Origin of the sequence: Thioclava sp. GXIMD4215, assembly GCF_045291555.1 — a bacterium.
GTDB classification, from domain to species: Bacteria; Pseudomonadota; Alphaproteobacteria; order Rhodobacterales; family Rhodobacteraceae; genus Thioclava; species Thioclava litoralis.
In genome coordinates, this window is the sequence record NZ_CP149516.1 from 229,678 (window position 1) to 345,020 (window position 115,343).

The following is a 115,343-nucleotide window of genomic DNA, read 5'->3' on the forward strand; positions in this document are numbered from 1 at the left end:
CGGCCAGCAGCCTGATCATTACGGCGGGCGAGATCCAGATTCTGGCGGGCTTCAGCGTGACCGGCGATGTCACCTATGACGGCACGGTCACCAATGCCGGTCTGGTCGAACTTGGTCAGGATCTGAAAAACAATCTGGTCAACCAGACGGGCGGTCAGGTTTCGGTGACGGCCAATGTCGATGGGGCGGGGTTCGATGTCACCAATAGCGGCACATTCGCCATCGCGGAAGGTTTCGGGCTGGGCAATCTGGACCTGTTCCAGAACGAGGGCGATCTGGTTCTGGCCGACACGGCCAGCCTTGCGGCGCAGCGGTTTACAGGCAGCGGGACCCTCACGCTGAATTCCGGTTCGGTGCTGGATATCTCGGACAGTTTCGTGCTGGGATCGGGGGGCGCTCTGACGGTCTTGGGGGCGGCGGCCTCGCTGGGCAGCAGCGCCTTGCTAACGCTGTCCTCGGGCAGTCGCCTGACAGTCGAGGACGGCCAGAGCCTGAACGGGCAGGCCACGACGGTCGATAGCGCGGGCAATATCATCGTCGGGCAGGATGCCAGTCTCGTGCTGGCGGGGCTTACCTCAAGCGGCAGCCTGACCAATAGCGGGACATTGACCACCACCACCGCCCTGACCAGCACCGGAACGCTGGTCAATAGCGGCACGATCACAAGCGGGCTGATCGTTGCGGGCGGGACGGCCACCAGCACCGGCAGCCTTGGCGACTGGACGGTGAGCGACGGGCGTCTGTCGCTTGCGGGCACAGGCGCTGCGGGGGTGATCACCGGCGGCGAGGTCGATATTGACGGCACGGTGGGCAGCATCGCGCTTTCGGGCGGCACGCTGGATCTCTCGGGGCAGTCGGGTGTGATCACGCAGGAGGGCGGCAGCGTCACGCTGTCGGGCGGCGTGGCCGACGGGCTTGTGGCCAGTGCCGGAGAGGCGACGCTTTCGGGCGGCACGTTGGCCGGTGCATTGGCGGTGTCCGGCACGGCGGATGTGACAGTGGGCATGGCGCTGACCAATGCTGTGACGCTGGAAGAGGGCGCGCTGACGCTGACTGCTGCGGGCAGCATCGCGGGGGATCTGGGCTTTGCGTCGGGCAGCTTCACCAATGCGGGCACGCTGAGCGGCAATCTGGCGCAGGATGGCGGCAGCACTGAAAATAGCGGCACGATTTCGGGCGGCGTCATGCTGACCAATGGCAGCTTTACCAACCTCGCCGGCGGGCTCACGGGGGGCGTGACGCAATCGGGCGGCGATCTGGTCAATGCGGGCATTCTGGCCGCGCTGGAGCTTTCGGGCGGCACGGCGCTTTCGACGGGCGAGATCCTCGGAGCGGTCGATATTTCGGCGGGCAGCCTCGACAATGACGGGACGATTGGCGGTCTGGCGACGGTCACCGGCGGTCGTCTTGACACGAGCGGTGCCATTTCCGGCGGGCTGACACTGGCGGGCACCGATGCCGAGGTCGACAATAGCGGCAGCGTGACCGGTGCGATCACCGTCTCTGCGGGCGCGCTGACCAATAGCGGAGCGCTGAATGGCACCCTGACCCAGACCGGCGGCAGCGTGATCAACGAAAGCAACGCGACCCTTGCGGGCGATGCCACCGTGTCGGGGGGCAGCCTCGAGAATGCGGGGACGATTGGCGGCGATCTTGATCTGCTTGCGGGGAGTGTGACCAATAGCGGCAGCGTGACCGGCGATACCAGCGTGTCGGACGGGGCGCTGCTGGTGTCGGATGGTGGCAGCTTCTCGGGCGATGTGGTCCTTGCCGGTGATAGCGGCGCGGGCGGGGCTGTCGTGCAACTCTCGGGCCAGACCAGCGTGGGCGGGGATCTGGTGAATGACGGCACCATCACGACCGCCGACAGCACGGGGGCCGGTGTCAGCGTGGCCGGTGATTTCACCAATAACGGCACGATTGACGGCTCGACAGGCCAGATCAGCATCACGGCCTCGACCATTATCGTGGCCGATACGGCCTCGGTTCTGGGCGATGTCGTGCTGGAGGGCGCACTGGTCAATGCGGGCATGGTCGAGCTGACCAATGATCTGGAAGACGATGTCACCAACCAGCTTGGCGGCACGATCTCCGTGACCACCGATGTGTCGGGCGCAGGCTATGACCTGACCAATGCGGGCGCGCTGGTTGTTGCGGATGCCGTGGCCTTCACCGGTCTGGGGGTGGTCGACAATAGCGGCACCATCGATCTGGGCGCAGGGGCAGAACTGGCCTCGGCCACGATGAACAATAGCGGCGAGATCACGCTGGGCGCGGGGGCCGTTCTTTCGGGCACCGGCAACACGCTCAATAATGACGGTACGATCACCGTTGGCGATAGCGGCACGGTCACCGATGCGGGCGCGATCAACAACAGCGGCACCATCACCTATGACGGGTCGGGCGTTCTGGCCGCCGATACGGGCGATAACGGCACCGCGCTTGTCAATGACGGTCTGATCCAGACTGTCGCAGGCGGCAATGATACCATCGTGATCGGTGATGGCAGCGCCAACAGCTTCGAGAATACCGCCACCGGCACTTTCGTCATCGGTGCGCTGGACAGCGTCGTGGCGACGCAGACCGATCTGGACAATGCGGGGGCGCTGAGCATCGGCAGCGGGGCCAGCCTGAGCCTTGCCAACCTGACCAATACCGGCACGCTGGAAAATGCCGGAACACTGGATGTGTCTGGCAGCCTGACCAATGCGGGCGGCGCGATCGTCAATAGTGGCGCGGTCAGCGCCGATCTGGCAATGACGGCAGGCACGCTGGCCAATAGCGGTACTTTGGCCGAGGTCACGCTGGCGGGCGGCACGCTGACGCAAAGCGCAGGCAGCATTGCGGCGCTGTCGGTCACCGGTGGCAGCGCCACGCTTTCGGCGGGCAGCGTCACGGGCGATCTGGGTATCACCGGCGGCAGCGCGGAGCTGGCCGGAGCCGCCAGCGTGTCTGGCACCACCCGCGTGGGCAGCAGCGGCAGCCTGACCAATGCGGGGCAACTGGCCGATCTGGTCAGCGCGGGCACGACCGTGACAAGCGGCACGGTGACGGGGAATGCCACGATCACCGGCGGCAGCTTCACGTCCACCGGCACCATCCTTGGCAGCGCGACGCTATCGGGGGCGGCGCAGGCACAGCTGTCCGGCACCATCGCGGGCACTCTGGCCCTGAGCGATACGGCCAGCGCCGAGATCCTCTCCGATCTGTCGGTGGCCGATGTCACGAACACGACCGAGAGCAGCCTGCTGCTGAGCGCGGGCACTCTGGCGGTTGCCAGCGGCAGCCTGACCAATACCGGCACGCTGGAGATCGCGGGCGGCACGCTGGAGGCCGCGGTCGAGAACGCGGCCACGCTGGTGATGACCTCTGGGGTGATTGAGGGCGATCTGGCGGCGGGTGGTCGCTCGCAGACCGCATTGGCGGGCAGCCTGAACGGAGCGCTGGCCATCACCGATGCTGCCAGCGTCGAGGTGACGGGCGATCTGGACGGGGTGACCTCGATCAGCCAGACCAGCAGCAGCGCGCTGGTGCTTTCGGCTGGAACGCTCAGCCTGACGGGCGCGCAAGGCGTCAGCAATGCGACCACGGTGTCGATCACCGGCGGCACGCTGCTATCTGACGCAGGTGCGGTCTTCACCAACGCGGCAGATGCCACGCTTTCGGTCGCGTCGGGGGGCACGCTCTCGATGGATGTCGAGAACGAGGCCGGGGCCCAGATGCTACTGGCCGGTGCCATGAACGGCGATCTCGTCAATGCCGGAACCGTGTCACTGACCGGTTCGCTGACAGGCGATGTGAGCAATGAAACCGGCGCGGCGCTCGCGCTTTGGGGCGAGGTCACCGGCACGGTCTCCAATGCCAGCGGGGCGCTTCTGGCGCTTGCGGGGACTGTGGATGGCGATGTCAGCCAAGCCACCGGCGGCGTGTTGACGGTGGCGGCAGATGACAGCGCGACGATCACCGGATCGCTGTCGGGGCTGGGCCAGTTCGACATTGATGGGGCGTTGGCCATTGGCGATGAGTTCACCCTCGGCACGGCGGATGACGATGCGCAGGACGCGGTCCTGACGCTGGCAGGCGGTCAGCTTTCGGCGGGCAGCTTCCGCAATTTCGGCACCGTTTATCTGTCCGAGGATGCGGCGGTCAGCGCCGCGACGACCAACTATTCCACCGTCTATGTCACGGGCGGCGCGTCGATTTCGGGCAGCTATAGCAATGCGTCGGGCAGCCTTCTGTCCTTGGCTGATGACACCACGACAACCACGTTGAGCATTGATGGCGATGCGGCGCTGAACGGGACCATCGTCCTTGATGCGGCTCTGGGTGCGACGGATCAGTCGGCGGATAAGATCGCGGTGTCGGGCGCGCTGAGCGGCCATGCCACGATCGTCTTCAACAATCTGGCAGGCGATGATTACGCCCTGCTTGACGACGATCTGGCGATCCTCACCTATGGCAGCAATAACGGCTTCAGCGCCACGACTTCGGGTCTGCCGGAGACGGGGGCGGTGCTTTATGCGCTGTCCGATGACAGCAGCTCGAACACCATCAACCTGATTTCCGGTGCCAACCCTGCCTTCGGCGGGATCGCCTCGGGGCTGGCGCTGACCCAGTCCTTGATGGGCTCGGTGATCAACCGTCCGACCAGCCCCTATATCTCGGGTCTGGCCGCTGCGACAGAAGATGACGATCTGTGCGGCTTTGGCGGTTGGGGCCGGTTCGTTGGGGGTAAGGCCACCGCCACCGGCGCGTCGCAGACCGCGCTTGGCACCTTCCAGAACGAGGTCGAGGCGACCTATGGCGGGGCACAGGCGGGCTTTGACCATAGCTGCTTCAAGGATATCATCGGCGGCTGGAATGTCAGCTTCGGCGGGATCGGCGGCTTCAACATCGGCAAGATCGAACAGCCGGTCTATCTCTTCGATACCTCGACCGCGACGCTGAACACCGCGATCAAGACCAGCGAGAACAAGATCGATTTCAACCAGATCTATGGCGGCGGATATATCGGCCTGTCCAAAGGGCGCTGGGTGGCCGATCTGCAGGCGCGGGTGGACCGCACAAGCTATGACATCAAGAACCGTGCGACCGCGAACGAATATGGCGAGGCGCTGGGGCTGGATGACCAGAGCTACGACAGCCACGGCTATACGGTGTCGGGCTCTGTGGGCTATGCCTTCTCGCTTGACAGCCTTGTGTCGGGGATGAACCTCGTGCCCTCGGCGGGCTTCTCGTGGACGCGTTCGCAGGCGGATGATATCTACTTCTCGAACGACCCCGATGATAGCACCGATGATGGCGTGCTGGAATTCGACCCGATCACCAACAAGATCGCCTTCACCTCGCTGACACTGTCGCGCGGGCAGATCCTTGCCTCGGGCACCGAAGCGATCAACTATTTCGCGACGGGCACCTATTATCACGATTTCGGTGACTCCGCGAAGGCGACCTATTACGTGCTGGATGATGAGGGCAACAAATCGGGCACCGGTCTGGATGCCACCAACGAATTGCTGACCGATTACGGCGAGATCAGCTTTGGTCTGAACTATACCAAGGTTCTCAACCCCGGCATGGCGCTTCCGGCGCGGCAGTTCGATGCCTCGGCACGCTTCGACGGGCGCTTCTCCGATCAGCTTGACGGCTGGGGGGTTACGGCACAGCTGCGCTGGCAGTTCTGATCCGGTCGGGCCGGAACAGGGGCGGGGGGTTGACCAAATCGGGTGACCCCCTACAAAGGAACGGATTTTACGCGGCTATCTTGCTGGTCGCACCTTTGGAAGAAAGCTTTCGGGACGATGTCACTTTTCAGTAAGGTCGCATGGAAAGAGGGGCTGTTTCTGCAGCCGCACCACCTGCAGCAGGCAGATCGCTATCACGAGTATCTGACGCGCGCGCGTGTGGGGGTGCTCAGCCCCTATCCTTGGGGGATTGCGACCCTGCGGCTGGATCGTGACAAGGCCCAGCTTGGCCAGATCGGGCTGACCGAGGTTTCCGGCATCATGCCGGATGGCACGCCGTTCGATGCGCCGGGGGTCTCGCCCCTGCCGCTGGCGGTCGAGGTGCCCGAGGATGGCGCGGGGCTGGATATCTGGCTGACATTGCCCGATGCGGCGATCAATGGTCAGGACATCGCGCCTCAGGCCAAGGATGCCAGCACGCGCTATGTGCTCGACAGCGATACCGTGGTCGATAACCAGTCCGCCAGCCGGTCCGAACAGGTGATCGAAGTGGCCCATCCGCGCCTCGAGATCGCCATCCGCAAGACCCCGCGTCCGGGCTACCAGAACATCCGTCTGGGCCGCGTGCTGGAGCTGCGCGACGGCATCGTGACGCTGGATGACCGCGTGCCGCCCTCGGCGCTGCGCCTGCCTGCGCATCCGGCCTATGATGGCTATCTCAGCCGTGTGATCGGCTGGATCGAGGCCAAGCTGGAGACGCTGGCCCGCTATGCCTCGGACCCGACGTCGGGCGGGGGGATGCAGGCCAGCGACTATCTGATGCTGATGGTGCTCAACCGCGAGCTTCCGGTGCTGCGGCATCTGAAATCCATGGCTAATGTCCATCCCGAGCGGCTGTATGAACGGCTGATCGCATTGGCCGGCGAGCTGACGACCTTTGATCAGGGCGACCGCCATGCGCGCGATTACGGCGGCTATAAACATGATCTGCCCAATGAAAGCTTCCAGCCCGTGGTCTCGGATATCCAGCGTCTTCTGGCGCGCGATGTGGGCCGTGCGGTGCGCCTGCCGCTACAGGAGGTGCGCGCCAATTCCTTCGCCGCCCTTGTCAATGACCGCTCGCTTTTCGCGCAGGCGACCTTCGTGCTGGAGGTCTCTTCGGGGCTGCCGCTGACGCAGGTGCAAAGCCAGTTCCCTCAGCTGTGCAAGGTCGGGCCCTCGACCCAGATGAAGACCATCATCAACAACAACCTCCCCGGTATCGGGTTGGTGCATCTGCCCAATCCGCCGCGGCAGATCCGCGTTGTGTCCACCAACGTCTATTTTCTTTTGGACAAATCCACCCAGCTCTGGCGCGAGTTCTCGACCGCGCCCGCGATCGGGATGCATTTTGCCGGTAACTGGCCGGATCTGAAGCTGGAACTCTGGGCCGTACCGGAGAGCGCCTGATGTCGGATGATGACGATAAGACCGTCTTCGGGCAGCCGCTGCCCTCTTTCCCGCCGCGCAAGGATGCAGGACGACCGGCGGCGCCCCAGCCGCCCGCCCGCGAGGATGACACATGGCTTGGCGGGGCGCTGAAGCCGCAGCAGGGTTATCCTGCCGCGTCCCCCCAACAGCCGCCCTATCCTGCGCCTCAGCCCCCGCAGGGCTGGGGGCATCCGGTGCCGCCACAACCACCGCAGCACGTGCCCCAAGGCGGCTATCCCGGGCAGAACCCGCCCGGTCCCAACCCCTATCTGCCGCCCCAGCAGCCTGCGGCCACTCCCTATGGCCAGCCGCTTTACCAGCCCGATACCGGTGCGCGGCCCGAAGGCGCGGGGATGTTTCCCGATCTCAACCAGCCACAGGCGCAGGCCGCGCGCGTGGCCCCGCGCATCGCGCTGGCCGATGCACTGCGCGCTTCGGCACGGCAAAGCGGAGAGGGAGCGGCCTCGAACCCGCTTCTGGCCGAGGCCACGGGGCTTCTCATCCTGCTGGGCCGTCTGCGCACGGGGCTGGTCGAGATGCAATCCGGCCCGCTGCTGGACCATGTCGCCCGCGCGATCGATGATTTCGAGACGCGGGCCCTGGCGCGTGGCCTGCCCGCGCCGCAGGTGCGCGATGCGAAATATGCGCTTTCGGCCACGGCCGATGATATCGTGCAGAACCTTCCCGGTGCCGACCGTGGCATGTGGCTGCAATATTCGATGGTGGCGCGCTTCTTTGGCGAGCGGTCCTCGGGTGTCGGCTTCTTCCAGAAGGTCGACGAGGCGATGAAGGTGCCGGGGCAGAGCTTCAATCTGCTAGAGTTGATGCTGAGCTGTCTTCAGCTTGGCTTCGAAGGCCAGTACCGGACGCTGCCCAATGGCTCGGTCGAGCTGGCGCGTATCCGCGCCGCTATCTACGAGACCCTGCGCCGTGTCAGCCCGCGCCCCGATGATGATGTCTCGCCCGCTTGGGAGGGCGTGCCGATGCATGGCCGCCGCCAGCGCGGCGCGACGCCCGTCTGGGTGGTGGGGCTGATTGCAGGTGCGATGCTGGTGGCGCTGTTTGCGACGCTTTCCACGCTTTTGACCCGCCAGTCTGCCACGGTGCGCGATCAGGTTCTGGCGCTGCATCGCGGGATCCCCGATGTCACGATCGAGCGGACAGAGCCCGTGGTGACCCCCTATCAGGCCAGCTCGACCCAGATGCAGCGGATCAGCGATGCGCTGCAATCCGAAATCGATGCGGGGCGGGTCGAGGTGACGCAGAGCACAGATTGGGTTCTGGTGCGCGTGGGCGATGCACTGCGCTTTGCCACAGGGCGCGAGACCTTGGCCGATACGCAATCGGTGATGCCGCTTCTGGGCGCGATTGCGCAGACGCTGGATAAGGAAAACGGGCCGATCCGCGTGGTGGGTCATACGGATTCGGTGCCGATGTCGGGCCGCGGGCGTTTCAAGACCAATCAGGCCTTGTCCGAGGCGCGGGCGCAGACCGTTGCCGGTGTGCTCGAGGGGCTGGTCAAAGACCCCGCCCGTATCAGCGCCGAAGGTAAAGGGGCGACCGATCCGGTGGCCGATAACAAGACGGCTGAAGGCCGCGCCCGTAACCGCCGGGTCGAGATCATGATCCCGCGGGAGGACTGAGATGGCATTTTCTCTTCTGAAAAAGGCAGCCCGCGCGACGGCGTCCGGCTTCCGGCATAAATGGGTGCGCCGTGTGATGATCGCGCTGGCGCTGGTGGGCGCGGGGCTGGCGATCTGGTTCGGCTTTGTGATGACCGGCCTTGATCTTCTGGCCTCGCCCTGGCTTCGCGGCGGGGTGATCGCCCTGCTATATGCGGTGGTGGGGCTTGTCTGGTTCCTGCGCTGGCGCAAGCGGCGCAAGAAGGCGCAGGCGTTGGAAGACAGCCTGTTCTCGGCCCCCGCCAGCGACAGCAAGGTGCTGAACGAGCGCATGCAGGAGGCGATGGCCAAGCTGCGCAAATCGGGCGGGCGCAACTATCTCTATGATCTGCCGTGGTATGTCATCATCGGTCCGCCCGGCGCGGGCAAGACGACCGCTCTGGCCAATTCGGGCATCGAGTTTCCGGGGCAGGACGGTCTGGCCGATCATGCGCGCGGCTTTGGTGGCACCCGCAACTGCGACTGGTGGTTTGCCGAGGATGCCGTTCTGATCGACACCGCTGGCCGCTACACCACGCAAGACAGCGACCGTCAGGCCGATCAGGCCTCATGGAAGGCGTTTCTGGACCTGTTGAAAAAGGGTCGCCCCGACCAGCCGGTCAATGGCGTGATGCTGGCGTTTTCGGTGGAAGACGTGATGAACGCCACCGAGGATAGTCTTCAGGCCCATGCCGAGACCGTACGTGCCCGTCTGGCCGAACTGCACGAGACCCTGCGCATCGATGTGCCGGTCTATGCGATTTTCACCAAGGCCGACCTGATCTCGGGGTTCCGCGAATATTTTGGGTCCTTCTCGCAGTCGCGGCGCAAGCTGGTCTGGGGGCATACCTTCCAGACCCGCGACCGCAAGGCCGCCACCCATGAAGAGGTGCCCGCCGCCTTTGACGCGCTGCTGACGCGGCTGAGCGACGAGGTCGTGGACCGCATGACAGAAGAGCCCGATCCCGCCTCGCGGATCGCGATTTTCGGCCTGCCGGGGCAGATGGAGATGCTGCGCGACAAGATGGCCGAATTCCTGCGGCTGGTCTTTGAACCGACGCGCTACAAATCGGCGGCGATCCTGCGCGGCTTCTATTTCACCTCCGGCACACAGGAGGGTACGCCCGTCGATCAGGTGCTGGGGGCGATGGCGCGTGACAGCCAGTCCGAGGGCTTCCGTCCCGCTTTCATGTCGGGCAAGGGCAAGAGCTATTTCCTGCATGACCTTCTGCGCAAGGTGATCTTTGCCGAGCGCGACTGGGTGGGCTTTGACCGCAAGGCCGTGCGCCGCCGCCAGATCCTGCATACCGGCGGGCTGGCGCTGATTTCGGTGGTGACGCTTCTGGGAATGGCAGGCTTTGGCTATGCGTTCTGGAAAAGCGCCGACCAGCTGCGCGCGGCGCAGGTGGATGCCAGCGATTATGCCGATACCGCTCGCGAGGAACTGTCGAAGACGGTGATCTCGGACGATGATCCGGCACCCGTTCTGCCGGAATTGCAGCGTCTGCGCGATATGCGCGCGGGCTATGCCGACAAGACCGCCCCGCCGCTGATCGAGAATATGGGTCTGTCGCGCTGGAGCGAGCTGCATCAGGCGGCCAATCGCGCCTATTCCGACGGGCTGGAGCGGATGCTGCGCCCGCGTCTGGTGCTCTATCTTGAAAACACCATTCCGCAACTGATTGCCGACGGCAATACCGCCGGCGTCTATCGGGCGCTGAAGGTCTATCTGTTGCTGGGCGGGCAGGGGCCTGCGAAATCGTCCGATATGGCAGCGGTCGAGAGCTATTTCGACGATCTGTGGAGCGCGCGATATTCCGCCCCCGGCGAGACCCGTATCCATGACCAGCTTATGGGCCATCTGCAAGCCATGCTGCAACTCGATGGTGACCGTACCGACCTGATCGGTATCGATAATGCCATCGTGACCAAGGCCCGCGATGCCATTGTCAACCTGCCGCTGGCCGAGCAGGCCTATGCCTCGATCAAGGATCGGGCCATCAGTTCGGGGCAGACGGCCTTCGGGCTGGCCGATGCCATTGGCGGGCAGGTCGATCAGGTGCTGACCACCAATGACGGCACCGACCTGCATCAGCTTGTGGTGCCCGGTCTGTATACGTTCGAGGGCTATTGGGGCTTCTTCCTTGACGAGCTGACGAATGCGCGCGCGCGTCTGGAAGAAGATCGCTGGGTGCTGGGCGATGCCGCCGACCGTGTGGATTACCAGCGTCAGTTGGGGTCGCTGTCGCGCGATCTGCATCGCATGTATCGCCAGCAATTCGATGCGGCATGGAACAACGTGTTGTCACGTCTGGCCCTGCAGCGGATGTCGGCGGACCCGCCGCGCTATGATAAACTGGCCGTGGCGGGGTCGTCGGTCAACTCGCCGCTGCTGCGCCTTGTCGAAGAGGTGGACCGCCAGACCCGTTTGAGCCGCCTTTACGACAAGCTCGATACCCTCAGCCCCGAACAGGCGGCGCAGATGGCCGCAGGCGGGGGCGATCTGGGGGCGGCTCTGGGCGATACGGCCTTCAACCAGATCTATGCGGGGTCGGGGGTCTTCCAGCGCGTGGTGATGGACCAGCTGCGCGCCAGCTCGACCGGCAAGAGCCAGACCCGGGCGCAAAGCGCGGGCGGGGCCTCGGCCACCGATGACAGCCAGCGCGCGCAGGTCGAACGTATCAGCGGCGATTTCGCGATCTGGCACCGTCTGCTGGACGGCGAACAGGGCGGGCGCGCGATTGACGTGGTTCTGTCGAACCTGCAGGCGCTGCGCGAGAACCGGCGCAATGCGTCACTGGCACCGACCCCGGCCGATGAAACCATGCTGCGCCAGCAGCTTGCGACGCTGACGATGAACAATTCGGCCCTGCCCAAGCCGCTGGCAACCATGCTCAACGGGGTCGAGCGCGAATTCTCCTCGGTGGCGCAGGATGCGACAGTCAGCCAGCTCAATCGTGCGCTGAATGATGATGTGGGGGCCTTCTGCCGCGAATTCATCGCGCCCTATTTCCCCTTCGCGCAAAATGGCCGCCATGTGTCGCCTGCGATTTTCGGGCAGTTCTTCGGTCCCGGAGGGCGGATGGACCGCTATTTCACCACCTATCTGCAACCCTATGTCAGCCGTGGTGAAAACGGTCTGGAACCCGCGCCCGACAATGCGCTGGGGCAGCGTCTGTCGCCCGCACTCCTGCGCTCTTTCTCGCAGGCCGAAGCGATCCGTATGGCGTTTTTTGCCTCCGGTTCGTCCGAGCCGGAAGTGTCGATGTCGATCACCCATGTCAGCTCCAGCCCTTCGGTGCAGCTTGCAGTGCTGACGATGAATGGCAAGCAACTGCGCACCCAGCCCAATTCGACAGCCGCCGAGATGGTGTGGCCGGGGCAGTCCTCGGGGGTCAATCTCAGCCTCTATCCGCAAAGCGAGGGGGGCAATTCCGCGCTGAACTTCAATGACGGGCGGTGGGATATCGTGTCGTTCCTGCGCAATGGCGTGGTCAAGATCAATGGCAATGTCGCCAATGTCGCAGAGCAGGTGGGCGGGCGCTCGATCACCTATCGCTTCGAATTCGACAGCACCACGGTGCCGTTCCTCATGCCGGAACTGTCCGAATTCACCTGTCCCGTCTCGGTGGAGTAAGCCATGCAGGAGGCATCCGTTCTGAACACCGCGCCGATAGGTCTTCTGGGCAAGCATCCGGGCTATGGCGATTTCCTGCAGGCAGGGCTGGGGGCCTCGATTGTCGAGGCGCTCAACCAGTGGCTTGATGCCTCTTTGGGGGGGCTGCGTGACGAGATGGGCAATGACTGGCCTGCCTTTTGGGACCGTGCGCAAGAGCTGCGGTTCTGGGTCGGGCGCGGCCATTTCGGCCAGACGCTGGCGGGGGTTCTGCGGCCGTCCCATGACAAGGTGGGGCGGCGGTTCCCGCTGCTGCTGTTGACGCAGGGGGCGGATCTGCCCGCCCCGACCGACCCCGCCTCGGACCAGAGCCTGTGGGACAGGTTCTCGGCGCATCTCGACAAGGCGCAACCGGGACAGGGGGCTGCGGCACTGTTGCACGGGCTTGATCTGGCCTTGCCCGACGAGGCTGCGAAAGCCAGTCAGGGGCCACAGGTCTGGGCGCATCACCCCGAGGGCGACCTTGCGGCGCTGCTGCGCTCGGCTGCGACGGTCGAGCGCGAGCGCGCCATGTTGACGCGGGTCCATTTCTGGACGAAGGGGGAGGCGGGCCGCGCGGCCCAGTGGATTGCCGGACCGCAGATGCCCGATGCGCGGGTGATGGGTTGGCTCTTGGGGGGCATGCCGGAGGCGGCGTAAGGGCAGGAGACGGTGGGGATGGACGGTTTTTTCAGCAATGGTGTATTCTGTTTCGAAACGGGTGCCGCCACCGATGTGGGCTGCCGCCGGTCGATCAACGAGGACAGTCTGATCTGCCGTCCCGAATTCGGTCTGTGGACGGTGGCCGATGGTATGGGCGGCCATGCGGCGGGGGATTATGCCAGTGGCATGATCGTGCAGGAACTCGGCTCGGTCGGGGTGGCGGCCTCGGAGCAGGATCTGCAGGCGCGGTATATGGAACGGCTGGTGCGGGCAAATCAGGCGATCCGCAGCCATGCGGTCAAACTGGGCGGGCAGACCATCGGCTCGACGGTGGTTTCGCTCCTCGTGCAGGGCGAGGACTGGTTTGTCGTCTGGTCCGGAGACAGCCGCGCCTATCTGATGCGCGAGGGTCATCTGGTGCAGCAAAGCCGCGACCATACCGAGTTGCAGGCCATGCTGGACGGCGGACAGTTGCGCCCCGAAGACGCGCGTAGCTACCCGCGCAAGAATGTCATTACCCGCGCGATCGGTGTCACCGCCGAGCCGCAATGCGACATTGTTTCGGGCAAGCTCAGGGCGGGGGATCTGTTCGTGCTGTGCTCGGACGGGTTGATGGAGCATATGGCCGATCGCGAGATTGCCGCCATCGTGCGCGATTATCCGCCGCAGGCGGCCTGCAACCAGCTGATCCGCGAGACTCTGGCGCGCGGGGCACGCGATAATGTGACGGTGGTTGTGATAAGCTGCAGCCCGACCATGTTTGACGAGACGACCCAACCCGTATGACCCGCCCTCCGCATATGCCGACCGATCCGCCACAGGGCGATGAGGATGCGACCCGTCTGGCGGGCCTGCCGTCTGCTGCGCAGGCCTCCGTTCCGCAGCCTCCGGTCGTGCAGGCCCCTGTGCCGCAAGGCGATGACGAGCGCACGCAATTCGCCTTTGCGCCCGCGACGGAGGAGGCGACACGCTTCGATACGGGGGCGGCAGCGGGCGCCCCTTCGGCCAAGCCATCCGCAGGGCAGGCCGATCTCAAGATCGGGACGCTGATCAACAACAATTACCGCGTCACCGCCGAGCTGAAGGCCGGAGGCATGGGCTCGGTCTATCGCGGGGTGGAGATCGGGACGGGGGATCCGGTGGCCATCAAGCTGGTGCTGTCGGTTCTGGCCGAGCACGAGCAGACCGCCATGCTGTTTCGCCGCGAGGCCCGCACGCTGCGCCAGCTGACCCATCCGGCCATCGTGCGCTATTACAATTACGTGCAGGACCCGCAACTCGACCGGTATTTCCTTGTCATGGAATATATCGACGGGATCGCGCTGTCGGATTACGTGGTCAGCCGTGGCACGCTTGGCTCGGAAGCGGCGCTGACTCTGATGGAACGGCTTGCGGGGGGCTTGGGGTCCGCCCATGCGCTGGGAGTGATCCACCGCGATCTTTCGCCCGATAACGTGATGCTGCCGGGCGGTGATATCGCACAGGCGCGGCTGATCGATTTCGGGATCGCGCACTCGGCTATCCAGAGCGACCGCCAGCTTGATAACCAGTTTGCGGGCAAGCTGAAATATGTGGCTCCGGAACAGCTTGGCCTTTATGGCGGCGATGCGGGACCGCGCGCCGATATCTACGGGCTGGCCCTGCTGGTCATTGCGGCCTTGCAGGGCAAGCCGTTGCAGATGGGTGCCACGATCGAAGAAGCGATCGAGCGGCGTGCCGAGGTGCCCGATATCAGTGCGGTGCCATTGCGGTTGCAACCTTTGCTGCGGCAGATGCTGGCCCCCGATCCGGCGGACCGTCCGGCCTCGATGGAGGCGCTTCTGGCCAAGATCGAGGCTTTGCGTGCCCCCGCCCAGCCGCGCCCCGTGGCCGGTCTGAGCCTGCCGCCCGGCTTGCAGGGGCCGCTCCCGCCCGAGGCCCCTGTGCCCGAGCGGTCGGGCATGGACAAGGCGTCTGCTCCGAAGCGCAAACGCGACCCGCTGCCGCGGCGGCTTGTGCTGTTGATGGGGGTGGTTTTTGCCGCTGTGCTGGGCTTTGCGGGCTGGCAAAGCGGCTGGTTGCGGCCTCAGGGCCAGATGGAGGCCTCAGGGACGGGGGCTGTGGCCGAGGCCGCTAACGGGTTGGCCCCGCGCGAGGCAGGCACGCGCGATGCGTTTCTGGCCAGCTATCCGTCGGCTCCGGCCTGTTTTTATGCCCATCGTCTCACCGCCGGTCCGCGCACGGGGGTGCTGTCGGTGCTGTCGACGGCCGATGCGGGCACCACTCTGCCGGCACCGGATCTGGTGTCCGATTATGCGAAGACATTCGGTGCGGCACCGGGGCGGTTTGATGCCCGTATTACCGATGCACAATGCCCTGTGCTGGATTTCGCCCGCGAGATGCAGGCCCGTCCGGGCCCTGATCTGGCGCTGACCGTGGCCAATGACGATATCGCCTCCGGGGAAACCCTGCGGGCCACGCTCGAGGCGGATCCGCAGGCCCAGACATGGGTCGGGCTGGTGACGCCCGAGGGACAGATCTACAATCTTGGCGGGCGGTTGACGGGCAAGGATCTGGCCTTTGCCCTTTCGACCGGCGCGGCAGGGCAGGCACAGACGCAGCTTGTGCTGAGCATCGCCAGCACGCAGGCGCTTGTGGGTCTGGCGACGCTGCAGGATGGCGCAGAGGCCGCCAAGATCATGCCGGGACTGCTGGCCGAGATCAGGCAGACGGGGCAACAGGTCTCGGTGCGGGTGACACCGATTCATCTGCATCCTGCTCCTGATGAGGCGGCCGAGTAATGATTTTTGCCTATCGGCTTTTCGTATTCTGGGTTACGCTCGACAGATGATTAAACTTATTGTGGTTTCGGCATTTCTGATTGGCGGCACGGTTGCAGGCGGTGTCGGTCTGGCCGTCTGGCATGGCACGCAGGCACCGGCCACGCCAAGCCTTGCCGCGCCGTCGGCCCTGCCCGAAGTCAAGCGCAGCACCCGCTACGAACTTGGCCGGTATGAGGGGCAAAGCGCCGGAGCCGTACGGCCCGCAGCAGGCACCCTGCCGCGCGTGCCGCTCCCGCAGCAGGCGGCGCTGCCATCTGTCGATGCCATGCCTGCCCCCGCCGCTGATGCGCCCGTCCGCTTGCCGCAAAACCGCCCCGTTGCGACCCCTTCACCGGCGACAGGGTCTGTCGCCCTGCGCGCGGCACCTGTGCCAGCGCGTGCGCCCGAAGCCTATCCCGTCACGGAAGGGGCGCCTCTTTCAACGGTTGTGCCCTACGCATATGCCGCCCCGCCCCGTGAGGCAGCAGAAATGCGCAAACCTGTCGCCGCCCAGGCGGATGCCGAGCCGGGCTATTTTATCGGCGTTTATCGCTAGCGATCGACGGTTTCCACTAGCCGTTTTGGCTGTGCCTGAAGGTCGCGATGCCTTCCACTCTACGGCCGATTTGCACCAAGCTGCAGTATGTCGGGACTGCCGTTCACCACAGACCCGCGCAATCCTTTAGCCATCCTGTGGCGGGCGCTTCGACGCCCTTGCATCCAAACCGCACGGATCGGGGCCGATACACAAAGTTGTGGACCCTCCCCGATGGTCTGCGGCCTTAAAGCCTTGTGGCCCTTTGCCATTCTAGGCATGTCAGAAGATACGAACGCGCATCCGCCGAAAGTCTCGCGATCCCCGCATGACGGGCGAGATCGAGCACCGGATCTTCGCTTTGGCTCAACTCGGTTGCGTGGCGCTCGTAAAGTTCGGCGATTTCGGCCCGGGAAATGTCCCGGATCGCGCGATCCGTCCCCGCGCGGAATGCCAGCCTGTCGGTCTTCGTGCCGGAGACCCAAAGGAAATCAACGTCTCCCTCGCGATATATTTCGACATGGCCAAGAGCTGCGGACACTTGCTCGGAGATCCGCCGTCCTGTCCGTTGCCAGCCATGTCGCCCCGACACACGCTTGCCGAGTAAGGCCACTGGCATAGGTCCCTCTTGCCCGACGATCTCCGCGATCATCTTTTCGAGAATGGGAATGTAATCGGCATCATAGAACCTGCTTGGATCGGGAATGATCTCGGTCGCATCATTGGGCTCCACGATACCTGCCTGCGCGCCGCTGGCAAATTTCGGCGGCTGACGGGCGGGTGCGGGGGATGTCCTGACCTCTTGCGGCACCGGCGTTTCGGCGGAGACGATTTTGTTACTCTCGTCCGCATCAACGTCCGTGTCTTCTTCCTCCAGCGTTTCCACAAACTTGGCCTCACGTTCGGCCTCGTCTTCCGCACGTCTGGCGCGATCCGCCTCGAGATGCGCGCTCAGTGCGGCATGAATACGCTCGACCACAGTGGCAGGGTTGCGGAACCAGTCGGTCGACCAGATCCGGAAGATCGTCCAGCCAAGATTCTCCAGCACCGCCTGCCGCACCTTGTCACGGTCCCGCGCTGTGGCCGAGCCGTGATAGGTCGCGCCATCGCATTCGATCCCTGCAAGGTAGACGCCCGCGTGATCGGGATGCACAACGCCAAGGTCAATCCGGAAGCCCGAGACGCCGATCTGCGGACGCAACTCCCATCCCTTGGCCTCGATCGCCAGCTTGATCGCGGCCTCGAAGACATTCTCGACCGGACCAAGCGAGCCATCATCCTGCGCCGGAAGTGCCACCGGACCGCGGGCCGCAAAATCGAGGAAGCCTTTGAGATGTTTCACGCCAATGGCTTTGGTCCGGGTCAGGTCGATCTGGTCCGCGCGGATCGAGGCGAAAACATGCAGCTCGGCTCTGGCCCTCGTGACGGCAACGTTCAGACGCTTTTCGCCGCCGTCACTGTTGAGCGCCCCGAAAGCCATCGAGAGCTTGCCCGCATGATCGGGGCCGAAAGTGATGGAGAACAGCATGACATCACGCTCGTCGCCTTGGATGTTCTCGAGGTTCTTCACGATAACCGGCTCTTCGCGCGCATCCTCGAAGAACCATTCCAGATCGGGGTTCTTGCGGCGTTCCTCGTCGAGAAGATCGAGGATCAGACCCTGTTGTTCGGCATTGAAGGTGATGACCCCGAGCGTCAGCCGCTCTTCTTCCGGCCAGCGCAGCCATTCGTTGAGACGGCGCACCGTCATGCGGACAATCGCGCGGGCCTCTGACTCGTTGGTCCGTCCCATGCCCCGCCCGTAGACACCCTCCACCTGATGCAGTTGCACCGCGTCCGACACCGTCGCCGGAGAAGGGAAGGTCACCAGTCGCCCGCCATAATAATGCCAGTTGGAAAAGGCGATCAGCGCCTCGTCCCGGCTGCGATAGTGCCAGTCAAGCTGCTGAGTCGGAATCCCTGCTGCGGCAACCTCGTCCAGAATGGAGGCCAGATCGCGCTCTGTTTCTGGCAGATCTTCCTCTCCGGCATCGCTGCGTCCGAAGAAATTCGTAGGCGGCAACTGTTTCGGATCTCCGACAATGATCGCCTGCTTGCCCCGTGCGATCGCACCGATCGCGTCCCAAGTGGTGATCTGGGAGGCTTCATCGAAAATCACCACATCGAAGGCGGCCTGTCCCGCAGGCAGATATTGCGCCACGGAAAGCGGCGACATCAGCACGCAAGGCGCTAGCTTGGTAAAGGCATCGGGCATTTCCGAGATCAGCTCCCGGATCGGCATGCTGGGCCGTTGCAGCCCCAGCTGATGGCGCAATGTGCCCAGTTCCGAGCGGCGCGCGACAGCATCTTGCGCGGGCAACCCGTGCTGGATGCGGGAGAGAACCTGATCCGCCGCCATGGAGGTCGCCCGATCATCCAGCTCCCTGAAGCGCTTGATCGCATCCTCATGCGACCAGTGGGAGAATCCGCGCAGCTCGGGCTGGGCATCCATGGCCTGAGGCAACCACCACGCCGCATAGGCAGAGGTGAAGGCAGCTTCGATATCGTCCTCGATCTGCCCCTCTTCCACAGCCAGAACCAGCGCCTCAAGCCCCGCGCCCGTGGCCTGCGCCCGTATTTCGACCCAACGGGTCCAGTCCTGTAGATGCGCCTTGTTGTCCTGAATGACCTGCAAAGCTGTCAGCACATCGGATAGCGCCATACCGTCGGGCGATACCTGCGCGATCTGCGCGAAGGCATCGGCATGTTCCTTCCACACACCCTGCCTGTGCCGGAAGAACGTGATCGCGTCTCTCAGGCCGCCGCTTTCCCTCGCAAGGCTCTGGCAGGCCAGATCCCACCGAACGGGATCGGTGACCATCGGCGCGACTTGGGCAATAGCCGCGTGTAACGCGCGCGCTTGATCGACCCATGCGCTCAGCTGTGCGGTATCCGTTTGCACGCCTTTGACCACAGGACACCCATTGAGTGGCGTGGCTTCAATACCGGCCCTGAAACGTTTGGCATCGGCCAAAGCGACGATATCGGTCTGCGGATCGGCACTGCCCCCCTCGGCATAGGTCTGCAATAGCTTGCGAACCGAAGATTTGGCAAAGGCCGAGAACGGCCACATCTTGGTCTGCGCGAGCCGCCAGTTGGCATCAAGCTGATCCAGCGGGATACTGTCCAGCCGATCCATCGGATATCGCCCGGACGTCCGCGCGGCGGCGTCCCTGTAGGCGGTAAGGTTTTCCGTAAGCGCCTCTGTCTGAGCCTGTAGCTCGCGGACATCGCGCTTGAGCGACCAGCTGACATCCTCACCGCTTTCGGGGATCGACGACAGAAGCACAAGCGGTTGAAGCTCTGACGTATCGCCCGCACCTGTCCACGCCAGCCCCGCTTGATGCGCAAGCGCCTCTGCCGCCTCGGACAGCTCTTGGGTCGCGAGGCTCAGTTTCGCGCCTCGCTCCAGAAGATCGGCCTGCCAGCCGAAGGACCATTCCGCCGCCTCGATCAGCGGCAGCGGCGCACGGCCTGCAATGATGTCATGGCAGCGGCCAAGCGCCTCGGACAGCTTTCGCAAATGCATGTAGCTCTGTGCATCATGCGCGTCTTTATTGGCGAAAGACAGGCTGAACGGTTGTGCCGGACCAGCGGCTTTTCCGATGGCCTGAAACACGCTGAAGCCTTGCGTGCCCTTTGCATGCAAGGCCGCGACATAGGCGTTCAGCTGTTCGCGGGTGACCGTCAGGTCATCTGTCACCCTGATCCACTCGGCTTCCGATGCACTGCTCGCCCGCGCCCAGCTGCGGCCCAGTTGCGCCAATACCGATTTCCGGTCGGCCTTGTTGGAATGCAACTCCAGCACCGCATCGCCCAGTCCGTGCGAAGCGAGACGCCGCTGCACCACATCCAGCGCGGCCGATTTCTCCGCCACGAAGAGAACGGTCTTCTGCATGGCAAGGCATTGAGAAATGATATTGGCAATCGTCTGGCTCTTGCCCGTTCCCGGCGGACCGATCAGGACAAAATCATGCCCCTCCTGCGCGGCCAGAACCGCTGCAAGCTGCGAGGAATCCGCAGGGAGCGGCGTGAACAGATCACGCGGCGCAAGCCTGCGGTCCACATCAACCGCAACCGGTAACCCGGGCGCCCCTTCGGCCAGAAACGGTTCTGTCGGGTTGTCGACGAGGTGCCTCACCAAGGCGCTTTCACGCAGGCCATCCGTGCGCTCGACCAGATCCTTCCACATTAGGAACTTGGCGAAAGAGAAGGTCGAGAGCGCCAGATCCTCGACCACTTCGAACCCCGCAACATCGCGCACCTTGCGGCGCATGATCTCGAAAATACGCGGCAGGTCGAAACCACTCTCGTCGCGCGGCAGTTCGCCCTCCAGTTCGGGCACCTTGAGGTCGAAGTCCCGTTTGAGGAACTCCAGCAGGGTAGTGTTGAAGCGCACGTCATCTTCGTGATGTTCGATCACGAATTCCGACTGGGCAGACTTACGCGAGATTTTCACCGGCACCAGAAGGAGCGGCGCCCGATAGCTGCGGGTATCCCCTTCGGTTTTTTTCCAGCGCAAGAAGCCTGCCGCAAGGAACAGCGTGTTCGTGCCGCCCTCCTGCAGGTCGCTCTTGGCACGCCGGTGCAGCTCCAGCAGCCGACGCTCGCTTTCCCTGCCCGTCAGTGGTACCGCAATCTGGCCCTTGGCAAACGCGTCCTTCGCCACTTCTTCAAGGAGCTTGGGCTCGTCTTTTGCCAGAAGGTCACGCGTGCCGACCGGATCTTCGTCCTTGAGCGCAAGCGCGCGGAACTTCCTGCCCTCTGCCAGCTGGTCCTCGAGCGCCGAGACATCGGGACAGAGCAAGGGAAGCGTCTGCTTGCTGTCTTTGAAGTTCAACAACCGGTTGCGCAAGGACAGATCCAGCAGCTTGCGTTGCCAGCGCGAGATCCGGTTCGCAGGGGTCGAGGCGGCCTCCTCGATCAGTTCGCCCGGCAGAAGCCCCAGATCAAGCGGTCGTGGCAAAGCCGCCGGACTTGCAACGACCTCCTCGGCTTCGGCCTCCGGTGCGGAGCGATGGCTGGCAAGCGGGCGGATGCGCGCGGCCCGCGCCCGCCGGATGTCGATCGCCATGACAAAGTTATGTTCATTTCGTTCCGAGACAAGATCTCGCGCCGTATCAACCGCCTGCTCGAATCCCACGCTGGGCCGATGCGTCAGCAAGGTGGTTTCCATGACCACGAATTCACGCGCCTCGATAGCTTTGCGGACTGTCATCACATCAGGCTCGCTGATGCTTCCGAAGTCGCGTTCGGTCAGCCAGACACCGGTCCAGGCGTGGCCTTCGGAGAAAAGAACAACCGGATTGAGGCCCGCTGCCTCGAAACAGCCCGCCAGTAGGAGGGCCGTGTCGAGGCAGGTCGCCAGACCCTCGGATTTGATCCGTCCGGGATCGCGGATCTTCTGGCCGTTTAGTTCGAAACTTGCAGGCGGGACCGCATAAGTCAGCCCCATACCCGTGACCGCCGACCAGATCGCCCCTGCCAGCATCCATGATCGGGACGGGTCGCCGGATTGATAGCCATTCATCGCGCCGCTCTGCCCAGCACTTTCCAGCAGCCGCCCGGCGTCTTTCAGGACAGCTGCGACGACCGCATCATTCGGAGAGACGAAAGCTGCCAGCAGATGCGCCATGTCGCCAACACCGCCCCATTCGTCACGTGCAAGCATCTCGATCGGATGGCATTCGTCGAGCAGCGCCGCCCCATCCTGTTTGACGACAAATCGCAGCTCCCCCCGTTCCGCCTCGTTGAGCCCCCCAAGGAGCTGCGTATCAAGCGGCGTTTCAAGGTCAGGCAACTGCTGATTTTGGCCGGGCATCAACCGGTCCACCGTCCAGATTTTCGGGCGGATCAATCCGGGGCTGCAGGACAGCTCGAGGGTCAGCTTCTCCAGCGGCACATCTGTCAGGTTCTGCAGCGCAACCTTCTTCAGCACGGAAACGCCATTCTGGGAGGATGCAAAATTCACTTTCTGCGCGACGTCAAGCTCCAACGCGACTTGGCCGCGCGTGTGTTCCTCAGCCGTATCAAATGACATTTTGCGCTACCTGGTTCTTAAAATCATAAGCCAGTCAGACATATAGGATAGAAACTGTCAATCGTTGCGGCGGATCCTCCGCATGGTGGCATCCGTGCGGTTCATGTTTCGGTTGTGTTCTGGACGCCTGATGCCGCGTGCCTAGTCCTATAGGGGAGGCCAGAACCTATCAGCTTTTGCTGCCCAAGCTGGGTCTGGCTGATCCGGAGTTTGCCGCCATGCACTCTCCCGCTGATTGGACCGTGGCGCGTGTCTAAGCCCAAGGCCGCCATGATCCGCGCCTCGCGACAGACAGGACGGCTACCTATGGGCGGCTTTTGCGCAAGTGTCAGACATGATGTACGAAGAGCAAGCGGCAGAGACAGGCAGCCGATCGGCGCTCTGCGGCGGATCGGGCTGGCCATGTTACTATAGCTTATGATAGGTCGGCACAGAGACGTTCGGGCCTTTGTGCCAGATCCCTGCCATACCTATTTCGATTTGATTTTGACAAGGTTGCCATGTCACAGCTTCTTTCTCCGCTTTCACTCGCTGTTTTTGCGGCTTTGGGACTGTTGTCTCTGGCCATGCTGACGGTGGCCCTTCGCAAACTGGCGCAATTCCGCAAGATGGGCGTCGGCGGGGGGCATAAGGCAGAGGCCGCGCTGGATCTGTGGCTTGCGGGGCGCGTCAACGAGGCGGTTACCGCCGCGCGCACCCAGAAGACCGTGCTGGGGCGTATTCTGGCCGGAGTGATCTCGGGGCTTCAGGCCCGCCCGGGCGATACCGGATTTGCCGAAGAGCTGGGGCGCCAGACCGCGCTTGTCGAACTGGCGCGGATGGGGCGGTACATGCGCTTCCTTGATATCTGTGTGCAATCGGCCCCGATGCTGGGGCTTCTGGGCACGGTGCTGGGCATGATCGACGCCTTCGCCACGCTGTCGGCCACGCAGGGGATGGCCGATCCGGCCAGCCTTGCCGGAGGGATCTGGACGGCGCTGACGACCACGGCGGCGGGGCTGGCTCTGGCGCTGGTGGCAAGTTTCATCACCACATGGTTCGAAAGCCGCATCGATCAGGAACGGATCATGGCCGAGGCGCTGATCTCCGCGGCGATCTACGGGCGGGTTGATCCGGCGCATAAGGGATAAGGCCCGATGTGTGCGGCTCGTCCCCTTCTGCCGCCTCCGCCGCGCCGCACGCGTCGCGTGGCGCTGACGCCTCTGGCGGATACGATGTTCCAGCTTCTGATTTTCTTCATGCTGTCTTCGGGCTTGACCCCCTATTCGCTGCTGGGGCTCAGCGGTGCCTCGGGGGCGGGTGGCCAGACGATGACCGCATCCGGCACGGGGCAGGGGGGCGCGCAACCGGCGCGAGGTCGTGATCAGGACCAGCAGCTCTGGCGTATCGGCGCGGGCGATGTCGAGACCAATGGCCAGCACTTCCCCTTCGCCCAGATCGACGCTCTCGCACAGGCGCTGGCGCAGCAAGAACCGGTGCCGGATGTCGTTCTGGTGGCGCGCGCCGAGGCGCATGTGCAGGATGTGGTGACCGTTATGGCGCGGTTGCACGCGCAGGGGCTGCAGAATGTGCGGCTGGCCATTGATGCGGAAGGTGGTCGCTGATGGCGCGCAAATCCCCGCTTCTGCCGCCTGCCCCCGCGCGCGAAAAGCCCGATATGGCTTTGGCAATCGTCAATGTGGTGCTGCTGCTTATCATGTTCTTTCTGGCCACTGGGGCGCTGTTCAACCGCGCGGCGCCCAGCAGCGTCAGCCTGTCGCAGACCACCGATCTGGCGGTGACGCAACTGCCGAAACCGCTGCTGGAAAAACGTCCTGATGGCGGGCTGTATCTGGATGATGCGCCGGTGACGCCCGACGCGCTTGGCAGCGCGCTTGCGCCGGTCGGGGATGTGTATGTGCTGATCGACAAGACCGCGCCCGCTTTCGAGCTGACCTCGCTGCTGGCACTGCCGGGGCTGAGCGGCCATGACATCGTGCTGGTGACGGTCCATAGTCAACCGGAGGCGGGGCCGCAGCCATGAGCTATCTGCCTTATTCCTCCGGCGGAAACAGGCGCTGGGTCTATCGCGATTGGGCTTGGGCCGGTGTGGCGGCTTTGAGCCTGCATGGCATGGCTTTGGGCGGACTTTGGTGGGCGCTGACCTATGCGCCCGCGCCTGCGCCCGATACGCCCGAGCCCGCCTTCACGATCAGTTTGCAGCGGCTGGACACCGATACTCTGGCGGGGATGTCCCTTTCCAACGGGATCGCCAATGGCAATGCCGGTGCGGGCACGCGCCTGCCCGACCCCGAGAAGGGCGCCATGCCCGAGGTCGCTCCCATGCCGGCGACCGACCCCGCCGCCGTATCGCCGCCTTTGTCCGAGACCGCGCTGACCGCGATGCCGGAGCCGCCCGAGGACACGCCGTCTCCTGAGGCAGGGCCCGAGAATGTGCCGGATACAGGGTCGGATATTGGGCCGGATACAGGGCCGGAAACGGGATCGGATGCCGTCAAAGTGCCGCCAGAGACACAGCAGCCCCCCGAAGATCCGCCGGTTGCTTTGGCGGAACCTGCCTCGCGGACGTCGCCTTTGTTGCCAGCCGAAGGCGAAGCCGTGGGGGCGGGCGGGGCGGCTGTGGCGCCTGCTGCGCCAGAGCCGGAAGTTGCATTGCCCGTGCCGCAGGACGGGGCTGCAGATCCGGCGTTGTCGCGGGCGAAAGATCCCGAACCCTCGTCCGATCCGGATGTGGCACAAGAGCCCAGCGGCGCAGGGAATGCCGCCGAAACGGTCGGGCCTGACGGGACAGGGGCGGTTGCCGCGCGGGCCATCGACCTGGCTGCGGGCGACCTGATCCGCAAAATCCGCGAGACCCCGCAGCCCGACTGCGTGGTGGCCCTGCCGCGGCGGACCTTGCAGGGCGGGCTCGGGCTGGAAATGCTGGGCGCCTCGGAAACCCTCATGGAGCAATATGGCGCCGCCCTGTCCAAAGGGTTCGGCACCGGGGATGCCCCGCTTGTGCAGACGCGGCGTCTTGTCGACCCGCGTCAATGCGCGGCGCTCGATTTCGTGGCCCATAGCCCGAACTACCCCGCGACACGTCTTGGGGTCTCGCTTGAGGCCAGTACGACGGCAAGCGGTGGCTGGTTGCGGGGCGGGGTGCGCGGCACTTCGGGCCGGTATGTCGTGCTGATGCTGGTGGACACCAATGGTGTTGTGCAGGATCTGCAGCGCTTCAGTCTTTTTGGCGAGAATCGCGCCGATTTCGCGGTGCCGGTGACACGGGTCGGTCCGGCGCGCGACACTTCCTATCTGGTGCTGGCACTGGCCAGCGATGAACCTCTGGCGGCCTTGCGCGGCAAGTTGGGCCATCTGGCCAAGGATGTGATGCCGCTTGCCGAGGCCGCCATGACCCCGGGCACCGCTTTGGCCATCACCAGTTTCGACCTTCGCTAGGCGGGTGCTTGCGCGCGCCCTGTCTCGGAACTGAGACGGTTTTCAGGTGGGAGTATGGTTTTCGGGCTTTGAAATGCCGGAAATCGGGTTGCTCAAATTGGTTACGTTATAACATAAATAATCCCTGAGGCGGGGAGGACCCATGCCGCCTTGCAAAATCTCTGGGAGGAGAAATTTATGTCTTTCAAGCAGCTTGCGGATCGCACCTATAGCTTTTTCATTCCGAATGTCAGTCTGATCGGCCCGGGTGTTTCGGCCGAGGTTGGCCCGCGCGCGAAGGCCTTTGGCTATAAGAAGGCGCTTTTAGTGACCGATAAGGGGATCGTCGCCGCTGGTATTGCCGACCAGATCGTCCGGCAACTGGGCGAGGTCGGTATCGAGACCGTGGTCTTTGACGGGGCCGAACCCAACCCGACCGATCTCAATGTGCATGACGGGGTCAAGGCCTATCAGGGCGGGGCCTGTGATTTTATCGTCTCGCTCGGGGGCGGCTCGGCCCATGACTGCGCCAAAGGCGTCGGGCTGGTGACTGCGGGCGGTGGCCATATCCGCGATTACGAGGGGATCGACAAGAGCACGGTGACGATGACGCCGCTGATCTCGGTCAACACCACGGCGGGCACCGCTGCCGAGATGACCCGCTTCTGCATCATCACCAATTCCGATACGCATGTGAAAATGGCGATTGTCGACTGGCGCTGCACGCCGCTGATCGCGATTGACGATCCGCGCCTGATGGAAGGCAAGCCTGCCGCGTTGACGGCGGCCACGGGTGTGGACGCGCTGACCCACTCGATCGAGGCCTTCGTCTCGACGGAAGCCAACCCCATCACCGATGCCTGCGCGGAAAAGGCAATCAAGCTGATTTCCGAATATCTGCGTCCGGCGGTGGCCAATGGCCAGAATATCGAGGCCCGTGACGCGATGACCTACGCGCAGTTCCTTGCGGGTATGGCCTTCAATAACGCCTCGCTGGGCTATGTCCATGCCATCGCACACCAGTTGGGGGGCGTTTACAACCTGCCTCACGGCGTGTGTAACGCGGTGCTTCTGCCGCATGTCTGCGCCTTCAACCTGATCGCGGCTCCGAAACGCTATGCGCAGATCGCGCAACTGCTCGGGGTCAATACCGAAGGCATGGATGATATGACTGCCGCGCGGGCCGGCCTTGATGCCATCCGTGATCTGACCGTGTCGGTCGGGATTCCGTCCGGACTGGAAGAGCTGGGCGTGAAGCGGGAAGATTTCGAGCTGATGGCGCAGAATGCCCAGAAGGATGCCTGCATGCTGACCAATCCGCGCAAGGCCTCGTTGCAGGAGGTGATTGCCATCCTCGAAGCCGCATACTGAGTGTATGTTCCGGGTCCTCCGCCCGGGATGTTTCCTTTAAGTGGTACCTCCGACGGGCCGGGAGATGGTTTCATCTCCCGGTCTGCCGCATTGAGGCGACAGGAACCGGATGTGGAAAAGCCAGCCCCGAATGCGGCTGGCGGCAAGAGCTTTCCCGACCGGATGGAACCGGACCACGTGCGGGGCGGTGGCGATCTCGGGTAGGGCCGGAGGAAATGCGGAGGAAACGGGGTATCGGGCGCAGGCCGTCTGTCCCGCGGGCCGCAGCGCCAAGCCGTGGCGGTCTTGGCACGGGGATTGGCGCGGGGGAATGGCGGACCAAAGCCCGAGCGTGGCGGTGCCAGACAAGGCCGCTCTGCTGGGGCTGGTCAATCCTGTCTGGAAAAAACCAGAGGCTCAGCCAGAGCTTCAGATCGTGCCGAAGCGCTGGAACTGGCGGTATTTCGCGGTCGCTGCATAGGCATAGGAGCGGACGCGATCTGCCACGCCCTTACGGGCGGATGCGGGGGCCACAAAGGTATCTGCAAGCGTCCAGTCCGTGCCGGTGGCTGCGTCTTCCGATGTGATACGCACATAGTATTGGCCGTTTTCGACGATCAGTTCGAAAGGTTGTCCATCGAGTTCGCCGCTGGCGCGATGGTTGTTCAGTTCAGTCAGTTTCAATCCCATTCGGATTTCCTTTTTTTATTATATGCTCGTAAAGCAAGCTTGGTGTGTTTCGTCTTCCTGCAGGTTGCAGAGGGAGGACGAGAAGAGTATGCGCCCCGAAACTTTCCAAATTGGAAACAAATCCATGACAGTTTCATGAATTTTCCAAGCTGGCGAGCCGGAGAACAATGTGCCGTGCATCCCGAAAGATGTTTCTGACACAGGCGGTAAATGCCCGAACGGGGCCGGAATGCGGCGCAATCGGAACCTTACCTGACATGCCGCCTGAACAAGTGGTTTGCTTGATCTTTGGCGCGGGGCACAACCTCTGCCCACCATGTCATCGCAAGATTTGGGGGCTTTGGCTGACAAGTCAAGATTTTTTCTACATAAATCGCAAAATACTTCTGTCAGCGCTCACAGCATTCCCGCGGCACGCGTGTCGCAATTTCTTGTCCGGACTGTCACGAAACTTTTTCATGGGCTTATTAACTCCTTGCTCACGAATTACCTTTGAGGATCGCCAAGATGAGCAAGCTGCCACCACACAAGATGCCCGCGGATGAATGGGACGAGCTGCATTTCCCCCGTCCGGAAGAGAATGACTTCGATCGTGTTGTCGAACGCGCAATCTCGCGCCGTGGTTTCCTGAGCGGGATCGTAGCCTTTGGTTCGGGCGCGGTCGCGATGGGGGCGGGGCTTCTGAATTCGACCTCGGCACAGGCGCAGGCCGTGTCGCGCTTCCCCTTCACGCCGATTGACGCGCAGACCGATATGACCGTCCACGTCCCCGAGGGCTGGAACTGGAAGCCGATGGTCAGCTGGGGCGATGCCCTGTTCGAGGATGTGCGCGGGTTCGAGGCCACCACAGGTGTGTCGCTGGCAGACTCCGATAAGGTCTTTGGCGAGAATACCGACGGTATGGAGACCTTCCAGATCGGCGGGCACGAGATCCTTGCCGTGAACAATGAATATGTGAACCCCGAAACCAACCTTCCCCACACCAAGGACGGCGTGCCGCAATCGGCTGAGGATGTGCGGATGCTGCAGAATTTCCAAGGTGTCACGGTGATGGAAATCGCCGAAGGGCAGGGCGGTTTCGCGCCGGTCAAGGGATCGCGCTTCAATCGCCGTCTGCATCACAATGCGCCGATGACCATGTCCGGTCCGGCAGCGGGTCATGCGCTGTTGCAGACGGCTGCGGATGCCGAGGGCCGGAATGTGCTGGGCACGATGGGAAATTGCGGGGCGGGCAAAACCCCGTGGGGCACCTATCTGACCTGCGAGGAAAACTTTAACGGCTATTTCGGTGGCAAGGCCGAGGGGCTGTCGGATCTGGTGCAGGCCGGTTACGAACGGTACGGGCTGGCAGACGAAAGCCAGTATGGCTACGAGAAATTCGATGCGCGCTTCGATCTTTCGCATAACCCCAACGAGCCGCATCGCTTCGGCTGGGTGGTCGAGATCGACCCGACCAATCCCGATAGCACGCCGGTCAAACGCACCGCTCTGGGCCGTTTCAAGCACGAGAACGCCGAGGTGACGCTGGCGCCCGACGGGCGTGTGGTGGTGTATCTGGGCGATGACGAGCGCGGCGAGTTCCTGTATCGCTACGTGTCGACCAACCCCTATGTCGCGGGTCAGCCGACGGATGGTCTTCTGGATGACGGCACGCTTTATGTGGCCAAGTTCAATGATGACCAGACCGGCGAATGGATGGCGCTGACGCCGGAGAGCACCGGCATGGACAAAGCCGAGATGCTGATCTTTGCGCGTCAGGCGGCTTCGAAGCTGGGCGCGACCACGATGGACCGTCCCGAATGGATCGCCGTCAACCCCTATGCGGTCGAGGCCTATTGCTGCCTGACCAATAACAAGAACCGTGGTGTGAAGCCCAATGCCGGTGGTGACGAGACCCCCGTTGGTGGTCCGAACCCGCGTCAGGCCAACCATTACGGCCAGATCGTACGCTGGTATCCCGACGAGGATGACCATGCGAAGGATACGTTCAGATGGGATCTGTTCGTAATGGCGGGCAACCCGACCGTGCATGGCGATGCCTATGCCGGCTCGAAAAATGTCACGCAGGGCAATATGTTCAACTCGCCCGACGGGATGACCTTCGACAGCGCGGGCCTGTTGTGGATCCAGACCGATGGCGAAGACAGCAATGAAGGCGATTTCGCAGGCATGGGCAACAACCAGCAACTTGCGGGCGATCCCGTCACCGGCGAGATTGCGCGCTTCCTGACCGGCCCGACGGGCTGCGAGATCACCGGCCTGTGCTGGTCGGCAGACCGCCGCACGATGTTTGTCGGCATCCAGCACCCCGGCGGAAGCTGGCCTTCGGACAGTGGCCTGCCGCGTTCGACCGTGATCGCGGTCAAGCGTGACGACGCCGCGCTGGTTGGCTGAGCCATCGCCCTATGGCCGCCCCTTCCCGCGCGCTTGGCGGGGAGGGGCGTTTTATGCTTAGGCCTTGGCGACCACGCGCAGTGTCTGCGCGGGCGCTCCTTGGGTGATCTCGAACAGCCGGTCGATATTGGGATGCGCCCCGGGGCGGGCCTTGGCATCAAGGCTATGTTCGGCAAAAAGCGCGATGGCGTAGGTTGCGGCCTGTGCATCCAGCGCCCCGAACATCTGGGCGAGATAGTGATAGACGGCAAGCGAGCCCTGTTTGCCCGGCTGGTTCTCGATGCGGGCCAGAACCGTCCCTGTCGCATCCAGCAATTCGATACGGCTCAGCCCGTCGATGGGCGGCAAAAGCGCCAGATTGTCTTTGAAAGAGGCGGTGGGGGCGATCATGGGGACATCCTTTCATCATCATCGGTGGTTCCGCCCATACCAGCTTTGCGCAGGCGAGCCTAGCTGCCCGAGAGCAAGACGACCCCCAGCACCAGAATGGCGCATCCTGCCAGACGTGCCGGACCGACAGCCTCTTTCAGCAGCACCATCCCCAGCAAGGCCCCGACCATCATCGAGCTTTCGCGCAGCGGGGCCACGAGGCTGAGCGGTGCCCCATGCGCGATGGCGGTGAGCACCAGAATATAGGCAAGTGGCGAAAAGAGCCCGATGCCCGCCGCCCGTCTCCAGTGCCCCCGCATGCGCTGACCTGCAAGATGGCGGTTTTTCAGGGCCAGAGGGGCCAGCATAGCCACACGCATCAGGTTGCACACCCATTCCAGCAGGACAGGTGCCACCCCCAGCAGCTTGACGGCGGTCGCATCGGTCAGGGTGTAGCAGGCAATCAGGCTGCCGGTGAGAAGCCCCCAAAGCAGGCCCGTCCGCCCCTCCGGTCGCCAGAACATCGCCAGCCGTCCTTGTGACGCGATCAGCACGATTCCCGTCACCACGCAGAGCATCCCCGCGATGCCCGTGAGGCTGGCAGGCTCTTGCAGCAGAACAAACGCCCCGAGCACCGACAGAAGCGGCCCCGTCCCGCGGGCGACCGGATAGACGACCGACAGATCGGCCTTGGCATAACCTTGTTGCAGGCAGAGATTATAGGCCAGATGGATCAGCCCGCTGGCCACCATCACCAGTAGCCCCGTGAGGCTCGGGCCGGTGGCATCAAGGTCTGCGGCGCTTTCCGCAATGTGGCTGCGCCAGAAAATCCAAACCACCCAAGGCGTGTAGATCAGGCAGGCGCAGGCCGAATAGGCCAGCACGAAAACCGGTCCGGCCTGAGCCGCCCGTTTTGCCAGCAAATTCCAGCCCGCGTGAAGAAAAGCGGCGCAGAGCACCAGAAGAATGGCAGATAGCGTCATGGAGACCCCCTTGATGCGCCCGAAGACGTGCTCGGGCGTTGGTTGATCTCGACGTCTCCGCCTCTGGGATTTTATCCCTCGGGTGCAGCCAGAGGATATGGCCTCCGGTCTCTGCAACGCTCGGTCGCTGACGGCGCATAGCGCCCGGAACCCTAGTTGCCGCTCGGTCGATAGGAGCAGGCTAGGTCAAAGATCCCGACAGGTCCAGCCGTCGGAGGAGTTTTTCTCTTGGTGGCGCGATACAGATAGGGTGGGCGCCGGTCATATGGCCTCTTGCACTCCGTGACGGGATATGATTTGTTATAGTATAACATAACAAAAGATGACATAAAGGATGGGCCTACCATGTCAGTCGAAGATACCCGCTTGCCGGTCACGGTGCTTTCAGGTTTTCTGGGCGCCGGAAAAACGACATTGCTGAATGCGATCCTGAACAATCGCGAAGGCCGCCGTGTGGCGGTGATCGTGAATGATATGTCCGAGGTGAATATCGACGCCGATCTGGTGCGTTCGGGCGGGGCAGAGCTGAGCCATGCCGAGGAGAAGCTCGTCGAGATGACGAATGGCTGCATCTGCTGCACCCTGCGTGACGATCTTCTGGCCGAGGTGCGCCGTCTCGCGGAAGAAAAGCGTTTCGATTATCTGCTGATCGAAGGCACCGGTATCGCCGAGCCGCTGCCTGTGGCGGCGACTTTCGAGTTCCGCGACGAAAACGGCGACAGCCTCTCGGATGTGGCGCGGCTTGATACGATGGTGACCGTGGTCGATGCGGCCAACCTGCTGAACGACTATTCCAGCCATGATTTCATCGCCGATCGCGGCGAAAGTCTGGGCGAGGGCGACGAGCGGCGGATTGTCGACCTGCTGGTTGACCAGATCGAGTTCGCGGATGTGGTGGTGCTGAACAAGGTCAGCGATGCGGGGCCTGCCAAGGTGGATGCGGCGCGCAAGATTATCACCTCGCTGAACCCTGATGCGCAGATCATCGAGACGGACCATTCGCAGGTTGCGCCCGAGCGTATTCTCGACACGGGCCTGTTCGATTTCGACACCGCGCATGACCACCCGCTCTGGGCGAAAGAGCTGTATGGTTTTGCCGATCATGTGCCGGAAACCGAGGAATATGGCGTGTCCTCTTTCGTGTATCGCGCGCGTTTGCCCTTCCATCCGCAACGCATCCATGATGCGCTGAACGGGCCGCTGCGGGGGGTGATCCGTGCAAAAGGCCATTTCTGGCTTGCGACCCGCCCCGACTGGCTGGCGGAGTTCTCGCTGGCGGGGGCGCTTTCGGCGGTGCGCCCGATGGGGATCTGGTGGGCATCGGTGCCGCAAGATCGCTGGCCCGACAGCCCCAGCGCGCGGCAATATCTCGAACATCACTGGGCCGAACCCTATGGCGACCGCCGTCAGGAACTGGTGTTTATCGGGGCGGGGCTCGACAAGGAGGGGATCACCAAGGCGCTTGATGCGGCCCTTGTCGACCCCGAAGAGTGCCCGCCGCATCGCTGGGCCGACCTGCCCGACCCCTTCCCGCGCTGGCGTCAGCCCGAAGCGGCCTGATCCATCCGTTTTGTCTTGCGGTCCCTATGCCGCAGGGCGAGCCCGCCCCCGCGACACTCCCTCGCGGGGGCGTTTTTATGCGCTTTTGCCTTTGGTCCGCGCGGATTGCGGGGCGGACGTAACGTTTTTTCTTTTTCCTGTAGGAGGTTAGGCGCTGGTTGCTAGGCTTGTCTGGCGCAGGGCAAGAAAAGGGCTTGATGCCTTTCATAATATCGATAATAAATTTACGAGATATGAAATATTGGGTTTTTGTCGATAATGTCTACTACAGCCAGCACTTGGACCAGCCAGGCCGCAAAGTCTCTTTATAATATGCCGCTTATGGATCTCCTTTTTCGCGCTCAATCGGTGCATCGGGAGAATTTCGATCCTAACCAGATCCAGACTTCCCGCCTTCTATCGATAAAAACCGGCGGCTGTGCCGAGGATTGCGCCTATTGTTCGCAATCGGCGCGGAACGGCTCGCAGCTTTCCGCTTCGAAGATGATCGAGGTGGAGCGTGTTCTCAGCGCGGCCCGCAAGGCGCGTGACGGAGGGGCCACGCGGTTTTGCATGGGGGCGGCATGGCGCGAGCCCAAAGAGCGCGACATGGACGCCCTTGTGGCGATGGTCGAAGGGGTGCGCGGTCTCGGTATGGAAACCTGTATGACGCTTGGTATGCTGGATGACAGTCAGGTGATCCGCCTGCGCGATGCCGGTCTCGATTATTATAACCATAATATCGACACCTCCGAGCGCTATTATCCCGAGGTGATCACCACGCGTAGTTTCGCTGACCGGATCGACACCCTCAACCGCGTGAAAGAGGCGGGGATCAAAGTCTGCTCGGGCGGTATTCTGGGGATGGGCGAGCATGCGCAGGACCGCGTCGATATGCTGGTCACGCTGGCCAATCTGAACCCTGCGCCCGATTCCGTGCCGATCAATATGCTGATGCCGCAGGCGGATACGCCTTTGGCAGAGGCCAAGCCGGTGGACCCGATCGACTTCGTGCGGCTGATCGCGACGGCACGGATCATGATGCCGGCCTCCTATGTGCGGCTTTCGGCAGGGCGCAGCGAGATGAGCGACGAGATGCAGGCCCTGTGTTTTCTGGCGGGTGCGAATTCGATCTTTGTGGGCGAGACCCTGCTGACGGCAGAAAACCCCGAAGAGGACAAGGATGCGGTCCTGTTTGCCAAGCTCGGCTTGCGTGCCGAGACAATGGCAGGGCGCTGCGAGACAAAAGCCGCAGAGTGAGGGCGGCGCAATGAAGGCTCTCGCGCGTCTGGACGATATGCTCGGCCATCTGGAGGCACGCCATCGCCGCAGGGTTGTCGCGCCACGTCAGGGGGTGGATTTTGCTTCGAACGACTATCTGGGCCTGACCGGCTCGGCCTTTGTCAAGGAGGCCGCGCTGCGGGTTCTGGCGCGCGATGTGCCTCTGGGCGCGGGGGGCTCGCGGCTCTTGCGCGGCAACCATCCCGAACACGAGGCGCTGGAGGCCGAAGCCGCCGCCTTTTTCGGTGCGCAAGCGGCGCTGTTCATGGGCGGTGGTTTTCAGGCCAATCAGGCGATCTTCTCGACGCTGCCTGCGGCGGGCGATCTGGTGGCCTATGATGCGCTGGTCCATGCCAGCGCCCATGAGGGCTTCCGGCTGGGGCGGGCCGACCTGCGCAGTTTTGCCCATAATGATGTCGAGGCGGCCCGCCAGACGATTGCGGACTGGCGGGCATCGGGGGGGCGCGGGCAGGTCTGGATTGCGGTGGAAAGCGTCTATTCGATGGAGGGCGATCTGGCGCCGCTGGCTGCCTTCGACCGCCTCGCACAGGCGGAAGAGGCGGTGCTGGTGGTGGACGAGGCCCATGCCACCGGGGTGTTTGGCCCGTCGGGGCGCGGGTTGGCGCATGGTCTGCAGGCCGAGGTTCTCAGCCTGCATACATGCGGCAAGGGGCTGGGCGTTTCGGGCGGGCTTGTCTGTGGCGCGAAGGTTTTTATCGATAGTCTGGTCTCCCGTGCGCGGCCTTTCATCTTTGCCACCGCGCCGGCCCCGTTTACGGCTGCACTCTTGCGCGAGGTTCTCGCGCATCTGGCCGCAACGCCTGCCTTGGTGGCACAGGCGCAGGCGCGGATTGCCTTTGCCCATGATCAGGCGCGGCTGCACCGGATCGACCGCGCCGGACTGCACAGCCAGATCATTCCGGTGATACTGGGCGGGGATGCGCAGGTGATGGCATGGGCCGATCGTTTGCGCGGGCAGGGGTTCGACCTGCGTGGGATCCGCCCGCCCACCGTTGCGCGCGGCACGGCGCGGCTGCGGATCTCGGTGACGGGCAATGTCACCCCTGCCGAAATTGCCGCCCTGTTCGAAACCCTCGCCGCCTATCAGAAGGAGGCCGCATGAGCGCCGTCATCGTTACCGGAACCGATACCGGCATTGGCAAAACCGTGTTTGCCGCAGGTCTGACAGCGGCGCTTGGTGCGCAGTACTGGAAACCTGTCCAGTCGGGGCTGGAGGAGGAGACCGACAGCCTGATCGTGTCAAGACTGGCAGGGGTGACGCCTCTGCCCGAAGCCTACCGCCTGCGCCGCGCCGCCTCGCCGCATCTGTCTGCCGAGGCGGAAGGCATCGAGATCGATCCGGACCGGCTGGCCCTTCCTGCGGTGGACGGGCCGCTGGTGGTGGAAGGCGCGGGGGGCGTGATGGTGCCGCTGACGCGCAAAGCCTTCTTTCTGGATATGTTCCGGCTCTGGCAGGCTCCGGTGATCTTGGTGGCGCGCACGGCGCTTGGCACGATCAACCATACCGCGCTGTCGCTTCTGGCTCTGCGTTCGGCGGGCTGTTCGGTGATTGGCGTCGCGTTCGTGGGCGATCCGGCCCCCGATGTCGAGCAGAGCATCGTGGACACCTGCGCCATTCCCCGTCTGGGCCGCCTGCCGCTGCTGCCCGATCTGGGGCGCGACAGCCTTGCCCGCGCCTTTGACGGCATCGATCTTGCCACCATCCGGAGCCATCTGTGACAGCCCTTGCCTTTGACGCCCGCCATCTGTGGCACCCCTATACCAATGTGCTCGATCCCGGTCCGATGCATCTTGTCACCGAGGCCGAGGGCGTGTGGCTGACCCGTGCCGATGGCGGGCGGATGATCGATGCGATGTCCTCGTGGTGGTGCGCGGTGCACGGCCATCGCCATCCCGCCATTACCGCAGCGATGCACCGCCAGTTGGACCGGATGCCGCATGTGATGTTTGGTGGCCTGACCCATATGCCCGCAATCGATCTGGGCCAGCGTCTGGTGGCGCTTCTGCCCGAGGGGCTGGACCGGCTGTTCTATTGCGATAGCGGTTCGGTCGCGGTGGAAGTGGCGCTGAAGATGGCGGTACAATACCAAAGGGCGATGGGCCATCCGGAGCGGGCCGAGTTTGCCACGATCCGTGGTGGCTATCACGGCGATACATGGAAGGCGATGAGCGTCTGTGACCCGCAGACGGGGATGCACAGCCTGTTTCAGGGCGGGCTCTCGATCCAGCATTTCCTGCCGCGTCCGCCGATTGCCTTCGGGCAGGACTGGTCTGCCGATCCGGCACAGAACGGGCTGGGCGCGCTGGAGGTGCTCCTGTCGCGGAACGCGCATCGGCTGGCGGCGCTGATCGTGGAGCCGGTGGTGCAGGGGGCGGGGGGGATGTATTTCTATCACCCCGCGTGGTTGCAGGGCGCGCAGGCGCTGTGTCGGGACTATGGCATTTTGTTGATCCTGGACGAGATCGCCACGGGGTTCGGGCGCACGGGCAGGCTGTTTGCGGCCGATCATGCCGCCGTCACCCCCGATATCCTGTGCATCGGCAAGGCGCTGACCGGCGGGCATATCAGCATGGCGGCGACCGTCGCGACCGAGGCCGTCGCCCGTGGGATCGGGGAAAGTGCCGCCAATGTGCTGATGCATGGCCCGACCTATATGGCCAATCCTCTGGCCTGTGTGGCGGCCATTGCCAGCCTCGAGCTTTTGCACGAACGTGATTGGGCGGCCGAGGTGGCGGCCATTTCGCGCCAGCTTGCGCAGGATCTGGCCCCCGCGCGGGATTTACCGCATGTGGTCGATATGCGGGTTCTCGGGGCCATTGGCGTGATCGAGATGGACCGCCCCGTCGATCCGGATCTGGCGCATCGGCGGGCGTGCGAGACGGGCGTGTGGCTGCGTCCCTTCGGGCGCAACATCTATTGCATGCCGCCCTTCGTGATCACCCCTGCCGAATTGCGCAAGGTCAGCACTGCCATGCTGGAACTGGCGGAGGGAGTCCGATGAAAGGGCAATGGCTCGGGCCACGGAAGCACCGCGACCTGCTTCTGGTCTTTGGCGGATGGGCGCTTGGCGCGGCGGCTTTTGCGGGGATGGTGGGCCAGACCGATGTGCTTTTGCTGGATGATTACCAGGATCTGACGGTCGATCTGCCCCCGCTGGAGGGATATGCCCATATCGATCTTGTGGCCTATTCCTTCGGCGTTGCAGGCGCGGCGCATTGGTTGGCGGGGCAGAAGTTGGTGGGGCGGGGTCTCCGCCTCCGTCGCTCTGTCGCGATCGCCGGAACCCTGACCCCTGCATCGGTCACCTCCGGCATACCGCCCGAGCGGGTGCGGGCCACCGCCGAGGGGTTGACGGCGACGACATTTGCCACCTTCTGCCGTCGCGCCGGACTGGCAGGCCCTGCGCCGCAGCTTGATCTGGAGGCGGCCCGTGCCGAATTGCTGGCGGTGATGGCGCGCGGCCCTGCGCCCGCCTATGCCTTCGACCGGATCTGGATTCCCCGCCGCGACAGGATCGTGCCGCCACAGGCACAGGAATATGCGTGGCACTCCCGCGCTGCGGCTGTGCGGTTTGTCGATGCACCCCATGTGCCGTTTCGGGCGGGGCAGGACTGGCAGGACTGGCTGCAATGAGCGCACTTTTGTCCCAGCGGGTGCAGCGCAGCTTCAGCCGCAGCTTCCACAGTTATCACGAAGCGGCCTGCCCGCAGGCACGGATTGCGGATCTGCTGGTGGGGGCGCTGGCCCGTGCCGGTGCACCGGCGCGGTTCGGCTCGGTGCTTGAACTCGGTTGCGGCACGGGGCATCTGACCGCGCGGCTGCAACGCCAGTTCGAGTGTCCCCAGATGACGCTCAATGACCTTTCCCCTGCGGCCTGCCAGACGGCACGGCAGTATGGAGCGACGTTCCTCTGCGGCGATGCCCTCGCGCTCGACTGGCCCGAGGTGCCCTCGCTTATCGCGTCGGCCTCGATGATCCAGTGGCTGCCCGACCCTTTGGCGCTGGTGCGACGGGCCGCGCGGGCCTTGCCGGAGGGGGGGTGGCTGGCGCTTTCGGGCTTCGGGCCCGGGCATTTCCGTGAACTGTCCGCGCTCGGCTCGCAGGCACAGGCCCCTGGGCTGTGTCCTCGCCACGCTCTGGCCGCAGCCGTGGCGCCCGATCTGGACGTTCTGGCCTGTGGCGAGGATCTCTCGCCGCTCTATTTCCCCTCGCCACGCGAGGTCTTGCGTCATTTGCGCCGCACAGGGGTCAACGGACAGGCGCGGCAAAGCTGGACCCGCGCCCGCCTTGCCCGTTTCGAGGCCGCCTATCGACAGCAGTTCGGCACGGCGCAGGGGGTGTCGCTGACCTATCAGGCGGTGTGGATCGTGGCGCGCAAACCGGTCGGAGCTGCCCCGATCAGGAAAAGCGCATCAGATGGCGCTGCATCACCGTGCGGGCGCGTGCGGCATCGCGGGCCTTGATGGCGCTGAGGATCGCGGCGTGGTCAGGGTCGTCCCTGCGGCGCCATTTGTCGCTATAGCGGGCTTTGAAGTGCCGCGCATACAGCAGTTGGAGGTTGCTGATCTCGCTGACAAGGCGCGGCATGTGGCAGCCTGCGATAATCGCCATGTGGAAGCCGCGATTGGCCTCTTCCCAATCTTCGGCGGTCGCGGCGGCATTGCAGGCCTCGTGCAGATGTTCGATCTCGGCAATCTGGACGGGGTTCAGATACGGCACCGACCGCTCCAGCGCCAGCGGCTCCAGCGCGTGGCGCATCAGACGCAATTCCTCGATCGCATCCTTGTCGATCGGGGTGACGCACATGCCGCGACGGGGCAGGCTGATGGCCAGCCCCTGCGAGGCCAGCCGCAGCAGGGCTTCGCGGGCGGTGACCTGACTGACCCCGTATTCGCGCGCGATCAGATCCTGACGCAGCTTTTCGCCCGGGGCAAATTCGCCACGGATGATGCGCGTGGACAGTTGCTGGGCGATAGTATCCGATTTTGTGGTTGGCTGATAGGACACTCTATCTCCCTTGAGAGGCGGCGGATGGGCAGGTTCTAGCTGATTACAACGACGTGACAGATCGGGCAACCGAGCAGAGGCCGATATTCCACATCCCCCGCCCGTCGGAGGAAAAAGACAGCATCTTTCCCGCGCCTGACGCCGCATTACACCCTATCCCCGCACGACGAGCCGCGCAGGACGCGCGGCCCTTGGGTGCGGCCCTTGGCGCGGGGGGGGGCGGGAGCTAGGAGAGCCTGTCTTTCAGCCCGAAATACATCCCCACCAGAGGCAGGAACCACGGTTTGCCGCTATACATCGGGATGGTGGGCCATTCCAGCCCGGCCAGCGGGTTGGTTCCGGCGCGTCCCAAGGCCATATCGGCCAGCGCCTGCCCGACCAGCGTCGACATCTGCGCCCCGTGGCCGGAATAGCCCATGCCGTAAAGCAGACCATCGGTTTCGCCCGCGCGCGGGTAACGGTCTTTGGTCATGCCCACGAGCCCGCCCCAGCAATAGTCGATCTCCACCGGAGTAAGCTGGGGGAACAGGCGCAGCATCGCGCGGCGCAGGATTGCGCCGGATTTCGCGTCGGAGGCCTGATCCGAGCGTGCCGAAAACCGCGCCCTGCCACCGAAGATCAGCCGGTTATCGGGCGAGAGCCGGAAATAGTTGCCGATATTCATCGAGGTGACATAGGTCCGGTTGGCGGGGGCGATGCTGGCCGCCTCTGCGGGGCTCAGCGGGCGTGTGGCGATGATGAAGGACCCGACCGAAATCATCCGCTTGCGGAAATAGCTCAGCGGCGCCTCGGGCACGACCCCTCCGTAAGCCCCTGTGGCAAGGATCACACGGTTGGCCGACAGGGTGCCGCGCGGTGTGAGGATGTCCCAGCCCGTCGCGGTTTTGCGCCGCGCCGTCATCGGGGCATATTCCCAGAGTTTCGCGCCGTGGCGGTGACAGGCCTCGGCCAGACCGTTCACATAGCGCCCCATATGCATCATCGCGCTTTTTTCGTAGAGCATTCCGGCGTGGAAGGCGTCCGAGCCGATCTCCTGTGCCAGTCCCGGCCGTTCGATCCAGCGGGTCTCGGGGTCGACCTCGCGGTGGATCAGCTCGAAATTGGCCCGCAGCCCCGCTACATGGCTCGGTTTCGAGGCCAGTTTGAGCTTGCCCGACCGCCGGAAGTTGCAATCGATGCCCTCTTCGGCCACCAGCGCCTCGATCATGTCGATCGAGCGGTCATAGGCTTTGTAAAGGCGGTGTGCCTGTTCGGCCCCCAGATGTGCCTTGGCGTCGCCATAACCATGAGCGATGCCATTATTGAGATGCCCGCCATTGCGCCCCGATCCGCCCGCGCCCACATGGGCGGCGTCCAGAACCGCCACATGGACACCTTCCTTCGCCAGTTTGCGTGCGGCGTTCAGGCCGGTGAAGCCTGCGCCGATCACGACCACGTCGAACTGCCCCTCGACCGCGCCGGATTGGGCATGGGCGAAGGGGGTCGATGTGTCATGCCAGTAGGAGTGATAATCCATCTCTTCCCCCTTCTTGCGGCCTACAGGCCGACAACCTCGGCCAGACCGGAGATATCCTTGACCTCGGTATAGCCGTAGAACGGATTGGCCGGTTCATGGGCGCGGTTGACCCAGACCTTGTGTTTGATGCCCATGTCATGCGCGGTCATCAGATCGTAGCGGAAGCTCGACGACACATGCAGGATGTCCTCCGGCCCGCAGCCCAGCTCGTCCAGCATATATTCGAACGGCCTCATCTGCGGTTTATAGGCGCCTGCGCTTTCGGCGGTGAAGACATGGGCGATGGGGGCCCCGAGCTTGGCGATGTTATGCGGGATCTGCGCATTCATCGAGTTGGTCAGGGCCACCAGCGGAATATGCGGTGCGATACGGGCCAGCCCTGCGGGCACATCCGCATGCGGCCCCCAAGTGGGCACGCGGGTGTAGATATCATGCGCCACTGCGGCATCGAATGGCACAGCATTGCGTTTGCAGGTCCGTTCCAGCGCGTTATGGACGATTTCGGCATAAGGCTTCCATGCGCCCAGCACCTCGTCGAGACGGTAGGCCGAGAAATCGCGGATGAAGGCGTCCATTGCGGGCGCGGAGAGATGCGCGCTGTAATGGTGGCGCGCCGCACCGGCCATGTCGAAGTTGATCATCGTGCCGTGGCAGTCGAAGGTGATGAATTTCGGGCGGAAGGTCATAGCTGTCTCCGGGAACTGTAAGATGGGTCCAGCCTGACGCCTTTGCCGCGACCATAGGTGCCGCAAGTGCGGCCTCTAGCGCAGGAAATACCGTTTGCAGCGCGCAGATCGGCATGCGCTGCCGCCTGTGCCACGGTTTCGATGCCTTGGCGCAGGCGGGATCGGGCAGGATGGGTCTATCGGAATGCGTCCCACACCTAGCCGAAAGGATCTCCCATGACGTGCCTTCTTCCTCTAGAGACCTCGCCCGCCTTTCCCCCGCGCGAAGCGACCGCCGCGCCCGAGCGGCTGATCGAGGGGCAGCCGCAGTATAAGACATGGGAGCTTGATGCCGCGCTGGCCGAGGCCGCCAAATGGGGCAAGATCCGTACCGGCATCTGGGAGGCTACGCCGGGCAAGACGGTCTCGATGAAGGGCGATACTTTCGAGTTCTGTCATATCCTGTCGGGGCGCTGCCTGATTTCGGAAGAGGGCGGGGCCAGTCATGAATTCGCGGCAGGCGACAGTTTCATCCTGAAGCCCGGCTTTGTCGGTACATGGCAGACGCTCGAAACGCTGCGCAAAATTTTTGTGATCGCAGCATGAGCCCCGCCACGCTTATGCCCGCCACGCTTACGCCCGCGGATCTTCTGGCCCGTCTGGTGGGCTTTCCAACGGTGGTCGGCCAGCCCAATGGGGCGCTGATCGAGGATGTGGCGCGTTATCTGCGCGCGCATGGGGCCGAGGTGACGGTTCTGGCAGGGCCCGAGGGCGACAGGTCCAACCTCTTCGCAAGCTTCGGTCCGAAAGACGTGCCCGGCATTGTGCTGTCGGGGCATGTCGATGTGGTGCCTGCCACCGAACCGGAATGGCGCGCCGATCCGTTCGTGCTGCGCCGCGAGGGGGACCGGCTGATCGGGCGCGGGGCCTGTGACATGAAGGGCTTCGTGGCTGCGGTGCTGGCGGCGGCTCCCGCGATGGGGCGGATGGCTCTGCGTGCGCCGCTCCATATCGCGCTGTCCTATGACGAGGAAGCGGGGTGCAAAGGGGTGCCGCATCTTCTGGCCGCCCTGCCTGCGCTCTGCGCGCCGCCCGAGGGGGCGATTATCGGCGAGCCCACCGGACTGGTGCCGGTGCTGGCGCATAAAGGCAAGGCGGCGCTGCGGCTTTCGGCCAAGGGGCGTTCGGGTCATAGCTCGCGTCCCGATCTGGGCCAGAATGCCATCCAGCGGCTGGTGCCGGTGCTGGCGCGGATCTGTGCGCAGGCGGAAGCCTTGACGCGGGGGCCGCAGGATGCACGCTTCGCCCCGCCTTACAGCTCGGTGCAGATCGGCACGATCTGCGGAGGCCAGGCGGTGAATATCATTCCGGATTTCGCCGAAGCCCAGATCGAGGCCCGGGCCATTGCCGGCGTATCCCCCAAAGCGATCTTGCAGGAGGTTCTGGTGGATCTGCCCGAAGGGGTCAGCCTCGATTGGCTGTCGGAATATCCCGCCCTTGCGCTGGCTCCCGAGGCCCCTCTTGCCCGTTTGGCCGAGACCCTGACGGGGCGGGCTGCACAGGGCGCGGTCAGCTTTGGCACCGAGGCCGGTTTGTTCCAGCAAGCGGGGATTGCGGCCATTGTCTGTGGTCCGGGAGATATTGCGCGTGCGCATAAACCCGAGGAATATCTCACCCTGTCCGAGCTTGAGGGCACCTGTGCGATGTTGTCCTCCCTGATCGACCGGCAGGCGGCCTGAAGGGCGGCATAAAATGCTGTCGGGCTGCGGCAAATGCGATCTAGGCTGCGGCCCGACCCCGCGATGCAAGGGAAACTGCCGTGGTGCAGGCGCTAGTCTGGACCGGACAGATGCAAGAAGGAAAGAGACCCGAGCCATGACCGATGCCGCCCAAATCACTATTGCGCCGATGGAGCCTGCGCATCTGGCGCAGGCCCATGCGATGTCGCAGGCTGTTGCATGGCCCCATCGTCGCGAAGACTGGGCCTTGGTGCTGGGCGTGTCCGAGGCAGTGGTGGCGCTGCAGGGGGACAAGGTTGTGGGGACCGCGATCCTGTCGCTGCTGGGCGATGTCGGCACGATGAATATGATTATCGTCGACGCGGCGATGCGCGGGCGCGGGTTGGGGCGGGCATTGATGCAGACGCTGCTGGATCGGGCGGGCAGCATGGAGCTGCGGCTGGTGGCCACTGCCGACGGTTTGCCGCTGTATCGCAAGCTCGGCTTTCAGGCCGTGGGCGAGGTGGCGCAATATCAGGGTGTCGCACAGGCCCAAGCCCCCGAACAGCCGGTGCGGGAGGCCACCCCCGAAGATCTGGCCGTCCTGTTGGCGGCGGATCGCGCCGCGACCGGTATGGAGCGGAGCCGCGTGCTGCACGAGATTGCCGCGCAGGGCGAGGTAATCGCCACGCAGGGCGGGGTGGCGATGATCCGTGCCTTCGGACGCGGGCACGTGATCGGGCCGATCCTTGCGGCAGATGACCGTGCCGCGCGGGCGCTGCTTTCGGAAGCGGCCTGCCGCGCGGCGGGGCAGTTCCTGCGCGTCGATTTCGCGCCCGAGCACGCTCTGGCCGATCATGCCAAGGCGCTGGGGCTGCACCATGCAGGGGGCGGGATCGCGATGGTGCGCCCTGCGGGCGAGCGCGCCCGCACCCGCGACCGCGCCGCAGCACCGGCGCAATCGTTAGAACTGAAAACCTATGCCCTCGTGTCACAGGCCCTGGGCTGATCTTAGGAGACTGTCAATGTTGACCAATTCCCTGATCGAGATGGATCGCCAGCACCTGATCCACCCCGTGTCCTCGTTTCAAGGCCATGCTGCGCGTGGTGTGCGGGTGCTGGCCTCGGCCAAAGGGGCGCGGGTGACCGATGCCGAAGGGCGCGAGCTGATTGACGGCTTTGCCGGTCTTTGGTGCGTGAATGCGGGCTATGGCCATGAAAGCGTCGTCGAGGCGGCGGCTGAACAGATGCGCAAGCTGCCTTATGCCACGGGCTATTTCGGCCTTGGGTCCGAAGCCCCGATCAAGCTGGCCGCGGCTTTGGCCGAACGGGCTCCGGGGGATCTGAACCATATCTATTTCTCGTTGGGCGGCTCGGATGCTGTCGACAGCACGATCCGTTTCGTGCGCTATTACTGGCATGCCAAGGGGCAGCCCGGGCGGGACCAGTTCATTTCGGTCGAGGAAGGCTATCACGGGTCGACCAGCATGGGCGCGGGCCTGACCGCGCTGGCCGGTTTCCACGAGGGGTTCGGTGTGCCCTATAGCTGGCAGCACAAGATCTCGTCGCATTACACCTATCGCAACCCGTTGAAAAGCGACGCCGAAATCATTGCCGCCTCGGTTGCTGAACTGAAGGCGAAGGTGGCCGCGATCGGGCCGGAGCGCGTCGCGGCATTCTATGTCGAGCCGATTCAGGGGTCGGGCGGGGTGCTCGTGCCGCCGAAGGGCTGGATCAAGGCCATGCGCGAGGCCTGCCGCGAATTGGACATCCTGTTTATCGCGGATGAGGTCATCACCGGTTTCGGGCGCCCCGGTCCGCTCTTTGCCTGCGAGGAAGAGGGCATCGTCCCGGATATGATGACCACAGCCAAGGGCCTGACCTCGGGCTATGTGCCGATGGGGGCGGTGTTCATGTCGGACCATGTGTTCGAGACCATTGCCGAGGGCGCGGGCGCCAAGGCGGTGGGCCACGGTTTCACCTATTCGGCGCATCCCGTGTCGGCGGCGGTCGCGCTGGAAGTGCTGTCGCTTTACGAAGGGGGGCTGCTGGAGAATGGTCGCAAGGCCGGCGCGCGTCTGATGGAGGGGTTGCAGAGCCTGTCCGATCACCCGCTTGTGGGCGATGTGCGGGGCCGCGGGATGTTGGCCGCACTCGAACTGGTGACGGATAAGGACAAGAAAACCCGCCTGCCTGCCTCGGTCCAACCGGCGACACGGCTGTTTGATCGCGCATGGGACAAGGGGCTGATCGTGCGGTCCTTCGCTCAGGGGATCTTCGGTTATGCGCCGCCGCTCTGCTGTACCGATGACGAGATCGACCAGATCGTGGCGCGCACCAAGGCGGTGCTGGACGAGACGCTGGATGATGCGGATGTCCGCGCGGCGATGGCCTGATGGCGCTTCTGTATCTTTCGGTTCCCGAACGCGGTGCGGTCTGGGCGCAGATGCTGGCCCGTGCGGGGGTCGAGATGGTGATGGGCGAGGCGGCAGTGACAGATCCTGCCGCCATCACCCATATCGCCTGCTGGCAACCGCCGGAGGATCTGGCGCGCTATCCCAATCTCAGGGCGGTGATCTCGGTCGGGGCGGGGGTGGACCAGATGCCGCCCATGCCCGAAGGGGTCATCCTGTCGCGCACGATTGCGCCGGGTATCGAACAGATGGTGCGGGACTGGGTGGTGATGGCGGTGCTAGCGCTGCATCGCGATCTGCCACTATATATCGCGCAGGCCCGCGAGGGACGCTGGCAGCTGCATGCGCCCCGCTCTGCCCATGAGGCCCGTGTGGGGATCATGGGAATGGGGCGGATCGGGCAGCTTGTCGCGCAGACGCTAGGCGCGCTCGGCTTCGAGGTGGCCGGATGGTCGCGCTCGGGGCAGTCCACGGCAGAATGTGCCGTCTATGATCAGGCGGGCCTGCCGGAATTTCTGGCGCGCAGCGACATTCTCGTGTGTCTTCTGCCTTTGACCGGGCAGACGCGGGGGCTGATGGATGCCGCGTTTCTGGCGCAACTGCCGCAGGGCGCGCGGCTGGTGCAGGCCGGACGGGGGCCGCAGCTTGATCTGGAGGCGCTCAGAACGGCGCTGGACAGCGGCCGGATTGCTGCGGCAATGCTGGATGTGACCGACCCCGAACCCCTGCCTGCCGATCATTGGGCATGGGCCGATCCGCGTGTGCTGATTACGCCGCATATTGCCGCGAAAACCGGCCATGAGGAGGGCGCGCGCCATGTGCTTGCCGTGATCGAGGCCACCACCAACGGAACGCCCGTGCCCGGTCAGGTCGATCAGGCAAAAGGCTACTGACCCCTGCCGGCCGGCCCTCGGGCCGGTTGCGCCCTTGCCGCATGAAATTCTGTCCCTGCGCGGATCGATACAGAAGATTATGCCGTGAAGCCCCCTCAATTCGGTGTTCCAAGCGCAGGATCCTTCGGCACACTGGGGTTTGTAAGACCAAGATTGCAGGGGAGATACCGGCGCCCGCAGCTCAGCCTACCCTCGCGCGGAGGCAGGCCCGCCGCCACCTCTCCCGCCCGCGTTTTTGCCGGATCTCTCCTCCGGTCCACCCGCAGAAAGGACTGCCGAAAATGGCAACCACCACCGCCACCAAACCGTTGACCGCCTTTCGCTATGTCACGTTCGATGTGGTCGGCACCCTGATCGATTTCGAAGGGGCCATCAAAGAAGGGCTTGCGCAGATCGCGGCCAAGGAAGGTCTGGCGATTGACGACGAGGCTGCGCTGTCGGTCTATCGCGAGGCGCGCTATGAAGAGGGCGCGCAGCGTTTCCCCGATGATCTGGGGCGGTGCTATGCGCGCATTGCCGCAGCGATGGGCCTGCCCGACACCGAAGAATACCGTCAGCTGATGATCGACATCGTGGGCGAGGCCAAGCCTTTCCCCGATAGCGTCAAGGCGATGGCGATGCTCAAACAGCATTACAAGCTGGTGGCCATGACCAATGCCCGCCGCTGGGCTTTCGAGAAATATGCCGAGAAACTGGGCCAGCCGTTCTGGGCGGGGTTCACCACCGACGATACCGGCTGCGAGAAGCCCGACCCCGATTACTTCCATCAGGTTTTTGCCTATGTGGAACAGGATGGCGGGTCGAAGGAGGACATCCTGCATACCGCGCAAAGCCAGTATCATGATATCGGCATCTCGCGCGCATTGGGCATGACAAACGCTTGGATCCAGCGGCGGCACGCGCAAAGCGGATATGGCGGCACGATCGCCCCGAAAGAGTTCACCGAACCCGATTACCATTTCCATGCGCTGGCCGGTCTGGCGCAAGCGGCAGACGCGGCCTTTCGCGGCTGACACATCTTTCCTAGGGCGGCATCAAGACCGCCCGGGCTTCCGTCCAACGATCATAAAAACGGTGCGGCTGCGCACCCCTGACAGGGATACCCACGATATGACATATAAGCCGACAAACTGGTCCGGTCGCGATGATGCGATGGTCGAGACGATGATCCGTCGCGGGGCCTCGCGACGGGATCTTCTGAAGATGCTGATGGCCTCGGGGATCGGGATGGCGGCGGGCGGGTCGCTTCTGCTGCGGGCCGATCAGGCGGTCGCGGCGACCCCTGTCTATGGCGGGCATCTGAAAGCTGCGGGCTGGTCGTCCTCGACCGCCGATACGCTTGATCCGGCCAAGGCCTCCATGTCGACCGATTACGTGCGCTGCTGTGCGTTCTATAACCGCCTGACCATTCTCGACGAACAGGGCGTCGTGCAGATGGAACTGGCCGACAGTCTCAAGACCGATGATGCGAAGACATGGGAAATCAAGCTGAAATCCGGTGTGAGCTTCCATGACGGCAAGACCCTCTCGGCCGAGGATGTGGTCTATTCTCTCAAGCGCCATCTTGATCCGTCCGTAGGGTCCAAGGCCAACGCGATGGCCGCGCAGATGACCGAAATCTCCAAGCTTGACGATCTGACGGTGAAGATCGTGCTGGCCGGCGCCAATGCCGATCTGCCGACCATTCTGGCGATGCACCATTTCATGATCATCGCCGATGGCACGACCGATTTCAGCAAGGCCAACGGCACAGGTGCTTTCATCTGCGAAACCTTCGAGCCGGGTGTGCGGTCGATCGCTGTGAAAAACCCGAATTACTTCAAGGACAAAGCTCCCTATCTTGATAGTTTCGAATTCTTCGCGATTGCCGATACCAATGCGCGGGTCAATGCGCTTTTGTCGGGGGATATTCAGGTCGGGGCTTCGCTCAACCCGCGTTCGGTGCGCTTTATGGACGGCAAGCCGGGGGTGCAGACCTCGATCACGCGCTCGGGCAGCTATACCGACCTCAATATCCGGCTGGATATGGAGCCGGGTGCCAAGACCGGCTTTGTCGAGGGGATGAAATATCTGGTCAATCGCGAGGCGATCCAGAAGTCGATCCTGCGGGGCATGGCCGAAATCGGCAATGACCAGCCCGTTTCGGCATCGGACCGGTATCACAATCCCAATCTCAAACCGCGCGCTTACGACCCCGATCAGGCCAGACACCATTTCGAGAAAGCGGGGCTTTTGGGGGTCGAGATCCCGCTTGTGGCCTCGACGGCGGCGAATTCCTCGGTGGATATGGCGACCATCATCCAGCAGATGGGCGCGCAGATCGGCATGAAATTTACAGTCGATCAGGTGCCGCCCGATGGCTATTGGTCGAATTACTGGCTGAAATCGCCGGTGCATTTCGGCAATATCAACCCGCGCCCGACCCCCGATATCCTGTTCTCGCTGCTTTATGCCTCGGATGCGCCGTGGAACGAAAGCCATTACAAATCGGAGAAATTCGACAAGATGATGCTGGAGGCGCGCGGCTCGCTGGACGAGGAGAAGCGGACCTCGATCTATTGGGAAATGCAGGAAATGGTGGCCAATGAGGCGGGCACGATCATTCCGGCCTATATCTCCAATGTTGACGGGCTTTCGGATAAGGTCGGGGGGATGCGCCCGAACCCGCTGGGGGCGCTGATGGGCTTCACCTTTGCCGAACATATCTGGCTGAACGCCTGATCATAGCCGAGCGGACCTGCGCGCCCTGGCGCGCAGGGGCCATTCTTGAAGATTGCTCCGAAGGGAGGTGCCCCTTGCCCCAGTCGTTTATGCCTTGGGTTCTTGTTTTCCAACGGCTTGGTATCGCGATCCTGACATTGCTGATCGTGTCTTTCGCCGTGTTCTTTGCCACCGAACTCCTGCCCGGAGATGTGGCGGAAATCCTGCTGGGACAGGCGGCAACGCCCGATGCCGTGGCCGGTCTGCGCGAGGCGATGGGCCTTGATAAGCCCGCCCTCCTGCGCTTTCTGGGCTGGCTTCTGGGCTTTTTCCACGGTGATCTCGGTATTTCCTATGTCAATAATATCCCCGTGGCCGATCTGGTGGGCGGGCGGCTTCTGAGCTCGCTGAAACTGGCGGGGATCACCACCGTGATCTCGGTGCCGGTCGCGCTCGGTCTCGGGATCGGGGCGGCCATGTGGCGCGGGTCCTGGTTTGACCGGATCGTGTCGATCCTGACCATTTCGGTGATCTCGGTGCCCGAATTCATGGTGGCCACGCTGTCGGTGCTGATCTTTGCGGTCTGGCTGGGCTGGCTTCCCGCGCTCAGCTACGGGGCGGCAGAGGTGACCTCGTTCGGGGCGCTTCTCAAGGCCTATGCGATGCCGGTGATCACGCTGAGCTTCGTCATCTCGGCGCAGATGATCCGCATGACCCGTGCGGCCGTCATCGAGACGATCAACACCCCCTATGTCGAGATGGCGCTGCTGAAGGGGGCCTCGCGCAAGCGGATGGTGCTCAAACATGCGCTGCCCAATGCGCTGGGGCCGATCGCCAATGCGGTCGCCCTGTCGCTGAGCTATCTGGTGGGCGGGGTCATCATCGTCGAGACGATCTTCAACTATCCCGGCGTGGCCAAGCTGATGGTCGATGCCGTTTCCACCCGCGACCTGCCGCTGATCCAGTCCTGCGCGTTGATCTTCTGCGTCAGCTATCTGCTGCTGATCACGCTGGCCGATCTTATCGCCATTCTCTCCAACCCGAGGCTGCGCCGTTGATGAATATGACAAGTTTCCGCCTCCCGACGCCGAAAAACCTTGGCTATTCGTTTAATTGGGTCGGCCGTATCGGTCTGGCCGTGATCCTGTTCTGGGCGGTGATCGCGATCTGCGGCAGTGCCCTTGCGCCGCATCCGCCGGGCGAGATCGTCGATTGGGATTTCTTCGGTGCCGCCTCCGGAAAGTTCTGGATGGGCACGGATTATCTGGGGCGCGACGTATTCTCGCGTGTGTTGCTGGGCGCGCGTTACACCGTCGGTATCGCGCTGGCCTCGGTTTTTCTGGCCTGTTCGGGCGGGGTGATCCTTGGCATGGTGGCGGCGGTCGCGGGGGGCTGGTTCGACATGATCCTGTCGCGGCTGCTGGATGCGCTGAACGGCATTCCCTCGCTGCTGTTCGGGCTGGTGACGGTGGCGGCCATCGGCTCCTCCATTCCGGTGCTGGTCGGGACTTTGGCGGTGATCTATCTGCCCGGGGCGTATCGCTTTGCCCGCGCGCTGGCGGTCAATGTGAACACGATGGATTTCGTGACGGTGGCCCGTGCGCGGGGCGAGGGCACCCCCTATCTGATCGCCCGCGAGATCTTCCCCAATATCCTCGGCCCCGTTCTGGCCGATCTGGGATTGCGTTTCGTGTTCATCGTGCTGGTGCTTTCGGGGCTGTCCTTCCTTGGCCTTGGGGTGCAGCCGCCCAATGCCGATTGGGGCGGGCTTGTGCGCGAGAATATCGAAGGTCTGTCGCTGGGGGCATCGGCGGTGGTCTTCCCCTGCTTGGCCATCGCTTCGCTGACCATTTCGGTGAACCTGTTCATCGACAACCTGCCCACCAAAATCCGCGACAGGAGCTGAACCATGAAAGATTTCGCACAAGAAACCGCGCTTGTTTCGGTCCGTGATCTGCGGATCGGGGCGACCACCGATGCGGGGCGTAAAATCGAGATCATCAAGGGGGTCAGTTTCGACATCGCCCCCGGCGAGATGGTGTCATTGATCGGGGAATCCGGTTCGGGCAAAACCACGATCGCGCTGTCGCTGATGGGCCATACCCGCACCGGCTGCGAGATCACCGGCGGCGAAATCCGGCTGGACCGGCATATCGTGACCGCGATGTCGGAAAAAGCCCGTGCCCGTATTCGCGGCACCGAGGTGTCCTATGTGCCGCAATCGGCGGCTGCGGCCTTCAACCCCAGCCAGCGTATCATGGATCAGGTGGTGGAAATCACCACAATCCACGGCCTGATGCCCCGCGATGAGGCCGAGGCCAAAGGCTGTATCTCTGTTCCGTGCCTTGGCTCTGCCCAACCCCGAGACCATCGGTCAACGCTATCCCCATCAGGTCTCTGGCGGGCAGTTGCAGCGGCTGTCGGCGGCGATGGCGCTGATCGGTAGCCCCAAGCTGGTGATTTTCGATGAGCCGACCACTGCGCTGGATGTGACCACCCAGATCGAGGTGTTGCGGGCGTTTCGCAATGCGATGGCCGAGGTCGGGGCGGCGGGTGTCTATGTCAGCCATGATCTGGCGGTGGTGGCGCAGATTGCGGACCGGATCGTGGTGCTGAAGGGCGGCGAGATACAGGAAGAAGGCAGCTGCGAGCAGATCCTGCATGCGCCTGCCCATCCCTATACCAGACAGCTTCTGGCCGCTTTCGAGCCGGTGCTGCATGAACCCTCCGGCGTGCCGGACCGCGCCAAGCACACGCCCATTCTGGAGGTGCATGATCTTTGCGCCGGATACGGGCCGATGCGCGATGGCGTGCCCTATGCCAAAATCCTCAAAAACGTGAATTTCAAGCTGGATCGGGGCCGCAATCTTGGGGTGATCGGGGAATCCGGCTCGGGGAAATCAACCCTTGCGCGGGCGATTGCGGGGATTTTGCCGCCCTATCGCGGCTATACGATGGTGGACGGGCAGGAAATGCCGCTTGATCTGGCCAAACGCTCCAAGGAACAGCTGCGCCGTGCGCAGATCGTGTTCCAGCTAGCCGATACGGCGCTGAATCCGGCACAATCCATCGGCACCATTCTGGGCCGTCCGCTGACCTTCTATCACGGGCTGCGGGGGCAGGCGCGCGAGGCCCGCGTGATCGAGCTGCTGGACATGGTGCGTCTGCCTGCCAGCCTGCGCCACCGCCTGCCGGGCGAACTGTCAGGCGGGCAGAAACAGCGCGTCAATCTGGCCCGCGCCTTGGCCGCCGAGCCGGAGCTGATCCTGTGTGACGAGATCACCTCGGCGCTGGATACGGTTGTGGCGGCGGCGATCATCGAGCTGCTGAAAGAGCTGCAGCGTGAACTGCACCTGAGTTATATGTTCATCAGCCATGATCTTTCGACCGTCGAGGCGATCTGTGACGAGGTGCTGGTGATGTATAAGGGCGAGGTGGTCGAGGCGCTGCCTGCGGCCCGCATGAGCGCGGAGGCGTTGCATCCCTATTCGCGGCTGCTGATTTCGTCTGTGCCGCAGCTTGATACGAACTGGCTGAACACGCTGGAACAGGACCCCGAACTGATTGCCACAGTCGCCAACCGCTAAGTGAAAGCCCCGCCCTTCGCGGGGCTTTTTCACAGCCGGTCGGCAAAGATCCGCGTCAGCGGGATCTGAGTTTTGACGAAGGGCGTTTTCATCACCACGAAGCTGAAATATTTGTCGATGCCGATATCGCGGTCCACGAGCCCTTCGAGGATGGTCTGGTAATCGCCAATAGAGGCGGTGACGAATTTGGCCAGATAGTCATAGCCCCCCGAGACCAGATGGCATTCGATGCAGCTATCCACCTTTTCCAACGCCTCCTGAAAGCGGGCGAAGTCGATCTGGCGATGGTTCTTGAGGGTGAACTCGGTGAACACCGTCAGGGTTTCCCCGAGCTTCGTCATGTCGATCTGTGCGGTATAGCCGCTGATATATCCCGCCCGCTGGAGCTTCTTGACCCGCATCAGGCAGGGTGAGGGCGAGAGCGCCACCAGATCGGCAAGTTCGACATTGGTAATGCGGCCATTGTGTTGCAGCTCCGCCAGAATCTTTAGGTCGATTCTGTCCAGTTTATAGGCCGTGCTCATGTCTTCCCCTGCCGTGATCGCTTTTCCGACCATTCTTAGCGTGTTTTACAGCGCAAGGAAGAGTGTGCAAGGCGGCGCATACAACATGAAATGCCACAAAAGCCCGAGATTTGGCAGATGACGCTGCGCGGGGGCGGTTAGCCTGCGGGAAATAATAAGGAGACGCCGATGCCTGCCCCCATTTTGACATTGGAAAGCAGTGACATGCTGCCCGCCGAGGCGGATTGCGTTGTCATCGGCGCAGGGATTGTCGGCACCTGTGCGGCCTATTGGCTGGCGCGGGCAGGGCAGAAGGTTGTCCTGCTGGAAAAGGGCCGCGTAGGCGCCGAACAATCCAGCCGGAACTGGGGCTGGTGCCGCCAGCAGAACCGCGATGCGCGGGAATTGCCTTTGTCGACCAAGTCCTTGAATTTATGGGAGGATATGACCCGCGATATCGGCGAGGATATGGGGTTCAAACGCTGTGGTCTGCTGTATCTGTCCAATGATGCGGCGGAAATCGAGGGCTGGGCGAAATGGGGCGAATTCGCGCGGGGCGAGGGGGTTGATACCCGTATGCTCAGCGCCGCCGAGGCCGCCCTACGCGGAGCCGCCACGCAAAAGCCCTGGGCGGGCGGTGTCTGGTCGCCCAGCGACGGCACGGCGGATCCCTCGCGCGCAGCCCCTGTGATTGCCAAGGGCATTTTGAAACACGGCGGCCATGTGATCCAGAATTGCGCGGCGCGCGGGTTGGAAACCTCCGCAGGGCAGGTCAGCGCCGTGGTGACCGAACGCGGCACGATCAAGACGCAGCAGGTGGTGATGGCAGGCGGCGCATGGGCGTCAAGCTTCCTGCATCAGCTGGGCATCGCCTTCCCGCAGGCCTCGGTGCGCAGCTCGATTCTCTCGGTGGCTCCGGGGGCGGAAGGCATCCCCGAGGCGCTGCATACGGCGGCGGTCTCGATCACGCGGCGCGGCGATGGCGCCTATACACTGGCGATCTCGGGCAAGGCCGCTGTGGACCCGACGCCGGGCATGATCGCTCAGGCCAAGCACTTCCTGCCGATGTTCACCAAACGCTGGAAAAGCCTCACTCCGGGTGGGTTGCAGGCATGGAAAGCGGGCTTCGAGACCCGCAAGACATGGGCGCTGGACCAGATCACCCCGATGGAGCGCGCCCGTGTACTGGATCCCGTGCCCGACAAGGGGCTGGTCACTCTGACCCTGCAACGCGCGCGCGATCTGCTGCCTGCGCTGAAGGTGCTGCCGGTGCAGGCTTCTTGGGCGGGGTTCATCGATTCTACCCCCGATGGCGTGCCGGTGATCGACACCGACACCGGCCTGAAGGGGCTGACGCTGGCGGCGGGCCTATCGGGCCATGGCTTCGGCATCGGTCCGGGCGTGGGGCATCTGGTGGCCGATATGCTGCTGGGCCGCACTTCCATCACCGAGACCGCGCAATACAAGCTGGCGCGTTTCAACGAAAGCCAATGGGGCAAGGTCTCGAAGTTCTAAGCCAGCATATTATGCTGCCAGAGCGCTTGCGCAGACAATTATGCCGTCGGCGCGGGCGTTTTAACCAGAATTCACGCGCCGGTCTCGCTTAGGCTGGGGCCAAGCATGATGAGGATAGCATGAGTTTCGCATTCGACCCCACTTCGGTTTCTTTGCCTTCGGGCCATTTCATCGGCGGCGACTATGTTGCAGCCCCCGAGGCGATCGACGTCATCTCGCCCTCGACCGGCCAGCGTATCGGCGCCATTGCCTGTGCCGATGCGCAGATGGTGGATCGCGCTGTCGCCTCGGCGCGTCAGGCGTTGAAAACCTCGAACTGGGGCGGGCTTGCCCCGCGTAACCGTGCCAAGGCGCTGCATAAATGGGCCGATCTGATGGAGGCCGAGGCGCCTTATCTGGCACAACTTGAGGCGATCTGTTCCTCGCGCCCCTATGCGCAGGCGCTGACCGGCGATATCTCGGTCACCGCCGAGCAGATCCGTTTCTTCGCGGAATTCGCCGATAAGGAATGCGGTGATCTGGTGCCCACGTCGGACGGGCAGTTCGGCTATATCTCGGACCATCCCTATGGGGTGATCGGCGCGGTGACCCCGTGGAACTTCCCGATCTCCATGGCGGGCTGGAAGCTGGGCCCCGCGCTTGCGGCAGGCAATGCCGTGGTGATCAAACCCTCCGAGATGACGCCCTATACCACGCTCTATATGGCTGAACTTTCGGTCAAGGCGGGGATTCCGGCGGGTCTGGTGAATGTGGTTCTGGGCGATGGGCCCACCACCGGCAATGCGATCACCGGTCATCCGGGCATTGATAAGGTCTCTTTCACCGGCTCGACCCGCGCGGGGGCGGCGATCATGGAAAATATCGCGCGCCATGGCATCAAGCCGATGACGCTGGAACTGGGCGGCAAAAGCCCGATGCTGGTCTTTGCCGATGCCGATCTGGATAAGGCGGCCGAATGTCTGGCCAAGGGCATCCTGCCCAATGCGGGGCAATTCTGCGTGGCGGGGTCGCGCATTCTGGTCGCGGCCTCGGTGGCCGATGAGCTGTCTTCCAAGCTGATGGCGGAATTTGGCCGCCAGGTGCCTGATGTGACCCATGCGGGGGCTGCGGGCTTCTCGCCCATCATCTCAGCCCGTCAGATGGGGCGCATTGATTCCATCGTGCAGGCGGCCCGTGCCAAGGGCGGCGAGATCCTCTGCGGTGGGGCTGCCTTTGACCGCGAGGGCAGCTTCTACCAGCCGACCCTGATTGCGGGCGTGGATGAGACGAACCCCGCCGTGACCGAGGAAATCTTCGGCCCCGTGGCCACCTTCCAGACCTTCGACAGCGAGGAAGACGCCATGGCGCTGGCGGCACATGACACCTACGGGCTGTGCGCGGGGCTGTTCACACAAGACCTCTCGCGTGCGCTGCGTCTGAGCGGTCGGCTTGAGGCCGGCACCGTCTGGGTCAACCGCTATGGCCGCTCGCGTGATCACATTCTGCCGACGGGGGGCTGGAAGGCCTCGGGTCTGGGCAAGGACTTGGGCCGCGAGGCTTACCGCGCCAACCGGCGCACGAAATCTGTGCTGATCGATCTGTAATCGGCCAAAGGAGTAAAGATGAAGACCTATACGCTTGCCCTTATCCCCGGTGACGGGATTGGCGTTGATGTGACCGATGCGACGATGGACGTGCTGGATGTGGCTGCGGCCAAATTCGGCTTTGCGCTGAAGCCCACCACCTTCCCGTGGTCCTGCGAATATTACGTCGAGACCGGCAAGATGATGCCCGACGACGGGATCGAGCAGCTGCGCCCCTTCGATGCGATCTATCTGGGCGCCGTGGGTTGGCCGAAGACCGTGCCGGATTCGGTGTCTTTGCACGGGCTTTTGCTGCCGATCCGCAAGGCGTTCACCCAATATGCCAATATCCGCCCGCACCGCCTGTTGCCGGGCGTGGAAGGCCCGCTGAAATCCGAAGGGTTCGACATCCTCTGCATCCGCGAGAATACCGAAGGCGAATATGCCGGAGCCGGTGGCCGCGTGCATCAGGGGCAGGACAATGAGGTAGCGACCGAGGTCTCGATCTTCACCCGCAAGGGCGTCGAGCGTATCCTGCGCTTCGGCTTCGAGCAGGCCCGTGCGCGGCGCAAGCATCTGACGAGCGTGACGAAATCCAACGCCCAGAAATACTCGATGGTGTTCTGGGACGAGATGACCGACAAGCTGGCCGCCGAATATCCCGATGTGACCGTCAGCCATATGCATATCGATGCGATGGCCGCCAAGATGGTGATGGCGCCGCAGGATCTGGATGTGATCGTGGCCTCGAATCTCTTTGGCGATATTCTCACCGATCTGGGTGCGGCGATTCAGGGCGGCTTGGGCTTTGCGGCCTCGGCCAATATCTGCCCCGATCCGTCGGTTCCCTCGATGTTCGAACCGGTGCATGGCTCGGCCCCCGATATCGCGGGTCAAAACATCGCCAACCCGATTGCCGCGATCTGGTCGGGCGCTATGATGCTTGAGCATCTGGGCGAGAAGGCAGCAGCCGAGGCCATTCTGGCTGCCATCGAGGCCGCCACCGCCCGTGGCATCGGCACCCGCCCGGGCGCCAGCACCACCGATGAAATCACCGCAGCGGTGAAAGCCGCATTGGAGGCATAAGATGACCCTGCATGAAAGCTTTGATCTGCGCGCCCAGCTGCGCGACCCCGCCTTGTTTGTTGAGGCAGCCCTGATCAATGGCGAGTGGCGCGCACGGGCCGATATGGCGGTGATGAACCCCGCAACCGGCGATGTGCTGGGCCATATGCCCGACAACACCGCTGCCGAGACCGAAGAGGCGATTGCCGCGGCTGCTGAGGCAATGAAGTCGTGGAAGGCCAAGACCCATGCCGAGCGCGCCGACATCCTGATGGCGTGGTATGATCTGATGCTGGAGAACGCCGATGATCTGGCGCTGATCCTGACCGCCGAGCAGGGCAAGCCGCTGGCCGAGGCCAAGGGCGAGATCGTCTATGGCGCCTCTTTCATCCGCTGGTTTGCCGAAGAGGCGCGCCGCATCAACGGCCATATCATCCCGAGCCCGGTCAAGGGCAAGAAGATCTTCGCGATGAAAGAGCCGGTGGGTGTCTGCGCGATCATCACCCCGTGGAACTTCCCGACCGCGATGATCACCCGCAAGGTGGCACCGGGTCTGGCGGCAGGCTGCACGATGGTCATCAAACCCTCGGATTTCACCCCCTATTCGGCGCTGGCGCTATGCCTGTTGGGCGAGCGTGCAGGCATTCCTGCGGGTGTTTTGAACTGTCTGACCGGTCGCCCCGAGGCGATTGGCGGCGCGCTGACCGCAAGCCCCGTGGTGCGCAAGCTGTCCTTCACCGGCTCGACCCGTGTTGGGGCGCTTCTGGCCGAGCAATGCGCGCCGACGCTGAAGAAGATGTCGCTGGAACTGGGCGGCAATGCGCCCTTCATCGTGTTTGACGACGCCGATCTGGATGCGGCTGTGGAAGGCGCTATGGCCTCGAAGTTCCGCAATGGCGGTCAGACCTGCGTCTGTGCCAACCGTCTGCTGGTACAATCGGGCATCCATGACGCTTTCGTGGCCAAGCTGGCCGAAAAGGTCGATGCGCTGAAGGTCGGTCCGGGCACGGCGGAAGACACCACCATCGGCCCGATGATCAATTCGGCCGCGATCGACAAGATCAACCGCCATATCGAGGATGCGCTGTCCAAAGGCGCGACCCGCGCGACCAAGAAGCGCGCGCTGAGCGGCCAATATGCCGATCCGACCGTGCTTGTTGGCGCAACGCTGGATATGCAATGCGCCGGCGAAGAGACCTTTGGCCCCGTGGCGCCGGTCTTCAAATTCGAGACCGAGGAAGAGGCGCTCGAGATCGCCAATGGCACGCCCTTCGGTCTGGCCGCCTATTTCCACACCACCGATATGGCCCGTGCCTTCCGCTTTGGCGAGGCGCTGGAAACCGGTCTGGTGGGGTTGAACACCGGCGCGGTCTCCCATGCCGAAGCGCCGTTTGGTGGCGTCAAAGCCTCGGGTCTGGGCCGTGAAGGGGCGCAGGAAGGCATCGAGGAATATCTTGAAACCAAAGCCTTCCACTTCGGCGGGTTGTAAGCTGGCGGGCGGAACGGCCAAGGGCAGGCCTTGGGGTCTGCCTCTGGCCTAGCGGTCTTGCGAAAGGGTCAGCAGGGCCTTGCGGAACTCCGGATTGCTCAGCACGATCTCGCCCGCCCCCAGCGTTTTGGCATGGGACAGCGCCATTGCCACAAGCTGTTGCGCCTGTTCAACCGCCTGTGCAAGCGACAGGTCGTGTCCCAGCCCCGCGATGATCAGCGCGGCAAACAGATCCCCCGTGCCGGGCAGGGCGATCGGAAGTTTGCGTACAGGATGGCGGCTGGAAGGCTCGGGGCCCAGAATGATACTTTCGATATGGCCATCGGCTGTGTCCTCCAATGCGCAGCCGGTCACCACAAGCCGCGCATCCGACCCCATGCCAAGCGCGTGTCGGGCATGCTCCAGTGCCTCCAGCGTGGTAAAGGGCTGGCCGGTCAGCCATGCCAGTTCGAACGGATTGGGGGTGGCCAGATCGGCCAGCGGCAGGAGCAGGTCGCGCATGACATCGGCAATGGCTTCCGGCACGTAGAGACCCGGCCCGCTATCGCCCAGCACCGGATCGCAGAGATAGAAGAGGTCCGGATTGTCGGCTTTGGCCTGCGCGATGAACGCGGCGGTTTGCCGCGCCACCTCGACCGAACCGATATAGCCCGTCAGAAGGAAATCCGCCCGCTCGGGCAGGCCCCTTTCCTGCGCGCCGCGCAGCAGATCGGCAAAGAAGGCGGCGGGCAGGGCCTGTCCGCGCAGGGTCGGATAATCGGGGGTGTTCGAAAAGACGACGGTCGGGATGGCTGCGACCTCCAGCCCTGCCGCCTGCATCGGAAAGACCGCCGCCGAATTGCCGACATGGCCAAAGACAACCTGACTTTGGATCGAGATCACGAAAGGCGGATGGGGCATGGCTTGGGGTCCGTTGGCTGGCGGCATCGGTGGTGGGATCTTTGCGATACGCTTCCTGCTCGGGCGGGTCAATCGGCGCGGGGCAGCGGTCGGCGATGAAAAAAGGCCGGTCTTGCGACCGGCCAGTTTGGGGGAGTGCCCGTCAGGGAGAAGGCCGGGCTCCGCCTATTCCGCAGGGGACTGGTTGCGCAGGGCCGCATCGCCCTTCTGCAAGAACGAGATTGCCAGTCCCAGTGCGATCAGCAGGACAGGGTAGAGAAGCCCCTGTCCGCCGCGCCCGATGAACAGCAGGCAGACCAGCGCGAGACATCCCAGCGAGAGGAGCCGGTAGACGGTGCGGCGTTCGAGGCGCAGCAAGGATGCCGCCGCACCGGTATAGAGCAGCAGGAAGTTCTGCCCCGCTGCCGCCAGAAGATGCGACATATCCAGAATACCCGCGCCGACCAGACCGACCACGCTCAGCAGCACGACGACCGTGACCATGACGGCATTCAGAGGCACGTCGTTGCGGATCTGGGCAATCGGGGCCGGAAGTAGCCCGTCTCGGGCGGCGGAATAGACCATGCGCGAGACCGCCCAGATTGCGGCTGACAGATTGGCAAAGATCAGCAGCACGGCGAGTGCGGCAATGGTGATGCGGCCCGCAGGGCCGAAGGACTGGCCGAAAATCTGCGCGAAAGGTGCGGGGCCTGCGCCCAATGCGCCCGCCTTGGCCACAACCAGCGCCAGCACCAGATAGAGCCCCACCGCCAGAAAGAAGGAAAGCGCCATCGCGCGGGGGACGTCCCGCTTGGGGTTGCGGAATTCGCCGCCCAGATTGGCGCTGACTTCCCAGCCGGTAAAGGCGAAGAACACCATCATGAAGACCATGCCCAGATGGCGCAGGTCGGTATCGGCGGATGGTGTGCTGGCTGCCGACAGGTCGAAGGCGGGTTGCACGGCCAGATAGCCCACGATGGCCAGCCCCAGAATGAAGACCAGAACCAGAGAGGCGATGAAGGTGTTGACCCGTCCGGCCATTTCTGCAGACAGGAAATTGACCCCCAGAGCGGCCACGATCAGCGCGCCTGCATATACTGCTGCGGGGCCGCCAAAGGTTGCGGCGACGTAATGCCCGCCGGTCAGAGCCACAGCGGGCAGCCCTACCGAAACCGCCCCCAGAAACAGCAAGGTTGCACAGATCCGGCCGGATTTGCCAAAGGCGTGGCCCATGATAGAGGCGATGCCGCCCGCATCGGGGTAGCGCCGCCCGAGAATGGCGAAGACCCAAAGCAGAGGGGCGGCGGCCACCGCGCAGGCGATCCAGATCAGGGTCGCGGAGCTACCCACTTCCTGCACCGCCAGTCCCGGCAGCGTCAACAGACCCGCCCCCAGAACGATATTGAGCATCATCGCCGTGCCGCGCGTGACGCCAAGGGATTTTTTCAGCTCAGCCATGATCGGCAAGCTCGACGGCATGGAACGAAATCAGATAGCGCACGCCCTCGTCCAATGCGACAGAGCCGTGGCGCACCCCCGCCGGTAGCGAGATCACGGCCCCCGCGCCGCAGATCTGTTCGCCCCCCTCCCAGTAGAAGCGCGCCTGTCCTTCCAGCACCACAAGCGTTTCATCGGTCGGGTGCTGGTGCCATGCATGTTCCTTGCCCGGCGCGTCCTGCTGGACCTCGATACAGCCCTGCTGTGGCATGAGCTTTTCGATGATCGACCAGTAATCGGCCTTGGCGAGTGCGATCTGTTTGACCGAGGGCGTGGCGGTGGTTTCGGGTGTCGATGTCAGGTCTTTCATGGGGTTATCCTTCCTTGACGAGCTGCAGACGGGCCTCGCCCAGCCGATGGAACGGGCAGGCGGGGGTCTCGTTGGTATCGTCGATGAAATATTGTGTATATTCGCGGTTGGCCGGATCGCCGTAATGGCCCAGCGAGGGCGAGGGGGCGATCAGGTCGTAATCTTCCAACAGGTCGCGCACGCGCTTGAGCGAACGCTGGACCCCCGGCTCGTCGCTATCGGTGATGCCGTTAAACACCCAGCGCGGCTGGAAGGTGATCATGAAGCTGCTGGCCCGGCGGCTTTGACGCATGACATGGGCGGGTGTGTTGCACACCACGAAAATCGGTTCGCCGCCAAAGGAGAATTCCCATGTCGGATCATCGAGATTGCGGGAGACCCCGTCGGGTTGGGGGCTGTCATCCAGTGCGACGAGACCGTCAAGCAGGTCCCAGAACTGTTCGCGGTAACGGTCGAAGGACTGAACCGGACCGGGACGGGCAAAGATGACCAGCGAGGTCATCGGGCCGATCCCGCGCGCCTGGGCAAGATAGGATTTCAGGATGGGGGCCAGAGTTTCCGGTGTCAGCGGGTCGGGGAAAGCGAAGCGCAGGCGATCCGCTTTGAAACCGGCAACGCCGAAGACACAGGGGAAGGGGCGGCTCTTGCTTGTCAATGCAGTGTCGAATTCACCGAAAACGGTCTTTTCCCAGTTTTGTCCGGAAAAAGCCTCGGTGACCTCGCTACTCTTGAAGACTAAATCCATGAATCATGATCCCTTCGTTGAATGACATGGTAAGTGTGGCCGCCTTGACGTGGCGCCGCCTACAATTCAAAACGCAATTCTCTCTTCGTTTCGAAGAAAAACTCGGTATCCTGACACGTAATGGGAGAGTTTCGATGCGTTTGAGTCCGACAGAGAACCTGATTTTGGAATTGCTGCGCGAAAACAGTCGCCGGTCTCTGACCGAGATTGCCGATATTGTCGGCCTGTCGCGCCCGACGGTGAAATATCATGTCGACAAGCTGATCGAGAGTAAGGTCATCAGTCGTTTCACGATCGAGGTGGACACGACGCAGGTGGATTCGGTCACCGGCACGCGGGCGATGTTCGATCTGCAACTCAAGCGCAATACCTGCTCGATCGTCTACGCCTCGATCCAGCGCTGGAGCGAGGTGGTCTCGGCATGGTCGCTGACGGGTGATACCGACATGCGTATTCTGCTGGAAGCGGCCAATCTGAGCATTCTCGAAGAGCTGCGTGACCGTTTGTCACGGCATCCCGAGGTGCTGACCGTCACGACGTCTGTCATTCTGAAGTCGTGGCGGGAAAAGACCTGAAAGCGCGCGCATTCTGCGGCGGAACCGGCTCTTTACGAGCTTCATGTTTCATGCGGTTGCGGGGCAGGGTTTATGTTGGGCCGGATTTTCTGGCGCAGGGGATATTGCAAACAGAAACGGGGCACCTGTCGGCCCCCGTGTTTGATTTGGCCGTTTGACCTGGCATCGTCAGGTTCTGGCGATGGTGCGCCCTTTGCGCTCTGTCAGGCGGTATGGTTGGGCGAGCCGGAAACGATGGTGCCACCGCCCGAGGTTTTGGAGCCGACAATCGCCACCGGTCGCCCGTCAAGGGTCTGCTGCGACGACCCTGTGACAATGGTGCAGCCGCAGGCGCATTTATCGCCCACCCGTGCAATCGGCTTGCCATCCGCCATTGCCGTGCCGCCCGAGACGATCACATTGGTTCCGTGACCCTGTTTGGGGCAAACATGTTTATCGCCCACCCGTGCGACCTGTGGCATCAGCTGTCCTCCTTGGCGGCGGCGCATTCCTCGCAAAGCGGCAGGCCTTCCTTGGCCGCCATCTGCAGCGTCGGCACCTGAGCCGAGCCAGACCCGCCCATAGAGACCGCGCCCTTGAGGTTGATCTTGGCCGCTTCCAGCGTGATCCCCGAGGCGTCGATGGTGATCTTGCCCCCCGGACCCTTGATCTGGAATTTCTCGAAGGCCATCAGCGTGTGCTTGCCGGTATTATTTGTGATCGAGCTGCCCACATCCAGCGTGAATTTCCCCGCAACCTCGCCCTGATAATTGCGGCCTACCTCATAGAGGTGATCGGCATAGATCGATTGTTTGTGGATATTGCCGACGCGATGGATGTGGTCCTTGCCGTAGTTTTCCTGCTGGTTGCGGGCCACATCGTAATACATATCCTGACCGATATTCTCGCGGTGGTCATTGCCGACCGAGATCGTCTTGTCATGGCCAATCGATTCCGACTGGTCATTGCCCACGGTCTTGGAACGGTCATGGCCGATGGAATGGCTTTCGTCATTCTCGATGATCGTATTGTGGTCTTTCTGCGCATGCATGAAGACCTCTTCGCGATCCTTCTCGTCCTCGAACCGGAATTCATTATAGCCCGAGCCCTGATGGGTGTCGGATTTGAAGGTCGAGACAGTCTTATTGGCGGGCAGATCATAGGGCACAGCGTTTTTGCCATTATAGACACAGCCCGTCACCAGCGGTTTGTCGGGGTCGCCGTCGAGGAATTCGACCACGACCTCCATGCCGATCCGCGGGATGACCATGCCGCCCCAGCCGTTGCCAGCCCAAGATTGCGAGACACGGCAGCGCATCGAATAATCGGCGTCCAGATCCCAATGGAACTGCACCAGAATGCGGCCATATTCGTCGCAATCGATCTCGCCATCGCCCACAACGACCGCCGTCTGCGGGCCCTTCACATCGGCGCGCGGGGTCTTCAGTTCGGGCACCAGAGGCGCGGAAGATGGCATCAGGATATAGCGCCCCGAATAGGCATAGCCATCGCCCTCGGTCCCGCCCGAGCCGTAATTATCCGAGGTATAGGAATGGCTTGCGGAGAGGCAGATGTATTCCTCACCAATCCCCGGAACGGTGTCGCCCGCTAGGTCGACCCGCGTGCCACCACGCAGAGTGATGATGTCACCCACCGCCTCATAGCGGCGATCCTGACCGCGCTCGCCCTGCGTGCGCAGCTGTGCCACAACGCGCCCACGCGACTGCGCCAGATAATCGCCGGGCCAGTCGAAGCTCTCGATCTGCCCCTGCGCATAATCGGCGTCCCCGATCTGATCGGTCTCCATCGCGGCATTCGGGGTCTTGAAGTTGTAATCTGTCAGGCGGATCGCGCCGGTGGTGATGCGCCGCGCCGGATGCCAGTCCCAGAAATGCGCGAAATCGGCCTGATGGTGGCCATCGTCGGGCTTGAAGGGCACGGCGCCGATGGTCGCATGGGCCTCGACGGCATCGGATAGAACCATCTCATGCGCGCCTTCGGAATGGGTGAAATGATAGCTGATACCGTGGCGCTCCATCATCCGCGTGGCAAAGGCCATGTCGGATTCGCGGTACTGCACGGTATATTCCAGCTCGGGGTAGTCATTCGCCAGATTGACCGTCAGCTTGCCCGCATCCGAGTAGCTTCCCAAAAGCTCGGTCAGGATCTCGACCACGGTTTTATTATGGAAGATCCGCTGGTTGCGGCGCAGGCTGGCCAGGAAAAACCACGGCTGAAGGCGCAGGCGGTACTTGTGGCCGTTATCGCCCGTGCCCAGCCAGCGCGCCTCGGTCACGATCCCGTCGAAATACTGGTCACTCCCCTCGCGGGTGACAAGCGCAACGCTTGCATGGGTCCCGATCAGCGCGTCGAAATCGACATCCGCCGAGGAGGCCAGACAGTCCACCTGATAGTCATAGAGCGCGTTGATATGGTCGGTCCCATCGAACCGCTGCAGCACCAGCTCATCCGTGCCGAGAACCGTGGTGAGCCGCCCCATACGGGCATCCTGCGAGAAAAATACAGACATAATAAGAGCCAGTGCTGAAAACTTTGGCTTACCTTACAGGCAAGATAATGCGGGTTTCAAGATCCGGTGAGGCCTTGTGTGCATAAAGCCGCCATCCTGCCCGCCCCGCTGGGCGGCAGCATCGGCGTAAAGGCGTATTGGCATCTGCCGCGCGATGCCGCATCTTGCCGCCGAAATCATGTCTGCGGTCTTCCGAAAGCAAGGATACTCATGTCACGGCCCCTCGCGCTTTTCCTGACGGCTCTCGTCATTCTGGCCTCTTATGGCGTCCCCTACCTTCTGTTGGGCGATATCGCTGCATGGTATGGCTGCTTCCTGTTCTGGGCACTGGCCGGTCTTGCGGTGATCGGTCTCAATGTCGTGGCCACGGCAGGCTTTGCCGCGCAAGAGGAGGATACGCAATGACCGTGTCTCTGGTGGTGTGGGGTGTGGTTCTTTATGTCCTGCTCTCTTCGGTCGTCGCCTATCTGTCACGCCAGCGCGGTCCGCAGGGCGGCCAATCGATGTCGCGCTATTTTCTGGGCAACCGCTCGATGGGCGGGGTCGTCTCGGCGCTCAGTTACTCGGCCACGACCTATTCGGCCTTCATGATGGTCGGGCTGGCGGGGCTGACCTATAAGGGCGGGGTCGGCGCGCTAGGCTTCGAGATTATCTATTTCGCCGGTGTCTCGCTGGTGTCGATCTTCGGGCCGCGCTTCTGGAAAGCGGCCCGCCGTCATGCCTTTGTCACCCCCTCCGAAATGCTGGGAAAGCGCTATGGTTCGCGCTGGGTGGCGGTTGCGGCGGGGCTGACGGCGCTGGGGTTCCTGATCCCTTATTCGGCGGTGCAGCTTGCGGGGGTGGGGTATCTGCTGTCGGGGATGACCCAAGGCGCGATCCCGTTCGGGGCGGGGGTCGTGCTGGCCACGCTTCTGGCCATCGCTTTTTCCTTCGTCGCCGGTATCCGTTCCGTGATGTGGACCGATAGCCTGCAGGCCCTTGTGATGATTGTGGCCTCGGTGCTGGTCGGGGGGCTTGTGGTGGCCAGACTCGGCGGCCCCGCGGTCCTGTTTGAGACCATCGCCAGCCGTGCGCCGCAGATGTTGCAGGTGCCCGGTCCGGGTCTTTTCAGCTTCCCGACCTTTCTGGGGCTGACCATTCCGTGGTTCTTCTTCGCGATCTCCAACCCGCAGGTGAGCCAGCGTCTGTTCATGCCGAAATCTCTGGCGGCCTTGCGACAGATGCTGTTGATTTTTCTGTGTTTCGGGCTGGTCTATACGCTTGTTTCGGTCCTGTGGGGGTTTTCGGCTTTTGTGGCGTTCCCCGATCTGGCAACCCCCGATCTGGCGACCGCGACCCTGCTGGCCTCGGACTATGTGCCGCCTGTGCTGGGGGTGGTGGTGATGGTCGGGATTCTCGCCGCGGCGGTCTCGACAATCGATTCCATCCTGCTGACGCTTTCCTCCATCTTTGCCCGTGACGTCTATGGCAATCTGCGCCCCGACGCGCCCGAACGCCGCCAGCTCTGGGTGGGGAAGGCTGTCATTCCGGTAATCTCCGTGCTGGCGCTGGTCTTCGCAACCTTGCAGCTTTCGATGATCTCCATTCTGTCGGTTGCGGCCTCTGCGGGGCTGGTGGTGGTGGTTCCGGCCACGATCGGTGCGTTTTTCTGGCGCAGGGGGACGGCCACGGGGGCGTTGCTCTCCATTCTGGGCGGGGTGGCGTTCGTGCTGTGGATGTATCTGAGCGGGAATCGGCTGTTCGGGCTGAATGCCGGTGTTCTGGGCTTTCCGGTGGCCAGCCTGCTCTTTGTGGCGGGAAGCCTGCTGACACGTCCCAAGGCGACAGCGACCACCGAAGGCTTCCTGCCCATGTCTTCGGACTGACTGCCGCACCAAGGCGGCGCGGCGTTCCTGACGGAAGGAAACGGGCGCGCCGTCTTAAGCCGTCTTAAGGCGTCAGTCTTTTGCCACTCCGGTCAGGGCGGTTCGGGCAAGTGCGGCCATGCGCGAGATGGCATCCGCCAGTTCCGCATCCGGAACCGTCAGCGCGACGCGGATCAGATCGCGCCCCTGCGCCCCGAAAGCCGAGCCGGGCATGACCGCCACATTTTCTTCGTCCAGTAGCCGCCACGCGAAAGCCTCGCCATCCATGCCGGTTTGCGACACGTCGATCATGGCAAACATGCCGCCCGAGGGCATGTGGCAGGACAGCCCCGTGCTCTCTTCGATCATGCGTGTCACCATGCGCGCCCGCCGTCCGAGCGCCGTGCGCAGTTGGGCGCTGGTGGTGTGATTGCCGCGCAGTGCGGCGGTCGTCATATCGGCGATGAAGGGCTGGTTCCCAAAGAGCATGGTTTCCGAGATCGGCAGCAGCCTGCGCGAAAATTCGACCGGACCGATGGACCAGCCGCTGCGGAAGCCGGTTGCCGCATGGCTTTTGGAAATCGAGGACACCACAATGGTGCGCTCGCGCAGCGCATCGATTTCCAGTGGCGAGGCGAAGCCGCCCTCGAAGATCAGTGCCTCGTAGACCTCGTCGCAGACAATCCACAGATCATGCGCAATAGCCAGCGCGCCAAGCGCCTCCAATGTGTTGCGGTCGAGCACCGCGCCGGTCGGGTTATGCGGCGTGTTCAACAGCAGCACGCGGCTTTCAGGGGTGATCGCGGCGGCCAGATCTTCGGGTTGCATGATAAATCCGTGCCGCATCTGTAGCGGCACGGGCTGCATTATGGCGCCGGTCGAGCGGATCACCCCTTCATAGGTGGCGTAATAGGGATCGCCCAGCAAGACCGCATCGCCGCTTTGCACCAGCGCGGTCATCACGGCGAACAGGGCGGTCTGGGTGCCGGGGAAGCACAGGATATTCTCGTCACGGATCGTGGGCAGTCTGGGGCGGTAGAGATCGGCCAGCGCGGCGACCAGATCGGGCTCGCCGCGTCCGTTCGAATATCGGGTCCGGCCTGCCTTGAGGGCGCGCACGCATTCCTCCACCAGTTCGGGCGCGGGGGCGATATCGGGTTCGCCAATGGTCAGTTCCAGGATGTCCTGCCCTTGGGCAACCCTGTCACGCGCGGCAAAATGCACCGCCCATTTGTCACTTCCAAGAGTATAGAGCCTGTCGGTCACCGAAGCGTAGCGCATGGAAAAATCCTTTCGAGCCTGCGAGGAGGCAGGCATTCTCAAGAGGCAATTTGATGTTGGGTCAGACTGTCTTTGGGGAGATGCAGCAGGCCTTCCGCTGCCTGAAGGGCGATCAGGGGCAGGCGTTCGGGGTCATAAATCCCGTGGTCCAGAGACCCCTCGATCCAGAGGCCGTCGATCAGCCCGTTCAGCGCGATGGCCAGATCATGGCACAGGGGCGCGTCATGGGGCAGCTCACAGGCATGGCGGGCATCGCGGATCAGCGTGGCAAGCAGGTCGAGGAATTCCTGATAGCTGGCGCGATGGATCTGTGAATATCCCGGCTCGTGCTCGACCCGCCCGATAAAGGTCGACCAGAGCGAGACCTTGCGCGCCGAAAGGTTCGGGCGCATCAGGTTGGCCGAGATGAAACCGGCCAGAGACTGTGCAGGCGTCAGCGCGCGGGTTTGCGCCACCGCCTCGGCCTGACCGGTCAACTGGGTCATCAGATGGGCATAGGCCGCCCGCAGCATTTCCTCTTTCGAGCCGAAATAATGGCGGATCAATCCGGCCGTGACACCGGCGCGCTCGGCAATCTTGCGGGCGCTGGCACCATTCAGCCCGTCTTCCCCGATACAGGCCAGTGTCGCTTCAAGAAGTTCCAGACGGCGGGCATCTTCTGGCAGGCGCTGGAATGTTTTTCGGCTCATAACGGGGCCCGCTCTGTTGCTTTTTCGCGCGGAAAGTCCCAAAGACGGAGCGATGAAAGAAACAAACTGCCTAGCATTGGTGCGTAGTGCGGTGCGGGTGCCTGTGAAATGAGCATAGTTCGACATCTCCATTCTGGCGGGGCGCTGTTACGGCAGTGCGTGTTTCTGAGACGGGTCTTATGCTGTTATACGATCGTATAGTAATGGCCAAAAGACAAGACACCTTCGCAATTTTTCGTAACAGGCGCAGCCAGAACTTCTCCGGTAGATCATGACCCCGACCATCGAAATCGACAATCTGCACAAAAGCTTCGGCCCGCTTGAGGTTCTCAAGGGGGTCTCTCTGAAAGCCTATCCCGGCGATGTGGTCGCGGTGATCGGCGGCTCCGGCTCGGGCAAGTCCACGATGCTGCGCTGCATCAACCTGCTCGAGGTGCCCAGCTCGGGGGTGATCCGCATCAAGGGCGAGGCCTATGAGCTGCGCAAGACCCGCTCCGGCGAGATGGAGCCTGCCAACCGCCAACAGGTGCAGCGGATTCGGGCGCATCTGGGCATGGTTTTCCAGTCGTTCAATCTCTGGCCGCACCGCACCGTTCTGGGCAATGTGACCGAAGTGCCGATCCATGTGCTGGGGCTGTCGCGGGACGAGGCGGAGGCGCGGGCGATTGCCTATCTGGAACGGGTCGGGCTGGGCGACAAGCTGCAGGCATGGCCCTCGCAGCTTTCGGGTGGCCAACAGCAGCGCGCGGCGATTGCGCGGGTGCTGGCCGTTGATCCCCATGCCATGCTGCTCGACGAGCCGACGTCGGCGCTGGACCCCGAGCTTGTGGGCGAGGTGCTGGCCGTGCTGCGCGATCTGGCGCAGGAAAAGCGCACGATGGTTCTGGTCACCCACGAGATGGCCTTTGCCCGTGATGTCGCAAGCCATGTCGTCTATCTGCGCGACGGCCGCATCGAAGAGCAGGGCCCGCCCCAGCAGATCTTCGGGGCGCCGCAATCGCCGCATCTGCAGCAATTTCTTCGCTCGGTCAGCTAGGCCCTAGGCGCTGCCGTTTTCTCCTCAACCTGAATCATCCGATAAAGGACTGCATATGATCAGAAAAATCGCCCTGACCCTGTTGGTCACCGCCGGTATGGCCATCCCTGCTATGGCTGAAACCCTGAAGGTCGGTGTCTCGGCTGAACCCTATCCGCCCTTCTATACCCCCGATGCCGATGGCAACTGGAGTGGTTGGGAAATCGACCTTATGCATGAGGTCTGCAAACGGATCGACGCGGATTGTGTGGTGGCACCCGTGGCATGGGAAGGGATCATTCCCGCGCTGAATACCGGCAAGATCGATATGATCATGGGCTCGATGGCGATTACCGCCGAGCGTGCCAAGCAGATCGCCTTCTCGGATAAATACTATGACTCGCCGACCGGTATTCTGGCCGCGAAATCGCTTGACATCACCCCCGATGCCGAAGGCGTGAAGGGGCTGTATATCGGCACGCAATCCGGCTCGAGCCAGGAGAATTTCGTCAACGCCCATCTGGCCGATAGCGCCAGTGGCGTGCGCGTCTACCAGACGCTGGACGAAGAGCTGCAGGATCTTGCCGCAGGCCGGATCGATGCGGTGGTCGGCGATACGCTGGCGATGCAGCCCTTCATCGAATCCGACGAAGGGAAAGCCTGCTGCCATTATGTCGGTGCTGTGAAGGGCGACCCCGAAACGCTGGGTCGTGGCGTGGGCGTCGGCGTGCGCCAGAAAGACACCGAACTTCTGGCGCGGGTCAATAAGGCCATTGCCGATATCCGTGCCGACGGGACCTATGACACCCTGTCCAAGCGGTATTTCACGATTGATATCTACGGCGAATAAGCGGTGGGGCCGGGCGTTCAGGCGCCCGGCCTTCCGGCTTTTACCCTGACAGAAGGAGCAACCGCATCATGGCGACGGGGATAGATTTCAGCCTGCTGGCCTTGAACGCGCCGGGATGGGGCGGAACCCTTCTGACGGGGTTCGTGCGCTCGGTCGAACTGGCCGCTGGGGGGTATCTGCTTGGCATTGTGATCGGCATTATCGGCGCGGTCTCGAAACTCTATGGCGGGCGCGTGCTGCGGGATGTGGCCGAGCTTTACACCATTCTCATCCGCGCGGTGCCCGAGCTGGTGCTGATGCTGCTGTTTTACTATGTCGGCACCGATCTGGCCAATAAGGCGATGCAGGCGATGGGCTATGAGGGCTTCGACATCAATGGCCTGACGGCGGGGATCTTGGTGATCGGGCTGGTGCAGGGAGGCTATGCGACCGAAGTCATCCGCGGGGCGATCAAGGCGGTGCCCTATGGCCAGATCGAGGCGGCCCATGCTTTCGGTATGTCCTCGCGCAAGGTGCTGACCCGTGTGACACTTCCCGCCATGACGCCACATGCCCTGCCGGGGATGGCCAATCTGTGGATGATCGCCACCAAAGATACCGCGCTTCTGGCGGTGATCGGCTTCTCCGAGCTGACGCTGGCAACCCGTCAGGCGGCGTCGGCGACGCGGTCCTATTTCCTGTTCTTTTTCGCGGCGGGGGCGCTTTATCTGGCCCTGACGCTTGTGTCCAATCTCGGTTTGCGCTGGTTCGAGAAACGCGCGCGCCGTGGTCTGGCCCGCTGATCTGGGAAGCCCGAGATGCCTGATAGCGATATTGTCACCCCGCTCGAACCTGCGCCCCTGTCCCGTTTGCTGGGGCAATGGCGGGCCGCGCTGATGCCGCACCGGATCGTGATGGCGCTGCTGGCTGTGGGGGCCGTGGCCGCGATGGTCCATTATATGGACTGGAGCTGGCTGCCCACCTATTTCCCCAAACTCTGGAGCGGTCTGGGCATGACGATGATCATGCTGGTCGCGAGCGTGGTGATCGGATTTCTCTGCGCCCTGCCTCTGGGTCTGGTGCAGGTGACGGGGCCGCGCCCGTTGAAATGGGCGGCGACGGCCTTCTGCACGGTGATCCGCGGCACGCCGCTGCTGTTGCAGATGTGGCTGTTCTATTACGGGCTCGGGTCGCTTTTCGCGCAGTTTCCCGAAATTCGTGACTCCTGGCTCTGGCCCTATCTGCGGCAGGCATGGCCCTATGGGCTGATCGCGCTGACTGTCTCGTTCGCGGCCTATGAGGGCGAGGTGATGCGCGGGGCCTTTGCGGGTGTGCCCGAGGGCGAATTGGAGGCCGCGCGCGCCTTCGGGATGCCGCGCTTCATGCTGTTCCGTCGGGTATGGTTCCCGCGGGCGCTGCATCGCGCCCTGCCGACGCTGACCGGCGAGATCATCCTGCAACTCAAATCAACGCCTCTGGTGGCCACGATTACGATCACCGACCTTTATGCGGTGATCACCCGCGTGCGCCAGACCACATTCCTGACCTATGAACCGCTGTTGTTTCTGGTCGCGGTCTATCTGGTGCTCAGCGGCACGCTGACGCTGGCGCTGCGTTGGCTGGAAAACCGGCTGCCGTCGGCCTAAGGCCGCGCCTCCCCCAAGCGTCTTTTCTGTCGCAAGGGAGAGGTGGGCTAGCGGGCGGCCTTTGCGGCATCGCTGCGTGAGAATGCAGCGATCAGCATCCGTTCGGACTGGTCAAGATAGCCTTCCAGCATCAGGGCGGCGGCCTCTGTCTCGGCGGCTTTCATCAGCCCCAGCAGCTTCTCGTTCAGCGGAATAAAGGGTGCATGCAGGAATTCGGGGTCCTGAATGACACCGAAGGCCAGCCGCAACTCTGCTGTCAGATTGGCATAGAAGGTCGCAAGCCTCGGGCTGTCGCTCAGGGCGACAATCGCGCTATGGAAATCGACATTGGCACTGCCCACACCGCGCCAGTCGCACTCTGCGGCAGAGCGATGGGCCTTGGCGATGGCGGCCTCCATTGCCGCCAGTGCCGGATGCTGGGCGTAGCTGCCGCGAATGGCCTGCACCTCGATCACGCGGCGCACCCGATAGATATCGATGATCGAGGCCATCGACGGGCTGGCCACCGAAATCCCCTTATTGGCCTCGTGATGGAGCAAACCGTCCTTGGTCAGGATGCGGAAGGCTTCGCGCAGCGTATTGCGCGAGACTTCCAGCCCCTCGGCGCAGGCGGTTTCGGAGAGCCGCTGGCCCGGAAGAAGCTCTCCCATGATCAGTTGATCGCGAATCCGCTGCGCGGTGCGTTCGGCAAGGGAGAGGGGCGGTGCGGACATGGAAGGACCTTCAAAGTGACTCTTCCGCTCTATCGCATATCCCGCCCCCAAGCACCATTCGCCTCTGGCATCGCGTAATAATTGGGCGAATTTGCATAATTATTGATCATAAAATATGCGAATATAGGGTGATGTCTGCAAATATGACCTACGATACAAATATATTGTTGAACAATGTGAATATGGTTGCTCTCTTTTGTGACAGGAGAGGCGGATCAATCCGCCCGACAGGGATCAAGGGAGATAGAAATGTCCGAAATAGAAACAGCGGCAACTGCGACCGGCAAAGGGGCCAAGCTGCGCCGTCACGCGCTGGTTGCTGCGATTTTCATGATGGCGACCTCGGCGATTGGGCCGGGCTTCATTACCCAGACCGCAACCTTCACCGTCAGCATGGGCGCCACCTTCGCCTTCGCCATTCTCGTCTCGGTGCTGATCGATTTTGTCGTGCAGATGAATATCTGGCGGATCGTGACCCTGTCGAAATGCCGTGCGGCCGAACTGGCCAACCGTGCCGTGCCCGGGACGGGGTATCTGCTGGCCGTTTTCATCCTGCTGGGCGGTTTCGTCTTCAACGTGGGCAATATCGCAGGGGCCGGTCTGGGGACCAACGCACTTTTGGGCATGGACCCGAAGATCGGTGGTCTGATCAGTGCGCTGATTGCGGTGGCCATTTTCCTTTCGCGTCGCGCGGGTCTGCTGATGGACCGTGTCGTGGTCGTGCTGGGGGTGGTGATGCTGCTGATGACGCTTTTCGTGGCGGGGGTCTCGCATCCTCCGGTGGGCGAGGCGCTCTCGCAGTCGATCTGGCCCGATAGCATCAACTTCGCCACGATCGTGACCATCGTCGGCGGCACGATTGGCGGGTATATCACCTATGCCGGCGCGCATCGTCTTCTGGATCAGGGGATGGTGGGCGAGGAAAATCTTGCCGCGGTCACCCGTGCGTCCGTGACCGGCATCGTGGTCACCGGCGTGATGCGTTTTGTGCTGTTTCTGGCCGTGCTGGGCGTGGTCTCGGCGGGTCTGGTGATGGATACCACGGGGCATGCGGCCAATCCGGCGGCACAGGCCTTTCAGGCGGCTGCGGGCGATCTGGGCCTGCGGGTGTTCGGCGCGATCCTGTGGGGGGCGGCCATTACCAGCGTGATCGGCGCGGCCTATACATCCGTGTCTTTCCTGACGGTGTTCCTCCCCTCGCTGACCGAGCGCGGTCGGGCCTATGCGACTGTCGCTTTCATCGCCGCCTCGCTGGCAACCTATGTCGGGCTTGGCACCGCACCGGCGGCGCTGCTGGTCTTCGCGGGTGGGTTCAACGGGTTGATCTTGCCTTTAGGCTTCAGCCTCTTCATCTATGTGGGCTGGGCGCGCAGGGATCTGCTGAATGGCTATAGCTATCCGCGCAGCCTGCTGATCCTCGGGACGATCGTCTGCGCCCTGACATGGTATATGGGGTTCAAATCGGTTGGCTCGATCTTCGCGTTCCTCGGGCAGTAAGGCCCGAACCTGCCACAGACTGTCCTGAAGGGAGAAAACATGGATCTCAATAGTGATCTGGGCGAAAGCTTCGGTGCATGGGCGATGGGGGATGACGCGACGATGCTGGAGATCGTCACCTCGGCCAATGTGGCCTGCGGGTTCCATGCCGGCGACCCGAACGGCATCCTGACCACTTTGCGTGCGGCGGCAGAACGCGGCGTGCAGGTCGGGGCCCATGTGGGGTATCGCGATCTGGCGGGGTTCGGGCGGCGCAATATGGATGTCGCCAGCGCGGATCTGACAGCAGAGGTCATCTACCAGATCGGCGCGCTCCAGGGGCTGGCCCGTGCGGCAGGCACCAAGGTGAGCTATGTCAAACCGCATGGGGCGCTTTATAATACCATTGCCCATGACATGCGTCAGGCGGAGGCCGTGATCGCGGCGCTCGGGGCGGTGGATCCGAGCCTGACCCTGATGGTGCTTGCGGGCAGCCCTCTTGAGCAGCGCGCCCGGCAGGCGGGGCTGAGCGTTGTGGCCGAAGCCTTTGCCGACCGTGCCTATGATGACGGGGGGCAGCTTGTGTCGCGCAAATTGCCGGGTGCGGTTTTGCATGATGCGGATGTGGTGGCACAGCGGATGCTGCGCTTTGTGCGCGAGGGGGTAATCCGCTCGATCAACGGGCATGATGTCCGTGTTGACGCACAGTCGATCTGTGTGCATGGGGACAGCCCCGGCGCGGTCGAAATGGCCCGCCAGATCCGTGCGCTGTTCCTGCGTGAAGGCGTGTCGCTTGCGGCCTTCGGGGCGGGTGGTGCGGCATGAGCCATCTGCGTTTCCTGCCCGTCGCGCTGGATGCGCTGCTGGTCGAACTTGCCGATCTCGAGCAGGTTCTGACCCTGCATGCGCTGCTGCGCGAGGCCCCGCTGGCGGGTCTTCGCGAAACGATCCCGGCGGCGCGGACCCTGTTTGTCCGGTTTGATTCGCAAGAGGTCTCGGCGCAGGCTCTGGCGGCACAGATCGACGCGCTGGATCTGACGCCACATGTGCAGAAGGCGGCACGGGTTGTGACCATTCCGACGCGCTATGATGGCGAGGATCTGGCCGAGGTGGCAGAGCTGACAGGGCTCAGCGTGGCCGAGGTGATCGAGCGTCATCAGGCCCGCCCCTGGACCGTGGCGTTTTGCGGCTTCGCGCCGGGCTTCGGCTATATGGCGGGGGGCGATCCGGCTTTGGAAGTGCCCCGCCGCCGCACGCCACGGACCCGCATTCCGGCAGGATCGGTCGCGCTGGCCGGTGCGTTTTCGGGCATCTATCCCAAGGCCAGCCCCGGTGGCTGGCAGATCATCGGTACCACCGATCTGGCGATGTGGGATCTGGGGCGCACGCCTCCGGCGCTGCTGCAGCCCGGAGATCAGGTGCAATTCGAGCGCCATGACGCGGTTGCGGCCTATCCTGTTGCGGCCCTTCCGCCGTCTGCGGACATGCCATCGGGGCAGGGTGGCTTCGAGGTTCTGGCCGCGCCCTTCCCCGCGATGTTCGAGGATAACGGGCGGGCCGGACAGGCGGCACAAGGGGTTGCGGCCTCGGGGGTGCTGGATCGCGGCGCTCTGCGCGCGCTCAACCGTATGCTGGGCAATCCTGCGGGAACCGCCGCACTAGAGATCACGGGCGGCGGGTTTGCCTTCCGCGCCAAGGAACCGGCCGTGATTGCGGTGACGGGCGCGCCCTGTCGCGTCAGCGTCAATGACTGGGATTTCGGGTCGCATGCGCCGATTGCGGTGGATCCGGGCGACAGGATCACCCTCTCGGTACCCAAAGCGGGGCTGCGCGCCTTGCTCGGGGTGCGGGGCGGGTTTGCCGTGGCACCGGTGATGGGGGCTGCGACATGGGACAGTCTGGCCGAGATCGGGCCACAGCCGGTTCGCCAGGGCGCGCATCTGGCGCTGGCCCATGCCCCCGCCGATGCCGTAGGGCCTGCGATTTCCCTGCCCGCCCTGCCTAAAGCGGGTGATCTGGTGGTGCTGGATGTGGTGATGGGGCCACGCAGCGACTGGTTCGAGCCGCAGATACTGGACCGTTTCACCCAGCAGGAATGGGAGGTGACGGCGCAATCCAGCCGTGTCGGGATCCGGCTGAACGGGGCCGCGCCACTGACCCGTCCGGACCAGAGCGAACTGCCCTCCGAAGGCACCGCGACCGGCGCGATACAGGTGCCCCATTCCGGCCAGCCGGTTCTGTTTCTGGCCGACCACCCCCTGACAGGCGGCTATCCGGTGATCGGGGCCGTTGCCGATTATCACCTTGATCTGGCGGGCCAGTTGCCGCCCGGCGTGAAAATCCGGTTCAATCCGGTCGCGCCCTTTGCCGAAATCAAGCCCTGCGCGGGCATGTGACACGAAAGACGTTCCAATGAAGACTGTACTGATTGCCAATCGCGGCGAAATCGCTTTGCGTGTGGTGCGCGCCTGCCGTGATTACGGAGTGGGTTCGGTGGCGATTTTCGCGGATGCCGATGCGGATGCGCCCTATGTGCGCGAAGCCGATAGGGCCTTTTCCCTGCCCGGTTCGCGCCCTGCCGAGACCTATCTCAATATCCCTGCCATTCTCGAAATCGCGCAGCGTGCGGGGGCGGATGCGGTGCATCCGGGCTACGGCTTCCTGTCGGAAAGTGCCGAATTCGCGCAGGCGGTGCTTGCGGCGGGGCTTGCATGGGTCGGCCCACCGCCCGCGGTGCTTGCCGAGCTGGGAGATAAGGTCGCGGCGCGGCGCATTGCGATGAAGGTGGGGGCGCCTTTGGTCCCGGGGACGCCCGGTCCGGTGGATGGCCCGGAAGATGTGCTGGCTTTCGTGCGGGCGCATGGTCTGCCGATTGCGATCAAGGCGTCGCATGGTGGAGGCGGGCGTGGCATGCGTGTTGCCCGCGAAATGGCCGAGATCGAGGAATTGTATCACGCCGCCCGCCGCGAGGCCGAGACCGCCTTTGGCAACGGGGCCTGCTATGTCGAACGTTTTCTCGACCGCCCGCGCCATGTCGAGGCGCAGGTGATTGCCGACCGTCTGGGCAATGTGGTGGTGTTGGGGACGCGGGACTGTTCGCTCCAGCGCCGGAACCAGAAGCTGATCGAAGAAGCCCCCGCGCCCTTCCTCAGTGAGGTACAGCGCGATACGATCCATGATGCCGCACGCAGGATCTGCACCGAGGCCGGTTATGAAGGGGCGGGGACGGTGGAGTTTCTGCTTGGGGCGGACGGGATGATCTCGTTTCTCGAGGTCAACACACGCCTGCAGGTCGAGCATCCGGTGACCGAGGAAACCACCGGCGTCGATCTGGTGGTCGAGCAGCTGCGGATTGCCGATGGTCTGCCACTATCCGTATCCCAGACCCCGCGCCCCAATGGCCATGCGATCGAATTCCGGATCAATGCCGAAGATCCGGGTCGGGGGTTCCTGCCGACGCCGGGCGGGATTTCGATGTTCCATGCGCCATCCGGTCCGGGTGTCCGGGTCGATAGCGGTGTGGAAAGTGGCAGCACCGTGCCCGGCACGTTTGATTCCATGATGGCCAAGCTGGTGGTCTGGGGTCCGGATCGTAAAACGGCGCTGTCACGGGCGCGGCGCGCGCTGAGAGAATTCCGGATCGAGGGGGTCGCGTCGGTGTTGCCGTTCCACCGTGCCGCGCTGGAGGCCGAGGATTTCACACAGGAGACGGGGTTTGCGGTGCATACCCGCTGGATCGAAACCGATTTTGCCGAACCGCTGGAAGCGGCGCTGCGTGTGCCGCCCGAACCTGCGCCCGCCGTTCTGCGCGGTCGGATCGAGATTGATGGCGCTTTGTGTGATGTCGGCTTCGGGGCCGATCTTGTGGCAAAGCTCGCGCGATATCTGGGCACGATACCGGCAGAGGGTGCCGCCAGAGCTGCCGAAGCCTCTGCGCGCGGCGCGGACGAGGGGCCGGCAGAAGGTGCCGGATACGGGGTGGCTGCGCCCATCTCGGGCCTGCTTCTGGACTGGACGGTCGGCGAAGGCGAGACCGTGCGCGCGGGGCAGACTGTGGCGATGATGGAAGCCATGAAGATGGAAACACCGGTCGTCGTGCAAAAGGACGGGGTGATCCATCTGCAGGCCGCAAAAGGCGCCAGCCTCGCGGCGGGCCAGATCGTCGCAGAGATCGCCTGAAACAGGCAGGCGGGCTTGGCCGATCCAAGCCCGCCTCAAAGCCCGTTCGAAAGGGCATGCCCTGCGCCCGGCGGGGCGCGCAGGGCGGTCTTGGGGGTCAGTCGTTCACTTTCTTGACGAATTGGGATTTCAGCCCCATCTGGCCGATCCCGGGAACCTTGCAATCGATATCGTGATCGCCGCCGACAAGGCGGATGCCGCGCACTTTGGTGCCGACTTTCACGACCGAGGAACTGCCTTTGACCTTGAGATCCTTGATCACGGTCACGGTGTCGCCATCGGCGAGAATATTGCCAACCGCGTCGCGGATGACCTCTTCGTCAGAGCCGGACATGTCAGCCGACCATTCATGTCCGCATTCGGGGCAGGTGAGCAGGGCATCGACCTCGTAGGTATAGGTGGATGCGCAATTGGGGCAGGGGGGCAATGTATCCATCATGGTCGCAGCGGATAGGGGGCCATGCAGCTTTTGGCAAGAAAATTCGATTGCAATGACCAAAATTTACGATGGTTTTCGTCTTTTCAGACCGCTTGCGCGAAAATCGCGAAGGCTGTATCGAGGGTGCACCGGTCGCAGCCTACCCGGTTATCAAAACAAGGACTGATCCTATGACCTATATTCTAAAGGGGTGTCGCCCCTGTGCCGTTGTGTTGCCGCATGTCCTGCCCGCGCCCAAGGAGATGCCGTAATGTTCCGGATCACGAAAGAATTCCACTTTTCCGCCTCTCACCAGTTGGACCACCTGCCCGCCTGCCATCAATGTGCGCGGTTGCATGGCCATAACTATATCGTCGTGGTCGAACTGGCCGCCGCCGATCTGAATGCCGACGGGTTCGTGCGCGATTATCACGAACTGGCCGCGCTGAAAGACTATATCGACGGCACCTTCGATCATCGCCATCTCAATGACGTGCTCGATTGCCCCTCGACGGCCGAACATATGGCACGTCACTTCTATCTTTGGTGCAAGGCGCGCTGGCCCGAGGTTGCGGCGGTGAAGGTCTCTGAGACGCCCAAGACATGGGCGGAATATCGTCCATGAGCCTGCGGATCTGCGAGATTTTCGGCCCGACCATTCAGGGGGAAGGGGTGCTGATCGGCGAGCCGACGGTGTTTGTGCGCACCGGCGGCTGCGATTATCGCTGTAGCTGGTGCGACAGTCTGCACGCGGTCGACAGCGCCTATCGCCATGACTGGGAGGTCATGACCCCGACCGAGGTCTGGGACGAGATCGTGCATCTGTCGGACCATAGACCGCTGACCGTTTCGCTGTCGGGCGGTAATCCGGCAATCCAGAATCTGGCACCGGTGATCGAGATGGGGCAGGCGGCAGGCTACCGTTTTGCCTGCGAGACACAGGGGTCGATCCCTGCGGCATGGTTCGGGCGGCTTGATACGCTCGTGCTGAGCCCGAAGCCGCCCTCCTCGGGGGAACGGGTCGTCTGGGAGCGCTTTGAGGATTGTCTCAAGGCGGCGGGTCCGCATACGCAGGTGGTGATGAAGATCGTCGTTTTCGACGAGGACGATTTCGCCTTTGCCCGTGCCACCGCGGCAAGCTATCCCGATCTGCCGCTTTACCTGCAGCCGGGCAATCGCGAGGTGGACCCCGCGATCCCCGTCAATCTGGATGTGGCGGCCAAGCGGCTGGAATGGCTGGTCCAGCAGACCCTTGCTGCAAAATGGTTCCGCCCGCGGGTGCTGCCGCAGTTGCATGTGATGATCTGGGGCAATAAGCGCGGTGTGTGATGCCGTCTCGCTATTGGCGGGGCTTGGGGCTAGAAAGGGACGGCCCCTACGGAGATGAACATGGACTGGACAAAGCTTCTGTCGAACGAACGCCTGTGCGACCGGACCTATTCCGAGCAGAGCAACCGCTCCATCTTCACGCAGGATTACGACCGGATCGTGTTTTCCCAGCCCTTCCGGCGTCTGGCCAATAAAACGCAGGTGCAGCCGCTATACGAACATGACCACGTGCATCACCGGCTGATCCATTCGATCGAGGTGGGCTCTGTCGGGCGGTCGCTGGCGATGGCCATCGGGCAATGGCTGGTGGCGCAGGGCCATATCGCGGCGGGCGAGGAAAACAGCCTTGCCAATATCGTGCAGGCCGCCTGCGCTGCCCATGATATCGGCAATCCGCCCTTTGGTCATTCGGGCGAGGCCTCGATTGGCGCATGGTTCGCGCGGGCCTTCGAGGAGGGGCGCGGGGTGTTTGGTGATCTGGACCCCGCTCTGCAAGACGAGTTCCGCCAGTTCGAAGGCAATGCGCAAGGGTTCCGTATCATCGCCCGCACCGAGATGTATCGCAATGATGGCGGGATGCGGCTGTCCAAGGCGGTGCTGGGCGCCTTCATGAAATACCCGCTTTCGGCAGCGACGAAAACCGCATTGGGCGAGGAGAGCTATCACGCCGATGGGTATTTCGGCGCCAAGAAATTCGGGATTTTCCATTCGGAATTGCGGCTTTTTGCCGAGGTGGCGGCAAGCCTTGGCCTGCCCCAGATCGAGATCGGCCCGAACCAGTGGTGGCGGCGTCACCCGCTGGTCTATGTCGTCGAGGCGGCTGACGACATCTGCTATAATATCGTCGATCTCGAAGATGCCTTTACCACGGGCGAGCTGCCATTCGAGGTGGTGCGCGACACGTTGCTCCGGCTGGCGGGGCGCGAGGACAGGCCCGTGCAAAGCCGCCCGTCGCGTCTGCCTGCCGAAGAGATCGCCCTTCTGCGGGCAATGAGTATCGGGCGGGCCATCGAAAGCTGTGTGGAGGCCTTCAAGGCACATTACAGCGCGATCATGGAGGGCCGGTTCAGCCACGCTCTGGTCGAGGCCGGTCATCTGGGCGCACAGTTCTCCGCGATCCGCGATCTTGCCAAAACGCGCATCTTCACCGCCCCGCGCAAGACAGAGCTGGAAGTTTCGGGCTATCGGGTCATTGCCAATGTGCTGGACGGGATCGCCCCGATCTATCAGCAGCTTGGCGCGCGGGGATGGCAGGCCGAGGCGCTGGACACCCATGCGGCGCAGATCGTGCGGGTGTTGGGGCTGGACCTGCGGGATGTGACATCGGCGGAAACGGCGCTGCATGCGATGGGGGATTTCGTTTCGGGGATGACAGACCGCTATGCGTTGCGGATTTCGCGGATGTTTTCAGGCATATAACCCTTTGACAGCGTTTTAGGGCCTTTCCTGACAAGAAACTTTTTTGAATAATGGCTTTGCGCAGGCCGGTTTTCCACAGCGGCCCCGCACTGTCATGGGGGAGAGCCAGACATGTCTGAAACCAAAAAGGGTTTGCAACAAAACCCCCATGCCGTGCGCGAGATCCGCGAGAAGAACCTCGAGGTGGCGATTGGCCGTCAGGTGCGCGAATTGCGCAAGCGCCAGCGCATGACGGTGGCCGATCTGGCAGGGCAGGCAGGGCTTTCGGTGGGCATGCTGTCGAAGATCGAAAATGGTGTGACCTCGCCCTCGCTCAGCACGATTTCCACCTTGGCCCATGCGTTGCGGGTGCCGCTGGTCCAGTTGTTTTCGGGGTTCGAGGAGCAACGCGGCTGTATGCATGTGAAAGCCGGTGACGGGGTCGAAATCGAACGGGAGGGCACGCGGGCGGGCCATCAATACCAGCTTCTGGGCCATATCGGGTCGAACAATTCCGGCGTTGTGGTCGAGCCCTATATGATCACGCTGGAAAATCCCACCGAACGCTTCCCCATCTTCCAGCATGAGGGCATCGAGATCCTGTATATGCTGGAAGGCGAGATGACCTATCGGCACGGGGACCAGCGCTATCTGATGGAACCGGGCGACTCGCTGGTGTTTGACTCGGATGCGCCGCACGGGCCGGAAGATCTGGCGGCCCTGCCGATCCGCTACCTGTCCATCATCACCTATCCGCAAGCGCGTTGATCTTTCGCCTAAGGGCTGGGCGTTGTGCGGCTTGGCCCTGCGGATTTTGCGTAAAATCTATGCGGTTCCATGCGGCCTTCCGGAAAGACCGGAGAAAACGGCAGTTTTCCTAGAAGGAATAAAATATTCTCTTTAGTGATGTTCTTGAAGGCGCGCTGCGCCGGTCTCGAACGCAATGGAGAGGACCTATGTGTGGGATTGTTGGCCTTTTTTTGAAAAAGGATGATCTGCGCCCGAAGCTGGGCGATATGCTGACCGATATGCTGATCACCATGACCGAACGCGGCCCCGATAGTGCGGGCATCGCGATCTATGGGGATGACGGCGAAGGTGTGAAAATCACCGTGCAATCGGATACGCCGGATGTGGATTTTGCGGGTCTGGAAGACGATCTGTCGAAGGCTGCGGGTGTTGCGGTTTCGGTGAAGGTTGTCTCCACCCATGCCGTGATCAAAGCGCCGCTTGCCGCCGAAGCCGCCCTGCTGGCCGCCGTTGAGGCCAAGGGCCTGCGGGTGATGGGCGTGGGCGAAAGCATGGAGATCTACAAAGAGATCGGCCTGCCGAAGGATGTGGCCGAGCGGTTCGGCATCCGCGAGATGGGCGGCAGCCACGGCATTGGCCACACCCGTATGGCCACCGAATCCGCCGTGACCACGCTGGGCGCGCACCCGTTCTCGACCGCCGATGACCAATGCCTTGTGCATAACGGCTCGCTGTCGAACCATAACTCGATGCGCCGCAAGCTCGCCAAGAAGGGCGTTTTCACCAAGACCGAAAACGACACCGAAGTGGGGGCGGCCTATATTTCCTCGCGCATTGCCGATGGTGCCAGCCTTGGCGAGGCGCTGGAGGGCACGCTTGAGGATCTCGACGGGTTCTTCACCTTTGTGACCGGCACCAAGAACGGCTTCGGGGTCGTGCGCGATCCGGTCGCTTGCAAGCCCGCGATCATGGCCGAGACCGAAGACTATGTGGCCTTCGCCAGCGAATATCGCGCCTTTGCCGACCTGCCGGGCATCGAGGCGGCCCGCGTCTGGGAACCCGAACCCGCCACTGTCTATTTCTGGGAGCGTTGATCCATGACTGTTCTGGATATGTCGCAGGTTGCCCTGCGCGAGCTGAACTCCACGCTGCAGGCGGCTGCCAAAGACCGCAAGAATGAAGCTTTCGATATCACCAACCCGCGTGGCAGCCATGCGGTGGCCGTGGGTCTGGACGGGCCGCTGGATGTGACCATCAAGGGCTCAACGGGCTATTACTGCGCGGGCATGAACAAGGAAGCCACGGTGACGGTCGAAGGCTCGACCGGTCCGGGTGTGGCCGAAAATATGATGTCGGGCGTGGTCACCATCGAAGGTGACGCCAGCCAATATGCCGGTGCCACCGGTCGTGGCGGTCTGTTGAACATCAAGGGCAATGCGTCGTCGCGCTGCGGGATCTCGATGAAAGGCATCGATATCGTAGTGCATGGCAATATCGGCCATATGTCGGCCTTCATGGCACAGCGCGGCAATCTGGTTGTGCTGGGCGATGCGGGCGATGCTTTGGGCGACAGCCTTTACGAGGCGCGACTGTTCGTGCGGGGCAAAGTGAAATCGCTGGGGGCTGATTGCATCGAGAAAGAGATGCGCCCCGAGCATATCACCTTCCTCGAGGACATCCTTGAAAAGACCGGCGCCGACGCCAAGCCCGAAGAGTTCAAACGCTATGGCTCGGCCCGCAAGCTCTACAACTTCAATATCGACCACGCCGACGAGTATTAAGGAGCGCGATCATGGATAAGACACCGCATACCGAACCGCGCCAAAGCTGGACCTTCTCGCAGGAGGTCAACTCCGAGATCCGTCGCGCCGCCGCCACCGGCATCTATGACATCCGCGGGGGCGGGGCCAAGCGTCGCGTGCCGCATTTCGATGACCTGCTGTTCCTGGGCGCGTCGATGTCGCGCTACCCGCTGGAAGGCTATCGTGAGAGATGCGATACCTCGGTCACCTTGGGCACGCGCTTTGCCAAGAAACCGATCGAGCTGAAAATCCCGATCACCATCGCGGGCATGTCCTTTGGCGCGCTCTCGGGGCATGCGAAAGAGGCTCTGGGTCGTGGGGCCAGCCTTGCAGGCACCTCGACCACCACCGGTGACGGTGGCATGACCGAGGAAGAGCGCGGCCATTCCGAAAAGCTGGTCTATCAGTATCTGCCCTCGCGCTACGGGATGAACCCCGATGACCTGCGCCGCGCCGATGCGATTGAAATCGTGGTGGGCCAAGGTGCGAAACCGGGCGGCGGTGGCATGCTGCTGGGTCAGAAGATAACCGAACGCGTGGCGGGCATGCGCGATCTGCCGGTCGGGATCGACCAGCGTTCGGCCTGCCGTCACCCCGACTGGACCGGCCCCGATGATCTGGAGATCAAGATCCTTGAACTCCGCGAGATCACCAACTGGGAAAAGCCGATCTACATCAAGGTCGGGGGCGCGCGCCCCTATTACGACACCGCTTTGGCGGTGAAGGCCGGTGCCGATGTGGTGGTGCTCGATGGCATGCAGGGCGGTACGGCGGCCACGCAGGACGTGTTCATCGAAAACGTTGGCCAGCCGACGCTGGCCTGTATCCGCCCCGCCGTTCAGGCGTTGCAGGATCTGGGGCTACACCGCGAAGTGCAGCTGGTTGTCTCGGGCGGTATCCGCTCGGGGGCGGATGTGGCAAAGGCTCTGGCCCTTGGCGCGGATGCGGTGGCAATCGGCACGGCGGCTTTGGTCGCGCTTGGCGACAATGACCCGAAATGGGAAGCCGAATATAACGCGCTTGGCACCACGGCGGGCGCCTATGACGACTGGCATGAGGGCCGCGACCCTGCGGGCATCACCACGCAGGACCCCGAGCTGATGAAGCGCCTTGATCCGGTGGCGGCAGGTCGTCGTCTGCGCAACTACCTCAATGTGATGACGCTGGAATGCCAGACCATCGCGCGGGCCTGTGGCCATAACCATGTCCACAACCTCGAGCCCGAGGATCTTTGCGCGCTGACCATGGAGGCCGCTGCCATGGCGCAGGTGCCTCTGGCGGGCACCAATTGGTGGCCGGGCAAGGGCGGCTTCTAAGTCATCCGAAAGACAGGGCGAGGGCGGCAAACGCCCCGCCATTCTCAACAGGGATAAAGAGGTGTTCAGATGGCAGGTCTTGCCGAGTTTGCCCGCGAGAAGGGCGTCAAATATTTCATGATCTCCTATACGGATCTCTTCGGGGGGCAGCGCGCAAAGCTGGTGCCCGCTCAGGCGATTACCGATATGGAAGAAGACGGCGCGGGCTTTGCCGGTTTTGCCACTTGGCTAGACCTGACGCCCGCGCATCCCGATATGCTGGCGGTGCCGGATGCATCGGCGGCGATCCAGCTGCCGTGGAAACCCGAGGTGGCATGGGTGCCTGCCAATTGCGTGATGGAAGGCGAGCCTGTCGAACAGGCGCCGCGCAATGTGCTGCAAAAGCTGGTGGATGAGGCCGCAGCCGCAGGGCTACGCGTGAAGACCGGTATCGAGGCCGAATTCTTCCTGCTTACCCCCGAAGGCGATCAGATTTCCGACCCCTATGACACGGCAGCCAAGCCCTGCTATGACCAGCAGGCCGTGATGCGCCGCTATGACATCATTGCCGAGATCAGCGATTACATGCTGGAGCTTGGCTGGGGTGCCTATCAGAACGACCACGAAGACGCCAATGGCCAGTTCGAGATGAACTGGGGCTTTGACGATGCGATGGTCACCGCCGACCGCCATAGCTTCTTCAAGTTCATGGTGAAATCCGTGGCCGAAAAGCACGGGATGCGCGCCACCTTTATGCCCAAACCTATCGAGGGTCTGACGGGCAATGGCTGCCACGCGCATATCTCGGTCTGGGATCTGGACGGTAAGGTCAATGCCTTTGCCGATAAGTCCAAAGAGCTGGGCCTGTCCGATCAGGGCCGCACTTTCTTGGGCGGTATCATGAAGCACGCCGAAGCCTTGGCCGCGATCACCAACCCCACGGTCAACAGCTACAAGCGCATCAATGCGCCGCGCACCACGTCCGGAGCAACTTGGGCGCCGAACACCGTGACATGGACCGGCAATAACCGCACCCATATGGTCCGTGTCCCCGGTCCGGGCCGCTTCGAGCTGCGCCTGCCCGATGGGGCGGTGAACCCCTATCTCCTGCAGGCGGTGATCATCGCGGCGGGTCTGTCGGGGATCAAATCCAAAGCCGATCCGGGGCCGCGCCATGATATCGACATGTATGCCGAAGGGTTCAAGATCAAGGACGCGCCGCGTCTGCCGCTGAACCTGCTGGACGCGCTGCGCAATTTTGACGCGGATGAGGGGCTGAAAGCTGCTTTGGGTGCCGAATTCTCGGCCTCCTACATCAAGATGAAGATGCAGGAATGGACCGCCTTCGTGTCGCATTTCTCCCAATGGGAGAAAGATAATACGCTCGATATCTGAGCCTGATTTACCCCTCCTGATGCCCGGCGTTCACTTCGGTGACGTCGGGCTTTTTTTGTCGCGCAAAGCGCGCGGGGGATGGCCATAGGTCTCACGGAAGCGGTCGGCAAAATGCGACTGGCTGGCAAAGCCCGTCAGATGCGCGATCTCTGATAGCGGCAGCCGCGTGCCAGCAATCAGCTCGTGCGCTTTCTCCAGACGGATGCGGCGGTAAACCTCCATCACCGGCGCGCCCATCTCTTGCCGGAACTGCCGTTGCAACTGGCGCAGCGACAGACCCGCAAGCCCCGCAAGCTGGCTTTGGTCCAGCGGGTCGGCAATATGGCTTTCCATCAGTTCCAGCGTCGCGGCCACCACCTTGGGCAGCACCCCGTAACGCGCCTCGATCGAGGCCATCTGCGGCGCATCGGCCCCGCGGATCTCGGTCTGGATGAACCAGTCGGAAATGCGCTGCGCAAAGCCCGTGCCATGCTCGCGCGCAATCAGCGCATGCATCATATCCAGCGGCGCGATGCCGCCCGCGCAGGTATAGCGGTTGCGGTCGATCACAAAAAGCCGCCGCTCCAGCAGCCACTCGCCCGGCAGTGCGGCAATATCGTCATAATGGTGCCAGTGCAGCGTGAAGCGCCGCCCCTCCAGAAGACCCGCCCGCGCAAGGATCATCGCCCCGCCCGAGATCCCCCCCAAGGCAACGCCCCGCCGGTCGGCCTCGCGCAGCCATGCCATCAGCGCCGGATCATTCACCCGCGCAGGGTCTCCGCCCGCCACCACAAAGACCAGATCGAAATCAGGCGGGGTCGCGCGGAAGGGCAGGGCCGGAAATTCGGACCCGATGGACGACACCGCCCGATCCGACCCCGAGAGAATCGTAATCCGGTAGGTTCCTGCCCGAAACTGGTTGGCCGCGCGCAAAGGCTCAAGCGCCGAGGCCGTTGACATCAGCGCATGGCCATCCAGCAGAAGAAAGGCGATATTTTGCATAGGCTTGCCCGATTAATCCTAATGGCATTTTTAGGATAAAAAATGTCACTTATAAAGAAGTTTATTCACCCTGCCTCGCCTAGCCTGTCTGGGACAAAGGAGCGCAGGTCATGAAGTTTTCAGGGTTCAAGGTGCTGAAAGAGGCGCTGACCGGACATAAGGGATGGGGGCCTTTGTGGCGCAATCCCGACCCCAAACCCAGCTATGATATCATCATCGTCGGTGGCGGCGGCCATGGCCTGTCGACGGCCTTCTATCTGGCGAAGAATTTCGGCCATCTGAAGGTGGCGGTGCTGGAGAAGGGCTGGCTCGGGTCGGGCAATATCGGGCGGAACACCACGATCATCCGCTCGAATTACCTGCTGCCGGGGAACCAGCCGTTCTACGAGCTTTCGATGAAGCTTTGGGAAAACCTTGAACAGGAAACCAACTTCAACTCGATGGTCAGCCAGCGCGGCATCTTCAACCTGTTCCATAGCGACGGCCAGCGCGATGCCTACCGTCGGCGCGGCAATGCGATGATGATCTCGGGGGCGGGTGCGAAATTGGTGGATGCAGCTGACCTGCGCGAGAGGCTGCCCTATCTGAATTTCGACAATGCCCGTTTCCCGATCAAGGGCGCTTTGATCCAGCCGCGTGCAGGTACGGCGCGTCACGATGGCGTGGTCTGGGGCTATGCGCGCGGCGCCGATCAGCGCGGCGTGGACATCATCCAGAACTGCGAGGTCACCGGCTTCCGCATCACCAACGGTCAGGTTGAAGGGGTTGAGACCACCCGCGGCTTCATCGGCGCGAAGAAGGTGGGGGTTGCGGTCGCTGGCTCGACCGGTCGCGTGATGGAGAAGGCGGGGATGCGCCTGCCCATCGAAAGCCATGTGCTGCAGGCTTTTGTCTCGGAAGGGCTGAAACCGCTGATCGATAATGTCATCACCTTTGGCGCGGGGCATTTCTATATCAGCCAGTCCGATAAGGGTGGTCTGGTCTTTGGCGGCGATATCGACGGCTATAATTCCTATGCGCAGCGCGGCAATCTTCCGGTGGTGGAAGACGTGCTGGAAGGCGGTATGGCGCTTATGCCGATGATCGGTCGGGCGCGGCTGTTGCGTAACTGGGGCGGCATTATGGATATGTCGATGGATGGCTCGCCCATCATCGACGAGACGCCGGTCTCGGGTCTCTATCTGAATGCGGGCTGGTGCTATGGCGGCTTCAAGGCGACACCTGCCTCGGGCTTCTGCTTTGCGCATCTTCTGGCCACAGGGCGGTCGCATGAGGTCACCGCGCAGATGCGGCTTGACCGTTTCGCGCGCGGCTATGTCATTGATGAAAAGGGCGTTGGTGCCCAACCGAACCTGCACTGAGGCACGATCATGCTGATACCCCATCCTCTTCTTGGCCTGCGGGATGCGCAGGAGTTTACCTATCTGGGCGATGCCAGCCTGATGAACCGCCCCGCGCCTGACGCGGGCGAGGCCGCCTTCGCCGATTACGTCTTCCTGCGCGACAATCCGGCGGGTGTGCACCGCGAGCTTTGGTATCACGAGCAGGGCGACCGCTCGTGGCTGATTGTCACCCGTAACACGCTGACCCACGAAATTCTGGGCGCCGAGCTTGCGATGAAACCGGAGGGCGCGAAATGAGCCGTTTGTCTGGCGGTCTGGTAGATCGCAATGCGCCTTTGAAATTCCGCTTTGATGGGGTCGATTACACGGGGTTTCAGGGCGACACTCTGGCCTCGGCGCTTTTGGCCAATGGCGTGCAGCTTATGGGGCGGTCGTTCAAATACCACCGCCCGCGAGGTGTGGTGGCCGCCGGCTCGGAAGAGCCCAACGCGCTGGTGACCCTGCGCACGGGGGCGCAGGCCGAACCCAATACCCGCGCCACCGTGGCCGAGCTGTATGACGGGCTTGAAGCCAAATCGCAGAATTATGCGGGCTCTCTGGAGCATGACTGGCTGGCGGTGAATGACCTGCTGTCGCCCTTCTTTGCGGCGGGCTTCTACTACAAGACCTTCATGTGGCCGCGCGCTTTCTGGGAAAAGCTCTATGAGCCGATGATCCGCAAGGCGGCGGGGCTTGGGGCGCTGTCGGGGCTGCCTGACCCTGATGCCTATGATCGCGGATATCTGCATTGCGACCTGCTGGTGATCGGCGGTGGCGCGGCGGGGCTGATGGCTGCGCTGACCGCTGGCCGTGCGGGGGCCAAGGTCATTCTGGCGGATGAGGATTTCGCTTTGGGCGGGCGTCTTCTGGCCGAAAGCCATGCGCTGGATGACGCGCCCGCGACCGACTGGCTGCGCGCGACCGAGGCAGAACTTCGCGCGATGCCCAATGTTCGTGTTATGACGCGGATGACGGTTTTCGGCACCTATGACCATGGCGTCTATGGCGCGGTCGAGAGGGTCTCGGATCACCTGTCCGACGCAGGCGGGAAGGTCCGCCAGACGCTCTGGCGGGTCACCGCGCGGCGGGCGGTTCTGGCGGCGGGTGCGACCGAGCGTCATATCCCCTTCGCCAATAATGACCGTCCGGGCATCATGCTGGCAGGTGCCATGCGTGCCTATGCCAACCGTTGGGCGGTGGCGCCTGTGCGTGCGCCCGAGGACCGGATCGCCATTTTCACCAATAGCGACGATGGCCACCGCACCGTTCTGGATCTGATCGCCAAGGGCGCGCAGATTGCGGGGGTGATCGACACGCGGCCCGAGGCGAAGTCGCTGGGCGATTACCGTGTCTATGCCGGATCGGTGGTTTCGGACAGCAAGGGTCGTCTGGGTGTGACCAAGGTGCAGATCACCAGCGGCGGCACTCGCCAGTGGATCGACTGTGGCGCTTTGGGTGTCGCGGGCGGGTGGAACCCCAATGTGCATCTGGCCTCGCATCATCGCGGGCGTCCAGTCTGGCGCGAGGATCTGCTGGCCTTTGTTCCGGGCGAGGGTGGACCCACGGGGCTGATCCCCGCAGGCGCCTGCAATGGCGAGGGCACGACCGCGCAAGCACTGGTCTCGGGCGCGCAGGCGGCTGTTGCGGCGCTGGCGGATCTGGGGATTGCGGCCATGGCACCCGATCTGCCCAAGGCCGAGGATACCCCCGTGACCCCCACGGCCTTCTGGCATGTGGCCGGCAAAGGGCGCGCTTGGGTCGATTTCCAGAACGACGTGACGGTGAAGGATATCGCGCTGGCGCATAAGGAAAACATGCGCCCGGTCGAGCATCTTAAACGCTGGACCACTTTGGGCATGGCCACCGATCAGGGCAAGACGGCCAATGTCTCGGCGCTGGCTGTTATGGCCGAGCTCACCGGCAAATCCATCCCCGAAACCGGCACCACCATCTTCCGCCCGCCCTATACCGGCGTGTCTTTGGGTGTGCTGGGCGGCGGCGATACGGGTAAGGACTTCCGCCCGACCCGCCTGACGCCGACCCATGACTGGGCGAAGGCGCGCGGAGCGGTCTTTGTCGAGGTCGGCCAATGGATGCGGGCGCAGTATTTCCCGCAAGGGAATGAGGAAGACTGGCGCGAAACCGTGGACCGCGAGGCCTTGGCCGTGCGCTCGGGCGTGGGGCTTTGCGATATGACCACGCTGGGCAAGGTCGATGTGCAGGGGGCAGATGCGGGGGAATTCCTCAACCGGATTTACGCCAATATGATGGGCAGCCTGAAGGTTGGCAAAGTCCGCTATGGGCTGATGCTGCGCGAGGATGGCCATATCTATGACGATGGCACCTGCGCGCGTCTGGCCGAGGACCATTATGTGGTCACCACCACCACCGCCAATGCGGGGCTATGCTATCGCCAGATGGAATTCGCGCGGCAATGCCTCTGGCCGGAGCTGGATGTGCAGCTTATCTCGACCACCGACGCTTGGGCGCAGATTGCCGTGGCGGGGCCGAATTCGCGCGAGCTTTTGTCGCGTGTGGCGGATGGGGTGGATCTGTCGAATGAGGCCTTCCCTTTCATGGGCTGTGCCGAGATCACCCTCTGCGGCGGCCTGCGGGCGCGGCTGTTCCGCATCTCTTTCTCGGGCGAATTGGCCTATGAGATCGCGGTGCCGGCACGTTACGGCAATGCGCTGATGGAACGGCTGATGGAGCAGGGTCAGGATCTGGGGGTCACCCCCTATGGCACGGAAACCTTGGCCGTGCTGCGGATCGAGAAAGGCCATGCTGCGGGCGCCGAGTTGAACGGGCAGACCACCGCGAAGATGCTGGGTCTGGGCAAGATGGTCTCGGCCAAGAAAGACTCCATCGGGGCGATCATGTCGCGCCGCGAGGGGCTGGCCGCTGACAAGCGCCGTCTGGTGGGGCTGCAACCGCTAAATGCCGAAGAGCGGATCTTTGCGGGCTCGCATCTGTTCACCCGTGGCGATCAGCGCACGATGCAGAGCGATCAGGGCTGGGTGACCTCGGCCTGCTATTCGCCCCATGTCAAAAGCCATATCGCGCTTGGTTTTGTCGAACAGGGCGACAAGCGGATCGGTGAGGTGATCGTCGCCTATAACCCGCTGGAAAATTCGGGCTGTGATTGCCGGATTGTGCCTGCCCATTTTGTTGACCCCGAAGGGGAGCGTCTCCGTGACTAATCTGATTGCACAGACCGCCTTTGGCGGCACCCGTCCGAAAACCGAAACCCTCGGGTCGATGACCCTGACCGAACGCCCCGATATCGCGCTGGCCTCTGTGGCCGCGCGCCACGGGCAAAGCCTGACCGAAGTGGCGGGGCTGCCACTGCCTGCGCCGGGGGCCTTGACCCAAGGCGCGGGGCTGACCGCCTTCTGGGCGGGGCAAGACCAATGGCTGATCGAGGGCGAGGCCCGCGCCGAGGAAGACTTTGCGGCATGGGTCAAAACCCAAGCGTCTGCGGCATCGGTCACGGAACAGACCGATGGCTGGGTGGCCTTCGACATCGCAGGCCCCGAGATGGACCGCCTGTTGGAACGTTTGGTCAACCTGCCCGATAGCGCCAAGGCCACAGGGCAGGCCACCCGCACCGGCCTGCATCATATGTCGGTCTTCCTGCTGCGGCTTGCGGACGACCACTGCCGGATCTGGGGCATGCGCTCTTATGCGGGAAGCCTCTGGCATGCCCTTCACGAGGTGGCTTCGCGGCTGTCTTGATGCGGGGCCTGATGCGGCGGGGCCCGAGATCAGGCCTTGCGGCTGGCGGCCTGCCTGCGGGCGGGGCGTCCGGGAATATCACGTGCAATCGGGGCGGTCTTTGACCGGTTCCTCTTCTCTTCATGCCTCCGATGGGGCTATACCTCTATGGCGAAAGACTTTCGGATACTCACATGACCAAATATTGCCTGACTGTAACCTGTCCTACCCAGCGCGGCATCGTCGCGGCCATCTCGGGTTTTCTGGCCGATAAAGGCTGCAACATCACCGATAGCGCCCAGTTCGACGATCTCGAGACGGGGAATTTCTTCATGCGGGTCAGCTTTACCTCGGAGACGGGGAATGATGGTGAAAGCCTGCGCAGCGAGTTTGCCGAGACTGCGAAAAGTTTCGGTATGAACTTCGCCTTCCACGATGAGGCCACCAAGATGAAAGTCGTCATCATGGTGTCGCGCTTCGGGCATTGCCTGAATGACCTTCTGTACCGTGCGCGCATCGGCGCGCTGCCGGTGGAGATCGTGGCGGTGATCTCGAACCATATGGATTACCAGAAGGTCGTGGTGAATCAGGATATCCCCTTCCACTGCATCAAGGTGACCAAGGAAAACAAACCCGAGGCCGAAGCCCGCATCATGCAGGTGGTCGAGGAGGCGGGTGCCGAGCTGATCGTGCTGGCACGCTATATGCAGATCCTCTCGGACGAGATGTGCCAGAAGATGTCGGGGCGGATCATCAATATCCACCATTCCTTCCTGCCGTCCTTCAAAGGCGCGAACCCCTATAAGCAGGCCTTTGCCCGCGGGGTGAAGCTGATCGGGGCGACCTCGCATTATGTGACCGCCGATCTGGACGAGGGCCCGATCATCGAGCAGGACACCGTGCGGGTGACCCATGCGCAATCGCCCGAGGATTACGTCTCGCTGGGGCGCGATGTGGAAAGTCAGGTTCTGGCGCGGGCGATCCATGCCCATGCCCATCGCCGCGTCTTCATCAACGGGTCGAAAACGGTGGTCTTTCCTGCGTCTCCGGGATCGTTCTCGTCGGAGCGTATGGGCTAAGGCGCGCGTCTTTCCGCAAGATATAGTGGCCGCATGCCGGTTCGGGTCGTCCTTCGGGGCGGCCCTTTTATGTTTTGCAGGGCGAGGCCGTCTCCGGTTTTCAGCCCGGGATTGAACCTCCCGTGAACGAATCCGGAGCGTCGATTCGGTGTGCGCTGTCGGAAAACCCCGTCTAGCCCCAGAATTATTTTTTTGCGCTTTGCTTTGGGCGGGGTTCTTTGTAACTCGAAAGTCCCGCGATTCAGATGCAGGGCCAAGGTGATATACCCCGTTCGGCCTGCAGAGGGCCGGATGAAAAAGGCACTGGACTTTGGGCGCAAAGTGGCTACTATATATAGCGCATCAGGTGGGGTGGGATACTATATCAGCCTCACGCAAAGGGCCGCTACAGTTCCGGCCCGTCCGAGATCTCCGCTGTGGCAGGCTGTCCTGTTGCAATGCCGGAGCGGACAGGTGGGCAGGCCGTCTCTGGCCTGTCAGCGGCCAGCCTGAATGCGATAATGTCCACGGGCGGTGCGTCCGGGGGGAGTTTGGCAGAAATGCGATCCACCTTCCCGAATGTCCGCCCCTTTGCTTCGGGGTCGAGAGCCTATGTCTATTACCGTCTACAGCAAGCCCGCTTGCGTTCAATGCACTGCGACCATCCGCGCGCTCAATGCCCGTGGGATCGAGCATGATGTCATCGATCTGACGCTGGATGCCGAAGCGATGGAAAAAGTGACCGGCCTTGGCTACCGTCAGGCACCTGTTGTTGTGGCGGGTGCCGACCACTGGGCAGGCTTCCGTCCGGACCGCATCGCAAGCCTTGGCGCCTGACCCGATCCGATGACCGGGCTGGCCTATTTTTCCTCGGCCACCGGAAACACGCATCGCTTCATCACCCGACTTGGACTGCCCGCTATCCGCATTGGTGGTACAGAAGATCGCTCGGCCAGTTTGGCCGAGCTGCCTTTTGTGCTAATATGCCCGTCTTATAGCGATGGCGAGGGTCGGGGGGCGGTTCCGAAACCCGTGATCCATGCTTTGAACAACCCCGAGATACGCAAGAATATCAGGGGGGTAATCGGCACCGGAAACACCAATTTCGGGATCTACTATGGCTATGCGGGCAAAGTGATTGCCGAAAAATGCAAGATTCCTCTGCTCTATAGATTCGAGCTGAGTGGCACCGACCTAGATATTGCCCGTGTCAGAGACGGGCTCGAGAAATTCTGGAGAGCACAATGCTTGACAAAGCAGACGCCGTAAAAGGGCTCGACCATCACGCGCTGAACGCGCTGTTGAACCTGTATGATGCGGATGGAAAGATCCGTTTCGAGGCCGACAAGCAGGCCGCGCGCGCCTATTTCCTCAACCATGTGAACCAGAACACCGTGTTCTTCCACTCGCTGGATGAGAAGCTCGATTACCTCGTGGACGAGGGCTATTACGACGCCTCGGTGCTCGATCTCTATGATCGCGACTTCTGTCGCCAGATCTGGGATGCGGCCTACAAGAAGAAGTTCCGCTTCCCGACCTTCCTTGGCGCGTTCAAATATTATACCGCCTATACGCTGAAGACCCGCGACGGTCAGCGCTACCTTGAACGCTATGAAGACCGCGTGGTGATGGTGGCTCTGGCGCTGGCGCGGGGTGACCGCAAGATGGCGCTGTCGCTCACCGAAGAGATGCTGGCAGGCCGTTTCCAACCGGCAACGCCCACCTTCCTCAATGCTGGCAAGAAAAGCCGCGGCGAGCTGGTGTCCTGCTTCCTGCTGCGTCTTGAAGACAATATGGAATCCATCGGTCGCTCGATCAACTCGGCGCTGCAGCTCTCGAAGCGTGGCGGCGGTGTGGCCTTGATGCTGACCAACCTGCGCGAAGCCGGTGCGCCGATCAAAGGCATCGAGAACCAGTCCTCGGGCGTTATTCCGGTGATGAAACTGCTGGAAGACAGCTTCTCCTATGCCAACCAGCTGGGTGCGCGTCAGGGGGCAGGGGCGGTCTATCTGAACGCCCACCACCCCGATATTCTCAAATTCCTCGACACAAAGCGCGAGAATGCCGACGAGAAGATCCGCATCAAGACGCTCTCGCTCGGCGTGGTGATCCCCGATATCACCTTCGAGCTGGCGAAACGCGATGCCGAGATGTATCTCTTCTCGCCGCATGACATCCAGAAAGTCTATGGCTGTGCCTTCTCGGAAATCTCGGTCACCGAGAAATACGAGGAGCTGGTCGCGGATGCCCGTATCCGCAAGACCAAGATGCGCGCGCGTCGCTTCTTCGAGATCATCGCCGAGATCCAGTTCGAAAGCGGCTACCCCTATCTGATGTTCGAAGACACGGTGAACCGCGCCAACCCGATCGACGGGCGCATCACCATGTCGAACCTCTGCTCGGAAATCCTGCAGGTAGCCGAGCCCTCGACCTTCAACGAAGACCTCAGCTACGCACATATGGGCACGGATATCTCGTGCAACTTGGGCTCGCTGAACATCGCCCGCGCTATGGATGGCGGTGACTTGGGCGCGACCGTCGAGGCCGCGATCCGCGCACTGACCGCCGTGTCGGAAATGTCGGCGATTGACGCTGTGCCCTCGATCCGTAAGGGCAATGACCAGAGCCACGCGATTGGTCTGGGCCAGATGAACCTGCACGGGTTCTTGGCGCGTGAGCGTATCCATTACGGCTCGGAAGAGGGGATCGATTTTACCTCCGCCTATTTTGCGGCTGTGGCCTATCATGCGCTCAGGGCCTCGAACCTGATCGCCCGCGAGAAGGGCGAAAGCTTTGTGGGCTTCGAGAAATCGGATTATGCCGACGGGTCATTCTTCGAGAAATATGTGACCCGCGACTGGCTGCCCGAGACCGAGACGGTGACGGCGCTTTTCGAGAAATTCGGCATCACCCTGCCCAGCCGCGCCGATTGGGCGCAGCTGCGGGATGATGTGATGGCGCATGGTCTTTATAACCGCAACCTGCAGGCCGTACCGCCGACCGGTTCGATCAGCTATATCAACAATGCGACCGCCTCGATCCACCCGATCACCGCGCGCATCGAGATCCGTAAGGAAGGCAAGATCGGCCGCGTCTACTATCCGGCACCCTATATGGATAATGACAACCTTGAATACTACAAGGATGCCTATGAGATCGGCCCCGAAAAGCTGATCGACACCTATGCGGCGGCCACCGAGCACGTGGACCAAGGTCTGTCGCTGACCCTGTTCTTCCCCGATAGCGCGACGACCCGCGACATCAACCGTGCGCAGATCCGCGCGTGGAAATCGGGGATCAAGACCATCTATTACATCCGGCTCCGTCAGGCCGTGCTGGAAGGCACGGAAGTGCAGGGCTGTGTCTCCTGCAGCTTGTAACTGTCGGGAAAGGAAGAGTTATGCTTGATCAAACGAAAAAAGCGCCGCTCAAGGGCGTGAACTGGAACCGGCTTCAGGACGATAAGGACCTTGAGGTCTGGAACCGCCTGACCTCGAATTTCTGGCTGCCCGAGAAGGTTCCGCTGTCGAATGACGTGCCCTCCTGGGCCAATCTGACAGCCGAAGAGCGCCAACTGACGATCCGCGTTTTCACTGGCCTGACGCTGCTCGACACGGTGCAGAATACCGTTGGTGCGCCGACGCTGATGGCAGATGCGGTGACGCCGCATGAAGAGGCGGTTCTGTCCAATATCGCCTTCATGGAAGCCGTACATGCGCGCAGCTATTCGTCGATCTTCTCGACGCTGTGCATGACCGCAGAGGTGGACGAGGCCTTCCGTTGGGCGGAAGAGAACCCGCATCTGCAACGCAAGGCGAATCTGATTCTGAATGAATATAAGGCCGAAGATCCGCTGCGCAAAAAAGTGGCCTCGGTCTTTCTGGAAAGCTTCCTGTTCTATTCGGGTTTCTATCTGCCGATGTGGTGGTCCAGCCGCGCCAAGCTGACCAATACCGCCGATATGATCCGCCTGATCATCCGCGACGAGGCGGTGCATGGCTATTACATCGGCTATAAGTTCCAGCGCGCTTTGGAGAAAGTCTCGGAAGAAGAGCGCGCCGCCGTCAAGGATTTTGCCTTTGCACTGATGTTCGATCTCTATGAGGTCGAGACGCAATATACGGCAGAGCTGTATGACGGTATCGGGCTGACCGAAGATGTGCGCCACTTCCTGCATTACAACGCCAACAAGGCGCTGATGAATCTGGGATATGAGCCGCTCTTCCCGCCGGAAGCCTGCGAGGTGAACCCCGCGATCATGGCCGCACTTTCGCCCGATAGCGAGAACCACGACTTCTTCTCGGGCTCGGGGTCGAGCTATGTGATCGGCAAGGCCGTGGCCACCGAAGACGAAGACTGGGATTTCTAAGACCCGTCATCCCGTATGTCCTGCGCCTCCGCTTTGGATGTCCGAAGCGGAGGCGTTGTGTTTCCGGTCGCCTCAGATCGACAGAATGCCGCTGCGCATGGCCTTGATGATCGCGAAAGTCCGGCTATTGGCCGCAAGCTTGCGCATCGCGCTTTTGAAATGGCAATCCACCGTGTTATTGCTGATATGCAGGATCGCGGAAATATCGCTGGAGGTTTTGCCGATGGCCGCCCAGCTCAGGCATTCGATCTCGCGTTTGGTCAGGTCGTAATCGTTTTTTCCGGCCAGCTTCAGCGATGCTGACACCCCGTTGAGAGACTGTAAGGCGCGCGCGGCCTCGTTCATCAACGTGTCGTTCAACGCACAGGGATTGGCTTTGGACAGCGAGGCCAGAAGCAGGCTCCCATCAAGATTGTGGATGCTCATGCAGATGCCGGAATACAGCCCGAAATCCTGCGCCTGCCGTTGGACATGGCCATGCGTGTCGCCATAGCCCGACGCATGTTTCAGATCCGACCATTTAACCGGATAGGACACAAGGCGCCCGAATTGCAGCACCGGATCATAGCTATAAAGCTGCTGGCTGGCATAATGGCGGGCCCATTCTTCGGGGTAATTCGTCACATGCATGGTGGGCAGGGATTTTGCCGCCGTGAAATCCTGTGCCCCGATGGCGCAAATCGCGTAATAGTCGAAATCGAGATGCGCCAGATTATGCTCGATTGTGTCCGTCAATTTCGTGGCTGCCGCGCCTGTGCTGTCTCGCATGTCTAAATCCTCGTCTATGACGTCAAATAGCTACCCAAACGCGGTTCTGAACATATCCGATAAAATAATTACGGCGCTTTTGAGCGGGGTCGATAATTGCTGACGCGACCGTAACACCAAAACCGGCGCACAGAAACTCTTCAAAGGTAGGATAACGTAAAGAGGATGACAGTTTGACGACGCGACCCGTCCGGCATCACGCCGCGCGGATGCGCCCGTCTTCCATTTCAAGCACGCGGTCTCCGGTATCGAGGATACGCGCGTCATGGGTCACCATCAGCACCGCAGAGCCGTTCTGGCTCGCCAGATCGCGCAGCAGCTCCACCACCATCTTGCCGGTCTTGCCATCCAGCGAGGCGGTCGGCTCGTCGGCCAGCACGATCTTGGGACGGGTGACCAGCGCCCGCGCAATGGCCACCCGCTGGCGTTCGCCGCCCGACATCTCGCGCGGATATTTGTCCAGCGCATGGGACAGGCCGACCTGTTCCAGCAGGTCGCGGGCCGCTTTGGCGGGCGCAGGGATTTCGGGATGCAGCCGTAACGCCATCAGAAGATTCTGGGTGGCCGTGAGCGCCCCGATCAGGTTATGCATCTGGAAAATAAAACCGATATGACGCCGGATTTGCAGTCGCTGCTGCGCCGATGTGCCATCCAGACGCTGGCCCAGAACGCTGATCTGGCCTTCCTGAGTGGCGCGAAGCCCGCCGATCAGGGTCAGGAATGTGGTCTTGCCCGAGCCGGAGGGGCCTTTGACGATCACGATTTCGCCGGGATCGAACCTGCCGCTCAGGTCGAACAGAACCTGCCGGCGCAATGCCTTGCTGCCATAGCTATGCGACAGGCCGGAAAATTCGATTACGGGATGTGTCATTGGAAAAGCTCCGCCGGATCGGCCTTGCGCAGGCGTCTCAGGGCCAGAATGCCCGAGAACAGGCACATGCCAGAGGTCATCAGGAACACCGCAAGCGACCAGCCCGGTGTCAGTCGCAGCGCATAGCCGGTGCTCTGGGCCGTGAAATAATAGATCAGCGCCGAAATCGCCACGCCCGGCACATAGCCCAGACAGGACAGGATCAACGACTGTTTCAGCACCAGCGCCGAAAAATAGCTGTCGCGATAGCCCATCGCCTTGAGGGTGGCATATTCGGGCAGGTGGTCCGTCACGTCGGTGTAAAGGATCTGGTAGACAATCACCGAGCCGACCAGAATGCCCATCAAGGCACCGGTGATGAAGATAAACCCGATAGCGGCGGTGGTATTCCAGTAATTCGCCTCAAGCGCCACAAAATCGGCGCGGGTCACGATCTTGATATCCTTGGCCTCCAGATCGGCCTGCAACCTGTCGCGCACCGTTGCCGGATCATATCCGGGGGCCAGTTTGATCAGCCCCAGACTGGGTTCCGCCGCGCTCAGATCGGGGCGGAGCGCAAAGAAGGTCGGGCTGCCCATAATGACGGTGCCATAGGCGATAAACGACGTGCCCATATCGAAAAGTCCGGTGATCCGCACCGGCTTGTCGGCCAGTTGTGTATCGACATGGCCGGTTTTCGCAAAGGCACCGGTGATGTCGCCGAAATAGGCGGGCAGGCTTTTACGGTCAAACAGCACCGCGCCGCTTACGGTAAACTGGTCCTGCGCCGCGACCAATTCCGGCAGGTTGATCGCGGGCTTGTCCGGCTCTACGCCGATGGCCATGATCGACCGCGAATAGCCGTTCTCGATATTCTTGAAATTCATCAGCGATACATAAAGCGGGGCCACCTCTTGCACCCCTTCGGTCGCCATCGCCTCGTGCAGACGCATGCGGGAGAACTGGTGCTCGGCGCCGAAATATTCGAAATCGGCAGGCAGCATGACAAGATCGGCCTCAAGGCTGCTATGCACCTTGGTGGCGCTGTCGATCATGGCGTTGTAGAAACCGATCTGCACAAGGATCAGCACCACAGCGAACGCCACGCCGCAAATGGCCGCCAGCAGCCGCCGCGGCTCGAAGCTCAGCAGCCGCCATGCCAGCGAAAATCTTTGGTTGCGTGCGGGCATTATCGGGCCGCCCCACGCGTCTCAATCAGCACGGTCCCCTGAAAACCGTTCAGCAGCAGGACATCTTTGGGGCGATCCAGCGCGATAACCACCTGCACTACCCGTTTTTCCAGATTTTCCAGCGCATCGGTGGCGTAGATCGTCGTTTCGGTCACTTTCGGCAGGACCCGAATCACCTTGCCACTGACGGGATGCGCCAGCGCGGGGCTTTCGAACCTGGCGGTCTGCCCGACTGCGACAAAGCGGGCCTTGGTCTCGAAAATCTCGGCCAGTGCCTCCATATGGGCGACATCGCCCATCTCGATCAGGTCCTCTCCGGCAATCACCCCTTCGCCCATACGCTTGTTCAGGTCGAGGATCATTCCGTCAGTGGGCGCGCGGATCACCGATTGTTCCAGCAGGATCTTGTCGTAATCAAGCTGCTTTTGCGCCGTAACCAGCTGGGCTTTGGCCAGTTCCAGCGTTTGCAGGGCGGTGTCGTAATCACTTTGCGAGATCGGCGAGACCGAGGATTTGCGCAGCCGCGATTTCCGTTCGATATCGATCTGGGCGAAATTGACCGAGACCTCTGCCTCGGTCACACCGGCCTCGGCCAAAGCCACGGTGGCCGAAAGTGGCCCGCCGGTATCCAGTTCCAGAAGCGGCTGACCGGCCGTGACCATCTCTCCCTCATGCACCAGCACCTTGCTGATGCGATAGGTGGTGTCCCCCGCAGGCCCCGTCAGATAGCGCACGCCATCTTGCGGGCGCAGCCGTGCAAAGCCCGACACGCGGGCGGGGCTTTGCACGCTTGGCGCGTCCTGCGCCAGCGCGGGCCAGGCCTGTGCCGTGCCCAGTGCCAGAACGGCCATGAAGATCCTCAAGCGAGGGCGGAAAGAGGGAAGACCCGACATGGACATTCTGCCTTTATTGTCGTGAGAGATATTAGCGCGATCAACCCGCGCGGTGGTCAGGATTTGAACGCGCCATAGGGCAGGAAGAGCGGGGTCGAGCGGCAGTAGCGCGCCCAGTTCTCGCCATGCCGTTCTTGCGAGAGTTTCTCGTTTTTCGGGATCGCATCGAAGAAATACTGCAAGAGGTTCACCACCGGCGCGACCAGCCCCCAAGGCCAGACAGAGACCAGTGCGAAAGACAGGTAAATCAGGAAATCCCCGAAATAGTTGGGATGGCGCGACAGGCCCCAGAACCCGCCATGCAGCAGCTTGCCGCGATTTTCGGGGTTCTGCTTGAAGGCCCATTTCTGGTAATCCGCCCCCAGATGGAACAGCGTGCCCAAAGCATAGCAGATCAGCGTCAGCGCATCATAAAGCCCGAACGGATCGGTGCGGTCCATCGCGGCAAAGAAGGGCAGCGGATAGAGCCAGCAGAACACCGGTACCAAGACCAGCGGCAGGACCAGAAACTGGCTGGGCTTGACCTGATCCTTCAGCTTGGCCGCCCCTGTCGCATTGAACCAGATCAGCAGCGTATACAGCATCCGCGCCACATAGACCGCCACCAGCGCCACGATCATCCAGCGCCGCCACGCAGCGCCCTCGCCCTGAACGGCCAGCACGATGGTGACGGGCAGGATGCTGAAAAAGCCGAAGACAAAGGGCCATTTGGTATCGCCCGTGCGCCATGCCGACAGCATGCCCAAAAGCGTGAACAGCACGGTGATCGCGATCATGATCCAATAGACAGGGGTCATTTCTATATCTTTCTTGAATGGTTAACGTAATTTCATCGCGCGGGCGACGATCTCGCGCTGCATCTCGGAACTGCCCGAGAAAATCCGCGCGGGCATGGCGTCATTGAGAAACCGGTTCACGGGATGGGTAGCCGTCATCGCCTCGCCGCCGAAAATCTGCATTGCATCCTGTCCGATCTGCACCGCCGATTCCGCGATCCAGATCTTGCTCAGGGCGACGGTCTGCTCGCAGGGCTTGCCCTGATCATAGAGCCATGCCGCCTTATACAGCAAAAGCCGTGCGGTCTCGATTTTCAGGCGCATATCGACCAGCCGGTTCGAGATGGCCTGATTGGCCCCGATATGGCGCCCGAATTGCACGCGGGTGCGCGCATGCTCCAGACAGAGCGCCAGAATGCGCTCCATCGCGCCCAGATAGATGGAAAACAGGCAGCATCTTTCCCAGACCATGCTCTCGTGGAACAGGCTGGCTCCGGCACCTTCCGGCCCGATCCGGAAGCTTTCCGGCAGCGCGCAATCTTGGAAATGCACGCTGCCCCACGGGCTGGAGCGCAGGCCTGACTTGCTTTCCTCGGCGCTGATCGTCACGCCGGGATGATCGGTGGGCAGCACGAAACAGCTGATCCCGAAAAAGGAAGAGGTCGCATCGGTCCGGGCATAGGCCACCAGCATATCCGCGACAGGGGCGTTGGTGATAAACCGCTTCGTGCCGTTGAGGATATACTGCCCCCCCTGTTTCTCTGCCCGCGTTTTCATGGCGAAGACATCCGAGCCGGACCCCTCTTCCGAAATCGCGTTGGCGGCGATTTTGCGGCCCTGTGCCATTGCGGGCAGCCAGTCGGCTTTCTGGCTGTCTGTGCCGCCCCGCCAGACCGGAATGACACAGGCGAAGAGATGCGCACAGAGCGAAAACAGCAAGCCCAGATCGGGGATATGACGGGCGATTGTCTCGTAGCTCTGGATGGTTTCAAGCGCCCCTGCCGCGGTGCCGCCATAGGTCTCGGGCAGCGGCAGCCCCGCCAGCCCCATCGCGCAGAGCCTGTCCCATTGCGGGCGCGAGAAGCCGGACGAAGACTGCGGGTCCTTGGCGCAGGTTGCGGCGAAATCTTGGGCAAAGCGCGCCAGATGGCTGTTGCGCTCCTGCTGTTCGGGGGAAAGGGAAAAATCCATGACAGACCTTCAGTCAGACAGTAAGGGGGAATGGTCGGCACAGGGAGCGGCACAGGGGTCGCGCTGCGCGGAGGTCGCATGCAGGATCACACTGGTTTCCACGCGCGGGGTGACGATCTCCGCCGGTTTTTGTGCCCCGAGACGGGCGATGAAACAGGGCCACTCCGTGAGCCGGAGCGATAGGCGCAATGCGTCACGCGGGCGCGCGTGTTGGAGAAGCACGCTCAGCGGATGGATCTGCAACCCCAGCTGCGCCGCCGCCAGCCACAGCTCGGCCAGCCGGTTGCCGGTTTCCAGCAGATCGCCAAAGGACAGGTTTGGTGTCCGTGCCTGCAAGATCAGGATGGCAGGGGTGGTGCGCACCAGATCGGCCAGTTCGCGTGCCAGTGTCCGCGCCAGCCCGAATGGGCGCAGGCATTGCATCGTGACCGGATGCAGAAGCAGTTGCAGCAGCTTGCGCCTGAGCGTCGGTAGCGGCCCGAGCAGCGCCTCGATCGGGAAGCCGCGCGTTTTTGCGACCTGTGGCGCGGGCTGGAAATGGATATGGCGGTAGGTCTCTGACCATGCGGCGAAATTCGAGAAATCCAGCGCCCCGTAATGGGCCACAAGAGCCGCCACCTTCTGACGGGTCTGCGGGTCTTGGGTGATCCTTAGGTCGGCCGGCTGGCCGGTGCCCAGCAGTGGCCAGTGGCGTGCCGCCAGACGCGCGCAATCGGCGCGGCTGATGGGGGTTGCGGCGAAGGGGCCACGGGTGGTGCGCCGGTTGCGGACCTGTTCGGCAAAGGCATCCAGCCCCGTGCGCGTTTCCACAGCCGGCAGGGTGATCGTGATCCGCAGCGCCCTGTCCCCTTCGACATGGCAGCGCCATTGCGCGCCGCCCAAGTCCAGCACATGGCAGAAAATGCCTGCAAACAGCCCGAGGCTCAGGGCCATCTCCGCCGCAAGCGTGTCCAGCGCCGCCAGACGGGCCGTCTCATCCAGCGTCAGAAGCGCCTGATAGCTGCGCTCCTGCGGCAGGGCCTGCAGGCTGACCTGCCACGGCTGGCAATTATGAGATGACGGTGCCCATCGTGCGATCGAGGCGGCTTGGGTGATCAGCGGTGGGATCTGCGTCATGCGCGGGCCTCTGTGCGGATATGTGCCGAGGCCACCGCAACCGCCGTGCCGCGCCAGATCCCGCCAAACGCGGTCAGGCAGGGCAGGCGGGCATCCTTGACGGCGATGCGGCAGCCGTGGCCCCAGCCTGTCCAGAAGATGTCGGAAATCTCGGCAAGACTGCGGGCAAGGCGGGTTTTCAGCACGGCTTCCTTGACCGCCCAGAGCACTGGCAGACGCGGGTCGTCCGGCGGGAGCGGGCCCAGCAGATCGCGCTCGGTCGTGCTCAGGAAATAGGGCAGGATCTCGGGCCGGAACGTGGTCCGCGTCTCGATATCGACCCCCAGAGGATGGCGCGCGCAGGCAGCCAGCGCGTATGCGCCGCTATGGGCCAGAGACACCTGCCAGCCCTGCGGCCCCGCCACCGGCCCGCTGCGCCCCTCGCGCGGCAGCAGCGAGAGCGTCCGCAAGGGGCCCAAGCGGGGCATCTGTCGCCGCAATGCGATCTTGGCGGCCAGCCGACCGGCCAGCCACTCGCGCTGCTTCTTGTGCTGTCCGAAACTGTGCCACAGATCGTGCTCGGGTGGGGATAGCACCTTTGCGGCCAAGCTGCGCAGCCTGTCGTTTGGCCCGTCCTGTAGCGTCAGGGCGGTGGGGCAATGGGGGCCAAGACGCAGATGGGTGACGGTGATCATAGGCAGGCCGCGCGCCGGTAGCCTTGGCCAAGCTGCGCGCCGGAAAGCTCTTCGACAACCTCGGCCATGCCGGAAAATGCCGCGACGAGGCTGGCAAAGGCCGCGCTGGCCATATCGGCCTCGAAGGCGGCTTGCGAGGTGACGGTGATGACCTCGAAATAGTCGAAGCCCTGTCCGGCATCGGCACGCTGGACGCTGAAGGCCTCGACGCTGGGCAGCTGCGGGCAGGTCGCGTAATCGGTGCCGAGCACCCATGCTTCGAAGGCCGCGGCCTGTTCGGGGGCGAGCAGGCGGATTTTGTGGATAATCAAATGCATATATGATCCGTTTCGTCCAATGCAGCGGGGGCTGCTTCGATAATCATGTGAAAATTCGTGCCACCCGTGCCAAGCGCATTGACGGCGGCGCGGCGATGGGGGGCGGCCATGCGGTCCGCAGGGGAAGAGGTGTCCGCCGTCGGACGGATCTGCCAGCCGCCAGCCTCCAGCCCCAGTTCTGTGCTCAGCGCGCCGCGCAGCAGGGTGGGCGGGGTCTGTCCTGTCTGTACAGCCTCCAGCGCACGGAACAGCCCCGCCATACCGGCGGCTGCAAAGCTGTGCCCGATCAGCGATTTGACCGAACCCAGACCGGCCGGTCCGTGGCGCTGCGCGGCATAGACCGCATTCAGCGCCTCGATCTCGATCCCGTCGCCGCGTCGGGTGCCGGTGCCATGCGCCTCGACATAGCTGACCGTCTCGGGGGCAATGGCCGCATCTTCCAGCGCACGCTGCATCGCCCGCATCTGGCCGCTGGCATCGGGGGCGGTAAAGGACAGCGCATCCGACGACCCGCCAATGCCCAGAATGACCCCTTCGATCGTGCTGGCCTCGCTGGTCTCGGTGGCGCAATCCGCCAGCCGCCGCAGCACCACCGCGCCCGCCCCGTCCCCGGGCGAGAAACCATCCGCAGTCTGGCAGAAGGGCGCGATGCGGCCCGCCGAGAGCATTCTTTGCGCCGAGCAGAGCGTGAAGTCGCGCTGGTTGATCGGGGTTTCCGCCGCAATCACCAGCACCGCATCGGCCTGCCCCGCGCGCAACTGGGCGCGGGCCAGATCCAGCGCCGCCAGTGATGAGGCACAGGCACTTTCGACCGTCAGGCCGCTGGCCGCCAGCCCGAATTCCACACTGAGCTGCCTGACCAGATGGCTCGGGAGCATCTCGCAAAGCGGGGTCTGCGGCAGCGGGGCGGGCGTCGGGGTGGGCGGCGGGGCGATATCGCTGCCCAGAATAGCCTCGAGCGCGCTTTGGTGCACCGCGTTCGAGACCTGACGTTCGAGATTGGTGCAAAGCTGCGTTGCCAGAATGATTGACCAGCGCCCCCAGTCCGGCGTGGCCCCCGCCTGAGACAGCGCCTCCTTCGCGACCCTGTAGGCCAAGGCGCGTGTGGCATCGGGAGCCGCCGTGACAGGGCTTTCGGCCCCCTGATCGGAATAGCTGGTCAGGGGGGCCTGTTTCTGGGGATCGAAGGCACAGCTGCGGGGCAGGGCTTCCGCGCTGACAGGGCCGATGCCATTTTCGCCGTCGCGAAACGCCTGACCGACCTGCGCGCGCGTGGTGAAGGGGCCATAGCAGGCCCCGCTGCCCAGAATGGCCAAGGGGGCGGCGCGCGGGGGCGGGGATGCGTTGGTTTGTGCGCCGTTCTCAGTGCCGTGCTGGGCGTCGCGCGACAGGCGCAACTGCCAGCGCTGTCCGTAAAGCGAACGGCCCGCAAGCACGGCCTGTCCGGTTTGTGGCAGGGTTTCCAGCGCGTCCCGCAACTGGCGTGCGACCTCGTGGCCCAGCCCGTAACGCCCTGTCGGAGCGGGGGGCTGAACGGGGTCGACTGCACCAAGATCGGCGGTCTCGATCACGCCCAGAATGGGGTCGCCGTCCTTTTGCGCCAGATCGAGCCTGCGCAGGACCAGAAGGCTTGCGCCTTCCTCCAGCACCAGATCCGGCCCGAAGCGATGTTGTAGCGCCGCCGCTATATGCGCCCCTTCGATACGCTGGCCGGTGCCGATGATCACCCTGTCGCTGCTTCCGTCACTCAGGTTGAGCGAGGCCATCTGCAAGGCGTTGACCAGACCGGCCTCGGCATTTTCCAGCGCCAGAATCCGGCCCCGTGCCTTGGTTTCGATGCCGATGCGGGCGGCGATGATACTGGCCATCTCGCCGACCTTGTCATGGGTGGTCGAGCCGAAGGCCTCTTGCAAACGCTTGCGGCCCTGCGCCAGAGGCTCGGGCGGGGACTGGGCCAATGCGCGCACGCCCGCCACCTTGAGCGCATTGCGCAATGTGGCATCGAACCCGCCGCAGATGGTGACAAGGATATCGGTGCGGTCCGCATGGTCCGAAAGCGGCTGCGCCGAAACCGCCTCGCGCGCGAGCCAGAGCAGATTGAGCGTCAGCATAGAGACGGCCCGTTCGTAGATCGGCGGGATCCGGAAACTTGCCGCCGGGCAGGGAGGCGGGGGCAGAAGCGCCACCCGTAGGCCGGACAGTTCCGCCGCGATCCGCGGGTCGCAGGCCGCCAGCCGGTTCGGCGGATAGGGTTGCTCCGGCCCCGCTACCGCGTGTCTGGCCGCGACAATCGCCAGTTTGCAGGCCAGACGGGTCTGTGGATATGGCGTTGCGGGGCTGGCGCCTGCAAGGGTGCGGGAGGGCTGGGTCATACGGGTTCGACCCTGTGGCTGTGGCGCGGGCCCGGCAGGAAGGCATCTTCCGCGATACGCTGGAGGTGGCGCATATCGGTTTTGCCATTGGGGGTGCGCGGCAGATCCGACATGATCTTCATATGGCGGGGCAGCATGAAGCGGGGCAGGAGGTCGCGAAGATGCTCCAAGATCTCCATTTGCGCGGGCGGATGCGCGGCATGGACCGGAGTGACAAAGGCCACCAGTGCCGCCCCGCGCGGGCCGAGGATCTGCACCACGGCCGCTTGGGCGACCGCCGGATGGCGGGCCAGCGCGGCCTCTATCTCGCCCAGCTCGACACGGTTGCCGTTGATCTTGACGATCCGGTCGATGCGCCCGTGATAGACCAGACCTTCGGGCTGTTCGGACACGATGTCCCCCGTCGCATGGCGCCCTGCTGCATGATCGCGCTGGATCGCGGGGTCGGGATGGTTGAGATAGCCGGGCGTGACCATCGTCCCTTCGATGACCAGTTCGCCCTTTTCGCCCGGCGCTACGGCATGGCCGGTCTCGGGGTCGCGGATGAACGCGCGCTGGCCGGGAAGGGGGCGGCCAATCGGGGCGGGATGGTCGGCTGCCAGATCGGCAGGGGTTATGCGATGGAACGTGCAGGCATTGGTCTCTGTCGGGCCATAGAGATTGTAAAGCGGCATATCCGCCCCGACCTGCGCGGCCATCGCGCGCAGATCGCCAATCGGGAAGACCTCGCCTGCGAAGGCGATCTGGCGCAGCGCCGGGGCATGGGCAGGGGCCAGCCGCTTGGCACGGGTCAGCATGGTCAGGATCGAGGGCACGGCATAAACTGTTGTCACCCTATACCGCTTCAGCCCCTCGGAAATGGCGATGATATTGGATTGCTCTGTTGTGGGGATCGGCCAGACAGAGGCCCCCACCCGCGCCGCCGCGAACAGATCGAAGGTCGAGAGATCGAAGTGGAAGCTGGCATGGTTGCCGATCACATCGGCGGGGCCGAGGCTGAATTCCTTGACCGCCCAGCCGATAAAGGCATCGAGATTGCGATAGGACATCTGCACGCCCTTCGGCACACCTGTCGAGCCCGAGGTGAACAGGATCGCGGCAATCCAGTCGGGTTGCGGCTGTGCGGGGTGGTGCGGCACCGGAGCCAGCCGGTCGAGCCGCAGGCTGGGCACCGGAAGCGCGGGCAGTTCCGCCGTGTCGGCACAATCGCTGAAGATGACCAGTTGCAGGCTGTCGGGCAGCGGACCGGGCAGATGGGCCAGAAGATCGGGCGAGACCACCAGCACCTCGGGGTGCGCCTCGGCCAGAATTCTTGCCGCCCGCTCGCCCGGTTGCGAGGGGTCAAGCGGGATATAGGCAAGCCCCGCTTCGAGCGCCCCCCAGATCGCGGTGATCGCCTGCGGGCCCTTCTGGGTCCAGATCGCGAGGCGATGCCCTTCCGAGAGGCCCGCGATCTGCAGGTGACCGGCCAGACGCGCGACCTGTGTGTAAAGCGCGCCATAGGACAGCGGCGTCTCGCCCTTCAGGCACGGGGCCTCGGGCGTGCGGGCTGCATGAACGCGCAGCCCCTGTGTGACCGGTGTGAACGGCGCGGCCTGCTGGCGGGAGATGTCAGTCATCGACCCCGATCCCCACTTCCTTGGCGCTTTCGATCAGGATCTGGGCGGCCAGATCGAGATCTTCCAGCGTATGTTCCGAGGTGACCGAAATACGCAGCCGTGCATCGCCCACCGCCACGCCGGGGAAGACCACGGTCTGGCAGAACATCCCGCGGGACCGGACCGCACGCCCCAGTTCCAGTGTCTTGCGGTCATCACCGATGACGACGGGCAGGATCGCGCTCTGGGTCTCGCCCAGATCGAAGCCCGCCCGCAGCAGGCGGCTCTTGAGATGGTCGATATTGCGCCAGAGCGTGGCCAGCCGTTGCGGTTCGGTCATCATCAGCTCGATCGACATGATCAACCCTGCCGCGACATGGGCGGGGATGGTGGCGGCGAACACATAGGAATTGGCGTAGAAGCGCAGATATTCCACCACCTCGGCCCGCGCCGCGACAAAGCCGCCAACGCCTGCGAGCGTTTTCGAGAAGGTGCCCAGTTCCAGATCGACCTGCCCCTTCATCCCGAAATGCTCGCTGGTGCCCGACCCCGTCTTGCCCAGCACACCGGTGGAATGGGCATCATCCACCAGCACCTTGGCGTCGTATTTGCGCGCCAGTTCCACCAGACGCGGCAGATCGACGATATCGCCATGCATGGAGAACACGCCATCGGTCACGATCAGGCGCCCGCCCTCGGCATCGGCACTGCGTTCCAGCGTGCGTTCCAGCGAGGCGATGCTGTGCTGGTAGATCTTGCGCGAGGCCCCCGACAGCTTGCAGCCATCTTGGATGCTCATATGGTTGATCGCATCGGTAAAGACCATGTCACGCTGCGAACAGAGCGCCGAGATCGTGCCCAGATTGGCGGAATAGCCGGAGGGGAACACGATGGAATCCTCGGTGCCCTTCAGCAGCGACAGTTTCGTTTCCAGCTCTTTATGCAGGATATTCGACCCGCCAATCAGGCGGCAGCCGGTATTGGTCGCCCCATAGCGGGTTGCGGCATCGCGGATGGCCTCGAGCACCCGCGGGTCATTGGCCAGCCCGAGATAGTTGTTCGAAGCGAACATCAGGAATTCGCGGGGACGGCCCGCCACCTCGTCAAAAATCACCGCGCGATTCTGGCAGGGGGTCTCCAGCGGCATTCCGTACCAGTAATAGCCCTGCGCCCGCTGGGCCTGATAGAAGGCGCTGAATTCCCTGGCCTTATGGAACAGGTCACGGCTGGGCAGGTCGGCAAAATCGCGCATGGTGCGGGTGTCTTGCGGCGCAACGGGGCGCACGTCCTCGGTGGGGGCCTCCTGCGCGGCATTGAGCAGGGTGTCGACCAGATCCGCCGCCCCGCTCGGGGCCGGTTGCGCCGCCAATTCGGGCAGGGGCGCAGCGCCAAGCCGCTCCAGCAGCTGGCGGGTGAGATCACGGATCGAACGGATCCCGTCCAGACTGCCCCCTGCACAGTTGCACCGGCCCATCAGATCGGAATGGATCTCCAGCAGGACGATGCTGTCAATGCCCAGATCGGCCTCGAATTCGGCCTCGGGCGAAAGCTGTTCGGGGCTGTAGCCGGTATGGTGCTGCACGACCGTAAGGGTCAGCGCGAGCGCGGTTTCGTCACGCGAAAGGTCCAGGGTGGTCTGGTCGTCGCTCATCTCATCTCTCCTGTTGGGGGCGTCCGCAGGACGTGTCAGGCCACGCCCGGTGTCATCAACTCGGTGGTCATGCGGGCAATCGCGCGGATATCGGCAAAGTTTTCCGGCACGATTTTCGTCAGCGGCACCTGAATGTCGAACTGCGCCTGAAGCAGCTCGATCAGGTCGAAGAAGGCGCTGGAATCGAGAATGTTCAGCTCCAGCAGCGGCGTGTCGGGCGTCAGCGCCTGATCTTGGCCAAGGCCGTAATTCTCTTCGATAATCTCAAGGATCTGTTGTTCCATAATCGGGTCCAGTCTTCAGGGTCAGGGTTTTTCGCCGATCAGCAGGACACGCGGTCCCGCCAGCGATGCGGCACGCACGTTCACAAAGCCCGCCGCGCGGAAACGTTCGAGATATTGCCCCGTCGTGCTTTCGATGCCGCCATCGCAGGAGACGAGCATATTGATCGACAACAGCGCGACAAAGGCGGGGCCGGACAGGTCATCATCAAGCGGTGTCTCGCTGGCGATGAAGGTGGCTTTGGGGGGCAGGGCTGCAAAGAGGTTGGACAGGATCGTGGCTTGGGTCTCGGCGCTGTAATCATGCAGCATCCAGCCCATATGCACGAGATCGGCCGAAATCTCGGGCAGGTTCCCCGTGATCACATCCCCTTCATACACCGCGATGCGCCCGTCCATGCCCGCCTGCGCCAGTTCCTTGCGCATATGGGTCGCGGCCTCGGGCAGATCGCAGACCGCGGCGTCAAGCTGCGGATTGGCCGCCAGCACCGCGCGCGGCAATGCGGCACGCCCCGAGCCGATATCGAGGAAGCTGCGATAGGGGGTGAAGTCGAAGTCACGGGTGAAGCTTTCCACGAAAGGATCGGCCAGCACGCTGAGGAAGGCGTGGAAATCCGCGACATCGGCAGGGTCCGAATACAGCATCTCGAACCATTTGCGCGGGTCGTTGAAGACCTTCTCGCGCTGGTTGCGGTTCTCGCGGATGCCAGCGGCGGCCTGTCCCCAGAGCGGGTAGAGGAATTTGGCCGCATGGCGGGCCAGCCCGCCCATATAGGCTGCGCCGTCCCGCAGCAGATAGGGGCGCAGATCGGCGGGCAGCGCGAAGCCCGCTTGGGTGCGGCTCAGAAAGCCCATCGTTGCCAGCGCGATCAGCAGTTGCTGGCCCGAACTTTCGGGCAGGGCGCAGGTGGCGCAGATCTCGCGGGCCTCGGCCCCGTCGCGGGCGGCCTCGAAAATGCCAAGCTCGTAGCCGCTGATCAGCGCCTGTGCGTTGAAAAATGACAACAGGGTGCCGCTGACATGGGCAAGGGGAGTGTCCATGAATTGGTCCTCAGTTCAGGAAGGTCGACATGTCGGCGCAGACGGCACGGAAGGCCTCGACGAAACGGTCGGCCTGATCCTGCGTCAGCGTCAGAGGGGGTTGCAGACGGATGACGGTGTTGGAATTCGCGGTGACGAAGGTGAGGATGTTGTGATCCTGTGCCAGCTTGGTGACGAAGCGCATGCAGAACATTTCCGACAGCGACCCTTCGAAGCGGCGCATCGCGTCCAGCAGGTTCTCGCGGACCTGATCGGGCAGGAAGCGCCATGTCATGTGCCAGTCGCCGGGCAGGCGGGTGGCAAATTCATGCGCCCCTGCCGAGACCGCCCCCGAGAAGTCGGCGGCAAAGGCCACCGCCAGCATCAGACCCTTGCCGCGGATCTCGCCGATAAAGGGGAATTCGGCGGTGGCTTCGGCCAGCTTGTGGCGCAGCGCCTCACCGACCCGATGGGCATTGTCCATCACCGTCCCGTCGGCCATCGCCTCCAGCGTGGCAAGCCCCGCAACTGCGGCCATATTGCCACCGCCAAAGGTGGAGCTATGCGCCACGAAGCGGTCACTGCTGCCATAGGCACGGTCCCATGTCTCCGCACGGCACAGCGTCGCGCCAATCGGCATCAGACCGCCCGAGAGCGATTTCGACAGGCACAGGATATCGGCATGGATGCCCTCCCACTGGCTGGCCAGAAAACGCCCCGTGCGCCCCATACCGGTCTGCACCTCGTCAAGGATCAGCAGCACGCCATAGCGGTCACACAGCTGGCGGACGCCGCGCAGATAGCCCTCGGGCGGCACATGCACCCCGCCTTCGCCCAGGATCGGCTCGACGATGAACGCCGCGATATCGCCTTGCGACAGAACCGCCTCCAGCGCGTCCAGATCGCCAAAGGGCACAGAGACCGTGCCCGGCAGCAGCGGGCGGAACGGGCGCTGGTGTTTGTCGCGTCCGGTCACCGAAAGCGCGCCGAGGGTCTTGCCATGATAGCTGTTCTCGACATGGGCGATGATGTGGTGCGCGGAGGCGGCGCGCGCCAGTTTCAGCGCGGCCTCGATGGCCTCGGTGCCCGAATTCGAGAAGAACACCCGCTCCATCCGCCCGCCTACGGTCTGGCACAGCCGCTCGGCCAGCAGCGCCGTCTGTTTTGGGAACGAGACATATTGCACGAAATTGGGCTGCGATCCGGCCAGAAACGCCTGTAGCGAGGTCACCACGGCGGGCGGGTTATGCCCCAGATTGAGGCAGCCATAGCCCGCCACGAAATCCAGATAGTCCTGCCCCTCGGTATCGGTCAGCACCACGCCCTGCGCCGTCTCGAAGA

96 protein-coding genes and 1 pseudogene (2 of these 97 only partly in view) are annotated in these 115,343 nt (G+C 62.9%); 63 read left to right on the forward strand and 34 right to left on the reverse strand.

What is annotated here, in order from left to right:
* From WDB86_RS15525 to WDB86_RS15560, 8 genes are all read left to right on the forward strand, one after another.
* Positions 1-5,684: the 3' portion of an autotransporter-associated beta strand repeat-containing protein gene (locus WDB86_RS15525; protein ID WP_406737082.1), read on the forward strand. The gene continues 4,783 nt to the left of window position 1, outside the view; the window shows 5,684 of its 10,467 coding nt (coding positions 4,784-10,467); its start codon lies beyond the left edge, outside the window; the stop codon is at positions 5,682-5,684.
* 117 nt (positions 5,685-5,801) lie between these two features.
* On the forward strand, positions 5,802-7,133 hold the full coding sequence (tssK, locus tag WDB86_RS15530) for a type VI secretion system baseplate subunit TssK (protein ID WP_330647216.1): 1,332 nt from the start codon (positions 5,802-5,804) through the stop codon (positions 7,131-7,133).
* Positions 7,133-8,797, forward strand: coding sequence for a type IVB secretion system protein IcmH/DotU (gene icmH / locus WDB86_RS15535; protein ID WP_341485918.1), 1,665 nt, complete (start codon positions 7,133-7,135; stop codon positions 8,795-8,797). The genes tssK and icmH overlap by 1 nt, the downstream gene beginning before the upstream one ends.
* 1 nt (position 8,798) lies before the next feature.
* Positions 8,799-12,452 (forward strand): type VI secretion system membrane subunit TssM, encoded by a 3,654-nt coding sequence (gene tssM, locus WDB86_RS15540; protein WP_330647214.1) that lies wholly within the window; start codon positions 8,799-8,801, stop codon positions 12,450-12,452.
* A gap of 3 nt (positions 12,453-12,455) precedes the next feature.
* Positions 12,456-13,130, forward strand: coding sequence for a type VI secretion system-associated protein TagF (gene tagF, locus WDB86_RS15545; protein WP_330647213.1), 675 nt, complete (start codon positions 12,456-12,458; stop codon positions 13,128-13,130).
* A gap of 18 nt (positions 13,131-13,148) precedes the next feature.
* Positions 13,149-13,919, forward strand: a complete 771-nt coding sequence (locus tag WDB86_RS15550) for a protein phosphatase 2C domain-containing protein (RefSeq protein WP_330647212.1) — start codon at positions 13,149-13,151, stop codon at positions 13,917-13,919.
* The gene (locus WDB86_RS15555) at positions 13,916-15,913 is read left to right on the forward strand and encodes a serine/threonine-protein kinase (protein WP_341485919.1); all 1,998 of its coding nucleotides are present in this window, start codon (positions 13,916-13,918) and stop codon (positions 15,911-15,913) included. The genes WDB86_RS15550 and WDB86_RS15555 overlap by 4 nt, the downstream gene beginning before the upstream one ends.
* 46 nt (positions 15,914-15,959) lie before the next feature.
* Positions 15,960-16,490, forward strand: a complete 531-nt coding sequence (locus WDB86_RS15560; RefSeq protein WP_341485920.1) for a hypothetical protein — start codon at positions 15,960-15,962, stop codon at positions 16,488-16,490.
* Between the two features lie 226 nt (positions 16,491-16,716).
* On the opposite strand, the gene WDB86_RS15565 is transcribed toward WDB86_RS15560, so the two are convergent.
* Positions 16,717-22,548, reverse strand: coding sequence for a DUF3320 domain-containing protein (locus WDB86_RS15565; protein ID WP_341485681.1), 5,832 nt, complete (start codon positions 22,546-22,548; stop codon positions 16,717-16,719).
* Between the two features lie 500 nt (positions 22,549-23,048).
* On the opposite strand from WDB86_RS15565, the gene WDB86_RS15570 reads away from it, so the two are divergent.
* The 5 genes from WDB86_RS15570 (at position 23,049) to WDB86_RS15590 (ending at position 27,336) form a co-directional block, all read left to right on the forward strand.
* Positions 23,049-23,678 carry a MotA/TolQ/ExbB proton channel family protein gene (locus tag WDB86_RS15570; protein WP_330647208.1) on the forward strand — a complete coding sequence of 210 codons (630 nt, stop codon included), beginning with the start codon at positions 23,049-23,051 and terminating at the stop codon, positions 23,676-23,678.
* Positions 23,679-23,684: 6 nt separating this feature from the next.
* Positions 23,685-24,152 (forward strand): biopolymer transporter ExbD, encoded by a 468-nt coding sequence (locus WDB86_RS15575; RefSeq protein WP_330647207.1) that lies wholly within the window; start codon positions 23,685-23,687, stop codon positions 24,150-24,152.
* Entirely contained in the window at positions 24,152-24,571 is a 420-nt protein-coding gene (locus WDB86_RS15580) for a biopolymer transporter ExbD (RefSeq protein WP_341485682.1), read from the forward strand. Before WDB86_RS15575 ends, WDB86_RS15580 begins: the two co-directional genes overlap by 1 nt.
* Positions 24,568-25,986 carry a hypothetical protein gene (locus tag WDB86_RS15585; protein WP_341485683.1) on the forward strand — a complete coding sequence of 473 codons (1,419 nt, stop codon included), beginning with the start codon at positions 24,568-24,570 and terminating at the stop codon, positions 25,984-25,986. Before WDB86_RS15580 ends, WDB86_RS15585 begins: the two co-directional genes overlap by 4 nt.
* Positions 25,987-26,163: 177 nt before the next feature.
* A complete protein-coding gene (locus WDB86_RS15590) occupies positions 26,164-27,336 on the forward strand; it encodes an iron-containing alcohol dehydrogenase (RefSeq protein ID WP_339109545.1) in 1,173 nt (390 codons plus the stop codon).
* Between the two features lie 408 nt (positions 27,337-27,744).
* On the opposite strand, the gene WDB86_RS15595 is transcribed toward WDB86_RS15590, so the two are convergent.
* On the reverse strand, positions 27,745-28,005 hold the full coding sequence (locus WDB86_RS15595; RefSeq protein WP_330647203.1) for a hypothetical protein: 261 nt from the start codon (positions 28,003-28,005) through the stop codon (positions 27,745-27,747).
* Between the two features lie 507 nt (positions 28,006-28,512).
* Here WDB86_RS15595 and WDB86_RS15600 point away from each other — a divergent pair.
* Positions 28,513-30,399, forward strand: a complete 1,887-nt coding sequence (locus WDB86_RS15600) for a PhoX family phosphatase (protein WP_330647202.1) — start codon at positions 28,513-28,515, stop codon at positions 30,397-30,399.
* Between the two features lie 57 nt (positions 30,400-30,456).
* On the opposite strand, the gene WDB86_RS15605 is transcribed toward WDB86_RS15600, so the two are convergent.
* Both WDB86_RS15605 and WDB86_RS15610 read right to left on the reverse strand, forming a co-directional pair.
* Positions 30,457-30,789, reverse strand: coding sequence for a DUF2322 family protein (locus tag WDB86_RS15605; RefSeq protein WP_341485684.1), 333 nt, complete (start codon positions 30,787-30,789; stop codon positions 30,457-30,459).
* A 59-nt stretch (positions 30,790-30,848) separates the two neighbouring features.
* Positions 30,849-31,751 carry an EamA family transporter gene (locus tag WDB86_RS15610; protein WP_341485685.1) on the reverse strand — a complete coding sequence of 301 codons (903 nt, stop codon included), beginning with the start codon at positions 31,749-31,751 and terminating at the stop codon, positions 30,849-30,851.
* 345 nt (positions 31,752-32,096) lie between these two features.
* Between WDB86_RS15610 and WDB86_RS15615 the strand changes: the two genes are divergently transcribed.
* From WDB86_RS15615 to WDB86_RS15645, 7 genes are all read left to right on the forward strand, one after another.
* Complete coding sequence (locus WDB86_RS15615) at positions 32,097-33,311, forward strand: GTP-binding protein (protein ID WP_339109548.1); 1,215 nt, start codon at positions 32,097-32,099, stop codon at positions 33,309-33,311.
* A 258-nt stretch (positions 33,312-33,569) separates the two neighbouring features.
* Positions 33,570-34,550, forward strand: coding sequence for a biotin synthase BioB (gene bioB / locus WDB86_RS15620; RefSeq protein ID WP_341485686.1), 981 nt, complete (start codon positions 33,570-33,572; stop codon positions 34,548-34,550).
* A gap of 10 nt (positions 34,551-34,560) precedes the next feature.
* Entirely contained in the window at positions 34,561-35,694 is a 1,134-nt protein-coding gene (locus WDB86_RS15625; protein ID WP_341485687.1) for an aminotransferase class I/II-fold pyridoxal phosphate-dependent enzyme, read from the forward strand.
* Positions 35,691-36,311 (forward strand): dethiobiotin synthase, encoded by a 621-nt coding sequence (gene bioD / locus WDB86_RS15630; RefSeq protein WP_341485688.1) that lies wholly within the window; start codon positions 35,691-35,693, stop codon positions 36,309-36,311. The genes WDB86_RS15625 and bioD overlap by 4 nt, the downstream gene beginning before the upstream one ends.
* Complete coding sequence (bioA, locus tag WDB86_RS15635) at positions 36,308-37,594, forward strand: adenosylmethionine--8-amino-7-oxononanoate transaminase (protein WP_341485689.1); 1,287 nt, start codon at positions 36,308-36,310, stop codon at positions 37,592-37,594. The genes bioD and bioA overlap by 4 nt, the downstream gene beginning before the upstream one ends.
* Positions 37,591-38,226, forward strand: a complete 636-nt coding sequence (locus WDB86_RS15640; RefSeq protein WP_341485690.1) for a pimeloyl-ACP methyl esterase BioG family protein — start codon at positions 37,591-37,593, stop codon at positions 38,224-38,226. The genes bioA and WDB86_RS15640 overlap by 4 nt, the downstream gene beginning before the upstream one ends.
* Entirely contained in the window at positions 38,223-39,056 is an 834-nt protein-coding gene (locus WDB86_RS15645; protein WP_341485691.1) for a methyltransferase domain-containing protein, read from the forward strand. The genes WDB86_RS15640 and WDB86_RS15645 overlap by 4 nt, the downstream gene beginning before the upstream one ends.
* On the opposite strand, the gene WDB86_RS15650 is transcribed toward WDB86_RS15645, so the two are convergent.
* The 3 genes from WDB86_RS15650 to WDB86_RS15660 all read right to left on the reverse strand — a co-directional run bounded on the left by WDB86_RS15650 (position 38,992) and on the right by WDB86_RS15660 (position 41,802).
* Entirely contained in the window at positions 38,992-39,600 is a 609-nt protein-coding gene (locus WDB86_RS15650) for a GntR family transcriptional regulator (RefSeq protein ID WP_341485692.1), read from the reverse strand. The genes WDB86_RS15645 and WDB86_RS15650 overlap by 65 nt on opposite strands.
* A 226-nt stretch (positions 39,601-39,826) precedes the next feature.
* Positions 39,827-41,116, reverse strand: coding sequence for an FAD-binding oxidoreductase (locus WDB86_RS15655; RefSeq protein ID WP_341485693.1), 1,290 nt, complete (start codon positions 41,114-41,116; stop codon positions 39,827-39,829).
* Between the two features lie 20 nt (positions 41,117-41,136).
* Positions 41,137-41,802, reverse strand: a complete 666-nt coding sequence (locus tag WDB86_RS15660) for a haloacid dehalogenase type II (RefSeq protein WP_330647191.1) — start codon at positions 41,800-41,802, stop codon at positions 41,137-41,139.
* Positions 41,803-42,018: 216 nt separating this feature from the next.
* Here WDB86_RS15660 and WDB86_RS15665 point away from each other — a divergent pair, with 216 nt between their 5' ends.
* The 10 genes and pseudogenes from WDB86_RS15665 (at position 42,019) to WDB86_RS15710 (ending at position 53,093) form a co-directional block, all read left to right on the forward strand.
* Positions 42,019-42,387, forward strand: coding sequence for a cupin domain-containing protein (locus WDB86_RS15665; protein WP_330647190.1), 369 nt, complete (start codon positions 42,019-42,021; stop codon positions 42,385-42,387).
* Complete coding sequence (gene argE, locus WDB86_RS15670; RefSeq protein WP_341485694.1) at positions 42,384-43,520, forward strand: acetylornithine deacetylase; 1,137 nt, start codon at positions 42,384-42,386, stop codon at positions 43,518-43,520. The genes WDB86_RS15665 and argE overlap by 4 nt, the downstream gene beginning before the upstream one ends.
* Positions 43,521-43,656: 136 nt before the next feature.
* Positions 43,657-44,508 carry a GNAT family N-acetyltransferase gene (locus WDB86_RS15675; RefSeq protein WP_339109555.1) on the forward strand — a complete coding sequence of 284 codons (852 nt, stop codon included), beginning with the start codon at positions 43,657-43,659 and terminating at the stop codon, positions 44,506-44,508.
* A 16-nt stretch (positions 44,509-44,524) separates the two neighbouring features.
* Positions 44,525-45,895, forward strand: coding sequence for an aspartate aminotransferase family protein (locus WDB86_RS15680; RefSeq protein WP_341485695.1), 1,371 nt, complete (start codon positions 44,525-44,527; stop codon positions 45,893-45,895).
* Positions 45,895-46,806: a glyoxylate/hydroxypyruvate reductase A gene (locus tag WDB86_RS15685; protein ID WP_341485696.1), complete on the forward strand. Its 912-nt coding sequence runs from the start codon at positions 45,895-45,897 to the stop codon at positions 46,804-46,806. The genes WDB86_RS15680 and WDB86_RS15685 overlap by 1 nt, the downstream gene beginning before the upstream one ends.
* A gap of 281 nt (positions 46,807-47,087) precedes the next feature.
* Positions 47,088-47,819 carry an HAD-IA family hydrolase gene (locus tag WDB86_RS15690; RefSeq protein WP_341485697.1) on the forward strand — a complete coding sequence of 244 codons (732 nt, stop codon included), beginning with the start codon at positions 47,088-47,090 and terminating at the stop codon, positions 47,817-47,819.
* Between the two features lie 97 nt (positions 47,820-47,916).
* Positions 47,917-49,527, forward strand: a complete 1,611-nt coding sequence (locus WDB86_RS15695) for an ABC transporter substrate-binding protein (RefSeq protein WP_330647184.1) — start codon at positions 47,917-47,919, stop codon at positions 49,525-49,527.
* 89 nt (positions 49,528-49,616) lie between these two features.
* Entirely contained in the window at positions 49,617-50,564 is a 948-nt protein-coding gene (locus WDB86_RS15700) for an ABC transporter permease (protein WP_339109804.1), read from the forward strand.
* On the forward strand, positions 50,564-51,412 hold the full coding sequence (locus tag WDB86_RS15705; protein ID WP_341485698.1) for an ABC transporter permease: 849 nt from the start codon (positions 50,564-50,566) through the stop codon (positions 51,410-51,412). The genes WDB86_RS15700 and WDB86_RS15705 overlap by 1 nt, the downstream gene beginning before the upstream one ends.
* 3 nt (positions 51,413-51,415) lie before the next feature.
* Positions 51,416-53,093, forward strand: a pseudogene (locus WDB86_RS15710) (ABC transporter ATP-binding protein).
* A gap of 29 nt (positions 53,094-53,122) precedes the next feature.
* Here WDB86_RS15710 and WDB86_RS15715 read toward each other — a convergent pair.
* Positions 53,123-53,617, reverse strand: a complete 495-nt coding sequence (locus WDB86_RS15715) for an Lrp/AsnC family transcriptional regulator (protein WP_341485699.1) — start codon at positions 53,615-53,617, stop codon at positions 53,123-53,125.
* A 168-nt stretch (positions 53,618-53,785) separates the two neighbouring features.
* Here WDB86_RS15715 and WDB86_RS15720 point away from each other — a divergent pair, with 168 nt between their 5' ends.
* From WDB86_RS15720 to WDB86_RS15735, 4 genes are all read left to right on the forward strand, one after another.
* On the forward strand, positions 53,786-55,111 hold the full coding sequence (locus WDB86_RS15720; RefSeq protein WP_341485700.1) for an FAD-binding oxidoreductase: 1,326 nt from the start codon (positions 53,786-53,788) through the stop codon (positions 55,109-55,111).
* A 119-nt stretch (positions 55,112-55,230) separates the two neighbouring features.
* Positions 55,231-56,694 (forward strand): aldehyde dehydrogenase family protein, encoded by a 1,464-nt coding sequence (locus tag WDB86_RS15725; RefSeq protein ID WP_341485701.1) that lies wholly within the window; start codon positions 55,231-55,233, stop codon positions 56,692-56,694.
* 18 nt (positions 56,695-56,712) lie between these two features.
* A complete protein-coding gene (locus WDB86_RS15730; protein ID WP_341485702.1) occupies positions 56,713-57,759 on the forward strand; it encodes a tartrate dehydrogenase in 1,047 nt (348 codons plus the stop codon).
* A gap of 1 nt (position 57,760) precedes the next feature.
* Complete coding sequence (locus tag WDB86_RS15735; protein ID WP_341485703.1) at positions 57,761-59,227, forward strand: NAD-dependent succinate-semialdehyde dehydrogenase; 1,467 nt, start codon at positions 57,761-57,763, stop codon at positions 59,225-59,227.
* A gap of 48 nt (positions 59,228-59,275) precedes the next feature.
* Here the strand turns inward: WDB86_RS15735 and pdxY are convergent, their stop codons facing one another.
* The 4 genes from pdxY to WDB86_RS15755 form a co-directional block, all read right to left on the reverse strand.
* Positions 59,276-60,127 (reverse strand): pyridoxal kinase, encoded by an 852-nt coding sequence (gene pdxY, locus WDB86_RS15740; protein WP_341485704.1) that lies wholly within the window; start codon positions 60,125-60,127, stop codon positions 59,276-59,278.
* A 165-nt stretch (positions 60,128-60,292) separates the two neighbouring features.
* Entirely contained in the window at positions 60,293-61,564 is a 1,272-nt protein-coding gene (locus tag WDB86_RS15745) for an amino acid permease (protein ID WP_341485705.1), read from the reverse strand.
* The gene (locus WDB86_RS15750) at positions 61,557-61,913 is read right to left on the reverse strand and encodes a cupin domain-containing protein (RefSeq protein ID WP_330647174.1); all 357 of its coding nucleotides are present in this window, start codon (positions 61,911-61,913) and stop codon (positions 61,557-61,559) included. The genes WDB86_RS15745 and WDB86_RS15750 overlap by 8 nt, the downstream gene beginning before the upstream one ends.
* Before the next feature lie 4 nt (positions 61,914-61,917).
* A complete protein-coding gene (locus tag WDB86_RS15755) occupies positions 61,918-62,658 on the reverse strand; it encodes a YqcI/YcgG family protein (protein ID WP_341485706.1) in 741 nt (246 codons plus the stop codon).
* Between the two features lie 134 nt (positions 62,659-62,792).
* Here WDB86_RS15755 and WDB86_RS15760 point away from each other — a divergent pair, with 134 nt between their 5' ends.
* On the forward strand, positions 62,793-63,233 hold the full coding sequence (locus WDB86_RS15760) for an Lrp/AsnC family transcriptional regulator (RefSeq protein ID WP_330647172.1): 441 nt from the start codon (positions 62,793-62,795) through the stop codon (positions 63,231-63,233).
* Between the two features lie 203 nt (positions 63,234-63,436).
* Here the strand turns inward: WDB86_RS15760 and WDB86_RS15765 are convergent, their stop codons facing one another.
* Both WDB86_RS15765 and WDB86_RS15770 read right to left on the reverse strand, forming a co-directional pair.
* The gene (locus WDB86_RS15765; RefSeq protein ID WP_330647171.1) at positions 63,437-63,694 is read right to left on the reverse strand and encodes a PAAR domain-containing protein; all 258 of its coding nucleotides are present in this window, start codon (positions 63,692-63,694) and stop codon (positions 63,437-63,439) included.
* Entirely contained in the window at positions 63,694-65,742 is a 2,049-nt protein-coding gene (locus WDB86_RS15770; RefSeq protein WP_341485707.1) for a type VI secretion system tip protein TssI/VgrG, read from the reverse strand. Before WDB86_RS15770 ends, WDB86_RS15765 begins: the two co-directional genes overlap by 1 nt.
* A gap of 210 nt (positions 65,743-65,952) precedes the next feature.
* Between WDB86_RS15770 and WDB86_RS15775 the strand changes: the two genes are divergently transcribed.
* Positions 65,953-66,147 carry a hypothetical protein gene (locus WDB86_RS15775; protein WP_330647169.1) on the forward strand — a complete coding sequence of 65 codons (195 nt, stop codon included), beginning with the start codon at positions 65,953-65,955 and terminating at the stop codon, positions 66,145-66,147.
* Complete coding sequence (locus tag WDB86_RS15780; RefSeq protein WP_341485708.1) at positions 66,144-67,607, forward strand: sodium:solute symporter family protein; 1,464 nt, start codon at positions 66,144-66,146, stop codon at positions 67,605-67,607. Before WDB86_RS15775 ends, WDB86_RS15780 begins: the two co-directional genes overlap by 4 nt.
* A gap of 72 nt (positions 67,608-67,679) precedes the next feature.
* Here WDB86_RS15780 and WDB86_RS15785 read toward each other — a convergent pair whose 3' ends face one another.
* Together WDB86_RS15785 and WDB86_RS15790 are read right to left on the reverse strand one after the other, a co-directional pair.
* Positions 67,680-68,867 (reverse strand): pyridoxal phosphate-dependent aminotransferase, encoded by a 1,188-nt coding sequence (locus tag WDB86_RS15785; RefSeq protein WP_341485709.1) that lies wholly within the window; start codon positions 68,865-68,867, stop codon positions 67,680-67,682.
* A 38-nt stretch (positions 68,868-68,905) separates the two neighbouring features.
* The gene (locus WDB86_RS15790) at positions 68,906-69,556 is read right to left on the reverse strand and encodes a TetR family transcriptional regulator C-terminal domain-containing protein (protein ID WP_330647166.1); all 651 of its coding nucleotides are present in this window, start codon (positions 69,554-69,556) and stop codon (positions 68,906-68,908) included.
* Between the two features lie 271 nt (positions 69,557-69,827).
* Here WDB86_RS15790 and WDB86_RS15795 point away from each other — a divergent pair, with 271 nt between their 5' ends.
* The 4 genes from WDB86_RS15795 to WDB86_RS15810 all read left to right on the forward strand — a co-directional run bounded on the left by WDB86_RS15795 (position 69,828) and on the right by WDB86_RS15810 (position 73,046).
* On the forward strand, positions 69,828-70,592 hold the full coding sequence (locus tag WDB86_RS15795) for an ATP-binding cassette domain-containing protein (RefSeq protein ID WP_330647165.1): 765 nt from the start codon (positions 69,828-69,830) through the stop codon (positions 70,590-70,592).
* 55 nt (positions 70,593-70,647) lie between these two features.
* Positions 70,648-71,421 carry a transporter substrate-binding domain-containing protein gene (locus WDB86_RS15800; protein ID WP_330647164.1) on the forward strand — a complete coding sequence of 258 codons (774 nt, stop codon included), beginning with the start codon at positions 70,648-70,650 and terminating at the stop codon, positions 71,419-71,421.
* Between the two features lie 68 nt (positions 71,422-71,489).
* A complete protein-coding gene (locus WDB86_RS15805) occupies positions 71,490-72,203 on the forward strand; it encodes an ABC transporter permease subunit (protein WP_330647163.1) in 714 nt (237 codons plus the stop codon).
* Positions 72,204-72,296: 93 nt separating this feature from the next.
* Positions 72,297-73,046, forward strand: coding sequence for an ABC transporter permease (locus WDB86_RS15810; RefSeq protein WP_330647282.1), 750 nt, complete (start codon positions 72,297-72,299; stop codon positions 73,044-73,046).
* A gap of 47 nt (positions 73,047-73,093) precedes the next feature.
* On the opposite strand, the gene WDB86_RS15815 is transcribed toward WDB86_RS15810, so the two are convergent.
* On the reverse strand, positions 73,094-73,759 hold the full coding sequence (locus tag WDB86_RS15815; RefSeq protein ID WP_330647162.1) for a GntR family transcriptional regulator: 666 nt from the start codon (positions 73,757-73,759) through the stop codon (positions 73,094-73,096).
* A gap of 249 nt (positions 73,760-74,008) precedes the next feature.
* Here WDB86_RS15815 and WDB86_RS15820 point away from each other — a divergent pair, with 249 nt between their 5' ends.
* Genes WDB86_RS15820 through WDB86_RS15835 form a run of 4 tightly spaced genes read left to right on the forward strand, consistent with a single transcriptional unit; the run spans position 74,009 to position 79,414 of the window.
* Complete coding sequence (locus tag WDB86_RS15820) at positions 74,009-75,256, forward strand: NRAMP family divalent metal transporter (RefSeq protein ID WP_341485710.1); 1,248 nt, start codon at positions 74,009-74,011, stop codon at positions 75,254-75,256.
* 39 nt (positions 75,257-75,295) lie between these two features.
* The gene (locus tag WDB86_RS15825) at positions 75,296-76,060 is read left to right on the forward strand and encodes a 5-oxoprolinase subunit PxpA (protein WP_330647160.1); all 765 of its coding nucleotides are present in this window, start codon (positions 75,296-75,298) and stop codon (positions 76,058-76,060) included.
* A complete protein-coding gene (locus WDB86_RS15830) occupies positions 76,057-77,631 on the forward strand; it encodes an urea amidolyase family protein (RefSeq protein WP_341485711.1) in 1,575 nt (524 codons plus the stop codon). Before WDB86_RS15825 ends, WDB86_RS15830 begins: the two co-directional genes overlap by 4 nt.
* A gap of 16 nt (positions 77,632-77,647) precedes the next feature.
* The gene (locus WDB86_RS15835; RefSeq protein WP_341485712.1) at positions 77,648-79,414 is read left to right on the forward strand and encodes a biotin carboxylase N-terminal domain-containing protein; all 1,767 of its coding nucleotides are present in this window, start codon (positions 77,648-77,650) and stop codon (positions 79,412-79,414) included.
* Between the two features lie 97 nt (positions 79,415-79,511).
* Here WDB86_RS15835 and WDB86_RS15840 read toward each other — a convergent pair whose 3' ends face one another.
* Complete coding sequence (locus tag WDB86_RS15840) at positions 79,512-79,853, reverse strand: zinc ribbon domain-containing protein YjdM (RefSeq protein WP_330647281.1); 342 nt, start codon at positions 79,851-79,853, stop codon at positions 79,512-79,514.
* Positions 79,854-80,103: 250 nt separating this feature from the next.
* On the opposite strand from WDB86_RS15840, the gene WDB86_RS15845 reads away from it, so the two are divergent.
* From WDB86_RS15845 to glnT, 8 genes are all read left to right on the forward strand, one after another.
* A complete protein-coding gene (locus WDB86_RS15845; protein ID WP_330647157.1) occupies positions 80,104-80,457 on the forward strand; it encodes a 6-pyruvoyl tetrahydropterin synthase family protein in 354 nt (117 codons plus the stop codon).
* Entirely contained in the window at positions 80,454-81,161 is a 708-nt protein-coding gene (gene queE / locus WDB86_RS15850; RefSeq protein WP_341485713.1) for a 7-carboxy-7-deazaguanine synthase QueE, read from the forward strand. Before WDB86_RS15845 ends, queE begins: the two co-directional genes overlap by 4 nt.
* 60 nt (positions 81,162-81,221) lie before the next feature.
* Complete coding sequence (gene dgt, locus WDB86_RS15855) at positions 81,222-82,580, forward strand: dGTP triphosphohydrolase (RefSeq protein WP_341485714.1); 1,359 nt, start codon at positions 81,222-81,224, stop codon at positions 82,578-82,580.
* Between the two features lie 111 nt (positions 82,581-82,691).
* Entirely contained in the window at positions 82,692-83,327 is a 636-nt protein-coding gene (locus WDB86_RS15860) for a helix-turn-helix domain-containing protein (RefSeq protein ID WP_330647154.1), read from the forward strand.
* 188 nt (positions 83,328-83,515) lie between these two features.
* Positions 83,516-84,403, forward strand: coding sequence for a glutamine amidotransferase family protein (locus tag WDB86_RS15865; protein WP_341485715.1), 888 nt, complete (start codon positions 83,516-83,518; stop codon positions 84,401-84,403).
* A gap of 3 nt (positions 84,404-84,406) precedes the next feature.
* Positions 84,407-85,090, forward strand: coding sequence for a GXGXG domain-containing protein (locus WDB86_RS15870; RefSeq protein WP_341485716.1), 684 nt, complete (start codon positions 84,407-84,409; stop codon positions 85,088-85,090).
* 11 nt (positions 85,091-85,101) lie between these two features.
* Positions 85,102-86,427 carry an FMN-binding glutamate synthase family protein gene (locus WDB86_RS15875; protein ID WP_341485717.1) on the forward strand — a complete coding sequence of 442 codons (1,326 nt, stop codon included), beginning with the start codon at positions 85,102-85,104 and terminating at the stop codon, positions 86,425-86,427.
* Between the two features lie 69 nt (positions 86,428-86,496).
* Positions 86,497-87,801, forward strand: coding sequence for a type III glutamate--ammonia ligase (glnT, locus tag WDB86_RS15880; RefSeq protein ID WP_341485718.1), 1,305 nt, complete (start codon positions 86,497-86,499; stop codon positions 87,799-87,801).
* A gap of 30 nt (positions 87,802-87,831) precedes the next feature.
* Here glnT and WDB86_RS15885 read toward each other — a convergent pair whose 3' ends face one another.
* On the reverse strand, positions 87,832-88,782 hold the full coding sequence (locus WDB86_RS15885; protein WP_341485719.1) for a GlxA family transcriptional regulator: 951 nt from the start codon (positions 88,780-88,782) through the stop codon (positions 87,832-87,834).
* A gap of 110 nt (positions 88,783-88,892) precedes the next feature.
* Between WDB86_RS15885 and WDB86_RS15890 the strand changes: the two genes are divergently transcribed.
* The 9 genes from WDB86_RS15890 to nrdF all read left to right on the forward strand — a co-directional run bounded on the left by WDB86_RS15890 (position 88,893) and on the right by nrdF (position 99,305).
* The gene (locus WDB86_RS15890; RefSeq protein ID WP_339109586.1) at positions 88,893-90,143 is read left to right on the forward strand and encodes a sarcosine oxidase subunit beta family protein; all 1,251 of its coding nucleotides are present in this window, start codon (positions 88,893-88,895) and stop codon (positions 90,141-90,143) included.
* Positions 90,144-90,152: 9 nt separating this feature from the next.
* Positions 90,153-90,422 (forward strand): sarcosine oxidase subunit delta, encoded by a 270-nt coding sequence (locus WDB86_RS15895; RefSeq protein ID WP_330647147.1) that lies wholly within the window; start codon positions 90,153-90,155, stop codon positions 90,420-90,422.
* Positions 90,419-93,364: a sarcosine oxidase subunit alpha family protein gene (locus tag WDB86_RS15900; protein ID WP_341485720.1), complete on the forward strand. Its 2,946-nt coding sequence runs from the start codon at positions 90,419-90,421 to the stop codon at positions 93,362-93,364. The genes WDB86_RS15895 and WDB86_RS15900 overlap by 4 nt, the downstream gene beginning before the upstream one ends.
* Complete coding sequence (locus WDB86_RS15905) at positions 93,357-93,899, forward strand: sarcosine oxidase subunit gamma (RefSeq protein WP_341485721.1); 543 nt, start codon at positions 93,357-93,359, stop codon at positions 93,897-93,899. Before WDB86_RS15900 ends, WDB86_RS15905 begins: the two co-directional genes overlap by 8 nt.
* Positions 93,900-94,072: 173 nt before the next feature.
* The gene (purU, locus tag WDB86_RS15910; RefSeq protein WP_341485722.1) at positions 94,073-94,957 is read left to right on the forward strand and encodes a formyltetrahydrofolate deformylase; all 885 of its coding nucleotides are present in this window, start codon (positions 94,073-94,075) and stop codon (positions 94,955-94,957) included.
* 591 nt (positions 94,958-95,548) lie between these two features.
* Positions 95,549-95,773: a glutaredoxin-like protein NrdH gene (nrdH, locus tag WDB86_RS15915; protein WP_330647143.1), complete on the forward strand. Its 225-nt coding sequence runs from the start codon at positions 95,549-95,551 to the stop codon at positions 95,771-95,773.
* Positions 95,774-95,782: 9 nt separating this feature from the next.
* Positions 95,783-96,205 (forward strand): class Ib ribonucleoside-diphosphate reductase assembly flavoprotein NrdI, encoded by a 423-nt coding sequence (gene nrdI / locus WDB86_RS15920; protein ID WP_339109590.1) that lies wholly within the window; start codon positions 95,783-95,785, stop codon positions 96,203-96,205.
* Entirely contained in the window at positions 96,181-98,316 is a 2,136-nt protein-coding gene (gene nrdE, locus WDB86_RS15925; protein WP_341485723.1) for a class 1b ribonucleoside-diphosphate reductase subunit alpha, read from the forward strand. Before nrdI ends, nrdE begins: the two co-directional genes overlap by 25 nt.
* Before the next feature lie 20 nt (positions 98,317-98,336).
* Entirely contained in the window at positions 98,337-99,305 is a 969-nt protein-coding gene (nrdF, locus tag WDB86_RS15930) for a class 1b ribonucleoside-diphosphate reductase subunit beta (RefSeq protein WP_330647140.1), read from the forward strand.
* 72 nt (positions 99,306-99,377) lie between these two features.
* Here the strand turns inward: nrdF and WDB86_RS15935 are convergent, their stop codons facing one another.
* From WDB86_RS15935 to WDB86_RS16005, 15 genes are all read right to left on the reverse strand, one after another.
* On the reverse strand, positions 99,378-100,073 hold the full coding sequence (locus tag WDB86_RS15935) for an autoinducer binding domain-containing protein (protein ID WP_330647139.1): 696 nt from the start codon (positions 100,071-100,073) through the stop codon (positions 99,378-99,380).
* Positions 100,074-100,269: 196 nt separating this feature from the next.
* Entirely contained in the window at positions 100,270-100,944 is a 675-nt protein-coding gene (locus tag WDB86_RS15940) for an ATP-binding cassette domain-containing protein (protein WP_330647138.1), read from the reverse strand.
* On the reverse strand, positions 100,941-102,113 hold the full coding sequence (devC, locus tag WDB86_RS15945; protein ID WP_341485724.1) for an ABC transporter permease DevC: 1,173 nt from the start codon (positions 102,111-102,113) through the stop codon (positions 100,941-100,943). Before devC ends, WDB86_RS15940 begins: the two co-directional genes overlap by 4 nt.
* The gene (locus WDB86_RS15950) at positions 102,113-102,964 is read right to left on the reverse strand and encodes an efflux RND transporter periplasmic adaptor subunit (protein ID WP_341485725.1); all 852 of its coding nucleotides are present in this window, start codon (positions 102,962-102,964) and stop codon (positions 102,113-102,115) included. Before WDB86_RS15950 ends, devC begins: the two co-directional genes overlap by 1 nt.
* Positions 102,965-103,062: 98 nt before the next feature.
* Positions 103,063-103,803, reverse strand: a complete 741-nt coding sequence (locus tag WDB86_RS15955; protein WP_330647135.1) for a DUF1295 domain-containing protein — start codon at positions 103,801-103,803, stop codon at positions 103,063-103,065.
* 21 nt (positions 103,804-103,824) lie between these two features.
* On the reverse strand, positions 103,825-104,973 hold the full coding sequence (locus WDB86_RS15960) for an acyl-CoA dehydrogenase family protein (protein WP_341485726.1): 1,149 nt from the start codon (positions 104,971-104,973) through the stop codon (positions 103,825-103,827).
* Between the two features lie 9 nt (positions 104,974-104,982).
* The gene (locus WDB86_RS15965; protein WP_341485727.1) at positions 104,983-106,089 is read right to left on the reverse strand and encodes a hypothetical protein; all 1,107 of its coding nucleotides are present in this window, start codon (positions 106,087-106,089) and stop codon (positions 104,983-104,985) included.
* Positions 106,086-106,763: a 4'-phosphopantetheinyl transferase superfamily protein gene (locus tag WDB86_RS15970; RefSeq protein WP_341485728.1), complete on the reverse strand. Its 678-nt coding sequence runs from the start codon at positions 106,761-106,763 to the stop codon at positions 106,086-106,088. The genes WDB86_RS15965 and WDB86_RS15970 overlap by 4 nt, the downstream gene beginning before the upstream one ends.
* Positions 106,760-107,080: a hypothetical protein gene (locus WDB86_RS15975; RefSeq protein WP_330647131.1), complete on the reverse strand. Its 321-nt coding sequence runs from the start codon at positions 107,078-107,080 to the stop codon at positions 106,760-106,762. The genes WDB86_RS15970 and WDB86_RS15975 overlap by 4 nt, the downstream gene beginning before the upstream one ends.
* A complete protein-coding gene (locus tag WDB86_RS15980; protein ID WP_341485729.1) occupies positions 107,071-109,452 on the reverse strand; it encodes a beta-ketoacyl synthase N-terminal-like domain-containing protein in 2,382 nt (793 codons plus the stop codon). Before WDB86_RS15980 ends, WDB86_RS15975 begins: the two co-directional genes overlap by 10 nt.
* A complete protein-coding gene (locus WDB86_RS15985) occupies positions 109,449-111,071 on the reverse strand; it encodes an AMP-binding protein (protein WP_341485730.1) in 1,623 nt (540 codons plus the stop codon). The genes WDB86_RS15980 and WDB86_RS15985 overlap by 4 nt, the downstream gene beginning before the upstream one ends.
* The gene (locus WDB86_RS15990; protein ID WP_341485731.1) at positions 111,064-112,701 is read right to left on the reverse strand and encodes an aminotransferase class I/II-fold pyridoxal phosphate-dependent enzyme; all 1,638 of its coding nucleotides are present in this window, start codon (positions 112,699-112,701) and stop codon (positions 111,064-111,066) included. The genes WDB86_RS15985 and WDB86_RS15990 overlap by 8 nt, the downstream gene beginning before the upstream one ends.
* Positions 112,702-112,736: 35 nt before the next feature.
* Positions 112,737-112,985, reverse strand: coding sequence for an acyl carrier protein (locus WDB86_RS15995; protein ID WP_330647127.1), 249 nt, complete (start codon positions 112,983-112,985; stop codon positions 112,737-112,739).
* Between the two features lie 21 nt (positions 112,986-113,006).
* Entirely contained in the window at positions 113,007-114,023 is a 1,017-nt protein-coding gene (locus WDB86_RS16000; protein WP_339109601.1) for a methyltransferase, read from the reverse strand.
* A 10-nt stretch (positions 114,024-114,033) separates the two neighbouring features.
* A protein-coding gene (locus WDB86_RS16005) for an aminotransferase class III-fold pyridoxal phosphate-dependent enzyme (protein WP_330647125.1) crosses the window boundary here: on the reverse strand, positions 114,034-115,343 show its 3' portion. The gene runs 1,225 nt beyond the window's last position; the window shows 1,310 of its 2,535 coding nt (coding positions 1,226-2,535); its start codon lies beyond the right edge, outside the window; its stop codon occupies positions 114,034-114,036.

Bases quoted from the DNA above. Each gene is read 5' to 3' on its own strand.
- tssK (WP_330647216.1), top strand. From the start codon at position 5,802: ATGTCACTTTTCAGTAAGGTCGCATGGAAAGAGGGGCTGTTTCTGCAG.
- WDB86_RS15705 (WP_341485698.1), top strand. From the start codon at position 50,564: ATGAATATGACAAGTTTCCGCCTCCCGACGCCGAAAAACCTTGGCTAT.
- WDB86_RS15805 (WP_330647163.1), top strand. From the start codon at position 71,490: ATGGCGACGGGGATAGATTTCAGCCTGCTGGCCTTGAACGCGCCGGGA.
- WDB86_RS15980 (WP_341485729.1), bottom strand. From the start codon at position 109,452: ATGACCCAGCCCTCCCGCACCCTTGCAGGCGCCAGCCCCGCAACGCCA.
- WDB86_RS15950 (WP_341485725.1), bottom strand. From the start codon at position 102,964: ATGGCCGTTCTGGCACTGGGCACGGCACAGGCCTGGCCCGCGCTGGCG.
- WDB86_RS15960 (WP_341485726.1), bottom strand. From the start codon at position 104,973: ATGGATTTTTCCCTTTCCCCCGAACAGCAGGAGCGCAACAGCCATCTG.
- icmH (WP_341485918.1), top strand. From the start codon at position 7,133: ATGTCGGATGATGACGATAAGACCGTCTTCGGGCAGCCGCTGCCCTCT.
- WDB86_RS15790 (WP_330647166.1), bottom strand. From the start codon at position 69,556: ATGAGCCGAAAAACATTCCAGCGCCTGCCAGAAGATGCCCGCCGTCTG.
- WDB86_RS15785 (WP_341485709.1), bottom strand. From the start codon at position 68,867: ATGCGCTACGCTTCGGTGACCGACAGGCTCTATACTCTTGGAAGTGAC.
- bioB (WP_341485686.1), top strand. From the start codon at position 33,570: ATGTCTACTACAGCCAGCACTTGGACCAGCCAGGCCGCAAAGTCTCTT.
- WDB86_RS15765 (WP_330647171.1), bottom strand. From the start codon at position 63,694: ATGCCACAGGTCGCACGGGTGGGCGATAAACATGTTTGCCCCAAACAG.
- WDB86_RS15690 (WP_341485697.1), top strand. From the start codon at position 47,088: ATGGCAACCACCACCGCCACCAAACCGTTGACCGCCTTTCGCTATGTC.
- WDB86_RS15820 (WP_341485710.1), top strand. From the start codon at position 74,009: ATGTCCGAAATAGAAACAGCGGCAACTGCGACCGGCAAAGGGGCCAAG.
- WDB86_RS15760 (WP_330647172.1), top strand. From the start codon at position 62,793: ATGCGTTTGAGTCCGACAGAGAACCTGATTTTGGAATTGCTGCGCGAA.
- nrdI (WP_339109590.1), top strand. From the start codon at position 95,783: ATGACCGGGCTGGCCTATTTTTCCTCGGCCACCGGAAACACGCATCGC.
- WDB86_RS15605 (WP_341485684.1), bottom strand. From the start codon at position 30,789: ATGATCGCCCCCACCGCCTCTTTCAAAGACAATCTGGCGCTTTTGCCG.
- WDB86_RS15575 (WP_330647207.1), top strand. From the start codon at position 23,685: ATGTGTGCGGCTCGTCCCCTTCTGCCGCCTCCGCCGCGCCGCACGCGT.
- WDB86_RS15970 (WP_341485728.1), bottom strand. From the start codon at position 106,763: ATGATCACCGTCACCCATCTGCGTCTTGGCCCCCATTGCCCCACCGCC.
- tssM (WP_330647214.1), top strand. From the start codon at position 8,799: ATGGCATTTTCTCTTCTGAAAAAGGCAGCCCGCGCGACGGCGTCCGGC.
- WDB86_RS15730 (WP_341485702.1), top strand. From the start codon at position 56,713: ATGAAGACCTATACGCTTGCCCTTATCCCCGGTGACGGGATTGGCGTT.
- argE (WP_341485694.1), top strand. From the start codon at position 42,384: ATGAGCCCCGCCACGCTTATGCCCGCCACGCTTACGCCCGCGGATCTT.
- WDB86_RS15590 (WP_339109545.1), top strand. From the start codon at position 26,164: ATGTCTTTCAAGCAGCTTGCGGATCGCACCTATAGCTTTTTCATTCCG.
- WDB86_RS15695 (WP_330647184.1), top strand. From the start codon at position 47,917: ATGACATATAAGCCGACAAACTGGTCCGGTCGCGATGATGCGATGGTC.
- WDB86_RS15870 (WP_341485716.1), top strand. From the start codon at position 84,407: ATGACTGTTCTGGATATGTCGCAGGTTGCCCTGCGCGAGCTGAACTCC.
- WDB86_RS15700 (WP_339109804.1), top strand. From the start codon at position 49,617: ATGCCTTGGGTTCTTGTTTTCCAACGGCTTGGTATCGCGATCCTGACA.
- WDB86_RS15795 (WP_330647165.1), top strand. From the start codon at position 69,828: ATGACCCCGACCATCGAAATCGACAATCTGCACAAAAGCTTCGGCCCG.
- WDB86_RS15640 (WP_341485690.1), top strand. From the start codon at position 37,591: ATGAAAGGGCAATGGCTCGGGCCACGGAAGCACCGCGACCTGCTTCTG.
- tagF (WP_330647213.1), top strand. From the start codon at position 12,456: ATGCAGGAGGCATCCGTTCTGAACACCGCGCCGATAGGTCTTCTGGGC.
- WDB86_RS15770 (WP_341485707.1), bottom strand. From the start codon at position 65,742: ATGTCTGTATTTTTCTCGCAGGATGCCCGTATGGGGCGGCTCACCACG.
- WDB86_RS15555 (WP_341485919.1), top strand. From the start codon at position 13,916: ATGACCCGCCCTCCGCATATGCCGACCGATCCGCCACAGGGCGATGAG.
- WDB86_RS15685 (WP_341485696.1), top strand. From the start codon at position 45,895: ATGGCGCTTCTGTATCTTTCGGTTCCCGAACGCGGTGCGGTCTGGGCG.
- WDB86_RS15645 (WP_341485691.1), top strand. From the start codon at position 38,223: ATGAGCGCACTTTTGTCCCAGCGGGTGCAGCGCAGCTTCAGCCGCAGC.
- WDB86_RS15780 (WP_341485708.1), top strand. From the start codon at position 66,144: ATGACCGTGTCTCTGGTGGTGTGGGGTGTGGTTCTTTATGTCCTGCTC.
- WDB86_RS15990 (WP_341485731.1), bottom strand. From the start codon at position 112,701: ATGAGCGACGACCAGACCACCCTGGACCTTTCGCGTGACGAAACCGCG.
- WDB86_RS15825 (WP_330647160.1), top strand. From the start codon at position 75,296: ATGGATCTCAATAGTGATCTGGGCGAAAGCTTCGGTGCATGGGCGATG.
- WDB86_RS15860 (WP_330647154.1), top strand. From the start codon at position 82,692: ATGTCTGAAACCAAAAAGGGTTTGCAACAAAACCCCCATGCCGTGCGC.
- WDB86_RS15775 (WP_330647169.1), top strand. From the start codon at position 65,953: ATGTCACGGCCCCTCGCGCTTTTCCTGACGGCTCTCGTCATTCTGGCC.
- queE (WP_341485713.1), top strand. From the start codon at position 80,454: ATGAGCCTGCGGATCTGCGAGATTTTCGGCCCGACCATTCAGGGGGAA.
- WDB86_RS15885 (WP_341485719.1), bottom strand. From the start codon at position 88,782: ATGCAAAATATCGCCTTTCTTCTGCTGGATGGCCATGCGCTGATGTCA.
- WDB86_RS15565 (WP_341485681.1), bottom strand. From the start codon at position 22,548: ATGTCATTTGATACGGCTGAGGAACACACGCGCGGCCAAGTCGCGTTG.
- WDB86_RS15625 (WP_341485687.1), top strand. From the start codon at position 34,561: ATGAAGGCTCTCGCGCGTCTGGACGATATGCTCGGCCATCTGGAGGCA.
- WDB86_RS15845 (WP_330647157.1), top strand. From the start codon at position 80,104: ATGTTCCGGATCACGAAAGAATTCCACTTTTCCGCCTCTCACCAGTTG.
- WDB86_RS15745 (WP_341485705.1), bottom strand. From the start codon at position 61,564: ATGGCTGAGCTGAAAAAATCCCTTGGCGTCACGCGCGGCACGGCGATG.
- WDB86_RS15965 (WP_341485727.1), bottom strand. From the start codon at position 106,089: ATGACGCAGATCCCACCGCTGATCACCCAAGCCGCCTCGATCGCACGA.
- WDB86_RS15580 (WP_341485682.1), top strand. From the start codon at position 24,152: ATGGCGCGCAAATCCCCGCTTCTGCCGCCTGCCCCCGCGCGCGAAAAG.
- WDB86_RS15800 (WP_330647164.1), top strand. From the start codon at position 70,648: ATGATCAGAAAAATCGCCCTGACCCTGTTGGTCACCGCCGGTATGGCC.
- WDB86_RS15680 (WP_341485695.1), top strand. From the start codon at position 44,525: ATGTTGACCAATTCCCTGATCGAGATGGATCGCCAGCACCTGATCCAC.
- WDB86_RS15660 (WP_330647191.1), bottom strand. From the start codon at position 41,802: ATGACCTTCCGCCCGAAATTCATCACCTTCGACTGCCACGGCACGATG.
- WDB86_RS15720 (WP_341485700.1), top strand. From the start codon at position 53,786: ATGCCTGCCCCCATTTTGACATTGGAAAGCAGTGACATGCTGCCCGCC.
- WDB86_RS15735 (WP_341485703.1), top strand. From the start codon at position 57,761: ATGACCCTGCATGAAAGCTTTGATCTGCGCGCCCAGCTGCGCGACCCC.
- WDB86_RS15840 (WP_330647281.1), bottom strand. From the start codon at position 79,853: ATGATGGATACATTGCCCCCCTGCCCCAATTGCGCATCCACCTATACC.
- WDB86_RS15995 (WP_330647127.1), bottom strand. From the start codon at position 112,985: ATGGAACAACAGATCCTTGAGATTATCGAAGAGAATTACGGCCTTGGC.
- WDB86_RS15940 (WP_330647138.1), bottom strand. From the start codon at position 100,944: ATGACACATCCCGTAATCGAATTTTCCGGCCTGTCGCATAGCTATGGC.
- WDB86_RS15890 (WP_339109586.1), top strand. From the start codon at position 88,893: ATGAAGTTTTCAGGGTTCAAGGTGCTGAAAGAGGCGCTGACCGGACAT.
- WDB86_RS15750 (WP_330647174.1), bottom strand. From the start codon at position 61,913: ATGAAAGACCTGACATCGACACCCGAAACCACCGCCACGCCCTCGGTC.
- bioD (WP_341485688.1), top strand. From the start codon at position 35,691: ATGAGCGCCGTCATCGTTACCGGAACCGATACCGGCATTGGCAAAACC.
- WDB86_RS15895 (WP_330647147.1), top strand. From the start codon at position 90,153: ATGCTGATACCCCATCCTCTTCTTGGCCTGCGGGATGCGCAGGAGTTT.
- WDB86_RS15610 (WP_341485685.1), bottom strand. From the start codon at position 31,751: ATGACGCTATCTGCCATTCTTCTGGTGCTCTGCGCCGCTTTTCTTCAC.
- WDB86_RS15810 (WP_330647282.1), top strand. From the start codon at position 72,297: ATGCCGCACCGGATCGTGATGGCGCTGCTGGCTGTGGGGGCCGTGGCC.
- WDB86_RS15935 (WP_330647139.1), bottom strand. From the start codon at position 100,073: ATGCGAGACAGCACAGGCGCGGCAGCCACGAAATTGACGGACACAATC.
- WDB86_RS15835 (WP_341485712.1), top strand. From the start codon at position 77,648: ATGAAGACTGTACTGATTGCCAATCGCGGCGAAATCGCTTTGCGTGTG.
- pdxY (WP_341485704.1), bottom strand. From the start codon at position 60,127: ATGCCCCATCCGCCTTTCGTGATCTCGATCCAAAGTCAGGTTGTCTTT.
- WDB86_RS15585 (WP_341485683.1), top strand. From the start codon at position 24,568: ATGAGCTATCTGCCTTATTCCTCCGGCGGAAACAGGCGCTGGGTCTAT.
- WDB86_RS16000 (WP_339109601.1), bottom strand. From the start codon at position 114,023: ATGGACACTCCCCTTGCCCATGTCAGCGGCACCCTGTTGTCATTTTTC.
- WDB86_RS15595 (WP_330647203.1), bottom strand. From the start codon at position 28,005: ATGGGATTGAAACTGACTGAACTGAACAACCATCGCGCCAGCGGCGAA.
- WDB86_RS15550 (WP_330647212.1), top strand. From the start codon at position 13,149: ATGGACGGTTTTTTCAGCAATGGTGTATTCTGTTTCGAAACGGGTGCC.
- WDB86_RS15830 (WP_341485711.1), top strand. From the start codon at position 76,057: ATGAGCCATCTGCGTTTCCTGCCCGTCGCGCTGGATGCGCTGCTGGTC.
- WDB86_RS15570 (WP_330647208.1), top strand. From the start codon at position 23,049: ATGTCACAGCTTCTTTCTCCGCTTTCACTCGCTGTTTTTGCGGCTTTG.
- WDB86_RS15900 (WP_341485720.1), top strand. From the start codon at position 90,419: ATGAGCCGTTTGTCTGGCGGTCTGGTAGATCGCAATGCGCCTTTGAAA.
- nrdF (WP_330647140.1), top strand. From the start codon at position 98,337: ATGCTTGATCAAACGAAAAAAGCGCCGCTCAAGGGCGTGAACTGGAAC.
- WDB86_RS15560 (WP_341485920.1), top strand. From the start codon at position 15,960: ATGATTAAACTTATTGTGGTTTCGGCATTTCTGATTGGCGGCACGGTT.
- WDB86_RS15655 (WP_341485693.1), bottom strand. From the start codon at position 41,116: ATGGATTATCACTCCTACTGGCATGACACATCGACCCCCTTCGCCCAT.
- WDB86_RS15975 (WP_330647131.1), bottom strand. From the start codon at position 107,080: ATGCATTTGATTATCCACAAAATCCGCCTGCTCGCCCCCGAACAGGCC.
- devC (WP_341485724.1), bottom strand. From the start codon at position 102,113: ATGCCCGCACGCAACCAAAGATTTTCGCTGGCATGGCGGCTGCTGAGC.
- WDB86_RS15985 (WP_341485730.1), bottom strand. From the start codon at position 111,071: ATGACTGACATCTCCCGCCAGCAGGCCGCGCCGTTCACACCGGTCACA.
- WDB86_RS15675 (WP_339109555.1), top strand. From the start codon at position 43,657: ATGACCGATGCCGCCCAAATCACTATTGCGCCGATGGAGCCTGCGCAT.
- WDB86_RS15600 (WP_330647202.1), top strand. From the start codon at position 28,513: ATGAGCAAGCTGCCACCACACAAGATGCCCGCGGATGAATGGGACGAG.
- WDB86_RS15715 (WP_341485699.1), bottom strand. From the start codon at position 53,617: ATGAGCACGGCCTATAAACTGGACAGAATCGACCTAAAGATTCTGGCG.
- WDB86_RS15755 (WP_341485706.1), bottom strand. From the start codon at position 62,658: ATGGATTTAGTCTTCAAGAGTAGCGAGGTCACCGAGGCTTTTTCCGGA.
- WDB86_RS15955 (WP_330647135.1), bottom strand. From the start codon at position 103,803: ATGACCCCTGTCTATTGGATCATGATCGCGATCACCGTGCTGTTCACG.
- WDB86_RS15615 (WP_339109548.1), top strand. From the start codon at position 32,097: ATGTCAGTCGAAGATACCCGCTTGCCGGTCACGGTGCTTTCAGGTTTT.
- WDB86_RS15875 (WP_341485717.1), top strand. From the start codon at position 85,102: ATGGATAAGACACCGCATACCGAACCGCGCCAAAGCTGGACCTTCTCG.
- glnT (WP_341485718.1), top strand. From the start codon at position 86,497: ATGGCAGGTCTTGCCGAGTTTGCCCGCGAGAAGGGCGTCAAATATTTC.
- WDB86_RS15665 (WP_330647190.1), top strand. From the start codon at position 42,019: ATGACGTGCCTTCTTCCTCTAGAGACCTCGCCCGCCTTTCCCCCGCGC.
- dgt (WP_341485714.1), top strand. From the start codon at position 81,222: ATGGACTGGACAAAGCTTCTGTCGAACGAACGCCTGTGCGACCGGACC.
- WDB86_RS15865 (WP_341485715.1), top strand. From the start codon at position 83,516: ATGTGTGGGATTGTTGGCCTTTTTTTGAAAAAGGATGATCTGCGCCCG.
- WDB86_RS15725 (WP_341485701.1), top strand. From the start codon at position 55,231: ATGAGTTTCGCATTCGACCCCACTTCGGTTTCTTTGCCTTCGGGCCAT.
- purU (WP_341485722.1), top strand. From the start codon at position 94,073: ATGACCAAATATTGCCTGACTGTAACCTGTCCTACCCAGCGCGGCATC.
- nrdH (WP_330647143.1), top strand. From the start codon at position 95,549: ATGTCTATTACCGTCTACAGCAAGCCCGCTTGCGTTCAATGCACTGCG.
- nrdE (WP_341485723.1), top strand. From the start codon at position 96,181: ATGCTTGACAAAGCAGACGCCGTAAAAGGGCTCGACCATCACGCGCTG.
- WDB86_RS15815 (WP_330647162.1), bottom strand. From the start codon at position 73,759: ATGTCCGCACCGCCCCTCTCCCTTGCCGAACGCACCGCGCAGCGGATT.